This window comes from Sulfurimonas gotlandica GD1, assembly GCF_000242915.1.
GTDB classification, from domain to species: Bacteria; Campylobacterota; Campylobacteria; order Campylobacterales; family Sulfurimonadaceae; genus Sulfurimonas; species Sulfurimonas gotlandica.
Map to the genome: position 1 here is coordinate 692057 of NZ_AFRZ01000001.1, position 115343 is coordinate 807399.

Sequence of the window (115343 nt, forward strand, 5' to 3'; positions counted from 1 at the left end):
TTAATATTGAATATCATAACAACTCACTCAATGTTGGCTTTAGACTATTTATATTTGATGCATATAAAGTTATAAGTATGAATGTTCATGCTCTAAACTTTTTTTCAAAACTTGCAAGTTCTGCAGCAGAATATAACGCTTCAATATGTTTTGTAGGAATGACTTTTGAGAAAACTCCAGAAGTATTTAAAGAAAATCTTGAAGATGCCGGAATTCTATTCTATGAGCAGATGGATGATATATTACTAAATAAAGAGCTTTTAAAAGAATTGGGTGCGAGTAGTCCAGCAAATACAAAAACTAAAAGAGCTATAAACAAGCAAACAGTTACTGAACTTCCAAGGTTTATAGATGCCACAGTTGCAACTATTGAGATGATGACAAACTCTAAAGCTGTTAAACAAGCCGTGCAGGTTCAAAATATTATTATAGATGATAAGAATGGCAAGATAGCTAGTTCTATTGGTTACTATGGTGATATGGATGGGATGGTTGTTTTAGTATTTCCAAAAGAAATAGCCAAAAAGGCTTGTGAACTTCTTATTGGCGAAAAGACTGACGATGAGGAAATGATACTTGATACTCTTGCTGAACTTGTAAATATTGTTGGAGGTAAGATTAAAACTCTTCTTTCTGATGAAAGAATAAGTATTGACATCACGCTTCCAAGAACATACAATGATGTGGACAGTCTTCTTGAAGTTATAGAATCTAGAAAAGGCGTACAGGTCGACTTATCTTTTAATAATAACAACTTTCTATTTTTCTTAACTAGATAAAAGACTCAACTTTTTGTACAATAACTTTGATATAATTCCACAATTAAATAAAGGATTTTTATGATTCAAGTAGCCCCTAGTGTTCTATCGGCTGATTTTGGCAATTTACAAAGAGATGTTGAAGCTATTTGCGATGCTGGTTGTGATTTAGTTCATGTTGATGTTATGGATGGTCACTTTGTTCCAAACCTTACAATTGGGCCAGTTGTAGTTTCAGCTATTGCTGCATGTGCCACAAAACCTCTTGATATTCATCTTATGGTTGAAAATAACACTTTTTTTGTTGACCTTTTTGCACCTTTAAAACCTGCATATATATCTTTTCACATAGAAGAAGAGAAGCATCCACATAGACTAATCCAGAAAATTCGCTCTTTAGGGATCAAACCTGCAATTGTTTTAAATCCTCATACGCCACCTGAATCTGTTGAATACTTACTTCAAGACTTAGATATGATTCTTCTGATGAGTGTTAATCCTGGTTTTGGCGGACAAAGTTTTATTGATACAGTTATTCCTAAAGCTTCAAAATTAAATGAGATGAGAAATAGACTTAACCCAAATTGTCTTATTCAAGTTGATGGTGGAGTAACTGATAAAAATATTCAAAGTCTAAAAGATGCTGGAGTTGATGTTGTTGTTGCTGGAAGCTATGTGTTTAATCATGCTTCAAAAAAAGAAGCTATAAAAAGTCTACAGATATAATGCGAACTAAAATATGTGGGATTACATCTTACTCAGATGCTATGGATGCAATAAATGCAGGTGCTAATGCACTTGGTTTTGTATTTTATGAAAAATCCCCTAGGTATATAACGCCCTCAGATGCTAAAAAAATCATCACTCAACTTCCTCCATTTGTAGAAAAAGTTGGACTTTTTGTAAATGTAGATGCACAAGTTATCAACTCATACATTCAAGAGTCCGGCTGTACTCTTGCTCAACTTCATTTTGAAGCTTCAGATGCAGTTTACGAACAACTTTTTGTTCCACATATCAAAGTCATAAGAGCTAAAGAAGCTAAAGATATTTTACAGTACTCTAATGAGTACAGACTAGTAGATGCATACTGTGAAGCTTTTGGTGGAGCAGGTAAAAGGCTAAATATAGAGTGGTTCAATGATGTAGACTGCTCAAAAATCATTCTTGCCGGTGGACTAGATGCAGATAATGTAGCTTCATTGAAAAAGTATGGCTTTTACGGTGTTGATGTCAGTAGCGGAGTAGAGATATCTCATGGTGTAAAAGATAAAGAAAAAGTGAAAGATTTTATAGCAAATGCTAGCTAAAGATTTTCAACTAGACACTAAGAGCATCCATAAACTAGCCTCTAAGGGTCTGTGCATCGACAACTTAAAACCACAGTTAAACGACGACTTAGACTTCTCTTTAGAACTTTGGCATTCACAAGGTTTAGAGATAGTTAAACAGCATGGTTATTTTTACTTTGCTACAAGATTTATGTCTATTAAAGATGCTGAGTTTTGTATTGTAGACATAGAAACAAACGGTTCTAAGATAGATAAACATCAAATCATTGAAATAGGCGCAGTAAAAGTAAGAGACGGGGTAATAATTGATAAATTTGAATCACTTGTTTATTGCAGAGAAATCAACAAACATATTACAGAAATAACTGGCATATCTGTTGAAGATACAAAAAATGCACCAAACTTAAAAAAAGTTCTTTATGAGTTCAAAAGCTTTTTAGGAAATGCTATCTTTGTTGCTCACGATGTTAAATTTGACTATAAATTCATATCATTAAGTATGCAAAAAATTGGTTTAGAACCGCTTCTCAACCGTTCGATATGTTCTCTAGCACTCGCAGAGAGAACAATAGAATCTTACAGATATGCTCTGTCTTACCTAAATGACTCACTACATCTAAACCCAAATGCAACTCACCATAGAGCAATGAGTGATGTTATCACAACTTATGGATTGTTTATGCTTTCACTTCATAATCTCAAAAGTTTAGATAAAGATGTAAAAACTGCCGAGGATCTTATAAAGTTTTCTAAAGAGGCAAAAAGATTTAAACGACCGAAGTTCGACCCTCTAATGGAGAGCCAAGAAGAAGAAAAAGAGGAATAGTTCTTACTCTGCGTAAGCACCAACTCCTGTTAGTTTACTATATCTAGCTTCCATACGTTCTTCTTTACTCATCTCTCTAAGAGAATTTAAGTTTTTTAGAAAATAATCAGATATTGCCGCAGCAGCTGCTTCTTTATCCCTGTGCGCACCAATAAGTGGTTCATCAATAATATCATCAATAAGGTTTAACTCTTTTAAGTCACCACTAGTGATTTTCATTGCATTCGTTGCAGCTTCAGCTTTCTTAGGATCATTCCATAAAATTGCTGAACAGCCTTCTGGAGAGATAACACTAAATACAGAGTAACGCATCATCGCAAATTTATCAGCAACACCAATTGCAAGTGCTCCACCACTTCCACCTTCTCCAATAACAATAGAGATAGTTTGAGTGTCAAGCTCTGCAAGTTCTAAAAGATTTCTAGCGATTGCTTCACTCTGATTTCTCTCTTCAGCGCCAAGACCTGGGTAAGCACCCGGAGTATCTACAAGCATCAAAAGAGGGATATTAAATTTTTCTGCCATCTTAGCAGCACGAAGAGCTTTTCTGTAACCCTCTGGGTGAGGCATACCGAAGTTTCTTCTTATTTTGTTCTTAGTACCGCGGCCTTTTTGCTCACCAATAACCATAACTTTTTCATCGCCGATATAACCTAAATAACATACGATTGCAGCATCATCACGGAAATGTCTATCTCCATGAATCTCATATTTATCACGCATGATTAAGTTAATATAGTCCAGTGCATACGGTCTATCTATATGACGAGCAAGTTGAAGTTGCTGAAACGGGGATAGATTAGTAAAAGTTTTTGACACTTCTTTATCTAAGTTTTCTTGAAGAGATTCTAAAGCACCTTCATCATGACGAACGCGCGCAGAAATAATATCTTCTTGAATAAATTTAATTTTGTATTCAAAGTCTAAATATGTTGCCAAATTAAATCCTTAAGTTAGATTTTTTTGAAGATTAAAACACCATTAGTTCCACCGAAACCAAAAGAGTTACTCATAACTACATTTAATTCCGCTTTTCTTGAAGTATTAGGAACGACATCTAAATCACAATTTTCATCAGGTGTAGTGTAGTTTATTGTTGGAGGGATGATTCCATCTCTCATTGCCATTAAACATGTAACAGCTTCAATACCACCAGCAGCACCAAGACAGTGACCTATTTGACCTTTTATTGAACTCATTGGAGGACAATTTTCTTTTCCGCCAAGTAGGTCTTTTACAGCTGCCGTTTCATTTTTATCATTGATTGGAGTACTTGTTCCATGAGCATTAACATAATCAAGTTTAGGCTCACCAGCCATTTTGTATGCTGCCTTCATTGCACGAGCCGGACCATCAAGACTTGGAGTTGTAATATGACTAGCATCTCCGCTCTCACCAAAACCTATAATCTCACCATAAATATTTGCGCCACGAGCTACAGCATCTTCATAAACTTCTAATATTAATGCAGCTGCACCTTCTCCCATTACAAAACCATCACGGTCTGCATCAAATGGACGAGAAGCACTCTTTGGATTTTCATTATTCGTTGATAATGCTTTCATCGCAGCAAACCCACCAACACCAGCACCAGTGATTGCACATTCAGCTGAAACAACTAACATTTTTTCAGCACCATTACACATAATCGTCTTAACAGCTTCACTTATTGCGTGAGTTCCTGCAGCACATGCAGTTACACTTGAAAGGTTTGGACCTTTTGTTCCATGTTCAATAGACACAAAACCACCAAGCATATTAACTAAAGCACCTGGAATAAAAAATGGAGAGATTTTACGAGGACCACGAGTTTCTATGATAATAGAGTTTTTCTCAATTGATGGAAGTCCACCGATACCAGATCCAGCACTAATACCAAATCTTTCCATATCAGTGTCTTCTGGAAGGTTAGCATCCGCCATCGCTTCTTGAGCAGCTTTAAGACCTAAGTGAATAAATCTGTCAGCTTTTTTAACTTCTTTTGGTGCCATAACTGTTGCAGGATCAAAATCTTTAACCTCACCAGCAATTTTTGCACTATAGTCTGAAGGATCAAAAAGAGTTATTGTGTCTATTCCACATACGCCATCACATATTGCTTTAAAAGAACTCTCTTTGTCATTCCCAACTGCATTTATCATGCCCATCCCAGTTACTACTACTCTTCTCATTTAAAAATCTCCATGATAAAATTACAAAATACTTTAAAAAACCCAGCAGAGCTACTTAAAGCCCTTATTGAGTTCTAAAAACACTTAATAGTGATTATTTGCTTTCGATATAAGTTACAACATCTCTAACTGTTTGAATTTTCTCTGCTTCATCATCAGGAATTTCAATGTCAAATTTCTCTTCAAGAGCCATTACTAATTCAACAACGTCAAGGCTATCAGCACCTAAATCTTCAACAAACTTCGCGTCTTCTTTAACTTCATCCGGGTTAACGCTTAATTGCTCAACTACTACTTCTTTAATATCGTCTAAAAGTGCCATTATAGCTCCTATGTTTTTAAGTATAAAATCGCGAAATTATAACATATATAGCTTAAACCAACTACCTATGCCATATTCATTCCGCCATTAACTTTTAATGTTTCACCAGTTATATAACTAGAGTGATCTGAAAGTAAAAATGCTGTAGCTTCGGCTACTTCTTTCGCATTTCCAAAGCGTTTCATTGGGATTTTAGAAGTAAAACCTTCTTTAATCTCATCACTAAGTGCATCTGTCATTTCAGTTGCAATAAAGCCAGGAGTAATTGTGTTATAACGAATTCCGCTAGTTGCTGCTTCGATTGCGAAACTCTTGCTCATCGCAATAACGCCACCCTTAGAAGCCGCATAATTTGTTTGTCCAGCATTACCTGTTTCACCAACAATTGAAGCGATATTAACAACTGAACCAAACTTTTTCTTTCTCATAACTTTCATAGATTCTCTACAACCAATAAAACAAGAAGTAAGATTTGCATTGATAACACTCATGAAATCTTCAGTCTTCATACGAAGAGCAAGCTTGTCATTTGTAATACCGGCATTGTTTACAAGGTAAGAAAGTTCACCATCACTGTCAACTATAGTTTTAATAGCATCTACGAATGCTTCTTCATCACTAACATCAAAGCCGATAACAGCAGCGTTTCCGCCGGCAGCTTCAATAGTTTCTTTTATTGCGTCTGCTTCTGCAGCACCACTTCTGTAGTTAATCCAAACTTTTAAACCAAAACCAGCTAAAGTTTTTGCAATCTCTGCACCAATACCACGACTTGAGCCTGTAACTAAAACATTTTTTCCACTAAATTTCATTAAGCTTCCCCATCTAATTTAATGATAAAACGATACCAAATAGTTGCTTTATTTAAAGAATTTTAAATATAGAAAATATCAAGATTTACTATTTCTTAATATATTTCTTATCATATTTATAAATACCAAATAATGAAGCGGTATAAGTGCATACCAATAGATTCTTCCTACTATTCCCCTAGGGTAGAAGTATGCTGATTGAATAAGTTTATTACCATCTATTTTAAACTCTAACCATCCTTCTCCAGGCATTTTCATCTGTGCAAATAGGAGTAATCTCTCATCTTCTTTTATGTCTTCAACTCTCCAAAAGTCCAAGCACTCTCCAAGTCTTAAATCACAATTATCTCTTCTACCTCTATTAATTCCAACCCCACCGACTGCTTTGTCTATAATACCTCTAAGTTCCCATAAAAAATCATAATCGAACCATCCGTTTTCACCACCAAGAGATGTTATGGCTTTAAAAACTTTCTTCTTATCATATGAGCTTATATCAGCTTCTTTTCTATCTACAAAAATTGAATCGTTTATTTGTTCTTTGTGTTTTTTATCCCAGTTTGAGCCGTCACTATCACTCCACCTGCTGATGACTTGATGCTGTTCTATCTCTATAACTGCTTTTTTAACAGCATCAATATAGCTCATAGGTTTTACTTTAGGATAATACTCTTTTGCATTGTTGTTTTGTATAGTTACTTCTGATTTAAGTCCTTCAATAAGTGCTTTTGCCACAGTAAAAGGAACTGGAGTAAAGAGATTTAACCAATACGATGAGAGGTTTATACTCATAAACGGAACAGATATAAGATACCTTTTAAGCTTAAGGGCTTTTGCCGTTTGAAGCATCATATCTTTATATTTCATTTTTGCAGAGCCAATATCAACAATCAAGTTTTTCTTATAATTTAAATATAAAGATGCAACAAGATAATTTATGACATCATCTACCGCAATCGGTTGAGCATAGGTATCTACCCATTTTGGTGTTATCATTAAGGGTAATTTTTCTACAAGATTTCGTATAATCTCAAAGCTTGCACTTCCTGAGCCTATAATCACTCCTGCTCTTATCCAAATTGTTTGTATAGTACTTGATGAGCTTAAAATCTCACCAGTTTCAATACGGCTTAAAAGGTGTTTACTTGTATCACTATTTTTCACACCCAATCCACCAAGATATATGATTCTTTTTACACCACAGTGACCAGATGCTTCTATAAAGTTTTGGGCTGATTGTTTATCTAATTCTTTATAGTTTTTTTTGTTTAAGGAGTGGATGAGATAAAAAGCGATATCAATGTCCTCTAAAGCTTTTTTTAAAGCTTCTTTATCAAATGTATCACCTTCAATAACTTCATAATTGTCAAGTACCTCTTGAGACAAGCTTTTCTTATTTCGTACTAATATTCTTAATTCTATATTTTTTTGCAAAATAAGTAAACTTTTCAAGCGTCTACCAATATAGCCATTTGCTCCTGTCAACAATACTTTCATAACAAACTCCTAATGTATAGAGTTCATTATAAGTTAATTTTACTAAAAAAAATACTTTTATATAAGACTATGATCCATCTCAGATGGAATTTCTATGTCCATAAGTTTTAATACAGTTGGAGCTATGTTGTTGAGTCCACCTGATTCTACCTTAGTAACACCATCAGCCATAACAAAACACCATACTTTTCCTGTTGTGTGATTTGTTAAAGTATTTCCATCTTCATCTTTCATCTCTTCACAGTTTCCATGATCAGATGTAATAACCACAGCATAATCATTCTCTTTTGCTTTTTCTATAATTTTTCCAAGTTGTGCGTCTACTGCAGTAACTGCAATTTTTGCAGCTTCTTCATCTCCAGTATGTCCGACCATATCACCGTTTGCAAAGTTTACAACAACAAAGTCATAGTTCTCATCCATCGCTTTTAAAACAGCCTCGCCAACTTCAAAAGCGCTCATCTCTGGTTTCATATCATAAGTCTTTACATCAGGAGAAGGAATAAGGACTCTTGTCTCATTCTCATATGGCTCATCTATACCACCATTTAAAAAGAATGTAACATGAGCATACTTTTCAGTTTCCGCTGTGTGAAGTTGTCTTAGGCCCTTAGATGAAATTATTTCTGCTAAAGTATTTTTAGGTGCTGCTTTTGAAAAAAGAACCGGATATGAGAAAGATTTATCATACTCTGTCATAGTTGCAAGGCTTACCATTTTATAGTTTCTTGAAAACTCATGAAAACCATTAGATGCGAGAGCAGTAACAAGCTCTCTCATTCTATCACTTCTAAAATTGATAGTTAGTATACTGTCTCCATCTTTAACACCATCATAACCTTCAAAAGCTGTTGGTTCTACAAACTCATCAGTCTCACCAAGAGCGTAAGATGAACCAATGTAGCCTGCCGGTTCAAAATCTGTTTTTGGTTTTGCTTCTACTATTGCTTCATATGCTCTTTGGATTCTTCCCCAACGGTTATCTCTGTCCATCGCGTAAAAACGTCCAGCCATAGTTGCTATTTGAATATTCTCATTTAGGTGGCTTTGTACAATTTTTAAATATTTTTGTGCAGAAGTTGGAGATACATCCCTTCCATCAGTTATTAGATGCAAGAAAACTTTTTTTCCATTTTTTGCCGCAATTTTTGCTACACCCATAAAATGATCAATATGAGAGTGAACACCACCGTCACTCATCAGACCTATTAGATGCAATCTATCTGAAGTTTTAAAAAGATTTTGTAGTGTTTTGTTTTCTTCTAAAGTATTTTCAGAAAGTGCTAATGAGATTTTTACAAGATCTTGGTATAAAACTCTACCGCTTCCTATGCTCATATGCCCAACTTCAGAGTTCCCCATCTGACCTTCTGGCAGTCCAACACTAAGCCCTGAAGTATCGATGAGAGAGTGTGGAGTCTCTTCAAATAATTTATCATAGTTTGGTTTAGTTGCATTGTGGAATGCATTATGTTCAGTTTTAGGACTAAAACCTATACCATCTGTAATAACTAGAACAGCTTTTTTTGACAAATTTGCTCCCTTATATAAAGTTTTATGCAATTATACTATAATGTCATTTTTAAACTATTAAGGGATCAGTTAATTTGTTATACACTCTCTACGAATTATTTCATATCAACATACTTGGATACATTACAATCAGGGCTGGTGTCTCTTTTTTCTTAGCTCTGTTTTTCACACTATTCTTACTACCTCGTTTTATAAAGTGGGCACAAAGAACTTCTAGTGTTCAGCCAATTAATGCATGGGCACCAGAAAATCATCAACAAAAAGCAAAGACTCCTACAATGGGTGGAATCGTTTTTGTAGGTGCAACTATTTTAGCATCACTACTAACTATAAAGTTCTCAAACATGTATGCACTTGGTGCAATTTTGACACTTATACTTTTTGCTCTAATCGGTTTTCAAGATGACTATGCAAAAATAAAAAAAAGTGAAAACCTAGCAGGATTAAAGGCTAGGGCTAAACTTGCTCTTCAAATCATTGCAGCTTTAGTAGTTACATCTTTTTTATGTTTATTCGCTGATTTTAACACTGATCTATATGTTCCATTTATTAAAACACCTGTTTTTGACATGGGTGTCTACTCAATCGCTCTTTGGTGTTTAGTAATAATTTCAACATCAAATGCCGTAAACTTAACAGATGGACTTGACGGATTAGCGACTGTTCCATCTTTAGCCGCTTTGGCTTCTTTTAGTATTATCATATATATTACAGGAAACGCTAAGATAAGTTCTTACCTTTTAATGCCAAACTTTGATGTTGGTGAAGTTGCGATTGTAGCCAGTGCTCTTATGGGTGCGCTTACCGGCTTCTTATGGTACAACTGCCATCCTGCTGAAGTATTTATGGGAGATAGCGGTTCACTTACAATAGGTGCTTTTCTAGGTTACCTTGCTATCATCTCTAAAAGTGAGATTTTACTACTTCTAATCGGTTCTATCTTTGTTATAGAAACTGTCTCTGTAATCCTTCAAGTTGGAAGTTATAAATTTCGTAAAAAAAGAGTCTTTTTAATGGCTCCTATTCATCACCATTTTGAGATGAAAAAATGGGCTGAAAATAAGATTATCGTTAGATTTTGGATTATTGCGATTCTCTCAAACCTCATCGCTCTTATCACTCTAAAGATTCGTTAAATGCAAAGAGTATCTCTATTTGGTTATGGCAAAACTACAAAGGCTATCGCAAAAGTAGCCAAAGAAGCTATCTTTTACGATGACAAATGTACTAAACCTTTTCGTGATGAGAATGGTTTTATGGTTAAACCATCAAGTGAGTTTAACGCAAAATATTCACAACTTGAGATTCCGTCACCCGGAATCCCACCCTCAAATCCACTTATACTTAAAGCAAATAATCTTATAAGTGAATATGACTATTTTACAGAGAGTTCACCTCTTAGCATCTGGATAAGTGGTACAAACGGTAAAACAACTACAACACAGATGATGCAGCATCTACTAGAATCAAAAGGCTCTCAAGCCGGTGGGAACATCGGTACTCCACTTGCTGAGCTTTCTCTAGATGCTAAAATGTGGATTTTAGAGACTAGTTCTTTTACTATGCACTATACTAACATCGCTACTCCAAACATATATGTTCTTCTTCCATTAAGTCCTGACCATCTTAGCTGGCACGGAAGTATGCAAGAGTATGTAGATGCAAAACTAAAACCTCTAGCAACGATGAAAGAAGGTGAAGTAGCCATCATCCCAGATGCATACAAAGATGTTAAAACAGATGCTCATATCATTACATACAAAGATGAAAAAAATTTAGCTGAGCGTTTTGGCATAGATGCAAGCAGAGTAAACTTTAAAGGTGCATTTCTTGCAGATGCTCTTTTAGCAATGGCAGTAGATAAAGTTCTTTTTGACAAAATAGACTATAAAAAAATAAACTCTTTTGTTCTTGATCCACATAGACAAGAAGAACTAAGAGATGCAAAAAATCGTCTCTGGGTAAATGACACGAAAGCGACTAACATAGATGCAAGCATCGCAGCACTAAAGAGATACAAAGATTCACGTATTCATCTTATCTTAGGTGGTGATGACAAAGGTGTTGATTTAAATGAGCTCTTTGTTTATCTGCAAAACTTAAATGTTAGCATCTACAATATAGGTTCAAACAAAGAAAAGCTTTCAAAACTTGCAAAAGAGTACAAGATTGACTCAAATTTATGTCTAAATCTCGCAGATGCCATCTCTAAAATAGATAAAAATCTAGCTGAAAAGGAAGTTGCCCTACTCTCTCCAGCAGCAGCCAGCCTTGATGAATTCACCTCTTATGCACAAAGAGGTGACCAATTTAAAGAAGCTGTACGAAACATAAGCTAGCTTTCAGCCCGCAGAAGATACAATGTCGCTCTTTAAAAGATGGCCAATTAGCTCAGTCGGTAGAGCAAGTGACTGAAAATCACTGTGTCCTTGGTTCGATTCCGAGATTGGCCACCACCACTTTTAGAGACTTCCAAATTTTATTATGGCCAATTAGCTCAGTCGGTAGAGCAAATGACTGAAAATCATTGTGTCCTTGGTTCGATTCCGAGATTGGCCACCACCTGTTAACAATCCCTTTTTTTGACTCTTTTATGATATTACCAATCGTTACATCAAATATAAACTTATGCAGAAAAAATTGCCAATTTATTTAGAAACATTCTGCTATAATTCCAACCATATGGGGCTGACCTGGTTTCGACGGGATCAAGTAGCTTCTAATTGCATGTCGGACTGAGCATTTCCGTTACGCGGCTCACAATTGCTTAAATGCAAACAATACAAATTACCGCCCAGCTTTAGCAGTAGCTTAAGTTTTACCCCCTCTTAGAGGACGGGCTGCTTCACCTAATGACTCTAGATAGTTAGGATTCGAAGTATAACCCTTATGTAGATATATCTTACGTCTGTCTCAGCGTAAGACGAATCCCGAGGCTCGTCTTGTGTAGCTTTGCAAGTTGTGTGAAGCAAGATTAAACTTTAACGGCTTTTCTAAACATGTAGACGTTAGGAGTAGCGTGGTTTCGGACTGGAGTTCGATTCTCCACAGCTCCACCATTAATCCCACAAAACTCATCAACAAAACCCCTAATTTACGAGATTTAACTATTTTTATTGTCCATATGTATCCATAGTTGTACTTATAAATCCATAGTTTTAAGTACAACTTTAAGTACAATTATGTACAATTTTAGAAAATGAGCAGGAGTTGTACTTATGGCAAGAACTGTAAAGCCCTTAACAGAAACACAAATCAAAAATGCTAAAGCAAAAGAAAAAACATATATATTGTCTGATGGTGCTGGCTTATACCTTGAGGTAAATATAAATGGTGGTAAGTGGTGGAGATTCAGATATAAATATAACGATAAAATAAAAAAAGTATCTTTAGGAGTTTATCCAGATACTACACTTGCTAATGCCAGAAGAAAAAGAGATGAAGCCAGAAATATACTTGCAAATGATAATAGAGACCCTTTTATTAAAATAGTTGTACATAAAAAAGAGGAAGTTGTACAAAAAACTTTTCAAGAATGGGCAGAGTGGTACATTACAGAGATAAGTACAGAACTCAGTGATACTCATATAACTAGAACTGTCAAAGGCTTTAAAAAAGATGTTTATCCAATTATAGGATCAAAGAGAATGAATGATATCAAAGCAAGAGATATCATTAAGATAATGCATATTATGAAAGAAAGAGGTGCTGTTGAATCTGCGCGTAAGACATTCAGCTCAATTAACCGTGTATTCGCAAAAGCACTTAGTAATTTTCCTGATGAAATAGATAGAAATCCTACCGCCGATATAAAACTTGGAGATATACTTGGTGCTAAGCAAACAACTAATTATCCTATTATTACTGAGCCAAAAGAGCTCGCAACACTTCTCAAGGCTATAAAAGAATATACTGGAGATACATCAACGATACTAGCCTTAACTATGATAGCTCATACTTTTGTAAGACCTATAAATATTAGGTTAGCCAGATGGGATGAAATAGATTTCAATACTAAGCAATGGGTGATTCCAGCATCTAAAATGAAAACAAAAAAAGAATTAATAGTACCACTATCTAAACAGGTCATAGAACTGCTCAAAGAAGCCAAAAGTGATAGTGCGCTGGTATTTCCATCAATTAGAAGTAAAACATCTCCTATGAGCGATAATGCACTTGTTGGAGCACTAAGAAGAATGGGATATAGCAGAGAAGAGATTGTAGCTCATTCTTTTAGAGGTATATTCAGTACCATCGCTCACGAAAAAGGGATTTATGCACATGATGTTATTGAAACTCAACTTGCTCATACAGTTGGGTCAAGTGTATCACAAGCATATAATAGGGCTAAGTATCTGGAGGAAAGAACTAAAATGATGCAGTGGTGGAGTGATTATTTAACAACTCTTCCAAGTAAATAAACAAATCTTTTACTGGAATGGCCCCTATAAACTAGACAATATTTTATTCAGTAATTATTGTCTCAAAATGATATGCGCTAAATTATACGCAATTAAATCTAATTATTTGCATATTTAAATACGCAAAAAGATACGTAATAATATATTAAATTATACAACATGCCTTTACTAAAGCTTTATTTTATGATACTATTCATATAATAATTATGCGCAATAATATACGCAATGTTTATCTATTTTATCAGCGTATATGATACGCAAAAAAAGGATTAATATGGATTTTACTCCAATCATACCACTGAGAAGCAATAAACAAATTCCACAAGATTTACTAGATAGAGCTGAAAAACTTATTCATTCAAGTATTGCTTTGACAGGTGGGCATCCTGCAGAAACGCTTAATGCTGTACGCGAATATTTACGTACAATCAATAGCTATTATTCTAATAAAATTGAATCGGAAGGTACAAGTCCACTAGACATAGAAAAAGCAATGAAAAAAGATTTTTCTAGCGACAAAAAAAAGTGTACACTTCAAATGTTATCATTAGCCCACATTGAGACTCAAAAGAGAGTTGAACATCTTGTAGAGGATGAAAATTTCAGTCCTTATAAAACAGAATTTATTTGCTCTATTCATAATTATCTCTACTCTCAAGATGGAGTTGATTCCTTTCTTGAGATAGAAGGACTTCAAAACAAAATGACACCTGGTGTATTACGTACACATGACGTTAATGTGGGAGATCATGTTGCTCCTGATGTGAAAGAGCTACCATCACTCATGAATAAGTTTGAACTGTTGTATAGAGATGGCTTAGTTGGCTCAAAAGTCAACAAGCTAATATATGCATTAGCTTCTCACCATAGACTAGTCTATATTCACCCCTTTCTAGATGGAAATGGAAGAACTTCTCGACTTGCACTTGATGGTGCATTACTCTCTTGCGGCATTAGTGGATATGGATTATGGAACATATCAAGAGGCTTAGCTCGTAGTGGCGATAAATATAAAGATATGCTTGCCTATGCCGACATGCATCGTCAAGGAGAGTATGATGGTACGGGAGCACTATCGACAAGAGCTTTGAATGAGTTTGTATCCTATATGCTTACTTGTGCTCAAGATCAAGTTGATTACATGACCAAATACTTGAAACTAAGTTCTCTAACTGAGAGATTGACTAAATATGTTAAACTAACACAAAGTGGAATGTTTGACCTTGCTCCTCTTCCTAAAGATACAGACAAAATATTCAAAGAACTTTTACTTAGAGGGGAATTCAAAAAAAGAACAGAGATAGATGAAATATTAGGTGTAAGTAGAAGAACTGCAACTGAAATAACAAAAGAATTACTCCATAGAGGTTACATACAATCGGATGGTCCAAAGAGTTCTATAAGACTAAAAATCAATTCCCATCTAGCAGAACATATTTTTCCTGAACTATAAAAATCAGACCTAATGTTCTGTATCATAGAATGCAAATAACTACAAAACACCCAACTTCCAGCTTCTGGCGAAACCTTTAAGTAATTTCATATACTAAACTATAGATATTTATAGCTAATTATTGGAACAATTTATATCAGTTTGTTAACGGTGGAGAAAGAATCTGCATATTTTATAGACTTAACAGCTCAAAACAATATATACTTGTTGATAAAACTGCTGAAATTAACTCCGCCTATAACAGACTAAACACAGACAAAGAGTTAAAATTTACACTATTTTTTTCATATTAGTCCATAAAATTATATGCTTAAATTTGGCATACCTTTGACATTTATATCCTACTATCACTATAAACTACGTAGTTATTTACAAAATCACCTTTTTCATTCCAGCCCTCGAATGATATAGGCATTCCTCCAGCAGATTGTAAAGTTACAAACGCAACATTTTTATCATAATTATGTATTGCATTGCGATGAGCAAGTAGAAAGGCTATATTTTCTATTTCGGTATCTTTATTATTTTGAAATTCCTTATTGTAGATATCCTTAATTTCGTTGATATCTAATTTTTTTATTTTAACATTCTCTCCATTAACAATAAAATGCAACTCATTGTTTGTGTATAAATCTAGATTTTTCATTTTTTCCCCTTTTTAAGTTTTAAGGCATATTATTTAAAAAAAGCAACTTTCATAAAATATCTTTCAATTTGTCATATTTTTTGTTAATTTAAATATTAATTAAATTCTATAGCACAAACTATTATTAATTTACTATCTCTAATATAACTATTAATGCTTGACTATTTGACTAATTATGCATATCATATAAGCAGAACTTGAAGTTAAAGGAGTTAGCTTGGTGAAATTTATGTACATAATACTTTTATTATCTATAGGTTTATTTGTAAATGAACTTGTCAATTGTGTGACTGGAAGTTGTAGTGCTTTTTATTTAGGTCTTTCAATCATTTTGCTTCTTGGTGCTATGCTTGCTACTGGCAAAGCTGAGTATGAAGACAAGCTGTTAAATAAGCAAGGCTCTTGAGGCACTAATGACAAGTTTAATATACCACAACAAAAAAACCGGCAGCTATATAGAGTTTGATATAGATGGAAAATATACTTCTAGTTTTTTTAGTAGTGAAACAGATATCAAAAATGCCGCAAATAACTTCGTAGAGTATGTTATGCCTAAGATACTTCAGTTTGGAGCTAGTATTGAATTTCCAGCTAAATTACTCCAAGAGTTTAAAGATGAACGAGAGATAGATCTGTTTTTAATGGCAGCGTTTAATGATAAAGCAAAAGAGGCTTTATCATCTTGCATCTTTGCATTAGTTCCAGATAACAATATGAGAAATTACCTTGATATAAAAACTAATGAGTATCATACCAGTGAAGCTATAGGCAAAAATTCTATGATAATTTGCAGGGAACTCTATGATGGAAAGTACTCCGCTGATAATATTACATTTGAAGAGTTAGAGAGTAGATTTATAACTGTTTAACTTTTAAGAAATTCTTTTTAAACTGTGACCGTTCAGAGTTTTGTGTCCGTAACCAATAGTCATTTAAGTTATATCATAGTTCAACAATTTAGTTTGAAACTTAGAATGTTCCAAAAAGTACTATATGTGGAACTTCCCTCTACTGTAATATATAAATATAAATTACTTCACCTTTACTAAAGGAAAACCGTGACCAAGAGGAGATACAAACGGATACTGAGCACGTTTAAACTCTTTCTCCGCTATCTGAGGAACTGTGTCTTCTACAAAGTTTGCTATTTCTAATGTTTTTATATATCCATCACTATCACCATCTGCTTTTCCATTTAGTCCATCTGTTAGAACATAAGTAAGAAGACCATGACCTTTATAGCCTTCTAGTGCTTCTTGGCTTGAAGAAGATGCTGAGATTATTGTACTTCCTACTGCACGGCTTAAAACTTTCATAGCTGTGGTTTCTGTGAGTCCACGAGTAAGAAGTGCAACTTCTAGTGTTTGACCTAATGCTCCAGAGTTACAAGTATCTAAAACGATGAACTTTTTAGTTGTTGGAATATTTGCTAACAAATCTCTTAGAGCATTTTGAGAGATAGCTTCTTTTTCTATACCTCTTGTTGAGAGTGCTCCGACATTTGAAGTTATCATATGATATTTTGCATCTTCTACCATTCCGTGACTTGCAACGAAAAAGATAAACAAGTCATTTGGAGAAATAGTTTCTAATGCTTTTAGAGTTTTAGTAATGTTCTCTTTTGAAGTCTGTTCCTTGGATATCAGCAGTTCTACTTTGACATCACCGTAAAGACCTTTGGTTTTATCTTTGATAGTCTGTGCAAAGAGTTCTGCATCTGCTACTGCGTATTTTAAAGATATACTTGGGTTTTTGTATTCGTTTATCCCAACTACTACTGCATAGATATTCGGTTTTACAATCGGGTTGAAAGTTGAAACTACTGCTAAAATATCTTCCTTTGAAGCCATAGTGTTTTCTTCGTTGTAGACTATAGCTTTTAGAGTGTGCTCGCCTTTTGGAAGTTTAATGGTGTAGGTTTTTAAAACTGCATTTTTATCTTGTTTCTTTTGCAGTCCTCTGTCGCCGTCTGTCTTAATAAGTACGCCATCAAGATAAAGTCTTATTTGTCCGATTCCTCCTGAGCTTGGAGTAATTTTTAGAGTTACTTTTAGTTCTTCTTTATCTATAGACCCTTTAGTGTCTATGATTGCAACTTCTGGGGCTGGTTTTACGTCTGAGAGTTTTAGTGTTGGTGCTGGTGTTGCATATTGAATGTTTTTATCTTCACTCATAGCTGAGGCTACTATGTCAGGGCGGTAGAATGTTTCGTAGTATTGGTCTATGGAACTCACTTCCATTGGCGCGGTTTGTAGGTTTAGATATTTAGCTCCATTCTTTGATGCATCGAAATAGCCGTCTGGGGTGATGCTTAGCCATTCACCGTCTGTAAATGAAGCAGTGGTCAATAGTTCTTTTCCAGTTTTTATATCCCAATATTTAATTGTACCATCATCACCACTTGAAACTAAATATTTTTTATTAGGACTAAGTGATAGTGATGTTATTTTTCCTGTATGTCCACTATACTCTCTAATAACTTTTTTTGTATTAATATTTAATAGTTTTATTTTTCCTGAGCTCTGTCCATAAAAAATAAACTTACCATCAAAAGTAATCGCCATAGCAGTTAAATCATATAGTTTACGACGAAATTTATCATTATCTAGTTCATTAGTTTTTAAATCTAAATAACCGGTATCTGCAAATAAAAAATTTCCACTAGGAGCTAAATAAAGTTTTTCTGTATACTCATTATCATACCTTTTTAGCAATTTGTTTTTATTAATGTCCCATATCTCTAATGAACCATATCCACTTAATGTACGCGATGAACCAACTATTATTTTATTGTTAGTAATTTTCACTGAACGGATAGTTGGACTGTCCTGTAATTTTTTACTAAAGCTCTTAACTTCTCTACCTTTTACTAAATCCCATAATTTTAAAGTACCATCACTACTACCTGATACAAGATATTTATTATCTAATGAAATATCTAATGCAGATATTTTAGAAAAATGCCCTGCTATTTCTTTGATTATTTGTCCTGTTTCAAGACCCCATATTCTAATAATATTGTCATAACCAATAGCTACAAGATACTTACTATCTTTACTTATAACAAATCCCTTTACTGCACCTTCAAACTCTCTAATCAATCTCCCTGTTTTAAAATCAAGCTGCTTTAACCCATTTAGAATATGTTTTTCTGCTGACTTACTTGAGTATATAATACTTTGACCATTAGGTGTTACACTACTATGTATTATTCGATTAATTTTACTTTCATATATATCATTAAACTTATTTGTTTTAATATTTAATTTATTTATAGCAGTAAATTCAGATGATATAACATGTTTTTCATTGTTTGTTAATTTAATTGGGCTAACGGTAGCAAGAGGATAATCATAACGCTTTATTCTTCCCCCTTTTTCTATATCCCAAATTTCTAAAAATTTATATCCACCCATAAAAACTTTACTACCATCTCTAGAAATAGCTATTGACTTTGGATCAGTTTTGCCAAGAATTTTTAATGGCTTTGCACTATCTATATTCCAAATAACAGAATATTCCTGCATATGACCTCCGGTACTGATAAAATGTTTATTATCAGGGAGGATTTTTACTAAATCAGCACCTTTTCCAAGTGTAACTAAATTTCTATTTGAAGAAATTTTATATTGAGAAGAAAATGATTTTATTATTTTCCCAGTTTTGATGTCGACCATTTTTATAGCACCAAAAGGATCATCTGTACAAATAATAAAATTTTCATCTTTTGTTACATCAAAACTTGTTACTTTAAACTTTAAATTTATTCTTTTAGTAACGTTACCGGTATTGATATCAGATAGTGTAACCTCACTTGAAAATGTTTTTCTATGGACAGATAGTACAGCATTAGTCTTTTTGAGAATTTTAATTCCAACAGTACTTCCAGACCAGGAACTCTTTGTTTTTTTTATAATTTTCCCACTTGCAATATCCCAAACAATCAATTCAGCATTTTTACTTGAAGATATAAGTCTTTTCCCATCATGAGTAATAGCTATATCTGTCACTCCTTTAGAATGACCTAATAATGTTTTTATAGTTTGACCTGTTTTAATATTTATTATTTTAATTGATGAATCTTCACTGCCAGTAATAGCAAACTTGTCATCTAATGTAATTGCTAAAGCTGTTATCAGACCGGAATGAGGTGTATCAACTGTAGGATGAGTGATTTTAAAATTCTCATCTGTATATTCTATGATTGGTGAATTGTATGTATATGTTGGTTTTGGTTTTGGTTCTCCACAGCCATTCATTAAAACTAACACTGCCATTAATATACTAATACCAAAAATACTCTTTTTCATAATCATGCCTTATTTATTCATAGTAGTAAAACTCATAACATCTTCACTCATCTCTATTTTTTTACCCACTTTCTTTTTGAGTCCGCGTGTTTGGGAGAGTGCTTTTTTGATGTCTTTTGAGATTATATAATAGCCACTTTTCTCGTCATAGTTGGTTGACGGAAGTGAAGTTATTTTTTGGTTTGAAGCAATAACCTGAATGCTCTCTACTCCATAAGGAGGCTCGATTGTAAACGCTCCTAAGCTTATCCATCTTGAAGCATCATCGGCATTTATAAACTTTACGAATTTACTGTTGCCATTACCTTCACTCAGCTCTAATAGGTATGAAAGTTTTGCTTCTACTGTCTGTGTGTAACCAACTATGTAAAAGTAACCCATCTTGTTTAGTTTTACAAAAAGTTCTATCTCTTCGCCATTGTTAAAAAGTAGGTTTTCGTTTCCTCTGTTTGAGTTTAGTGAAACTTTTAAATCACTCGAACTTATAACTCCCGAGTTTAGTAAAGCATTGAAGTCAATGTTCTTTGGTTTAGTTTTTAAGTTGACATATACCTTTTTCTTAATGTTGATTGTTTTAGAAGTTATGACTTCATTTGAAAATGTATTTAAAAGCTCATAGTTAAGTATCATGCTTTTATCGGTTAGTGTATATTCACCGACAAGTATGTAAGAAGCACTCTTTGGTGATGAGACTGAACTAAGTTTAGCTTTCAACTCTTTTTGAAATACTGAGCTAAACTGGGTGGCAGTTGTAGAATTTTGCATTAATGGTGGATATACAAATATTTTCTTTTGATTAAAACTTTTAGCAAGAACTGCAGCTGCAAATTCAAGAGACTCTATTTCAGAATCTAACTTTGCCAACTCTATTTTTACTTGTCCTTTTGTAATGTTAGGACTCTTAGGTATCCTTGCTCCAAGTATAACAGCTACACTTTCGTACCGATCATACTCTTTTAATAGGGAAAAAATCTCTTCATAAATATTTAATATCAAAGTATTAGATTTAGATTTTTTTACTTGATCTAAGAGGAAGTTGATTTCTCGATTTAGCATAGACAACTTATAAATATAGAGAGTACTTACTTTTTTAGGACTTAATTTTACATCTGCTCTTACTTCAATTTTTAAATCAATGAAACTAAAATCTGCACCAAGTATAGGTAAGTTAGAGCTAATTTTTATATTTGATTTTGAACTCGTTCCTCCATCTGTGCCATTAGCATATGAGGTAGACTCATAATTTGTACGAACTTCACTTTTTATAACCTGAGATAAGTCTGCCAAAGCTTCTTTTTTAGCTTCATCTCTTGTTTGAGCATAACCTATGCCGCTGATATCTGCATATATGATGCTTCCTAGTAAGAAACTAAATGAGAGTATTGTTTTTTTCATTTTACTTAGCCCCTATATTAAAATCTGTACCATACATACTACTCTGTGGCATTTGTCTATATCCCCATTTCTTTTTAGTTCTATCTGGCAAAGTTTGTTCTACATAATCATTTAGCTCATTAATAGTTATTTTATTATCTTGGTTATATCCTTTACCCTTGAGTGCTTCAATTAATGTATATGTAAATACTCCATGACCTTTATATCCCTCTAATGCTACTTGACTTTTGCTACTTGCATGTTAAATGCGTTCATGTTTATTCCTACAACAATATTCTCATACTTTTTTCCGTTGTAAAACTTCACCACTTCACGCACTATTTCTAAGTTGTAACCTTTTTCCTGAAGTGTTTTTTTTACATCTTCCAATGATGTGTCGGGGTGTAGATCTTCAACCATATATTTTACATTCGCTTGTAATTGTGTAAAAAGTGTAAAGCTCAAGAGTAGTGCCAATAGTGAGATTTTTTTCATGTGATTAACCTTCTTTTTTAGTATGTTAATGAAATAATACTTAAACTGAACTAATATTTCTATTTTTAACTTAGCTCTATAATTTTTTTAGAAAAAGTTTATACTTGGACTATTCAAAACTTCTTGTTTGTCATTAATAATATACTTAAATTTATATTCTATTGAATAAACTCTTATATTTGGAACAATTTTTACTCACAGAATTCTTGTTCCAAATAGACTTGAATTTTTGAACATGTTCCATAAGGTACAGGTTATGGAACTCACAATATATTTAAATTGTATTTTATTTTTTAATATTAGGTATTTCTGTTGGCTCACTAAAATAAAAACCTTGAGAATAATCAATTCCCATATCTTTTACTATAGACTCTATAGTTTCATCTTTTACAAACTCTGCTATCGTTTTCATATTCATCTTTTTTGCAAAGTCCACAATAGTTGAGACAACTGCTCTTGTATCAAAATCAGTATCAAGATTTTTAATCATAGAACCATCTAATTTAATATAGTCTGCTTTAAGTTGTAATAAGTATTCAAAGTTAGAATAACCAGTTCCAAAATCATCTATAGCTATTTTACAGCCACACTCTTTTACTTCTCTAATAAAATCCAACACTGTGTCAAAATTATCTATACCTTCAGATTCAACTATCTCAAATACTACCCTGTTGCCAATTTTATACTCTTCTAACTTTTGAAATAAAAACTCTTTTAAAGAGTCATCCATAATATCTTGAATAGTTAAATTTACTGAAAATTCAGCATCTGAATCTTTAAATACTTCAAATGATTGTGTAATAACAATTTTAGTTATTTCTATATAATTTTTTGTTCTTTTTGCAATATCAAGGAAAAAGTATGGTGAGATAACTTTACCATCTTCATCTATCATTCTTATCAGAGACTCATACTTCTCCCACTTCTGTGTGTGATTATTAACGATTGGTTGATAAAAGGCTACCAATCTATCTTCTTTAATCGCATTTTTTAGCTTTTTAGTCCAATTTAGATTATTTTCATACTCTTTATCTAGTGTTAAAGATTTATTGTAGATTAAAAGGTTTTTACGCTCTCTTCTAGCTATTTTCATGGACATATCAGCTGTTGTAAAAAGAGTGTTTTTATCATCTTCAAATGATAATACAGCTGTCATTTGTAAAGATATTTCTTCATCTTGTATCATAAAGTCTTTTGCAGATATTTCATCAACTATACTATAAATTTTTCCAATAAAAGTATCTCTATCATCTATATAATTTAACACTGCAAACTCATCGCCTTGTATTCTATATAGGCTTTTATTTTTAATACCAAAAAAATAATCACTCAATCTGTTTGCAAATTCAATAATAACAAAATCACCAAACCTATGCCCATAGAAGTCATTAACTTCTCTAAAATTATCTATATTAATCAGTGAAAGTGATAATGAAGTTGATTTAGAATCTCTAATATCATTTATAAGTTTAAATCTGTTTCCTAAACCAGTTAAAGTATCAGTTTGTGAGCTTCTTTCAATTTCATCACGCTGATTGATTAATTCTGTAATATCATGACGTATCGCAACATACTCTATAATCTCTCCATCATTATCAAGAATAGGACTGATATTAGTATCTACCCAATAATATCCTCCATCTTTAGTTCTATTTTTTACAGTAGCTTTCCAAGTCTTCTTTTCTTGTATAGTGTCCCATAAATCCTTAAATATTGAACTGTCATTATCAGGGTGTCTAATTATGTTATGAGGTTTACCTATAACTTCTTCTCTTGTATAACCTGTTGTTTTACAAAAGTTGTCATTTACATATATTATATTACCATGTAAATCACTTTTTGAAACAAGATTACCCTCATTCGTAACATTCTGAAAGCTTTCAAAAAAAGATATACTGTTTTTTAACTCTTTAGTAGTATTGATTAGGTTGATATTTGCACTGTCAACCTCTTCAATCTCTTTTTGATACTCAGTATATAAAAAGTAAAATGCTATTATGTATGCTGAGAGTCTAAGTACATGCCATAACCACCATTGAATATCCCACACAACAGATGATACAAATAAAATACCTGCTATACCAAATAGCATTGAAAGACCCGCAAAAAGTATATCTTCGATCTCTTGAGTTTTTGAATAAATTATTAAAAATTTTATAGATGCTATAAAAAATCCTATACCACCAATAACATTTAGAATATTTGCTGTTGTAGTAAATGTTTTATCATGATTAATCATTTCTGGTATATATTGTGAAAAGACAATAGACAAAATAGAGATTAAAATAGAAAAAACAATGAATACAATTGGTATGAAATTATATGTTTTTTTACTTACTTCTATCTCTTTTAGCCACACACTTATAAAAAATATACCACCAAAAAATACAGCTACACTATGCAACCAAACAAACATTTTTCCAGGCATCACAGATGCATGAAAAATATCTATTATTCCCATTGCAAGAAGTGCTGTAGTAGCCCAATTAAAGTGAGTTAAAACAGATTGCTTTCTATACTTCATATAAAATATAATTGAGATAACTACTGCTATAACTCCACCAGCTACTTCTAGTCCAGAGTGAATTGGAATACTTATAAAGGTTATAGGGACATATCTATTTAACAATTGTCCAAGTATTATTGGTATTGCTATTGTTGAAAATATAACTAAAATTATATTATTTCTTGTATTTGCCATCTCAATTCCTTGTAATATATTGTTTTATATATCTTTGTCAGTATGTTTATTTATACAAACTTTATTGCGACCATTCTCTTTTGCTTGATAGAGTAAATCATCTGCCATTTTATAAACTTGGGCTTCATCTACTATATCTTGTGCTTTTAAACAAACTAATCCCACAGAAGCAGTCACAAAACTGCTTGCACTATTACCTTTATGTTCTATTTTTAAATCTTCAATTGATTCTCTTAACTTATTGGCAATAATCTCTGCTTTTTGTTTACTATCTGATTTAAAAAGCACTCCAAACTCTTCTCCGCCAAGTCTAAAACAGTAATCGTCATCTCGTTTTAAATTATTTGTAAGTACAGTAGCTAAGTCTATTAATACTCCATCTCCCATTTGATGCCCATATGTATCATTATATTGTTTAAAGTGGTCTACATCCATTATTAGAAAACATACAAGTTCATTATTTCGTCTGCTTGTTTTAATGATTTGGGGAAATAGATTATCAAAATGTCTTCTATTATATATATTTGTTAAACCATCCGTTATTGAGATCTTCTCTATCATTTTTTTATCACTAATATCTTGTCTTATAGCTGTAAATCCAATATGTTCATTATCATTATTATACTTTGGTGAAATAGATGTCTTTACCCAATAGTAATCACCTGATTTTTTTCTATTTTTTATTTCACCACTCCATGTCTTACCTGATTTTATAGTATTCCACATATCCTCGTATATAGATTTAGGCATATCTGGATGCCTTACTATGCTGTGTGATTGTCCAATTAACTCAACTTTAGAATAGCCACTTATTTGAGCAAAAGCTTCTGAAGCATAGGTAATATTACCTTTTAAATCTGTAGAAGAGGTAATGATGTTTTTGTCAACTAATCTAACATACTCTTTAATTTCAGCATGCGCTTTTTTTTGAATATTATTTTTATAAATGAAGAAGAATATGATTGCTATTAAAATTAAAACCATAATTTCAGATATTATAAGGAGTGTTATATTCTTTCGATAGTTATTATATTCATTTTGTCTTTTTTCAAGCAATTTAAATTCTGCTTTAGTAAATTGCTTAACATATTTTCGAATATCATCCATATACTTTTTACCGATATCATTTTTTACTAAATCAAACGATTTATCTATCTTTTTATCTTTTGCATATTTAATAGTAGTGGCTAGCTCATCGAGTTTTAGATTCATTGATTCTTTAATGAAATCTAATCGCTTTTGCTGTGAAAGATTATCTGAAGTTAATTGTTTTAATTGATCAAAACTATTTTTCGCTTTAGATAAACCTAAAATATATGGTTCTAAATAATCATCCTTTAATGTTAAGAGATAACCTCTTTGACCAGTTTCTATATCTTTCATAGCACTAATGTAAATATTCGCTTCATGTATCACTTCATGAGTATGTTCAACCCAATTTAGTTTTTCTTGTCCAATTTTTTTATATTCCAAGATTAAATAGACATTACCGACAATAATAATTGGTACACTAATTAATAATAACAATTTTAAAATTTTCATGATTGACACCTTTTAATAGTTATTTATTGCTTTTTAAATTATATTTAAAAGGATATCATAAATATGAAATTTTACATATTCTCTTATATTTGGAACAGAAATATCAATAACAAGTTCTATGTGTTCCATAAAGTGTTCAAAAAGTAAAAACTGAAAAATTCCACAAACTCTAAGGACTTATGGAACAAAAAATGTGAGATATTGAACCATATATTTAAAGCTTAATCCAATCGCTTGATAGTATTTTATCAGACTGACATGGAGTTTCTAACATCCCAAAGAGCTAGAAAGTAGATTCATAACTGTTTAACCTTCAAGAAACTCTTTTTAAACTCAGCTTTTTTCTTGGCTTCATCTTCCTCGTGATATCTTCTGCCAAATGTTAAATCTACAACTAAAAAAAGCACCAAAGTAGTAAATGCTGAAAAAGCTATCATCCCAATTTGGATATGTTCCATAGTGAGTCCTTCATCTTTTATTTAGCACTATTGTATCACAAGGGGCACTATTTATATAAATATATATCCTCTAATAATTCACTCTTATTTAAAGTAAAAAAATCGCTTGATTATTTGACCGATATTGAATATTATATAGCAACAAAGAAGGAGAGGTAAGATGAAGTTACTTATGAACAAAGAGGTGTTTTATGTATTGGTTGGTAGCATGGAAATGGTTGACTATACTTTTAAGGTGTTAGAGCATGCGAGAGCTCTTATATAGTTATGGAGTGGTTAGCAGGTATGTATCAGGATTGGATACTGTCTATTAAATACTCAGGAATAAGAGAGTTTGTTGAGTCGTTGCCAGAACAAATGCCAACAGCACTTGATGCGCTTGTGTTTGTGATATTTATTAGTACTATGTGCGGGTTTTTAGTAATCGCTATTGATAATGATGAATATCCCAGATTCAATGAGTTTTTAGATCAGGTACTATAAGGAGAATAAGATGAGTGATAGCAGTGAAGGAAGTCTATTAGATTCAATAATAGCTGGAGTTATAATTTTCTATTTTCTATTAGCGCTGATAATACTTTACCCTTTAGCCCCTGGTGGCATAATAGGGTTTGAGATATCTAAAGTGTTGACTGATAATAGTGATATACATAAAGTATCTATTATAGTAGGAATGGTTGTGAACTTTTTTGTATATATGGGTGTGGCTAGGGCATTTTACTTAGATGTTCATTCATTAGGTACAAAAATATATCTTTATCTGTTTAGTACAGGAGTTTTAGTACTTCTAAACACTTTTGTAGAGAATAAATTGCTGCAAACTTTTAATATAAAACTGAAAGAGACTATTCTATTTTTCTTGGACTTTGATAGGTGGTTTGTGGATAATGCTTTTGCCAATGGTCTTCTTATAGTTTTATATGGGTATGTTAGTTTTTGGATTATTGCTTTTTTGTATGGACTCTTTTTTGGTGAACCAAAGAGGAGAGGACCTAAGAAGTATATTTAGCAAAAAACTATGACTAATATTTAATAAAGTCAAATACTACATGCCACTTACGACACTATTATTTGACTTTTATATGTCACTTATGGCATAATTAATAAAAAAGGATTCATTATGCTTAGATTAGAATTAATCAATAAAACTGAACAAAGACGAAAGCAACTTAATATTACTATTGAGAATCTAGCAAAACTAAGTAATCTTGGTATAAGAACTCTGAATAGATTCTTTGCCGGTGATGATGTTAAACTAAGTACAGTTGAGAGTTTAACAAATATTCTCGGTCTTGATTTTGCAGGTAATGAGTCAGTACCACTAAAACAGTTACAAAAACAAAGAGCCAAACAAAAAGCTATCTTTATGGCATCTTTAGTTCAAAGCACTTCTGCTCTTGAGATGCAGGGTTTAGAAAAAAATAGTTTAGAGAAAATAATTCATAAATTTGAAAAAGAGTTTTTAACGGGCTCATATAAAAACAGATTGTGGGTTGCATAATGATTGACAGCACTAAGCAGATTGATGATGCAACGCCACTCAATGATATGTCAGGGTTAAAGCTCTCTCATTCAAAATCTTACACAATCAAAGAAATATATGTAAAAGAGGCAGAGAATATTGCAAATGCAACTCTAAAATATCTATCTGCACAGCCTACTAAAAAAGACGCTCCTTTTAGTTATGAGTGGCTGCTCACACTTCATATGGAAATGTTTGGCGATGTATGGGAGTGGGCAGGTAAACTGAGACATAATGAACTATCAATTGGTGTAAAAGCTTATCTAGTTCCTACGGAGTTGAAAAAACTATCTGATGATATAGAGTATTGGATTAAACACAAATCATTTGATGTATATGAAACTGCTACAAGAATACACCACAGAGCAGTACAAATCCATCCTTTTCAAAACGGTAACGGCAGATGGTCTAGAATGCTGGCAAACATCTATCTTCGTCAGAATGGCTTAATGCCAGTTAAATGGCAAGAAGATTTACTGGCTAAAGAGAATCCTAAAAGAAGTGATTACATTAAGGCTTTGAAAAAAGCTGATGATGGAGATTACACAGATTTAATACAAATGCATACAATTACCTATTGATTATTAAATGCTCTTTAGTTATTTGATTGGTTTCTAACTATCCTGCATTAAGTGTCAATGCATTATTACTAAAAAATAATTTTTTAGTAAATTCTTTTTTATTCTTTTCCCACCATTTTTTACAGCTCGGAATACTATTTTTACCATCTACTGTTCCAAAAGCCACCTGCTCTGCATTAGAGACTTTTGAAGCACGTAAAAAATCAATTACAAGCTCCTCTCCAATTATTTCTTGCAATCTCTTTGAGGGTAGCATGACAGCACCAAACTGTATAGTTGTACTATCATTACTATATATTGATTGTATACTATATTTAATATGAGAATATCTTGTTTTTGGCGTGTTGATATACGCACACTTCCAAATTTCTCAAAATGCATGCGTGATGTCACATTATTTGTGTTCCATTTGGCTTTTTGTCATATGGTACTGCACTGAACAAATCAAGGAACATCTCTGCATCACCAAGAGAATATTTATCTATAAATCTTCCCATAGACTGAACTAAAAAGTTGTACTCCAAGACAATATATTTATCATAATTATTCTCATAGTAAACGCATGGAAGCATGGAGATATTTTCGTCTTTAAGGATCTTATGATTTTCCTCAAGTTCAGCATAAACAAATTTAAAAAAGAAAAACATTTTAGTCTCACTACTCAACAATCCACCAACGTCCAGGGCACTTTGAAACTCATAGTTTCCGTACAATTCTTCTATCATTTCCTACTCCTAATTTTAAAAAGATTCATAACTTTATAGCTTCTCGGCTTAAAGAAATATAAACATTTTATATATATTTACTACATATTTTTAGTATCATTTTCTAGGTGGATTCACATGGATTCATAAGGACAAGTGTGGACATATGGAATGAGCAAAAAAGAATTTTGAAATTCTTTTTTATACTTTTAGAAAAGCTTGAAATTAAAGAATTTCTACTATTTACATTAAGTTAGGTGTCTTGAATTTTAAGGCAATTATAAAAGAGCGTAAAATTTTGAAATTTTAAAATATATGAACAAAGGGATATACCTTTATATATATTATATATATTGCTTTATAGATTAAAAAAATTGATATTTTTACCTGTAAAAATCAATTCCAAAAAAAATCAAGATGATAATTATTAAAAAAGTTGAAGTAATATTTTAAATGACGAGATTAATTATATTATATTGAAAATGGAGCAAGATCTATAACAAAAATTATGACACTCAAGTCTAGCATCTATAAAATATTGATGCTGATTCTTGTTTTTTTAGTAAGCAAAGAATTTATTGTTGGAGATAATCTCATAATATGTGCAAATGCTTAAACTTTAAAGACATGAATTTTCAAAAATCAGAGTATTCATACCAACTAAGGTACAATAAATTTAAGTGGCGTACAATCTGTTTTATATCATGCTCATTTACCCATCAATTAAGCAAAAAATATTCCTTCTAGACTATATAGAACACCATTTATCGATAAATTAATCTTACTTATCTATAAATAGCATATAAGGTTATACTAACTAGTGTATTTAATTAAATATAGAGATAGTATAATCTAGCACACTGTAAAAGCTTATTCGATGTTATTTGTGGCTATTCATGTATAGTAAAAAGGCAGGATTTTAAACTCAATAGTGACTTGTAATATTTACACTGGTATGTTATATTTAATAGCAAATTGGTGAAATATATATAGTTGTTTTTTTACATTCTTTTGTAGTTCAGATAAAGAAAATAAAATTTCATATACAGTTAATTCATCTAATTCATCTTCAACCCATTTCAATAAATATTCTTTATCACTTTTTTTAAACTCAACTACATGTTTAAAATTTGGGTTATCTGATAATTGATAATTTTCAATAGCTTTCGTAAAGTCATCTTTTAAAGTTTTTGGATTAAACTCTATATTTTGTGTTGTTAAATAATCTAAAAAGCTAGATAAAAAAATCAGAATCCGTTCACCTCTTCCTGTCCATAAATTTGACAATATGTCAAAAAATTTCTGGCCTTTAATTTTTTCTATTTTTAATCCCACTGCATACATGGCATTTTGTTTGTCTTGAAAGTTTATCAAAACTTTTTTTAATTCATCTTCTTTATTTTTTTTAAATATATCTTCTTTTACTTCTGCATATATTTGATCAATCTCTGGATTTATTGTTCCTTCATTCAATATTAACCAAGATAGTGAAACTTTCCATTTCTTAACCATAGTTTTAATCGCCACAATAGATGGTTCGTTCCTTTCACTTTCCCAGTTGCTAACAGTTCTTTGATTTACATCAAGCTCTTTGCCAAAATCACTTTGACTCAATCCAGCTTGCTCTCTGATAATTTTTATTTTATTCCCTAACAAATTATTGCCTTTAATTTTTATTTTAGAATTTTAATGGTACTATACCCCAAAAGATGGTATAAACTTGTATTATTTCTAAGTATACCAAAAAGTAGGTGAAAAAACAATTAGAATTTTATTGAATCAAAAGAAGAGAGAATATATAAAAAAGTAAGTTGAACGAACTAAGAGTTGCCACTCTTGGTTCGTTTATTTTCACATTTCAACCACCATAGCATATGAGGAAAAAACATGAAGCGTAGTATATCAAAAGATGATAATTTAATGAAGCTGCAACAAGTTATCAATAAAGTTGCAATAAGTAGATCCGAACTATATAAATTAATTGCTCTAAATAAATTTCCTCCGCAAATAAAAATTGGAAAGATGAGTAGATGGCTTGAAAAAGATATTATAAACTGGATTCAATCTCATGTTTAAATACTATGGAACAAGTGGGGATAGAACTAGGTTTATATCACATGCTTCTTGTAAATTTGCTGTAAAGTTGTACTTAAAAATGTACTCATTGCATAACATTAGTGATAATTATATAGGATTTTTTTTTCATGGATAAGGATAGACGCTTTGAGGGTATATGGATACCAAAAGAAATATGGTTATCTAATGAATTAACAACACAGGAAAAAATATTTTTTGTAGAGATTAAAAGCTTAGACAATAAAGATGGTTGCTTTGCAAGTAATGGGTATTTTGCTGACTTTTTTAAAATATCTAAAACAAGAGTGTCTCTAGTCATAAAAAGTTTAATCGAAAAACGTTATATAAAATCTACAATTGTATACAAAGAGGGTACTAAACAAATATTAAAGAGGGTACTTAATGTTTCTTTTACACCCTCTATAACAAAAGTTAAGGATCCTATAGAAGAAAAGTTAAAAGATAATAATACACTTAATAATATATTTAATAATACAACTACTCTTAGGAGAGAAACTTTTAAAGCTTTTAAAGAGAGGTTCATAAAAGATAACTCAAATAATAAGTTTTATACACGAGGCATAGGCTGGGAGACATATACAGCATTTATTATAAATGAAGAACGGCTAATATTTAACACGGTAAGTCATAAAATTTTAGATAAGAATGAGGCTTTTGAAGTATGGAAGTATTTGTACAAAGAAAGTATAGTTTAATTTATATATTAAATAAATTATTTTACACTCTCATAAAATGCGTCTTATATTGTATAATATATTTTAGTAAAGACTTATAATTCATATTATAGATATCTTAGTAGAATACCTGTGAATAAAATTAATGTAGAGTATTTTATGAGTGATAGTATACAATATATTATAAATTTCATTATGGATAACACCATAAATAGCTCAAAACGAAATTTCAAAAGGATGTTTTGTTTTTAGCTGCTGTATTATTTTAAAAAGAGTATTTGATATCACTGGTACATTTTCAATAAGTACAGTTTTAGGTACAACTTTTAAATAATTAACAAAAAACCTCTAAATATAGGTAAGCTTATGTTCTCCACAGCTCCACCATTATTCAATCCAATCCACCAAATTTAAAATATTAAAAACTAAAACTCTAAAGAAACCATAATACCTTTTGATACAATACACAAATAAAAAATTATCAAGGATTAATAATGATTAAAATTTTTATGAGCGTAGGATTACTATTTAGCATAAACTTATTTGCCAGTACAGGTCATGACCACTCTCATCATGGTACGAAAAAAGGCACTCAAGAAAAGGTAAAAGCTTACATTAAAGCATGCGACGACGGAGATATGAAGAGTTGTAATAATTTAGCAGTTTTATATGATCTTGGTGAAGTTGTAAAACAAGATAAGAAAAAAGCCATTGAGCTTTACACTAAAGCTTGTAATGGTGGAAGTAAGTATAGTTGTAATACTCTAGGAAATATGTATTTTAAAGGGGACTCAATGGTACAAAACAAAACTAAAGCGATTGAGTTCTACACTAAAGCTTGTGATGCTGGAAATGATTACAGTTGTAATAATCTAGCAATAATCTACATCAGAGGCGATGGAGTAAAACAAGACAAAGAAAAAGCAAAAGAGTTGTTTTTTAAAGCCTGTGATAGCGGAAATATTGGTGCTTGTAAGAATTATAAAAAACTAAATGAATCAAGTAAATAATAGTTAAAAGTTTGAGGTGAATATGAAAATATATATTGCAGGACCTGATGTGTTTGAACAAAACTCCATAGAGATAGGAGAGGACTATTCTAAACTATGCAAGATGTATGGTCATGAAGGTTTATATCCACTTGATAATGTTGTAGATTTTAATCAAGCAAAACAAAAAATAGCTCAAGATATATTTCACGCCAATCTGAAACTAATAAAAGACGCAGATATTGTCATAGCAAATCTAAATACCTTTAGAGGTAAAGAAGCAGACAGCGGGACAGTATGGGAGTGTGGGTTTGCAAGTGCTTTAGGTAAAAAAGTATATGGCTATATGCAGAGTACCGCAGCCTATATAGACAACTTTGATGAAGTGACTACATTAACTGATGGACTCTATGCAGATAAGGATGGCAAAATCATCGAAGATTTTGACTACCCCATCAACCTAATGATAGCCTGCTCAGCCGAGATAGTTGCTGGTGGCTTTGAGGATGTTTTGAAGCTTATTTAACTTTCACCACTTTTACAAACAAACTGTGCACTAGAACAGCTATAGCACCTATAACAAGCCCTACCAGTAACTCCGCCACGACGTCAGGAAGCAGATGCAAAAAGTCATGTATCTGATGCACGTTATGTACAAAAATCCCACCTGCTACAAGTATCATAGCTAGTGTTCCAACAACCGTTAATGTTCTGATGACTTTGGGCAGAGCTTGAACTAACATCTCACCTGTTAACTTTAAAAGGCTTTTACCATTGTCCGCCATTTCTATGAGTTTAAACCCAAAGTCATCCATTCTGACTATGAGAGCTACGATACCGTAAACTCCTATGGTTGCCAAGACTGCTACTATAGTTACAGCTATTATCTGTACGGGGAGTGATTTTTCCAGAACTGTTCCAAGAGCCATGATGACTATCTCTATAGAGAGTATGAAGTCTGTAAGTATTGCCGACTTTACTTTTGCTTTTTCTATCTCCAGTATCTCTTCTTTTGAGAGAGATTTGAAAGCTTCTTTCTTCTTTGCATGTTTATGTGCGAAGAAGTACTCAAAGATTTTCTCTACTCCCTCATAAGCTAAGTAGACTCCACCAAGCATTAGTATGGGGACTATTATCCAAGAAGCAAAAGCACTTAGTAAAAAGGCTATGGGAAGTATGATGAGTTTGTTTCTAAAAGAACCTTTGGTTATAGCCCAAAGTACAGGAAGCTCTCTTGAAGATGCAAAACCTGATGCTTTTTGTGCATTTACAGCCAAGTCATCACCCAGTATGCCCGCTGTTTTTTTAGTAGCGACTTTACTCATCGCAGCTGCATCGTCTAGAAGTGCTGCTATGTCATCAAATACAGCAAAAAAACCTGTTGCCATCTTAGTCCTTTGTGTTTAAAGTGGATGAAGTTTAATATAAATAGACTTAAATACAAAAATATAAAACTAGGTGTATAATGTTTGTATGAAAAATTATAAATTTAAAATCACCGGAAAAGTACAAGGTGTTTACTACAGAGCAAGTGTTCAAAAAAAAGCACAAAATGCAGGTTACAGCGGATATATCAAGAACATGCCAGATGGCAGTGTCGAAGCCTGTGTAACATGCCACACATCAAAACTAGAGTACTTCATGAACTTACTCAAACAAGGCTCGGCCGACAGTGAAGTAAACGCAATAGAAAGATCAGAGTGTGATGAGAATTTCAGCGAGGATTTTGAAGTAAGATAAAAACAAATATAATTTGCTATAATAATTCTAGCTCTAAGATTTCAACTATAAGTCTTAACTTCTCTTTATTAGGAAGTAGTTTATGAAAAAAAATCATCAAAATAAAAAAGAGATAAATCTTCTTTTCTTTGCTTTTATAGTTATTGCCATTTTGGCAATAGCCTCGAAGACTGTAGGTTTCTACCAGATAGAGACTATACACAAGACAACTTCAGACCTTTACGAACATCCCTTAAAAGTCTCAAACTCTGCACTCAAAGTAAAACTAGGCGTATATAAAATCCATAGAGACATGAAGGATGTTGTTTTATCCTCATCTGATCAAGAACTATTAAAGTTTATAAAAAGAGTAGACGAGAACGAAAAGCAGGTATATGAAAACCTTAATATTATTGAAAAAAAAATATTGGGAGAAAAAGGTTTAGAATTTCAAAAAGAAACAAAAAAACTATTTACTGCTTGGAAACCAATACGTGACGAAGTTATAACTCTTATAAAAAACGAGCAGAGAAATGAAGCCATTGCCATTACTAAGGGCAAAGGTCATGAGCATACCCTTAAACTAGAAGAGGCTTCACTAAAACTATATACTTATGCACAAAACAAAGCTACTGAATTTAAAAATAAATCTCACTCTAGTTTTGATAAACTAAGGTTTATAAACGTTGAAGTCAGCATCTTACTTTTACTACTTTTTATCTTAGTGGTCTACTTTACTATCAAAAGAACATCAAGCTACCTTCACAAAAATGAGCATCTAACAGACGTTCTCTCTCTAGTAAGAGATGTAAATCAAATAATTATCAGAGAAAAAGAGCTTAAAGACCTACTGCAAAAGAGTTGTGACACATTAGCTTCTAGCTATGTATATGGAAATGCCTGGATAATTACTTTTGATGATGCAAACAATATCAACCAACTCGTAGGCTCAGATGATTCTGAAAACTTCATCTCATTTAAAAAAAAGGTAGAGTCAAACTGGACCCCTCACTGCGTCGAAAAGACAGAAGGAACAGATGAGTTCTACTCGTCAATAGAAGATATACTAAATAACTGTCCAAACTGTCCACTAATGAACTTTTATAATGGAAAGAGCGCTTTTAATATAGCCCTAAAATATGAGAAAAAACTATACGGATACTTGAATATCTCTATAAATAAAGAGTACCTCAATGACAAAGATGAAATCTCTCTTTTAAATGAACTTGCAAGAGATATAGCATATGCCATTAATAATATAAGATTAGAGTCCATCTTAAAAGATAGTAATGAGCGATACAGAACACTCTTTAAAGGTAACAAAGCTACTGAACTTATTATAGATGCCAATAGTGGGAAAATAGTAGACTGTAACGAAAAGGCTCTCCAGTTTTATGGATATAGTTATGAGCAACTAACCTCAATGCACATAAATGAAATAAATATTTTAACTGAAGAAGAAGTGGCTTTTGAGATAAAACAAGCTAAAGAAGAAAATATTGATAAGTTTAACTTTAGACACAGACTTGCAAACGGTGAAATAAAAGATGTGGAAGTATATTCTGGTCCAATTGAGTTTGAGAAAGAGACTCTACTATACTCGATAATATTTGATGTAACTGAACGTCGTCAGCTAGAGGAATACAAAAAAAACACCCAAGAACAACTAAAACTTGTACTTGAAGGAAGTAGAGACGGCATCTGGGATTGGGATTTAGTTAATAACACGTTATATTTTTCTCCTAGATGGAAAGAGATTCTTGGCTATACAGATGATGAGCTAGAAAATACATTTGAGACATGGGATAGTCTTCTGCATCCGGACGATAAAGAACAAACATTTTTTGATGTAAAAATGTCTCAAGAAGGTAAAACAGACACGTATAGAAATATAAATAGATTAAAACATAAAGATGGACACTGGGTATGGATAGAAGCTCGTGGTCAAACTATATTTGATGAAAACAACAAACCTATACGTATGATAGGTTCTCACACAGATATTACAAAAGAAAAAGAGTATGAAAACACCATACTACAGATCAAGGAACTATACGGAAATATCATCAGTAGCGTGGATAATCTAATCTTTGTAAAAGATACTAATCTCGCTTACATAGCTTGTAACAGCGCTTTTGAAAAGTTTATGGGCAAATCAAAAGATGAGATTATAGGAAAAAATGATTATGACTTTTTTGAAAAAGAAATTGCAGACTTCTTCCGTGGATATGATAAAAAAATGCTCGCTGTAAATGAAGCAAAATCTAACTTTGAGTGGGTTACTTACCCAGATGGAAGTCAGGTATATCTCTTAACTACAAAATCTCCTTTAGTGGACTCAAATGGAAATATATCTGGTTTAGTTGGAAACTCAGTGGATGTAACAGAACAACAACATGTTCTAGAACGTTTAAAAGAGGCTCAGGCTTTAGCTAAACTTGGAAGCTGGGAATATGACCTAGAAAAAGATAAGTTAATAGCTACAGAAGAGATTTATAATATTTATGGATTTACAGATTTAGATATGGAACTTGAAAAAGATACTTTTTATAAACAAGTTCATCCAGATGATTTGGAAGCTTCAGAAGCAGATTTTCAACACTCGCTACACTCAAAAGGAATTAATATTTCGCATAACAGGATTATGAGAAAAAGTGATGGAGAGATAAGACACTTAGAACATCGTTGGAAAGCAGAGTATAAAGATGATGTTGCTATCAAAACAACGGGGACTACTCAAGATATTACTGAGCAAAAACAAATTGAGCAAGAATTACTTGAAAATGAGACTAGGTTTCGTAGTATTTTCAGTCAAACATTTCAGTTTGCTGGGATTATAGATCTTGAAGGAAAAGTGATATCTGTAAATAACGTTTCACTAGAGTTCATAGATGCAAAAGAGTCTGACTTAGTTGGAAAACTATTTATAGACACTCCTTGGTGGGAACATAGTAAAGATCTAAGAGAGTGGCTCACTAAGAGCATAGCAAAAGCTTCTAATGGTGAAACTATTCAAGGAGAAGTTACACACTATTCAAAAGATGGAGAGCTTCACTATTTTGACTTCTCACTAAAACCTGTTGTAGATGAAGAAGAAAAAGTCCAGTATCTCGTTGCAGAGAGCAGAGATATAACAGATAGTAAAATAGCTAAGGAAACTTTAGCCGAGAGCAATAGACAATTATTGGCTTTTATGGACAACTTACCAGGTATGGCTTACAGATGTAAAAATGACGATAAATGGAGTATGGAGTTTATAAGTGAGGGTTGCTTTAACTTAACAGGCCACAAACCAAATGATGTGATGAACAACAAAAAAATCAGTTTTCTTGAAGTAATTCATCCGGAGGATAGAGATAAAGTCTGGGAAGATGTTCAAAATGGACTAAAGAAGGAAGGTAACTTTGAATCTGAATATCGTATCACTACCGCTTCTGGTGAGACAAAATGGGTATGGGAACATGGTCTTGGCATCTATGATGAAGATAATAATGTCATAGCGTTAGAAGGTGTAATCATTGACAATGAAGCACGTAAACATGCCGAACAAGAGCTATTAATTTCTAATTCTATGCTTGAGCAAAAATCAAAAGAATTAGAAACAATCTTCAATGAAGCTCCTGACCCGATGGCTATACATGATGAAAATGGAAATATCTTAATGATAAACAAAGCTTGGGAAGAAAAGACAGGTTGGAAACATGAAGAGATAAACACCATTGACAAGTGGACTAAAAAGGTTGCTCCAACTACTTCTGGAGACAGGAAAGAACACATTAAAAACCTCTATGCAATTACAGAAAAAATAGATGAAGGAGAGTTTGAGATCACTACAAAAAGTGGTGAAAAACTCATCTGGTCATTTAGTTCAGGTCCTTTGAAGACTACTAATGAGGGTACTCGTATATTGATATCTTCAGCTAAAGATGTAACTGAGTTAAAACACAAAGATGATCTCATAATGATGCAATCCCGTCACGCTGCTATGGGTGAGATGATAGGAATGATAGCTCATCAATGGCGCCAACCTATAAGTATCATTGCTATGGCTGCAAATAATGTACTACTAGATATCGCTTTAGATAGTTTTGATGCTACAGAAGCTGAAAAGTTTTCTCAAAGTATTCTCAATCAGACTTCGCATCTCTCTAAAACTATCGATGACTTTAGAAACTTTTTCAAGCCGGATAGGGAAGTCTCAAAGATTAAACTTCAAAATATTATAGAAGAGACTGTTACCATCGTTAATAATAGCCTTGTAAATAACTCTATAGAGCTTCAAACTTCTTTTGAATCTGACTCTGAAGTAGATGCATATCCAAGAGAGCTTATGCAAGTTTTTGTAAATATTATAAATAATGCAAAAGATGCCATGTTATCAAGCGGCATAGAAAAGCCTATAATAAAAATCAAAGTTTATGATGATGACAAATATGTCAATACAGAGATTTGTGACAATGGAAATGGTATAGACCTAGCAGTACTACCAAAGATTTTCGATCCTTACTTTACAACTAAAGATGAAAAAACAGGAACAGGCTTGGGACTATATATGAGTAAGATGATTATTGAAGATCATCTAAAAGGCGTAATTGAAGCTTGCAATAAAGAACATGGTGCATGCTTTAGAGTCAGACTACTTAAATAATAATTTGTGTGTTATTTATTATATTCGATGAATATAAGTTATGATAATATAATGATAACAAACTTAATAGATAGGAGATTCGTCTTATGCAAGATAAGCTAAAAACAAAAATAGCTTCACTCAGAGAAAAAGCAGGACACTTTTCTATATTATATGTTGAAGACGAACAAGTACTACGCGAGGGTATTACCACTTTTTTAAATAAGATCTTCACAAAACTTGACACAGCTATAGATGGAGAAGAAGGTCTTAAAAAATACACTCAGAATCAATATGACATAGTGATTACAGATATTCAGATGCCTAAGATGGATGGTCTGGAGATGATAAGTAGAATCAAAGATATTAATGAAAAACAAGAGATCATCGTTGTTTCTGCATACACTGATTCAGAATTTTTAACACGCTCCATTCAACTTGGAGTTACTGGTTACATAGTTAAACCTATAGATTTTTCCCAAATATTAAAAATGCTAGATCAATCAATTGATAAACTATCGGCATTTCGTGAAAACGAGATGTACAAAGCAGATTTAGAAGCGATGGTTGAAGAGAGAACACAAACTGTTTTAAACCTTCAACATGAACAAGTACAAAACTACCAACATGCTATCCACTCTCTTGTAAAGATGATAGAGGCAAGAGATACTTATACAGGCGGTCATAGTGAACGCGTTGCTACGTATTCAAAAAATATTGCCGAAGCAATGGGACTTTCAGCAAAAGAGTGTAACATGATTTATGAATCAGGAATCTTGCACGATATTGGTAAAATCATAACACCTGATGCAATTTTACTAAAACCAAATCAGTTAACCGATAATGAGTACTCATTGATAAAAGATCATGTAACGGCAGGATATAATATACTTCATGAAATCCCGATGTACCATGAACTCGCAAAAATAGTACATGCTCATCATGAACACTGTGATGGAAGTGGTTACCCTAAAGGATTAAAAGGTGATGAAATTCCATTAGCATCACGGATTATGGCTGTAGCAGATGCATTTGATGCTATGACCACCAGAAGAGTATATAAAGCTAAGAAGACTATTGAGCAAGCGATAGAAGAGCTGGAAAAATATAGTGACGTTTGGTATGATAAAAAAGTAATTGAGAGTGCTAAAGAGATTTTCAAATCTGTTGACCTTAAAAATAATGCAGAGCAACTTCCTAATACTTTTATAGATGATGAACGTTTTGCATACTTTTATAAAGATCCATTAACCAATCTTTATAACAACTACTATCTTGATTTTATTTTACAATCTAATATAAATTCAGAAAAAAATCTTTACTTAAACATACTTTACATGAAAGATTTTTCTAAATATAACAAAGAGTATGGCTGGAGTGAAGGTGATGTAGTTCTTCGTAGCTTTAGTGAGTATCTTAGATTAGAATATCCACACCACCAACTCTTTCGTATCTTTGGAGATGACTTTGTTCTTTTAAGCGATAAAGATATTAAAATGGATATAGACAAAATTAATTCTATTCCTCTGTTTAATACCAATGGTCTCTCTTGTGGTATAAAATATTACGACCTTCAAAATATGAGTATTCACAGCTTTAAAGATTTACAAGATTAATTTTGTGAACACTTTTTGCTTACTATTAATTGGATTTACACAATTTGTCTTTGTTGCTTTACCTAAGCGTTAAAACGCTTTACAACTAAGGATATGTCATGTTAAATGGTTTAATTCGTGTCGATGTCAATAACACTCACTTCCCTCAGGTTGATCAAAACAAACGCTTTTCAAAAATGGTTAAAATAATTATAATGTTTAACGATGGAGGAGGATGATCCTTTCGTATATATAATTAGCTTTTATCAATATAATGATATAATTTTATATTGATACAAAGGAAAATCCTCTATGAAAAAACTTCTCTTAAGTGCTCTTCTACTATCAAATCTCGTTGCTTTTTCAACAACAAATATTCAGCTTCTGTATGGAACATTTGATGGAAACAGCTATGTTTATGACACGAAAAATGGCGCTAAAACAACTTTTACACTTGAGCACTATAGCGCTTTCGAATATGGCGATATTTATGGTTTTATTGATTACAGTGTTGCGGATGATGAGTTTAAATATCATAATAGTAAAACAGATACTTACGGAGAGTTTTCTCCAAGACTAAACCTTAGCAAAATTACGTCAACAAATTTGAGTTTTTCAATAATAAAGCAAGTTTACTTAGCATACCAGTACAATGCTAGCAATACTTATAATGCAAATTTAATAGGTCTTGGAAGTGATCTCTCGGTTTACGGATTTGATGTGTTTGGTCTTAATGCTTATAAAAAGTATCAAAATATTGGCGAGGAAACTTATCAGTTATCACCCTACTATAAAACTAAAAAGATTTCTGATATTTTTTTCATTGATGGATTTATTGACTGGACTGAGTATGACTTTTTAACTCAAAATCAATTTCTGTTTGATATGAAAAGACCTCTAAAGGTAGAGAATCTTTTCATAGGGGCTGAGTGGCACTACTATAAGCAAAAGCCACTAAACCTAAACTTCAATTCAAGAGTAGAATCAAATACACTTCAGGCAATGATTAAATACTCTTGGTAATTACTTCTTAGAGTTTAGTCTTGACTGATACTCTTGTGGATGTTTACAAACGGGACAAGTCTTTGGAGCTTTTTTACCGCGATGTACATGCCCACACACTTCACAAATCCACTCTTCTTCCTCATCCTCACTAACAAACTCAGCATCTGCTTCAAGTCTGTCTAGTAGCATCTGGAACATATTTTCATGTTCTACCTCTATTTGGCCAATACCACTAAATAATTTTGCAGCTTCTTTATGACCCTCTTCTTTTGCAATAGCTGCAAAGTCAGGATACATAGTTACATTTTCATAAGACTCACCATCAATAGCAGTTTGAAGGTTGGCTTTTGTATCTCCAAAACTATCTTCAGTTGAACCTGCCATTCTATTTGCTAATGCAAGTTCCATCTTAGCGTGTTGCTTTTCATTGTTTGCAGCTCTTTGAAAATGTTCTGCTATATCTCTGTAACCCTCTTTTTGAGCTACATTAGCAAAATATTCATACTTGTTTCTGGCCTGTGACTCACCTGCAAATGCTTTTAGTAAATTTACTAGAGTTAGATTCTCAGTAATCATTTCCATAGCTTGTCCACAACAGTGAAGTTCACCGCCACCTACATGACTTACTTCTACAACATTACCGCATTTATTACACTTATATGATTCATACTGTCTCATTTATAACTCCTAAATTTATCTAAAGGATAATTTTTTTCCTTTATAACATTATAATACTATTAAACTTAAAATATAATTTTTCTCCTTTAAACTACTATATTGTATAATGTCATTATGATTAATTATACAGATGAACTTAGACGTCATAATTTAAAAGCAACACCACAAAGATTAGCAATCAGTAATGCGCTGCACTCTTGTGGACATATCAACATAGATACTCTATATGAATTGATGCTGAAAAAATTCGCTTCTATTTCATTGGCAACCATATACAAAAACGTTCATTTAATGCTTGAGAACTCTTATATACAAGAAGTTAAAATTCCACAGAGCAAGACAGTTTATGAACTTACAAAAACTTACCACTCTCACCTTGTATGTACCAAATGTGGAGAAGTTGAGGACATTAAACTCAATATGAAGCCTATTCTAAGCGAAGTAAATTCTAATAGTAGTTTTGAGATATCTAAAACAGATGTTGTTCTATCTGGAACATGTAAAAACTGCCAATAAATTTTTCTTCTAATTTGTATTACTTTTAACAACTCCTCAGCACTACTATTATATAATTCCATTATCAATTTTTCCAAGAAGGAATCCCATGCGTGGTTATAAAATTTTTGCTGGTTCTGCAAGTATAGAATTCGCAAAAGAAATTTGTAAAATTTTAGATGTTCCATTAGCTAATGCTGATACAAAAAGATTTAGTGATGGTGAGATATCAGTTCAGATAGCTGAAAGTGTTCGTGGTCGCGATGTGTTTATAGTACAAAGTACTGGTGCTCCGTCAAACGACAACCTAATGGAACTACTTATTATGACAGACGCTCTTCGCCGTTCATCTGCTCAAAGTATTACTGCTGTCGTTCCTTACTACGGATATGCAAGACAAGACAGAAAAGCTGCTCCTCGTGTTCCAATTACTGCAAGACTTGTTGCAGATATGTATGAGACTGCCGGCATAAACAGAGTTGTAACAATCGACCTTCATGCAGGTCAAATCCAAGGGTTTTTCAATATTCCTGTTGATAATCTTTATGGTTCTATTACATTTGAGACTTATATCAAAAGTAAAAACCTTAAAAACCCTATCATCGCTTCTCCTGATATTGGTGGTGTTGCCCGCGCTCGTTACTTTGCAAAACGTATGGGTCTTGAGATGGTTATCGTTGATAAACGTCGTGAAAAAGCAAATGAGAGTGAAGTTATGAATATCATCGGTGATGTTAAAGGTTATGATGTAATCATGATTGATGACATGGTAGATACTGCAGGAACTATGGTTAAAGCTGCTACTGCACTTAAAAACAACGGCGCAACTTCTGTTATGGCTTGTGCTACTCATGCCGTACTTAGCGGAAAGGCTTATGACAATCTAGACCATGGTGAACTTGATGAACTAATAGTTACAAATACTTTAGAATCAGCGCCACATAAAAAAATAAAAGTATTAACAGTTGCTCCTCTTTTTGCAGAAGTAATTCGTCGTGTTTATCACAACGAAAGCGTTAATGGTCTTTTTGAATAATCAGAGGTAAATAATTGAAAAACATTAGAAACTTTTCTATCATCGCTCATATCGACCACGGTAAGAGCACATTAGCAGACCGTATTATTCAAGAGTGTGGTTCAGTTACTGAAAGAGAACTAAAAACTCAGATGATGGATACTATGGATATTGAGCAAGAGCGTGGTATTACCATCAAAGCTCAAAGTGTTAGACTTGATTATGTAAAAGATGGCGAGCACTATATTCTAAATCTTATAGACACTCCGGGACACGTTGATTTTTCTTACGAAGTTAGTAAGTCGCTTGCCTCTAGTGATGGTGCTTTACTTATAGTAGATGCTGCTCAAGGCGTTGAAGCTCAGACTATCGCAAATGTTTATCTGGCAATGGAAAACAATTTAGAGCTTATCCCAGTAATAAATAAAATTGATTTACCTGCAGCAGACCCAATAAAAGTTGCTGAAGAGATTGAAACAAGTATTGGAATAGATGCTACAGATGCTTGTTTAGTTTCTGCAAAAACTGGAGTTGGAATTCGTGCATTAATTGATGCAATTGTTGACAGAGTCCCTTCTCCTGTTGGAGACCCTAGTGCAACTACAAAAGCTATCATTTATGACTCCTGGTTTGATCAATATCTTGGTGCACTAGCACTTGTTCGTGTTTTTGACGGTCAAGTTAAAAAAGGCCAGAATATTAAGCTTATGAGCAATGGCGAAGAGCATCATATTCTTGATTTAATGTACCCTCACCCACTAAAACGCATCAAGACTAACACTATTGAATGTGGAGAAATTGGTATTGTTGTTCTTGGACTTAAAGAAGTTAGCGTTATTAATGTTGGTGACACAATTACAGATGCAAAAAATCCTACTGCAGAGCCTGTTGGAAGATATGAACCTGCTAAACCATTTGTATTTGCCGGTATATATCCAATAGACACAGATGATTTTGAAGATTTACGCGATGCACTAAATAAACTTCGCCTTAATGACAGCTCTCTATCTTATGAGCCTGAAACTTCTTTAGCTCTTGGTTTTGGTTTTCGTGTTGGATTTTTAGGTATGCTTCATATGGAAGTCGTTAAAGAGAGACTTGAGCGTGAATTTAACCTTGACTTAATTGCTTCCGCACCATCTGTAATATATGAAGTTTATCTCAATAATGGTGAAAAAATTAATGTTCATAATCCTTCAGAGCTTCCAGAAGTAAACAAAATTGACAGAATTGAAGAACCATATGTAAAAGCAACAGTTATTACACCAAGTATATATCTTGGTAATATCATAACTCTCTTAATTAGTAAACGCGGTACTCAAAGTAAGATGACTTATCTTAATGAAGATAGAGTTATGCTTGAGTATGAAGTTCCAATGAATGAGATAGTTGTTGACTTTTACGACACCTTAAAGTCAATCTCTAAAGGTTACGCTTCATTTGATTACGAACCTTTAGATTTTAGAGTTGGGGACCTTGTTAAACTTGATATCAAAGTAGCTGGGGAAGCTGTAGATGCACTAAGTATAGTTGTTCCTCGTAATCAAGCTCTATCTCGTGGCCGCATCTTAGTTAAGAATATGAAAGAGATTATCCCTCGTCAACTTTTTGAAGTAGCTGTTCAAGCATCTTTGGGTTCTCAGATTATCGCTAGAGAAACAGTGAAATCTATGGGTAAAAATGTTACTGCCAAATGTTACGGTGGAGATATAACTCGTAAGAGAAAACTACTCGAAAAGCAAAAAGCTGGTAAAAAACGTATGAAATCCATAGGAAAAGTGCAACTTCCTAGCGAAGCGTTTATGTCTGTTTTAAAGATGGACTAAATTCTGTGAAATGCATGTTGTGTGAAAGTTTATCTTTTACACACATCTGCACTAACTGTCAAGAAACCTTTCTGCGCCCAAGCATCTACAAAAGAAAAATCCTAAATAACATCGAAGTTATCTCTTTTTACAAATACAATGATATAAAAGACTTACTACATACAAAACACACGGATATTGGCTACTACATCTACTCAATCCTTGCGAATTACTCTTTAAAAGAGTTTGCAAAAAACTTTGAATATCCAGAGAGAGTTAGCTCTATAGCAATTGATGACAACATAAGAAATGGATACTCTCATACAGCCATATTAAATAAAGCTCTTAAAAGTAAAAACATTAAACCTGAGTTTAATAAACTAAGAGCAAAAAATCCTGTTTCATACTCTGGCAAAAGTAGAGAGTTTAGACTAATGAACCCTAGAAATTTCACATTTAAGCACAATACTGATAGAGATATAATACTTGTTGATGACATTATAACAACTGGTTCAACTCTCTCACAAGCCATTAATACTATATTGAAAAGCAATTCAAGCCCCTTATTCTGTCTAACATTAGCAGATGCAAGTATCAAATAGCTAAGCACACTGTAAGGACACTTAAACTAGAATGCAAAGTTAATATTAATTTAAGAAGTTGAAAAATGAAAATAATATTTATCTTGTTCGTTTCTACACTCTTACTTTTTTCTAAAGATATAGCTCTAGACAACCTTCTAGCAGAATATGAAAACTCCGAATCACTATACCATCAAACTAAAGAAGAGAGTGCTGGTCATATCATCCTTTTTTCACGTGCCGATCTCGATAAGATGCAAGCTTATACACTTAATGATGTATTAAAAACACTCAGGATGTTTAACATTGAAGCGACAAGAACAGGAATGACAACTCTTGTAAAAAGCGGTAGCAATCAAGCAGCACTAAATCCTGTGAAAATATTTATAAACTCTCAGGAGTTAAACTCTGCAACTCTTGGAAATGCACTTACCCAATATGGCAAAATGGGCCTTTATTTTATAGACCATATAGAAGTATATCAAGCAGGAAACTCTGTTATCTTTGGGAATGAGCCAGGTGGCATGACAATAAAGCTATACACCAAAGAACCAGCTCGTGAAAACAGTACATCTGTGCAGGCATCTGTTGATACAAGATCAAGTGTTAACCTTAGAGCGCTAGATGCTAAAGTATTTGGTGATTATTCATATTTAGCTAATGTTGATGTTCGTAAAAATAACTACAAAACTTACAATACAAATGGTTATGACATGTCTCGTGATGGAGCTGGTGGTCAATTTTACTTTAAATTCTCAAAAAAAGAGAGCTATGATATAGAGCTAGGAGCTTCAAAAGAAAAAGCTGACTCTTTTAGCGGTTTAGGGAATGCTCCTGTTGATGGATTTATAGATACAAAAACTTTATATCTCCAAGCTACCAAACACTTTGGAAATGACTTAAATGTGATTTTAAGTATGTCTCATGAAAACCTGGATGTCCTAAATAAAGATGCTGTTGGTATAACAATGGCAGACGGTGCTACCCCAAAAAAGTTTGAAACAAATATAGGAAGTAATGTTTATAGTGCAATAGTAGAAAAAAGACTTGTTAATGGGGCAAATGATCTATTTTTAGGTGCAAATATCAAATATCAAAAGTTTAATGTGAACAAGTATAAATACGATGATGTAACTACTCCAAAAATATGGGGTCCTACTGAACTCAACATTTATATGGCTTATCTAGAAAATCTATACAATATAAATGAGAACAATCTTATAGCTTTTAGTGCAAAACTAGATCATTATAAAAATGACTTTTCCAAATCATCAACAGAAAATATATTGAGACTTGGATATGTGTCTATCATCAACAACAGTTTAACATTGAAACTATTTGCTATGAAAAGCTATGTGCACCCAACCTTTAGACAAACTACATTTTCACCCAATACAAATATAAACCCCGACTTAGATAGTATAAAAAACAGAACACTTACTGCAGAAATAATCTATAAAATGGACAATACTACTTTTACAATAAATGGTGGAGAAAGTACAGCAAAAGATTCAATAATCTATAACCCTGTGCTAAAACAATATGTCAACAAAAGTGGAACAACTACATTTCACAGAGGATTTTTCAGAGTAGATCATAAATTTGATGTAAATAATAAAATAACACTTGAGTATTTTAAGATGTTTCAAGATGTATATACTAGCTCGGGCGAAGGCGGACTTATTCAGCTTTTTAATAAAATTGGCAAGCTTGATATCTACAATGAACTTGTATACAGGTCAGATTATAAATCATCTGATGGAATAAATATGCCTGCTGGATATGACTACTCTCTTGGTGTCATCTACCCGATCAATAAACAACTGGAATTGAAACTAAAGGGTGAGAATCTTTTAGATCAGGCTCACGAAGTTCCAATAAATGGAGTTGATGTCCCAGTAATGGAGCGACGCGGCTTGCTAACTATGGAGTACACTTTTTAAATGAAACTCTTTGCAACATTTATTTTTTTAGCATTTGTGTCATTTGCATCTGAGAGTTCAGATAATCTAAGAGTTCAAATATTAGAAAAAATAATCACTGAGATTTCTGTAAATAAAGAGATAAAAGTATGGAGTGATAATAAGAATATACTAAACACTCTAAAAAGCCATAATATACTAAATACTACAGACAACTGTGAAGACGCGTCAATCATTATCTTGCAAGAGCAAAACAACTTGCTAGAAGAGTGTTCTTCTAAAACTATTTTTGTACTTAACTATGAAATGCTCTCTGAGATTCCTAAAAGTTTTGGAGCTCTTTTTTGGAAAAAAGGCAGACCTAATATTGTAATACTAAAATCAAGGATAAAAGCTCAATCCATTCAAGTTTCAAATGACTTGAAGCCATATTTAGAGGAAAAAATATGGTAAAGAAAAAAGAGCTCTTTCTATTTTTGCTTCTGTTACTTTTGGGACTGTTTTTCATATATATATACATCTACATTAAACAGGCCCAAGAAGACATATTTTTACGTATAGAGAGCAATAAAATAAATAATGTTTCTAATGTACTTAAAAATATAGAAGATGACATCATAAATAAAAACTCTATTAAAAACACGAATGATCTAATTGCTTTGCTATCTAATACAAGCACGAGAGAAAAGTATGAAGACAAAATATCTCTCTTTCTCACTCCAAGTGTAAAGTATATCTATCTGCTTTATAAAGATGAAGAAGATAGGTTTAGATTTTTACTAGATGCTTCAAAAGAGGATAAAGCAAATTTTTACCAAAAATTTGATGTTATGGACAAGGCATATATAAACTTATATAAAGAGTCTGAACCACAGACTATTAAACAACACGACATGGAAAATCTATACTTAACATACCTTTATCCTGTTAAAACTTCCGGTAAAGTTGTTGGCATACTTAGTGTAGATATCACAACAAATATTCAAAAAACCATTCTCAAACTAATCAAGCCGCTAGAGACTTTTTTTATAGTTTTAATAATCTTCATATTTCTACTTATGCTTATGACAATCATACAAATTTTTCACTACTTTATAACTAGAAAAAAAATCTTTACAGATCCTCTTACTCAGATATATAACAGGAACTATCTTCAAGAGATATCGCCTATGCTTAACTTGAACAACTACTCTATTGCTATGCTTGACCTAGACAAATTTAAAGTTGTAAATGATATTTATGGGCACAAAGCCGGTGACTTGATACTCTCACAAAGCAGTATGATTATTAAGAGTTCTATTAGAGATAATGACATCCTGATACGATATGGAGGGGAAGAGTTTCTACTACTTATGCATAAGCGAAATCCTACAGACAGCTCTTCAGAGATTTGTGAACGTATCAGAGAAAATCTTAACGCACACGTATTTACATACGAAAATCATAAAATAGTTATGCAGATATCTATTGGTGTGCATGAAAACCCAGCATCAGAAAAAAGTCTAAATGAAGCTATTAAAGTAGCCGATAAGATGCTCTATATTGCTAAAAAAGAGGGTAGAAACAGAGTTGTACATTTTAATGATAAAGCTCAAAGTATGATTCTATCAAGAACAAAAGATATAAATTTTGTAAAAGCGGCCATAGAAGAAGATCGAGTAATATGTTTCTATCAACCTATATATAACCAACTTACAAATGAGATTCTGAAATATGAAGCTTTGGTAAGAATCAAAGATAAAGATAATAATATCATTGCCCCTGTATTTTTTCTTCCTGGACTAAAAGACACAAATATACACTACAAACTAACCCAAAGAATTCTCTCTATTGTATTTGAAAAGTTTAAAGATTCTGAGCATTGCGTTAGCATAAACATTAACTTCTCAGATCTCATAAATCAAGATATTGAAACAACGATTACTGACACATTTATTACTAATCCAGACTTAGCATCCAGAGTGACATTTGAAATACTTGAGAGCGATGAGATAGAAAATATAACTCTTTTTAAAGAGAAGATAGCGCTACTGCATCTATTTAAGGCTAAAGTCTCCATAGATGATTTTGGAAGTGGCTATTCTAACTTCAAAACCATTTTAGACATAGAAGCTAACTATTTAAAGATTGACGGCGGTTTAGTAAAAAATATTGATATCAACGAAAAAGACTACAAAGTTGTAAAAAGTATCATACACTTTGCCAACGAAGCAAACATGGAAACTGTTGCGGAGTTTGTTCACTCAAAAGAAGTTTATGATAAACTCGAAGAGTTAGGTGTTGACTATATGCAGGGCTATTATATTGCACAGCCAGCTCCTGAACTTGTCAACTCATCTGAACTATTTAAAGGATAGCCTTGAAGATTATATTTTTTATACTCTCCTTGTCTTTGCTCCTAAATGCTCAGATGCTCCAAGTCGGAGACAGGGTAAATCCTGTAAAACTAAAGTCTCAGCATGATAAAGAACATACCTTAGTTAAAGACGGCATCTGGATTATAACTTGGGACAAGGCTACAACTAGAGTAGCAAATCAGTATTTTGATGAGCATAAGATGCCAAAAAACATAAATCTCATTGTAGATACTTCTCAAATTCCAGCCGGAATATTTTCTCTATTTGTACGTCCTAGGATGGAGAGTTATCAGCACCCTATTCTACTCAGCTTCAATGAGAAGTATAATCTTACCCTGCCTTTTAAAGAAGAGATGCTAACTCTTCTTTATATCAAAAGTTCAAAAGTAAAAAAAATTGTATATATTAAAGATATTGAGGAATTAGAAAAAACCTTTAAGTAGCTTTCCTAGTTCTTTTTCTATAGCCTTTCCTGCTTCTTTTTTAACTAAATCTTCTACATCTATAGTAACCTTTGGTGAGGAAGTATTACCTTTTAACATTACAGAAATTGGACTTTTATTTGCTACTACATCTATTTTAGAATCAATAGTTTTTGTCTTTGTATTTAACTGCGTGTTTTTAGTTTTTATAGATGAAGTATTAGATTTTAGCTCCATAGATGCTACTATTTTCTCTTTATTTATATCTGCGTGCACATCCCCTTTAAATGTTTCAACATACATATCAACTTTTGCATACTGCTTGATGAGATTTAGCATCTGATTTTTCGTAAATTTGCCATCTATTAAATGACCGTCAAACTTACCCTTTTGAGATGCGAGATTATAATCAAGCTTAGCATCTAGTGATGCTTTAAATATCTCAGGATATATAAGCATATAAAGAGCATCTAATGTTTGAACACCAAGTATATCTGCATGGAAGTCATCATTGTGAAGTTTCGCATCTATCTTGCCGCCTGCTACATTAGAAAGTATTGTCAGATCAAAGTCATCACCTTTGTTTAACTCTCCGTTAACTGTAATACCACCTTTTATATGTTGCTCGGTAGCAAAATAAAGTTTATCTAAATTAGGAACTGTTGCTTTATAGTCGCTATTTATCGTACTATTTTTTAAGTTTACTCTAGCTCTTTTTATATCAAAATCTGCAAGCGTAGACTTCAAGTTAACTTTAGAGTCAATAATATCTCCATTTAGAGTTGTATCTGTAATCATTTGAAATGCTGTTTGTGGCATCGGTGTTTTAAACTTGTATGCTTCTGTCATATATTTTACATCAAGTAGACCTTTTTTCACACTTGAGATGACCTTGCCGTTTAACTTACCACTTCTGGCATCTGGTATATTTACATCTAAAGAGAAGATTCCATCTGCATAATGAGGCTGCTTTACCATATATAAAACTCTATCTAGTTTTAAATTTTTCATACTTGCTTGTACGCTGGCTGGAGCAAACTCTTTTAGAATTGCTTCAAATCTTGTATCTGACTCTGCCACATCACTCTTACCATCTACTACAAGCTTTGCTTTTGTACCTTTAACTGTACCGTTTAGTCTAAATGAACCTCTAACATCTGCTCCAGTAACTGGTTTAAGCAATGCTAACTCTTTTATATCTAGTGCATACTTTATATCTGTTTTTAGCGGTGTTGGAATAACTTTACCTGAAGAAGTTATTTTAAATAGATTAGATATTAGTTTATATGTATAGTCAACATCATCACCCTTAAGCTTTGCATCTAAGTTCATAGTAAAATCAGTGTTGGGAATAGTAATATTGAAGTCATTTTTCATTACTTTAGTATTTATCTTCCCGTCCTCTGTTGCGAGAATTATATCTCCATCCAGAGCATGAGGTTTTATATTTTTAAAATTAACATCCAGATTTACATCAGCATCTGCATATGGCTTTTGAGCACCTATGTCCAATAATTCACTCAATTTTAACTTTTTAACTTTTGCAATTATAGAAGTTGGGTTGAATTCAGTTAATTCAACATGATAAGTTGTATCACTAGATGCTACATCACTGATTCCGTCTACAGTAATAAATGCCATATCACCTTTTACTTTACCACTCGTTCTAAATGATTTGCGAAGTTCTACTGTGCTAAGAGATTTTAGTGACTCTAAGTTATCCAGATCTACATTATAGTTAATATCAAAGCTTTTTGAAAAAGGAGAGTACTCCCCTTTTAAACTAACAACATTACCCTGATTTATCTCTAAAATTATTTCAAACTCACTCATACTCAAAGAAAAAACTTTAAGTTTGCTATCTAGCAAGGTCTGCTCTTTAATCTTTTCTTCTATTGTAGGCTGCAATATAGAGTTACCAAGAGGCGTGAAAGCCAATACATATACACCAATTACTAAGATCCCAAATAGGCCACCAAACCATGCTAAATATTTCATATAAACTCCTAGAGATAGAATATTTCGTATAATTTAAATACATATAATGATACTAAATTTAACTTTAACTTAGCACATTTACTACTTGACACTATATGACTCAACTTAGCTTATATATAAAAACTAAACTTATACTTGACATTGTTACACTCAATATGTATAATAGTGTTATCTTTTTAAAATAAGGAGTGATTTAACAACTATGTCAAAACAAACAGATGAAGAATTACAGACAGAACCTCTAATAAATGAAGAGGAAAATATAGAATTAACGAGTGATGAGGCAGAGGCTGAAGCCGAAGCAGTTGAGAATGAGTTTGACCTTCTTCAAGAAGAGTTAGTTGCTCTAAAAGACAAGTATGCGAGAGTGCATGCTGATTTTGACAACATCAAAAAAAGACTAGAAAGAGAAAAATATACTGCGGTTGAATACTCAAACGAGAAATTCGCTAAAGATATGATTCCAGTAATGGACGCTCTTCAAATGGCAATAGCTTCTACAGAAAATGTAGCAGATGCTCAAGAGCATTTTGAAAAATTAAAAGAGGGAATTGAGCTTACACTTAAGCAGTTCACTACCTCTTTAGAAAAGCATGGTGTAACAATGGTTTCTCACGATGAGCCATTTGACCCAAATATTCACAATGCTGTTCAAAGTGTAGATAGTGAAGATGTTGAGAGTGGACAAATAGTTCAAACTTTTCAAACTGGTTATAAATATAAAAACAGACCACTGCGTGAAGCAATGGTAATCGTAGCCAACTAATTATTAGAACGATAATTGGAACAAGTCCCAATTATCTACGCTAGGCGCTGTGCCACTAAAGCACAAAAAAGCTTTCGGCTTTTTCGTAAAAGTGGAAAAAAATTAAATTAAATTAAGGAAATAATATGTCAAAAGTAATAGGTATAGATTTAGGAACAACAAATTCATGTGTAGCAGTTTACGAGGGTGGTGAAGCGAAAATCATCCCAAATGCAGAAGGTAAAAACACAACTCCATCAGTTGTAGCTTTCACAGATAAAGGTGATGTTTTAGTTGGTGATCCAGCAAAACGTCAAGCAATCACAAACCCAGAGAAAACTATCTCTTCAATTAAGAGAATTATGGGTCTAATGATGAATGAAGAAAATGCTAAACAAGCACACGACAAAGTAACTTACAATATCGTAGATAAAGATGGTTCAGCAGCAGTTGATGTAGCAGGTAAGATTTACACTCCTCAAGAGATTTCAGCTAAGATTCTTACAAAACTAAAAGAAGATGCTGAAGCTTATTTAGGTTCTAAGGTAACTGACGCTGTTATTACAGTTCCAGCTTACTTCAACGATGCACAAAGAAAAGCAACAAAAGATGCTGGTACAATCGCTGGTCTTAATGTTCTTCGTATCATCAATGAGCCAACTGCTTCTGCACTAGCTTATGGACTTGACAGCAAAACTGAAGAGAATGTACTTGTTTATGACCTTGGTGGTGGAACATTTGACGTTACTGTTTTAGAAATTTCTGACGGTACATTTGAAGTTCTTTCAACTGATGGTAATGCATTTTTAGGTGGTGATGACTTTGATAATAAAATCGTTGATTATTTAAATGCTGAGTTTAAGAACTCTCATGGTATTGATCTTAAAAATGACAAAATGGCTCTTCAACGTCTAAAAGATTCTGCTGAAAATGCTAAAAAAGAGTTAAGTTCAGCTACTGAGACTGAAATCAACTTACCATTTATCACTATGACAGAAGCTGGGCCACAGCACCTTGTTGTAAAACTTACTCGTGCTAAATTTGAAGGTATGATTACAACACTAATTGATGAGACAATTCAGCATATCAAAACAGCAATGAAAGAGTCTGGTTTAGATAACAATCAAATCAAAGAGATTATCATGGTTGGTGGTTCAACTCGTGTTCCAGCTGCTCAAGAAGCTGTTTCAAAATACTTCGGTGGAAAATCACTAAATAAAGGTGTTAACCCTGATGAAGTTGTTGCCGCAGGTGCTGCTATTCAAGGTGGTGTTTTAAGAGGAGATGTTAAAGATGTTCTTCTTCTAGACGTTACTCCTTTATCACTAGGTATTGAGACTTTAGGTGGTGTTGCTACTAAGATCATTGAAAAAGGTACAACAATCCCAGTTAAAAAATCTCAAGTATTCTCAACTGCAGAAGACAACCAGCCGGCTGTTAGCATCTCGGTTGTACAAGGTGAGAGAGAATTCGCTAAAGATAACAAATCTTTAGGTCTTTTTGAACTAGGTAATATTGCAGCTGCACCAAGAGGTGTACCTCAAATCGAAGTAACTTTTGACATCGATGCAAACGGAATACTAACTGTTAGTTCAACTGACAAAGGTACTGGTAAATCTCAGTCAATCACAATCTCTGGTTCATCTGGATTAAGTGAAGAAGAAATCAACAAAATGGTTCAAGATGCTGAAGAAAACAAAGCAGCTGATACAGAGAGAAAAGCAATGGTTGATTTAAGAAACCAAGCTGATGCACTTATCGCTCAAACTGAAAAATCTTTAACTGAGATAGGTGATAAAATTGAAGCAGAAGAAAAAGCTAAAATTGAAGCTAATGTAACTGATCTTAAAGATATTCTAAAAGATGAGTCTGCTACTAAAGCGCAAATTGAAGAAAAAGTAAAAGCACTAACAGAATCAAGTCACAAAATGGCTGAGCAAATGTATAAAGACAAAGATGGTGGTGAAGCTGGTGAAGCTGATCAGAAAAAGAAAAAAGATGACGAAGATGTTATCGATGCTGAGATAGAATAATTTCACTATTAATCCAAAGGAGTTAATTCCTTTGGATCTACTAACTTCTAATGTTTAAAATCTTCTTTTGCAACTTCTAAAGCTTTAGTAAAATTCATAACTTCCCCACCAAACATAGCCTGAAATTTTTTAGCCATTGATTCATCAGAAAAAGCATACTTGCTAACTCTAGTCATTGTACCTCTTTTTTTACTTCCAACAACATAGTGAGCATCTCCGACATTAATAAATTTTAATGAGTCAACATCAACAACTTTTGGGTTTTTAAGAGTTACCCCCTCACCAAGATGATCTTCTAAACAGTGAATCGAACAATACTGAAAATGCTTACCATCATGTTCTGCAGCATGACTTGTTTTGTAAAACATTACTAAATCCATTCCGCATCTTCCACATGAGCCTTTATCTTTTCCACTTTGGAGTAGAGTTGCTTCTTGAGGGTTAACTGATTGATACATACTAGATTTTACATTAGGATTATTGTCAGGCCCACAGCCAACAAATACTAAAACTGCTATTATTGCTACATATACTTTTACCATATTTATATCCCTTTATTCTTTATTATTGTGGTAATATTACCACTTAACAATTACATAAGTGTTAAACTGACAAATTCATGACAAAAAGTTAACCTAATGAAAGAAAAAATCATAAAATATACAAAAGAGATAATTACCTTTTTTATATTTATAACTATTTTAGCAAATATTATCAGCTTCTATAAAAGCAGTGACTTAAACAAAGAGTCACTTCAAAATATCAATATAACTTTACTAGATTCTCAAAAATATAACTATCCAAAAGATAAACCACTTCTTATACATTTTTGGGCTACTTGGTGCCCAACATGCAAGCTTGAAGCCTCAAATATACAGACTATATCTGAGAACTTTGAAGTCCTGACTATCGCTGTAAGCTCCGGTGATGATTATGAGGTTAAAAAGTACATGCACGAGCATGACTTAAACTACAAAGTCTACAACGATGCTAATGGTTTTTTTGCAAAAGAGTTTAATATTGCGGCTTATCCAACTACTTTTATATATGATAAAAATAAAAATTTGGTTTTCAGTGAAGTTGGATTCACTAGTACTTTGGGATTGTGGCTTAGAATGTGGTTGGCAGGTTTATAACTACCTGTTATTAAGTAGCCAGTCAACTATTTTATTCATACTTCTTTTAGGTATTACTTCTTTTGTTGTCTTAACTGACTCTAGATTATATATTTTTGAAAATTCATCAATATTATCAAAGAAGATATCTATTAATTTTGGATCAAACTGCTTACCGCTCATCTCTCTAATGTAACTCATAACCTTATCTTGTGTCCATCCATCTTTATATGCACGCTTAAATGATAATGCGTCAAATACATCCGCTATAGCTACTATACGTCCATATATATGTATTTCTTCGCCTTTAAGCCCTTTTGGATAACCACTGCCATCATACTTTTCATGATGTTGTATACATACTATTGCGGCAGCTTTAAAAAGTGGCAGTTCAGACTTAGACAACATGTCACTTCCCAAAGTTGTATGGTGCATCATCACCTTAAATTCTTCATTAGATAGAGAACTAGGTTTATGCAGTATATTATCTGTAACACCGATTTTCCCTATATCATGCAATGAAGATGCATTTTTTAGTGTTTCAGCCTCTTTTGAGTCCATCCCATATAACAGAGCCAAGGTATGTGTAAACTCAGCAACCCTCTGAACATGCAGCTCAGTCTCTTTTGAATGTCCCTCAGCAATTGAGCCTAGGGTATACATTAGCTTTACCTGCGTATCAGCTATTTCTTTTGTCTTATCATTAACTTTTTTCTCAAGATTTTTCTCATAATCTTTAAGTTCCAAATGTAAATTTACACGGGCTAATAATTCTTCTTTAAAAAATGGTTTCTTGATATAATCAACTCCACCAACACTATATGCTTTGGTTAAAGTCTCTCTATCACTACTAGCTGTTAAAAATATTACTGGTATAGATTCAGTTGTTGGTTCAACTTTAAGATACCTACATGTCTGTATTCCGTCCATAATCGGCATCATTATATCAAGTAGTATCAGATCATACTTGCTCTCTTTTACAAGTCTTAGAGCTGTGAGTCCATCTCTGGCAGTTTTAGTTTCAAAACCGACTTTTTCCAGGATTGTTGCAACCAACTTCAGATTTTCATCTACGTCATCAACTATTAGTACTTTGTATTTAGAATTGTTCATAATAACTACTTTTAAAAGAGGATATAAAGAGTATATTGGGGATTGAAAGTAAAAAGTCCAAAGGGTAGAGATACCCTTTGGTAGTAAAGACTAAAGACTTATTAGTCTTTAATCTCAACAGCATAAGCTTTATCCGAAAGTGGAACCCACGGACGTTTAATATGTTGAGGACGACGAAGTTTATCACTTGAATTAAGTGGACGAGTTAAATCATCTCTCCATCCTTGATAAATTTTAAAGTTATTTTCATAATTTACATAGATATCACCAATTTTATCACCTGCTTGTGCAGGTTCTAAAATAACTTTCTGGTGCCAACAATGCATACCAGAAATTGGATCCGGATGAGCTGCAGCTACAGCATTTTGCCATGAACCACTTAGACCATCCCACCAGATGTTACCGCTATCACGGTTGTATTCTGCAAATCTTTCAGCATGAAAAGGTTTAATACCTTCAACATATTTAAGTTTACCTTCTTTACCATCCATTTGAAGTTCAGCAGTTGGAACACCGAAGCTGTTGATACCGCCTGTACCGTCATAATCTTCAATCTTAATCTGAGCACCAACTCTACCTGCATTTTCAGGTGAGTGAGCCATAAATTTAGGATCGTTCATATTTCTTGCAACTGGCTGAGAATCAACTTTGCCATCACTTACACCATTAGGTATAGTAACAGAGTTTACAAGTTTCCATCTACCACCGTGGTGAGAACATGCTAACGTACCTGGAAGTACACCCTCAGTCGGAACAGCCATAGCTACAAAGTAACCTGACTCTAAACCAGTAACACTATCAGTAATTCTTACACGAATCGAGTCACCACGTTTAAAACCTTGACGAGCAGCATCTGGAGTTGAGATCCAGATAGGGTCATGATTTTGTGAAATTTCCATTAAGTGCTTAGAGTTTGCAGAACGCGTATGAATATTATACGGCAGACGGAAAACTGTATTAAGCGCATATGAATTTTTCTCAGTCATATAAGAGTGGTCAACATGAGATACAATGTGAACCATTTCTTTTTTCTCTTTTGGAGTTCTTGGGTAGAATGGAATAGCATATTCTGGCCATTTCCAATCATCAGCTAACCACTCACAGAAGAAATCAAGTTTCTTATCTAGCGTAGCGAAACCTTCCATCATCTTGCCATCTATCTCGATAGCAACTGGTTTTTTACCATCTTTGTACTTAGTACTTCCATGGTGATCTTGTGCATAAATAACACCAGTTTTTCTGTCAATAGTAAGATCTCTTTTGTCATACTTGTGACCGTGTGAAACAAGTGTTTGACCATCATACTTAACTGGTTTTTCTTGTGCAGAATAAATTTTATTCTCTTCCATCCATGCACCATGATCTCTCATATACTCATATACTGGGAATTCAGCATTTTTGTATCTAGAATCTGCAGTTGCAGTAGCTTTAAGATTTGGTAAGTTGTCACCAAATGCAGCATCATACCACTCAGCAATAGTAACTGGAGTGCCAGGAGTCTTTTTAGATTCCCACATAGATCTGATTGATTTAGTTTTAGCATCATCAATGAAGATTTTACCATCTGGATCAATATAGTTAACACACATGTCAAACCAGAACTCATTCTCTTCCCAAACTTCACCAAGACCAGCTTTAATGTGAGCTTCAAGTGTAGCACGAGCTGGATTTTTAGGTTTCCAACCAGATTTTTCAAGAGCAACTCTCATAACAGGCTGACGGAAAGAAGTCCATCTTGCAGGCATAGTAGCTTCTGAATGTTGATCGTGTCTTTCACCGGCCAAACCAACAGGTAAAATATAATCAACATACCAGTTTGTCTCAGACCATACAGGAGAAAGATTAAATGTAAGTTCCATTTTCTTTTCATCTTTGATCGTCTCAATCCATCTGAAACCATCCGGATTAATCCAAACAGGGTTATACATACGAGGAATCCAAACAGCAAGTTTTTGAGGTACGTTAAGACCTTTGTCTATCCATTTTTGCTGCCACTTAGTATCTGCAAGCAGGTGAGGAAGTAAGAATGACATCTCGTAAGTCGATAGTGGCCACTCTGGTGGGAAACTAAGCTCATTATAAACATCAACTTTAGGAATGTTTGAACCACGCTTACCTTGACCAACAGTTGAACTACCACCTTTACCAGCTACAGAAATAACATGGAAGTGGTGGAAGAATGTACCACCCTCAGGACCGATAGCACCACGAAGAGCGATTGGCAAGAAACCTGTACGACCACTCATCCAACCACCACGGTTACCAGCAGCAGTTGCTCTCCAGAAGTATGAAGAAACTGAAGTACCAGCCCAGATGAACATGTCATATAGCTTTTCAAGTCTATCCGCAGGAACATGAGTCTCTTTAGATACATGATCTAAAGTATATGGTGTATAAAGCTCTTGTAAAGTGTCTAAGAACGTATCAAAGTCAACTTTTGTAGGTGCTTTAGAGATATACCCTTTTTCTACCATAAAATCTAAATACTTTTTATTACTTAAAAATACTTCCCAGTTCATCCATTTTTTAACGAAATCTCTATCAACTTTACCTTCATTCAAAATTCTCTGAGTTAAGTAAAGATAGATTAGAGGCTCAGTACCAGGCCATGCAGCGATCCATAGATCTGCCATACCAGCTGAGTTAGACATACGAGGATCCATAACTACAAGTTTGGCACCCTTCGCTCTAGCATCTGCGATAAATGAAGCTGATTGCTGAAAATAGTGACCAGCATCTGCAGCATGAGATGAGTTAAGGAAGATTAACTTCGCATTAGCCCAATCTGGAGAACTTCTATCATCGTTTGCCCATTGAATAGTCGGAGTACGACCACCTGAAGAACAGATGTTAGTGTGTGAGTTGAATGCATCACAACCAAGTGTATGCCATACTTTACCAGTAAATCCATTCTCATTTGGACGACCAACGTGGAACATTACTGTTTTCTTAGATAACTCATCACCTTTAGCTAATGTATCTCCCATCTTTTTACCGATAGCAGTCATAGCCTCATCCCAAGTTGTACGTACCCATTTACCTTCACCACGAGCAGAACCTGGAGCTCTTTTTAGTGGGAATGCAATACGATCTGGATCATACATTTGTGATTGCGTAGCATAACCTTTTGCACAGTTACGACCACGAGAAGCCGGGTGTAATGGATTACCCATGTACTTTTTAACTGTAAAAGTTTTTTTATCGATCCATGCAGTCAGACCACAAGAAGCCTCACAGTTTGAACATGCAGTTGGAACGATCATATAATCATTAACTTCTATACCATTTGGATTAGCTTCACTTCTAACACCGTGGCGGTCAATACCACCTCTTTTCCAGTCATCTCCATCTAACTCTTTAAAGTCAGCCCACTCCTCCATCGGAGGGTAGAATGATAATGAGTCTGGAGTGTTTGTAAATTTGCTCTCAGTAACAGATTCTGCCATAGCATCTGTTGTAAATACACCTTTAGCAATTGCAGCACCAGCAACCGTGAATGCAGCACCTTTTAAAAATGTTCTTCTACTTTGTAAATACATTTATTTTTCTCCCTAACTCATTGGTAATAATTGTGGTATGTTTAGCCAAACATGTTTAACTAAAAATAGACCCACTAGTGCTAAAATTGCAGCAAGTTTTAAGATGCTTTCACTTTTGCTCGAACGACTTAATACAATTAACAGCATTGGTAATAAATATGTCATCCATTGACCTAACCAGAACATAACTGTATATGGTCCGTCACCTTTGATATACTCTAAAGTAAATGCAATCTCTTCAGCTTTCATTGGTCCAAAGATATACTCAGACATATAGATGATAAATGACATTAATGCACTAAGTCCTAAAACCACACCTAACGTCTTTTTAGCTTCATAAGATAGTTTAGAACCACCTAGAAGAATCATTGCAGCTGAACCAGCAAGAAGTGCAGCTAAAATCATTTGAGCTGATTCTGCTGGCATTTGCCATAGTTCACGAGCTGTACACTGAGACATAAGAGCTGCAGTATAAAGCGTTACAGGAATTGCTAATATAGTTGTCCATAAAAGTATCTTGTCATAATTAGTATTACACTCATCTTTAGTTCTTGCTCTCCATGCTACTAACACTAAAAGAGTCAGTAAACCTAAGAAAGCTGATGCCATAAATGTACCCCATGCAATTGCAGATGAAAAACTAGGGTGAACAAGGATATGCCAAAATCTAAACGGCTGGTGTAAGTCTGCCAATGTAAACAATAGGAATATATTAATAAATATAAACGCAACTATTGAAGTTTGCAGTCTTAATTTATTACCAGATTCTGGATGCATTCTAAGAAGTAAGAAAAGCATAAAAATCACACCAGTACCAATACTTTTTGCCCACATATTTACTGTAACTAACCAAGGCCAAACTATACCTGGAATAGCTACATCTAAAGTTACTACAGCGTTTGTTGCTGCTAAAATTTCATGTGCCGCCATTAGTGGTGTCCTCCTACTGGAAGTGTTGTAATCTTGTTAAACAATGAGTGACCGTCTACTCTATGTGATGCAAGAGGGTTAAGGTTAACATTACCTGCATTTGTATAGAAATGGTGAGGGTTAGTTCCCTTCTCTGGCTTACGCACTTGAACATTTCCTTGATTTACTTGAATATATTTAGAAATATTTGAAGTTGGATCATCTAAGTCACCAAAAATATTCGCTTGAACAGGACAAGCAACAACACAAGCAGGCATCATTGATGATGCGACACGGTGTGCACAGTAAGTACACTTATCTGCTGTTTGTGTTTGTGGGTCAATATAGATTGCTCCATATGGACAAGCCATAACACAACCAGCACAACCAATACAGCGCTCTTTATCAATATTTACAATTCCATTATCTAAATAATGTAATGCGCTAACTGGACAGATTCTCTCACAAGGAGCATTCTGACAGTGATTACATCTCAGAGGTGTAAATGTTCTTTTTGTATCTGGGAAAGTCCCCACATCCACATACTTAACACGAAGTCTCCATGTACTAAGTGGAACTTCATTCTCCACTTTACATGCGATCTCACATCCTTTACATCCCATACACAAATGTAAATCAACTAGGAAACCTAATTGCATATATTCTCCTTTAGCCTTTTATTAACGGCAAATTTAAGATTTATAACTTTATCTAATACATTTAAAAAGAAGCCCTTATAGTGGTGAAACCAAGGCTCTTTTACTAACAAAAATAGTATCTAAGTAATCTTAAATTAGTTATAAACACGTGATAATTTTTTGATAAGTTTTTATAGTTGTGTAGTTTTGTTAACAAGTAAAGTCTACTTGTCAATTAAAGATTTTGTTAGAATTATTGGAGTACAATTTATATCGACACAACTATATATAATGGATTATAATGACGAAAAAGCACAATATACTTATAGTCGATGACAATGCAAAGAACATACAGCTGGCTGCTAATGTTTTAAAATCAACAGACTTATATAACATATTTTTTTCTACAAGTGGTGAAAAAGCCATAGAACAACTTAAATTGCGAAGATACTCTCTCATACTTTTAGATATTAATATGCCAGGATTAAATGGCTATGAAACCGCTTCCATAATAAAAAATGATTCAAATACAGCAAATATACCAATAATATTCCTTAGCGCTAATGCGAACAAAGACAGTATTAGAAAAGGTTTTGAACATGGCGCTGAAGACTACATAACAAAACCTTTTGACGAACTTGAGTTAATTCATCGTGTTAAGACACATGTTGAGCTCTTCAATGCAAAAGAGCAACTTCTTCAAGAAGTAAACGAGACAAGAACTCTGCTTGAACAATATAAAATAGCTGTTGATGCAGCTGCCTCAGTCTCTAAAGCAGACTTAAGTGGAGACATAACGTATGTTAATGATAAATTTTGTGCACTGACTAAGTATCCAAGAGAAGAGCTTATTGGTAAAAATCACAGGATTTTCAGAAGTCCTGATGTTAGTAATGAGATTTATAAAGAGATGTGGGAAACTATCACCAATAAAAAAACATGGAATGGTTTAGTTAAAAATATTGCCAAAGATGGAAGTAACTACTATTTTGAATCTACTATTATTCCAATAGTAAACTATAACAATGAAATTGTTGAATACATTAGTATAAGAACTGACATTACAAAAGAGATGGAACTTCAGAATGATATTGTAGCTACTCAAGAAGAGGTACTTCAAACCTTAGGTGAACTAGGCGAATGGCGATCAAAAGAGACTGGTGATCATGTAAACAGAGTCTCACTATTTTCTGAACTTCTAGCTAGAGCTCATGGATGTGATGAAGAAAATGTAGCACTTCTTAAAATGGCTTCTCCAATGCATGACATTGGAAAAGTAATTATACCAGATGCCATACTTTTAAAACCAGGCAAACTCTCAGATGAGGAGTTTGAGCTTATGAAAAATCATACTACATTTGGATGGGAAATCTTTAATAAATCAAAACATCAACTCTTACAAGCTGCAGCACTGATATCATATCAGCATCATGAAAAATGGAACGGTACAGGCTATCCTAGAGGTATAAGTGGTGAAGACATTCATGTGTTTGGCAGAATTACTGCTATTGCTGATGTATTTGACGCTCTATGTCATGACAGAATCTATAAAAAAGCTTGGAGTGTTGAAGATACTTTAGACTTTATCAAATCTCAAAGCGGCATTGCTTTTGAACCAGAACTCGTAGATTTGCTCATTGAAAATATAGATGAAATACTAAAAATAAAACAAAAATATAATAAATAATGCGAAAAAAGATATATGCTGCAGTAATGATACTCCTTGTCATTACCGTATCTATACTTATAATGATTGTTCCTACCTTCTTTACAAAAGGTTTTTCTAGAACTTCACTTCAAAAAGAGTTTAAACTTCCACTTGTTTTAAATGATGACAAAGATATAAAACTTCTATTTTTTGGCTATTCTGGATGCGCAGATATTTGTACGCCAAGGATGCAAGATATTAGCACTCTTTACAAATCACTGAATTCTGAGACAACTAAAAGAGTAGGTTTAGAGTTTTTAGATATATCTACTCCTGATGATGAAACTCTACCAAATAGATTCGCTAACTTTTTTAATGAAGACTTTAAGGGAATATATTTAGACAAAAACACTTTAAGAGACTACACAAAAGTATTTAGTGTCTATTTTTCAAAATCTCTTATGGATAAAACCGAGTATGACCATACTGCAAACTTATACCTTATAAAAAGAAGCAAAAACAAAAAAGAGATAAGATATATATACAATTCATATCCATATAATTTACATCAGATTAAGTTAGATATAGAGGAGTTACTTCATGAATAGTTTATTTAAGGTCTTTTTTTTAAATGGCACTTTTTCTTCTGATATGAGCAAAGAATATGCACGTGCTGATGGGTTTATGCTAAAACTAGTATTTGTCCACTGGGTTATAGTATCTACTATAACTGCTTATGTATTTGATGCCTATCTTCTTGGCTTTATTGGGGGAGGTGCTCTATTTGGCATAACATACTTTGCCTATAAATCTTTTTATGGTACTCAAACATATAGATATATATTAGCGTTGGTTCTTCTTACTTTTTCTATCATAATGATTCAGCAGAGTTTAGGTCGAATAGAGATGCACTTTCACATATTTGGAGCACTCTCATTTTTAGTAATTTACAGAGATCATAAAATAATTACTCTTGCATCTATATTTACACTACTTCATCACTTAATATTCAACTACTTACAACAGTACAATATAACTATCTTTGACACACCTATAGTTATTTTCAACTATGGATGTGGGTTCGATATTGTTTTGCTTCATGGTGCATTTGTAATGTTTGAATGGTTTGTTGTTGCTAATATAGTTTTATATATGGATAAAACGCATAAGGAACTTCACCGCGCAAAAGAGGCTTTAGAATCTGTAAATAAAAATCTTGAGAGTATGGTAGAGATTAGAACTCTGGAGCTAAAACAGGCAAAAGAAGAGGCAGATTCAGCAAATAATATGAAGTCAGAATTTCTGGCGAATATGTCTCATGAGATTAGAACACCGATGAATGCAATCATTGGTTTTACTGACCTGTTGGAAAAAAGTGTTAAAGATACAACTAATCAAAACTATGTTAAATCAGTTCAGGATAGCTCTAAAATACTTCTTGCAATCATTAACGACATATTAGACCTCTCAAAAGTTGAGGCTGGAAAACTAGAAATTCAACATATTGCCACAGATATTAGAACTATAGGAGATGAGATAAAAAATGTTTTCTATCATAAAGCGAAATCAAAAGCCCTAAAACTAAAAGTAAATATTGAAGAATCAGTTCCAAGTAGCTTGATGTTGGATGAAGTGAGAACACGACAAGTACTTCTTAATCTAATAAGTAATGCTATTAAATTCACTCCTGAAGGCTTCGTAAATCTAAATATATTTAGCTCTTTAAATCAAGATACAAATCTTATCAATTTGACAATAGAAGTTGAAGACAGTGGAATTGGTATGGATAAATCAGAGCAAGATAAAATGTTTGAGGCATTTGCACAGCATACAAACCAAAGTAATAAAGAGTACGGAGGCACTGGGCTTGGCTTAGCTATCACAAAAAAACTAGTTACTTTAATGGGTGGGGATATCAGTGTAAAAAGTAGTAAAGACAATGGTTCAACTTTTAGAATCATTTTACCTAATATAGAAATAGCTCAAAGCGAACCTATCGCTAAACTAAGAGCAAACCAAAAAATATCATTTGAGAATGCTACTGTACTTATTGCAGATGATATTGAACTAAATAGAAAACTAATTATTGAATACCTAAAAGATACACCACTTACTATTATTGAAGCTGTCAATGGACAAGAAGCTATAGATATAGCTAAAGAACAGCAAATTGATTTAATACTTATGGATATCAAGATGCCAAAGAAAAATGGTATTGAAGCTACTAATGAGATTAAAGAGTTTAAAGATATTCCGATTATTGCGATAACTGCTTCTGTAGTATTTAATGTACCTAATTCAGAGCACGATATATTTGATGATTTTTTACATAAGCCATTAAAAAAAGAGCGCTTGCTAATAGCAATGTCTGAGTTCTTAAAGTCTAATATTGAGACCATTGCAAATAAAGAGATTGAGACTCAAGTGCAAACAACCGAGATCTCTTTAGATAACTATCCATCTCTTAAAGAACTTCTTCTAGAAGCTAAGGTAGCTGGCGACATAGAGTTAATACAAAATTTTGCTGACGAACTTAATATATACGCTAAAAAATATAATATAAATAGTTTTAAAACTATCTCAAATAAATTATCTGCCGCAGTAGAGAGTTTTGATATTGGTGAGTGTGAAGTCTTGCTAAATATCTTTAAGAGTTAAAATTATTTTCTAAATGTATTAAGGTGACATCATCACTAAACTCATATTTATTTAATGAATTTGCAGTGTAATCAATCAATGATGGATCGTTAATAAGTCGTCTTGGCAAGAAATGGTCTTCATCTTTTTTTGCATGTTCCACAAGTCCATCACTGTAAAGCATTACTGATTTCCAACCAGGAATGTCTATTTTACTGACTTCCGGAATATCAGAAAAGTCCATAAAAGGCAAATTATTCGCTTTTATTCTAATGATATCTTTTTTATTTTTTAATTTAAAAGGGTACATTCCACCAGATGCATATGATAGTTTATCTCCTTTAGGATTTATCATTATCATAATATAAGAAAGCTGTTCCAGCTCTCCTAAAAATGTTCTAATTGTCGGAAATAGTTTTTTACATATTTTTTTTAAACCGCCCTTGCCTTTGACAAGCTCTTTAATAGTTGCAGATGCGGCGAACACAGTTAATGCTGGAGAAACTCCATGTCCCTGACCATCAAGGAGATATATAAATATTGAACCATCCTCACGCTTAAATAGTGAATAAAAATCACCACAAAGTATATCTGATGGATGATATATAACTTTACAGCTTTTTGCATCTAATTCATTTACTATACCTGCTTCAAGTTTTTCTCTTGCAGCATTTTGCTGTGAGATATCATACTCTCGCAGCATCTCATTTTTAAGATTTAACTCTTTTAGTTCTGTAATATCATGACGAATAGATATATATTCCATTACATTACCATCACAATTTAATATAGGATAGATTGAAGCTTCTACAGTGTATTTAGAACCATCTTTTTTTATATTTTCTAAAATACCTCTCCAGATTTTTTTGGCTTGAATAATATCCCATAGTTCTTTAAAAACTGAGCTTGGAGTATCTGGATTTCTTAAAATTGAGTGAGGTTGCCCTAGAAGTTCACCAGCAGAATAACCAGTCGTTTCTAGAAATTTGTTATTTACATAAGTAATAGTTCCTAATAAATCTGATTTAGAAACTATACTTGTTTCATCTACAATGTATCTATACTGTTCTAATATATTTGACTGACAATCTTTCATTAGTGGACTTCTTAATATAAATATTATTTTATTATTAAAGATTATAACTAATTGAAAATACAAAGTCAAATCATATTATTGATTCTTATTCTTTTCTTACTCTTTCTATTCTTTTATGAACTCTTCAGGGTCGGCTAAACAGTCCATACCATCAGAATGATCTTTTACATGAGCACCATAAGTATAAGTTAGCTCACCACCCATTTTGCCTTGAAATAAAACTCCACCAGCAATAATAGCTACTAAAATTATTGAAAAAAGCTCTGCTTTAAAAACTTGCTTTTGACAACCATAGAACTTAATAACCGCTGCTATACCCATAGCTATTGCTAAGTAGAGTCCAAGCTGCTTATGCTGTTTTAGTAAGGCTTGTCCTTCTCCAGAAATCAGCATATATACTTCTCCGCCATCATGCTTTCCCGTAAAGAATGCGATTATAATAAATATTGCTGCAAAAACCATAAAACGTGAAGAAACTTTAGACATAAGTTCAGTTGGTTTATATAAATAAGCCAAACCTAGTATTAAAGAGATAATTGGGAGTGAGATAGCGAAATGAGCTGCTGATGGATGTAACATTTGTGAAACCCTTATTTTAAATTTAATAAGGGTATTCTACACTTTATTATATAGTTTTTACTTATGAAATAAAATTACTTACTCATTCTTACACGAACTGATTGCTCATGAGCAGTTAGTCCTTCAGTATTTGCTATAAGTGCACAAGCTTCGCCTATTTCATTTATAGCCTTATGAGAAAAAGAGATGATTGAAGTTTTTTTCATAAAGTTTTCAACTCCAAGTGGAGAGTAAAATTTAGCCGTACCGCCTGTTGGCAGAGTATGGTTTGGCCCAGCCACATAGTCGCCGATTGCTTCAGGAGTATTATGACCTAAAAAGATTGCACCGGCATGTTTAATCATTGGCAAAAGCTCAAAAGCATTGTCAGTTGCAACTTCTAAATGCTCAGGAGCAATATCATTCATAAGCTTTATAGCCTCATCCATATCCGATGTTACTATAATAGCTCCACGTTCTTCTATAGATTTTCTAGCAATCTCTTCACGTGGAAGTTTAATAAGCCAATTTTCGATCTCTACTCTCACCTCATCTGCAAGCTTCTGAGATGGAGTGATTAAGATAGAACTTGCCATCTCATCATGTTCAGCTTGAGATAACATATCAACAGCTAAATGGTTGGCATTTGCACTATCATCAGCTAAAATACCTATCTCACTTGGCCCTGCGATCATATCGATATTCACATCACCAAACACCATCTTTTTTGCAGTTGCAACAAATATATTTCCAGGTCCTGTAATTACATCAACCTTAGGGATAGTTTGTGTTCCATAAGCCATAGCAGCGATTGCGCTGGCACCACCAACCTTATAGACTTCACTTACACCACAAAGATGACATGCGGCAAGTAAAAGCTCATTTGGCTCGTTATCTGGCGTTGGAGTACACACTACAATTTTTTCCACTCCTGCAACTTGAGCAGGGATAACATTCATTAAAAGTGAAGATGGATAAGCCGCCTTCCCACCAGGGATGTAAAGTCCTGCACTATCAACAGCGGTTACTTTTTGACCTAAGATAGTTCCATTCTCTTCTGTGTCAAACCAAGATTTTGGTTTTTGCTTCTCATGATAAACTTTTATTCTATCATATGCCAAGTGCAAAGCAGCCTTTAGTTTTGAATCTATATTGTCATATGCTTTACTCATAGACTCTGTAGAAATCTTTAGATCTTCATCGCAAGAAGGTGTCCAATTGTCAAACTTTGAAATATGTTGCTTTAGAGCACTATTTTTATCAGTTTTTATCTCATTTATTATATTTGCCACAATAGCACTTACATGTGCTATATCCATTTTTCCTCTCTGTAAGAGCTCATTAAAGCTCTCAGCGAAATCTGGATTTTTCGTATCAGTAAATATCATTATTATTTTCCCGTTTTAGTAAAGCTGTCAAACTCTTCTTTAACTACTGCTAATGCTTTTAAAAAGTTTTCTGCATCTATAGCACCCATTATAGGCTGAAACATAGGTTCTCCGCTTGGTAGTAAAAACCATATTGCCGGTGTACCTGGCTGATAGAGCTCTCTTGGCATGTAATCATTCTCATCACTGTATGCGATAATTGATACATAATCTCTGTTTAGAGCTTCTACAACTCTTTTATCTTTCAACGTACCATTATCTAAAATCACACAAAATTTACATGTATGTCTTGATGAGATAAAAAGTACCGGTTTGCTAAACCTAGCAGCTTCTATTATGCCGGTATTATAGTCTTTAGCCCATTTGACTTCAGATGCCATTATTGTAGTAGCAACAAGTAGTGTTAAGTATATTAAAATTTTACGCATATTTTTTTACCTTTTTTAAAAGTTCTTTCGAGCACTCAAGTGCACTTTTTTTTGTAACATCTATAACTATATCAGCAAGAGCCAAATATTCTGGACGACGCTCTTTATAAAGCTCTTTTGCTTTTTCCAAATCATTTAAAAGTGGTCTTTTTTTAATTTTTCTCGCTGCATTTGGGTGAGTCTTTATTCTCTTAATTATTGCATCAAATGGTGAATCAAGAAGAACAACTGTGCCAATTTTTTTAAGACTTTTCTGCTTATAAAAACCACCACCTGTTGATATCAAAGTATTTTTCACACTTGATTCAAGCCATCGTGCAACATTTAACTCAAGCTTTCTAAAATATGCTTCGCCATCTTCTTCAAATATTTCTTTAACTTTTTTGTTTTCCATACTCTCGATCAAGTCATCAGTATCTATGGCAATATAATCAGAGTGCTTGATTACTTCACGAGCAACGCTGCCCTTACCAACTCCCATAAATCCTATTAATATGATATTTTTCATCAAAATCCTTAAGTAACGTTAAACTGTAGCAAATGCGCTCATGTCAAAATCAGGTTTAGTTTTTTTAATTTTTCTATATATTAAAACTGGCGCAATAACATTATATTGTAAAATTACCATACTAACAATAAAACTAACCGCAGAGATGCTGAGTAATATTGGAATATAAAATGCAAAAATAAAACCAATCAGAGATGCTATAAATAAAACAAACTGCGCTCTTGCTAAATTTTTGTTTATCATCTCATTCATCGTTGGAATAGTCATATAACCCATAGCATTTAAATGAAACCAAACAAGAAACGGAATTATTTTGTAAAGCATACCAATCATAATAGAGAGTATAAATCCACCACCTAGCAGAATAGCAACCATAACTATATATTCATTTTTAAAATATTCGTCAAAAATCCAAAGAAAAGATCCAAGTGTTAAAGATATACTCGAGACTCTCCAATACCACACAGTAACATCACTAATAGGACGACGTCGGGCACTTAGCTTTCTCCACATTGTTGTAGCAAATGCCCAGAAGAAAAGTGCTATCCACGCCTTGCCGATAATCGCGTAAGATTCTTCATAAACATTCGCATATAACCATATCACTAAACCTACACTAATAAGCAGTACTACTCTTTTTTTACAAAACTGCTTAAATCTAGGTGCTACATAAAACATTGGAAGAACTTGGAATGTAACACCTATAATCAAGATGCCTCCAAAGCCAAAGACGCCCCATACACTGTGAACATTAGCAACCATATTTCTATAAGGTGCAAAATCAATGTCTATATACGTGTATAGTAGAAATAGCCCCATTAATACCGTAAAAGATGCAAATACAAGACTTACACTCATCGCTTTTACTGTTGGATTAAAATTTTGTACTTTTACTACTGCCATGGCTATAACCACTATTATCATAGTAAAGCCAATACTTAATAAGATTAAAGCTACTGTGTTAGATAATGCGACATCATGCATTAGCCCAAATAACATAAAAGCTGTACCGATAACTAAAAATATATATGAAATTTTTGTAACTAAATCAACTTTAGGAATTCTAACACCTGCTAAAACAGGTAGCATCTGAGTAAGTGATCCAAGCATTATAAAGCCTAAAAAGCCAATTGTTAATGCGTGAGTTATTACAATTGAGTCGAGCGAATATCTGCTCATCAAGATGCTAGCATCGCTGAATAGGATTAAAAAACCAGCTATTATTGCAAATATTGGTGCAGTTAGATAAAACCTAAGAGGCGCTGATATTGGCGGAGCTTGATCAATCGATAAACCATTAAGTTCCATAGTTTACTCTCAAAATATTACTCAACAATCATAGACTCCATCATATCCACAATTCTTGGTGATTCGGCACTTAAGTGCTGCTGAGCCATAGTGTAAAGCATCTGCTCTTCTTTCATATTATGCTGCTGCATTAAAATCATAAGAGTCTCTGAGAGTCCAAAAAATTTGTCTTTATTGTTGGCTTCTAAAGCTTCACCCATCTGTTTAACAAGACTTCTCATTTGAACATGTTCGTGTCTCATCATTGCTGTTGGACCTTCTGTCATACCAGTCTTTGTTTCAAACTCTGCAAACATAACTCTCTCTTCCATTTGGAAGTGTCTTTCTGTTGCCTGTGCAAACTCTTCATAAGCTTCTTTTGCATCTGCCAAAGATGTGTTTGCTTTATCTTCCATCATTGCAAAAAAGTCATCGCATCTAGCATGATCTGCTGTTAAATATTCTTTAATTGTGCTCATTTTATATACCTTAGATTAAATAATTTTTGTATTATATAGAAATAATATAAAAATGGTATTATCATAAGTCAATCTAGAAATAATGAAAGATATGTAGTTATTGATTACCCCGATTTAAATCAGGATAATCAAATGTGAATTTATTTATGAGAATAAATATCTTGTTAAAAATGCGAGGCATGAAGCCCCAATATGAGGTACTCCATATAAGAATGTTGCAAAAACCGTAATTAGCAAACTTCTTTTAAACTTCAATACAAAAATAATCGAAGAACCTATAAATGTTGTTAAAAATATATATAACAATGCTTCAACAAGACCATATTCAGGGCTATACCCAGCAATAGCTACTGCTAGTGATATCACATAACTAGAAGCAAAAAAGTAAGCCACATTTTTTGATGTGTCGTATCTTATAAAGCTCTCGCCTAAATCACAATCTTTTACAACTACTTCCCCATTTGCAATACTCTGCTTTTTTGCCTTAATCGCTAAACTTTCAAAAAACAAAAAAGCACTCAGTGATAAAACAACACCCGCTATGATTAATATTGGTAATGATTCCATTTTTTCCTCCGTATTACTTTTAAAGTACTTAAATTGTAACGTCATATTTACACTCGTATATTAATTTAATATATTAGATTATTTTATGAATACAAACTTAATAATATTTTCTTATCTCTAGCTTCAAAAAATATTTGCTTTCTTTCATTTGTTATTTAAACAGCTTTTTACTATAATATCTCTCTTTAAATATAATAGGAATAAATATGAAAAATAAAAAATATATAACTCTAGGTTTTGCTTCTGTTACAATCGCAATATCTATCCTTTTTTCTGCAAATCTTTTTGCAAAAGCTACAGAGAACACAGAAAAAGAGGCTTCTAGATTAGAAGCTCTTGCAAAGTTCACAAAGGTTATTAGCATTGTTGAACAATACAATGTAGATGACATAACTATTGAAGAACTAATGGACAAAGCTCTTCAAGGCATGATGGGAAATCTTGATGCTCACTCCAATTTTCTTACTCAAAAAGATTATAAAAAACTAAAAGTTCAGACTGATGGTGAGTTTGGCGGACTTGGAATTACTGTTGGCATCAGAGATGGTGCACTTACAGTTATTGCTCCAATTGAAGGAACTCCTGCTGATAAAGCTGGTCTAAAGTCAGGCGATATTATCCTGAAAATCAATGAAAAATCAACTCTTAATATGACGATAGATGAAGCAGTAGCAATAATGAGAGGAAAAGTTGGTGATCCTATTGAAATTACAATTGTTCGTAAGGGAGAAGCTAAGCCACTTCCTATTAGCATCGTTAGAGGTGTTATAACAATTGAGTCTGTTTATGCAAAGACTATTGGCAAAGATATTTTATATGTCCGTGTAACTAGCTTTGATAAAAAAGTTGTTGAAGATGTAATGAAGGCTATCAATAAAAAGAAAGCAATGATAAAGGGAATTGTTCTTGATTTAAGAAATAATCCTGGAGGTTTGTTAGATCAAGCTGTTGGACTTGTGGATCTGTTTGTAGATGAAGGTCAGATAGTTTCTCAAAAAGGTCGCAATAAATCTGATGATCAAGTATACAGTGCTAAAAAAAGCAATACAGTTACAAATGTACCTCTAGTGGTTTTAGTTAACGGCGGAAGTGCATCTGCTTCTGAGATTGTAAGTGGAGCTCTTCAAGATCACAAACGTGGTGTAATTCTAGGTGAAAATACTTTTGGCAAAGGCAGTGTTCAAGTCGTCCTTCCTATTACGCAAAAAGAGGCTATCAAACTTACTATTGCTAGATACTACCTTCCAAGCGGAAGAACAATTCAAGCTGTAGGTGTTAAACCTGATATTGAAGTTCAGCCTGGAGAAGTAAAGAAACAAGAGGATGGATTTTCAATAAAAGAGGCTGATCTTAAGAAGCATCTAGAAGAAGAGTTAGATAAAGCTAACGGTGATGCTAAAGATAAAGATAAAAAGTCTAAAAAAGCTGAAGAAGATAAGAGTAAAAAAGATATAATTACGCAAGAACAATTATATAAAGATATTCAACTAAAAGAATCAGTTGATATCATAAAAGCATTAATAATCGTAAAAGGATAAAGACTAGAATGGAAAAAAGAGCACTACTGTACGAAGGCAAAGCTAAAAAACTATTTTTGACTGATGATGAGAACCTTGTAATCTCAGAGTTTAAAGATGATTTAACAGCATTTAATGGTGAGAAAAAATCAAGTGAAGCAGGTAAAGGCGCACTAAATAATAAAATCTCTACTGAGCTATTTAAACTTTTAGAAGCAAACGGAATACAAACTCACTTTGTTGAGATGTTAGATGATAATCACATGCTTCACAAAAAAGTTGATGTAATTTTAATCGAAGTTATCGTTCGTAATATTGCAACTGGCAGCTTAAGCCGTAACCTTGGTATTGAAGATGGTAAAGTTCTTCCTTTTACTCTAGTTGAATTTGATTATAAAGATGATGCTTTAGGCGATCCTAAATTAAATGACCAGCATGCACTAATATTAGGCTTAGTTGACTACCAAGATGAGCTAGACAAGCTTCGTAGAATGGCAAGACAGATTAATGATATTCTACGTCCTTACTTTTTTGAAAAAGGTCTTAATCTTGTTGACTTTAAATTAGAGTTTGGAAAAGATAGCAGTGGAAATATCATCCTAATAGATGAGATTTCTCCTGATAATTGTCGTTTTTGGGATGTAGAGAGTGGCGAAAAGATGGATAAAGATAGATTTCGTCAAGGTCTGGGTGGATTAACAGTAGCTTACGAGCAAGTATTAAATAGAATATTAGGAAAATAGTAATGATAAAAGCAATAGTAAATGTATCTCTAAAAGCGGGTGTTTTAGATTCTCAAGGTAAAGCTGTGCACCATGCTCTTGATTCTCTTCACTTCAGTGGTGTTAGTAATGTTCGCGTCGGTAAACAAATCATATTAGAGCTAGATACAGAAGATAAAACAACAGCTATGGCTGATGTAACTAAAATGTGTGAAGAGCTTTTAGCTAACACTGTAATTGAAGATTACGAGATAGAGCTAGTTTAATGAAAGTATCTATCCTTCAATTCCCAGGAACTAACTGTGAATATGACACGCAACATGCTTTTGAAGACTTAGGCGCTACAACAGAAATAGTTTGGCATAAATCTAAGTCAATTCCAAGTGATACTGACCTTTTAGTAGTTGCTGGCGGTTTCTCTTATGGTGACTACTTAAGAAGTGGTGCTATTGCTAGATTTTCTCCTGTCATGAAAGCAGTAGAAGCTTATGCAAGCAATGGTGGGAAAGTTCTTGGCATCTGCAACGGTTTCCAAGTATTGACTGAAGCTGGATTACTGCCAGGTGCTCTAAAGAGAAATGAAAGTCTTCACTTCTTATCTAAGCATCACCACCTCAAAGTTATAAATAACGATAATGTATTCCTAGAAAAACTAAGCAACAACGATGTTGTGAATATTCCTATCGCTCATCACGATGGAAATTATTTCATAGATGCTGATGGATTAAAAGAGTTAGAAGAGAACAATCAAATTCTTCTGAAATATACAGATGCTAACGGTGAGATACTAAACCCTAACGGTAGTGTTGATTCAATTGCAGGAGTATGTAACAAAGAAAAAAATGTATTTGGTCTTATGCCTCACCCTGAACGTGCAATGGAACTACTTCTTGGAAGTGATGATGGCGTTAAAATGCTTCAAGGATTTTTAGAAGCGTGATTCGTCTACTTCTTTTAGGGTTGTTATTTTTAACAACTCTAAGCTCAAACGAAACTACTATCATTAATGATAAGAATGTGACTTATGACTCACCTAAAACAAATCAAATAATTTCTGCAGCAAACTCACAAAAAGTTTTATATCTTAATTTTGAAAAAACTCCAGATAGAGTTATAAAAGGGGAAATATTTCCAGTAACTATTAAGACTCTTTCAACCATACAAAGCTTTATAGATATCACTTACGAACTTAAAAACCATCAGGGTCTAAAAGTTTTAAATGAGATTCCATATAGAGTAGAAGATTCTAAATACTACCATGATACTTTTTACTTTTTAACAACTTCCAGCAGTGCTATGCTACCTGATTTTACTGCAACTTTACATGACTATAACAACACGATGCACAAAGATACTACTTTAGTTGGTAAAAGTCTAAATGTAGTAACACTAAATCCTAAAAAGAATTTCTCAAATATAGTAGCAAACTCTTTTGAACTATTGGAATATAAGACTTCTTCTTACGATGACCAGCACAATATTGTAGTTTTTGCAGCAACTGCAACAAACTGTGACATAAGTGCATTTAATCTTCAAAATGTTTATAAACAAGGTGTAGAATCAATAACTGAATCTCATTTTGACTCTAAAATAGTTTATTATGCAGTTATAAATAAAGAAATACAAAACTTCACATTCACATACTTTAACTTAGAAAAAAACAAATTTTTACGTCTAGATATTCCAATCATAGTAATTGATGACAGTGTTACAACTCAGACTGATCTTAAACCAATAGATCAATCTCGAGAGAGGCTCAAAATGACTATTGCGGGTGCAGTAGCTCTTGTGGCTTTTATATTTATACTATTGAGAAGAAAGTATATATACTTAATATTTATAATTATTCCATTGGCTTACATAGCATATCTTGGGATACCATCTAAGGAAGTTTGTATAAAAGTCGGCTCAAATATCTATCTACTTCCAGTTAATAATGGAACAATATTTGAAAGAACTAACAGTGTTTATCACTTACAAAAAGAGGGAAGTGTGAAAGAGTTTGTGAAAGTAAAACTAAAAAATGAAAAAATAGGTTGGGTAAAAAATGAAGATATTTGCGCGTATTAGTTGGCTTTTTGCAACAATAGTAATTTTTTCTTCTTTAACACTAATGATAGTGCTATATTATCTTGTTCCAAGACCATATTCAAGAAAAATATCAGCTTGGATTATTAGACTTACAACCTTTTTTTCAGTAGATATAAAAGGTAAAGAAGATCCAAAAGCTCAAATGTTTTTGCTAAATCATCAGAGTGATTTAGACATTGCGATTATGGAAACAATTACTAAAAAAGATTTAACTTGGGTTGCGAAAAAAGAGCTCTTTGCAATACCTTTCTTTGGATTAGCACTAAGGCTTCCTGAGGATATAGCTGTCGAGAGAGAGAGTAAAACTTCACTTCTTAAACTTCTTAAAGATGCAAAAAACAGACTTGATAAAGATAGAATTATCACGATGTTTCCAGAAGGTACTCGCTCTTCAAAAGGTAAGATGCTACCATTTAAATCTGGTGCCAAAATGGTCGCAGACAAGTTTAAACTTCATGTACAGCCTATTGTTTTAATACAAACTGCCAAGTACTATAATGTTAAAGAGTTTTACTATAAACCAGGTCGAATAAAAGTAATTTATATGGACTCTTTTGTAGCTGATAGAAGCGACAAAGATTGGTTAAACGATTTAAGAGTTAAGATGCAAAAGGTATATGATGATGAGTTGGCAAACAATACTAGCAATAGGTAGTGGCGGTTTTATAGGAGCAGTTTTAAGAGCTTACTTTAACGGCCTAATATCGCATAGAGTGCCTCATGATCTTCCATTTGGAACTCTTGGTGTAAACCTAATAGGTAGCTTTATAATGGGGATATTAGTAGCTTATTTTATGTATACAACTATTTTTTCACTTCATGCAAAATCATTTCTATCTACTGGTATTTTAGGTGCACTTACAACTTACTCAACATTTGCTATTGAAAGTTTCTTACTCTTAGAGGGCGGTCATATATTTTTAGCAATGGCAAATATTTCACTGAATGCTTTTGGTACCATATTCATGGCTGGCGGTGGATTTTATATCGCTAAGTTTTTTTTAAAATAATTACATAGTAAATCTCGAAAAATAAATTTTTCGTAGCTTTAGTGCGTAACATAGTTATAACATAATAATCTCATCTGCACACCACTTTGCAAGCTCTAAGTCATGTGTAATAAGAAGCATTCCCATCTCATCAAGAGAATTCATAAGCATATTCATAACTTCCAACTGTATAACGTTGTCTAGTGCTGATGTAGGTTCATCTAGAAGTAAAACATCCGGTTTCATAAGCATAGCTCGTAGGATTGAAGCACGCTGTAGCTGCCCTCCTGATAGTTCATGTGGCAGTTTTAGCAGAAGTTCATAATCAAGATTCAGACTTTTTAAGTAAGCGTGAATCTCATCTGTATTAGCCACATCCTCTATCTGATTTAGTAGTGAGTAACTTGGATGAAAAGAGCTATATGGATCTTGGAAAACTTCAGAAGCTTTCTCGCACTCTATAGTCCCGCTAAGTGGTTTTAAGTTTTTTAGTATCAACTCAAAGAGCGTACTCTTTCCAGCTCCACTAGCTCCAACTATAGCTTTAATCTCACCTTTTTTTAAACTGATTGAAAGATCATTAAAAAGTAAAAAATCTTTTTTATACCCAAAAGATAAATTTTTAACTTCTAATATCTGATTCAATAATCAACTCTTTGTAAGCGCTAAATATAGTTTAGTTAGTTCTTTATAAAGAACATCTGGCTGAATATCACCATTTTCTTCCCAGATGTGCTTCATAATAACATTGTCTTCTGTACCATCCCATACTTTAATGTAAGAACCATCTTTATAGCCATTATCTTGACGAAACTGATTTAAAATATTTTTGCCAACATATAGACGATAAAGAGTCTCTAGATCAAGACCACTCATAATAACTAAATCAAAGAAATCTGATATTAAAGCATCTAAATCCAATTCATCTTTGGAAAGAGATGCAAGCATAATATTTTCAACATTGGCAATGATATCCTTTTGAGATGCAAATAATTCACTTTTTTTATCTATATTTGAAAAACTGTTCATGCTTGATATATTTATAGCTAAGTCTTCTATTTGGCCTCTTAGAGTTTGTGAATAATTTTCAATAGCTAAACTCATTATAAAATGCCATACATCTACAACTTCAATCTGTAAGTTATCCCAATCAGGTTCTTGATTTATACTTTTCCAGTGTTTCCATGAAAAACTATCAACCATCTCAGCGCATTCCATATAGATGCATCTTTTCCAGTTAATCTCTTTTCCATTCTTAGTAACACCCTTGGTCCAGTTATCTCCATTTGTAGCATCGTTAAGTTGTGCTTGAAGTTGTAGCATAAGTAAAATTTTATCCATAGGTATATCTCTTTATGTAATTTAATTCGTTTATTTTATCTAATATGCTAGAATTCCCTACTTAAAGAGAGAGATTTATGAAAAGAATTAACTGTAGAAGATGCCAATTTTATTTTGTAACATGGGAAAAGAATCAGCCTCATGGATGCAGAGCTTATGGCTTTAAAGCACCTCAGATTCCATCTCTTGTAGTTTTTCAAAGTAGTGGTATGGATTGTTCTCTGTTTAAAGAAAAGGCTCCTGTAAAATAATCTTCTTCCCAAATCCAAGATTATTATCTGTCATTTTAAAGTAATTTATTTTTATCTTCCATAGCTTTGGCATCATAGCAAGAGCATATGGAAATGTTTTAAAATAAAGCTTTTTAAGAGCCTCATCCTCTAATATAGAAAAAGTTCCCCTAAACTGCAAACCCTGAATCTTACCAACCGTTTTCGTCTCTAAAACAACACTTCCGGCTACATTTGGATTTTTTATAATATTTTGTATGTGAGTTGTCTCATCACTGCTTGCAACGACAAAAGAAACCTCTTTTTCATCAAATGCATAAAAGAGGTTGCAGACACTAAGTTCTAACTCAGCCGAAGTGGCAAGACTCATCACATGGTGCTGTTTTATAAAGTTTACGATTTTTTCTAAATCACTCTTCATGACTCAAGACTGAAACATAAAGTCTTCTAAGCCTTCTGCATCTGTTATATCTCTTTTGTTTAACAAAAGCTGACCGATATCATCTTCCGCTAACATATTATATATCTCTCTAGGGCCGCTCATATTGTAATAACTTTTTACAAAATCGATAGCTACCTGAAGCTTGTCTTCTTTACCGCTGAATTTTTTAAACTCTTTGTACTCATCCCAATCAAATGCTGCCAATGTATTTCCTAGTATTATAATTATTTGCGATATTTTAGCGAAAGTGCTTTGTCTAATCGCTTAATCACTTCTAACATTTTTGTAGTAGAGACTGCAAAATTCAGTCTCATAAAGCCATCACCCTCTCTACCAAAGCTAAGACCTGCATTCAAACCGAGCTTCGCTTCTTTTATAAAAAAGCTTCTAAGGGCTCGATTATTGAGTCCCATACCTCTACAATCCAACCAAGCCAAATACGTAGCTTCTATAGGTGTCACTTTAATCTGATCACTATATTTCTCACACAGTTCTAACAACATAGTATAGTTATTCAACAAATGCTCTTTTAAATCTTCTAGCCACTCTTTTCCTTGGCTATATGCAGCCTCAAAAGCCACATGACTTAGAGCTGAACCTTGTGCAAAATGAACACGTTTGTAAGACTTTAAAAACTTTTCTTTTAACTCTTTATTAGTTATTGCAACACTGCTCATTGCAAAACCGGCCATATTAAAAGTCTTTCCGACTCCTATAGCTGTGACAGTTATACCTCTTGCTTCTTGTGAAAGAGATGCAAAAGGAATGTGCTTGTTTGGAGCGTAGACCAAATCAGAATGTATCTCATCACTAAAGACTACAATATTGTGTTCTAAACAGATTTCTAAAATCTCTTCAAGCTCTTCTCTTTTCCAGACTCTTCCAACTGGATTATGCGGTGAGCAAAGAAGCAGAAGTTTTGTTTTATCATCTATTTTTGATTTCAAGTCTTCTATGTCAAAAACATATTTTCCATCTATATTTTGTTTTAGAGGGTTCTTTAATAGTTCTCTATTATTTTCAATAACACTATGAAAAAATGGAGGGTAAACAGGTGTTTGAACTATTACCTTATCTCCTTCCTCACTAAAAGCATTTATAACTAAACCCATAGATGCAACAACAGAGTGAGAATATATCATATCTTCCAACTCAAACTCTATACCATGCTCATTTTTCATCCACTCAATCTGAGCTTTAAATGCAGTTGTAGGAAACTCTTCATAACCGACTATAGAGTGTTCTAACCTTTTTTTAACAGCTTCTATGACGAAAGGAGGCGTGTCTATATCCATATCTGCTACCCAGACAGGCATCACGTCATTTGTTCCAAATAATGATTCTCTTAAAGTGTATTTCTCTGCATTTGTATCTTTTCTGCAAGCAGACTCTGTGAAGTTATATTTCAACGTTTTTTCCAAATACTAACTTGTGATATCGTATGCTGATATTTTCTTGCGGTCTCTTTTATAACAAAATCTAAATCTTGAACATGCAAGAGTTCAAACTTATCACTCATAACATTTTTAAGACTATCAAGAGTTTTAACTTCAACACCGTTTGAATCTACATATCCGCCAAGCCATAACTCTTTTTGAGTTGAGCTCTCTTGCCATGTATATGGTGAAGTTAAGATAAGAACTCCATCTTCATTTAATCTCTCATCGACTGTGTCTAAAAATAGTCTGGGGTTGTAAAGTCTGTCTATCAGATTTGTCGCAATTATCAGATCGTAAGAGTTAAAATTTGGCTTTAGATTACAAGCATCTCCTTGCCAAAAAGAGACTTTATCTCTTAGGTTCTCATACCCTAACTCTTCTATAGTAACTTTTTTGTTTACTACTAAATCACCCTCTTCTTTTGAGGTAAATGCTACAAAACCATTGTCTTTTAAATTTGCTCCAACTTGTACAAAACGAACAGAAAAGTCGATTCCTTCAACCTCATCAAAATCTTTCGCAAGTTCATACGTAGCACGTCCTGTCGCACAACCGAGGTCTAAGGCTTTGCCTTTTTTAGTTGCAAACTTTGAGGCTATCTTTGCACACTCAATAGCAAAGTTACTTACTCCAAAGTGAGTATCACCATACTGAAACTCACAATACTGAGATACCAGATCATCACTCTCATAAATATCTATTTCTTCATCATTAGAATTTTCAGAGATAACATATCTAAATCCGGCGAATTGAGGAAAATGTTTTCTAAAAGCATAACGAGAGTGTTTCATGATTAAGTTTCCGCTACTCGCCCATGATGAACCAAGTATTAGAGCATGTTTATCATCAAAAGTTGGAACGGAAAAGTCATCATAAGCCGGATGAATTTCAAAGCCTTCAAAGCCTCTTATCGGAGTACGACTCCACTGCCAAACATTTCCAACTACATCATAGATGCCGTTAAAGCTAAACTCATTTACAGGACAAGAACTTGCATAGTGATAGAAGTTCAAGTTTGCTCTGCTCTCATGAAAATCTGGCAAATCTTGTAATCCTGATTGATTATATATTGCTCTATACTCTGCTTCACTAGGAAGAGAATAAATCACACCATCTTTTTGACTCTTGTATCTACAAAAAGCCTCTGCTTCAAGAGCATTGACATCTACGGGCCAATCAAGTGGCATCTCTATTAATTTAGAAATAGTTCTGTACCTATAATCTCCATTTTCTAAAACCCAAAAAGTCGGATATGCAGCTTTAGAATCTTTTAAAAACTCTCTTCCTTCATCGTCCCAAAACTCTTCTGTTTCGTAGCCACCATCTTTGACAAACTCCATATACTCGCTATTACTAACAAGATACTTTGAAGTTTTAAACTCTTTTACATCTTCTTCATAAGTGCCATATTCGTTATCCCAACCATAAAGATGATGGGTCTTCTCTTTGCCAAGTTCTATATGTTGAGCTTTTATACTTAACATCTCGTTTTTAGGTGCAGCAGAGCTATGAGAGCAGGCTTTAAATTCATCCACTTCTTTAATAAACTCCAGTGGCATCTGAGTATGAAGTACTAATGATGTCTCTATATGGATTCTCTCATGCTCTATCCCCATAAGAATAACCCACATATCAGACTCTTGTGAAATTGGAAGATTTAAAGGCAGTGTTATTATTAGCTCATCGACAAGCCCTCTAACTTTAGTTCGATACTCTCTAACCTCATCAACTTTAGGCCAAGAGTAGTTTTTAGAATCAACATCATCCCATGACATTTCATCAACGCCGACAGCAAAAACAGACTCAAAATTTGCGTCTACTCTTTCGTTTATTACTTTCATACTAATTAGTTTATTTACAAAAAAAGTTGCCGTATGTCCAAAATAAAATATCATTGGATGGCGAGTTATTTCTGACTTTCTATAAAATACATCATCATTTTTAAGTAGTTCAAACACTTTTTCAAATAGACTAAATGTGTTATGAAAATAGTCTCTTATTTCTTGACGCTTATTTTGTATATCGTTTCCATTAAGCGTCACTGGATACATACTAAGATTACTCAAATTAAGCCTTTAAATTTTGTTATAATCATTATATGAAAATTTATCAAAGTACTATATTAAATAATTTCCCAAACTTAACTCATGCATTTACTACTAAGGATGGAGGAGTAAGCAAAACTCCATACAACTCTCTGAATCTTGCTTTTCATGTACAAGACAATCCTCAAGACGTACTCTCGAACCATGAAAAGTTAGCAAACGAGATAGAGTATGACAGAAGAACACTTGTTCACATGAAGCAAGTTCATTCTAATATAGTCCACACTGTTGGCCCTAAAGATAATTTTGATAATCCACCAACTTGTGATGCTCTCATAACAGATAGAAAAAACACCCCTCTTATGGTTATGATCGCAGACTGTAGTCCTATCCTCTTTTATGATGAGGAAAAAGAGGTTATTGCAGTTGCACATGCTGGAAGACAAGGTGCATTTAAAAATATAGTTCAAAATGTTATCAACACCTTTACTAATATCTATGACTCTCATGCACAAAATATATCTGTAACAATTGGTGCCAGTATTGGTGTTTGTTGTTATGAAGTTGGGGGTGAAATTTATGAAGAAGCTAAAAAACTGAAACTAGATTATGCAATAGAAAAAAGAGATAATAGTTTTTATCTCGATGTTAGTAAAATCTTAAAAACTCAACTACTTACATCTGCTATAAAAGAAGTAAACATTGAAGTATCAGATGAGTGCACATGTTGCAAACATGATAAATATTTTTCTTACAGAGCTGATGGGACTACAGGAAGATTTTGTGGAGTTTTGATGATGAATAATTCGAAGGATAAATAATGGATATATTTTTAGAAGAAGCTATCAAAGAAGCAAAAAAAGGTTTGTCTGAAGGCGGAATTCCAATTGGTTCAGTTCTTGTAATTGACGGCAAAATTGTAGGACGAGGTCATAATAGACGTGTTCAAAATTCCAGCGCTATTTTACATGCAGAGATGGACTGTTTAGAAAATGCAGGTCGACTTAAAGCAATTGATTATAAAAGGGCAACTATATATTCTACTCTATCTCCATGTGACATGTGCAGCGGTGCCATACTTTTGTATGGAATCAAAAGAGTCATTATTGGAGAAAATAAAACTTTTAAAGGCCCTGAAGAGTATGTAAAGTCAAGAGGTATAGAAGTTAAAGTTGTTGATAATAAAGAGTGCTGTAATCTAATGGAATCTTTTATTAAAGCATCTCCAGAGTTATGGAATGAAGATATTGGGGAGTAAAATATATCTGCTAGCTAAGAGAGTGCTTCTACTTTCTTAGCTAACTGTGCAGGAAGAAGTCCTAAAGACTCTTCTACAAGTTTTGTGTTTCCATGAGTTATAAACTCATCTTCATATTCAAAACTCTCTACTGCCACATCTAAGATCTTCTCGTGAGCTAAGAACTCTAAGATAGCAGAACCGACTCCACCCATTTTAGAACTGTCGCTAAATACAAACCATTTTTTATGTTTAGAAGCCATATCGCGAAGCATCTCAGTGTCCAATGGTTTTACAAATCTAAGATCCAATATGCTTACTTTTACATTCAGTATTTCAGCTGTCTCATATGCACGTCCAACACCGTTTCCATAACCTATGAAAAGTATGTTACCCTCATTTGAGCGAAGTAGTTGAGATTTAGCCAGTTCAAAGGCAACTGACTCGGGAAGGTCTGTTTCAGTAAAAGAACCTCTTGGATATCTCAAAGAACACGGATGCTGATATTCTGCGGCAAACCCAAGAGCTTGATGAAATGATTTCTCATCTCTTGGAGCAAAAAGTGTCATGTTTGGTATAGCTCTTAAAAAACTGATATCAAATACACCTTGGTGAGTCTCCCCATCTTCTCCAACTATCCCTGCACGATCAAGTGCAAAGACTACAGGAAGATCCATTAAACATGTGTCATGAATAATTTGATCATAACCACGTTGCAAAAATGTTGAGTAGATTGTGCAGAATGGTTTAAAGCCCTCTTTTGCTAGAGCTGACATTGATGTAACAGCATGTTGCTCTGCTATAGCTACATCCCAAAATCTTGTAGGATATGCTTCCATAAGTTCGCTGAGACCTGTTCCACTTGGCATAGCCGCTGTTGCACCAACAATCTTTTCATCATTTTTTGCCAGATGCATTAAAGCTTCTGTATATATTTGAGTGGCACTTTTAGTAGAAGATTTTTTTGAACTATGCCCATTGCTAAGATTAAATGGACCTACACCGTGCCACTTTTCCTCTTTACCCTCTGCAATATCATAACCCTTGCCCTTAAGAGTTTGAGCATGTATAATTACAGGCTGATTAAGTTTTCTTGCTGTTTGCATAATATCAATTAACTGAGTTAAATTATGTCCATCAACTGGACCGATGTAGTTTATTCCCATCTCTTCAAACAGCATACCAGGAGTAATAAGCTTCAGACTTTCTTCCATTCTTTTTGCGATATAGTGAGCACCTTCACCAAAATTATCTACGAAGTTTTCCGTATGTTTTTTAAATTTTTGATAAAATGGAGAAGCCATTGCAGAGCTAAGCATTCTACTTAGTGCACCGATTGGTTTAGCGATACTCATCTCATTATCATTTAAAATGATAATCATCGGGTATTTTCTATCCCCTAACTCATTCATAGCTTCATAAACCATGCCTGCAGTCATAGAACCATCACCAATCATAATAACTGGGATTCGGCTATTTTGTTCTCCCTTTAGAGCTATTGCTTTTGCAGCACCTACTCCTAAAGATATAGATGTAGAACTATGTCCAGCAACAAAATAATCATGCTCTGATTCACTTGGTTTTGTATAACCGCATGTTCCTCCAAATTGACGCAGTGTGTCAAATTCTTCCCATCTATCTGTTAGAAGTTTGTGTGCATAGGACTGATGTGACACATCAAAGATAAAGGGATCTTTTTTAGAGTCAAATACCTTATGCATTGCTACTATTATTTCAGTTGCACCTAGTGTTGAACTTAAGTGTCCGCCATTTTTACTAACAACTCTTAAGATTTCTTCTCTTATTTCTTGGCAAAGAACCTCAAGTTCTTTTATACTTTTTTGTTTTATATTCATTATTTTTTATTCACTTAAGGCCGCTCTTTTAACTCTCTCAAATCTTTTCGAAATCTGAGCGTCTATATTTCCAGCATCGCTTATAGCTATAACACCACCTTCACTAACAGCACTGTCTGAAATAATCTCGACATGCTTTAGTGAACCAAGCTTTTGAGATATATCTCCATGGTTTCTTGGATTTACTTTTAGTGTTATTTTTGATGCACTCTGTAATTCTTTTATTAACTCTTTTGATAAGACTTCAGCTATTGCAGTCGAACTCTCATTTAACTCAATCTTTATAACTTCTTTAGAGATATCAAGTGCTGCACTAATAAGCTCACTTTTAATACCTTCTAAAGCTCTTTCATAGTCAGCAGCACAATTGTCTAAAGTTGATATAGATGCAGATAGTTGTACGATAGCATTATTCATGCTTGTTACTTCACCTTTTGCCGCCTGGTCTTTACCAGCTATTATCCCTTCGTTAAAAGATTCTGTCTTAACTTTTTCTAACTCATGCGTATGCTCTTCACTCATGTCTTCTAGCTTCATCTGTAATTTTATAAAGTTTGATGACATTTCATCTGTTTTTTTCATCAGTGATTCTATAAGTGAATCTTTGGAGTTTTGACTCATGGCACTTGAATCTATATCAGCTGCTCTAATACCAGGGTTATTATCTTTAGTAAGTACGGGCTTCTCTGTCTCTTGTGCATTATCTGTGCCCATAGGTAAGACTTTGAAAGTATACTTATCAACACTATGTTTAGTTAGTCTATCGCTTGAGATTACAGTTGCCATAACAATTACCTACTCTACCATCTCGTCAGTTGAACCCATTTGGATTGTTCCTGCTTCAGCAAGCCCATTAACAACTTCAACAATTTTTCTCTGAGAATTCTCAACATCTTTCATTTTAACAGCACCAAGGAACTGCATCTCTTCATCAAATGCTTCTCTAGCTCTCTCAGACATTGCAGAAAAGAATTTCTCTTTAAGTTCTTCAGGCGAACTTTTCAGAGCAAGCATTAGCTCTTTTTTATCTACAGTTTTTAGAATTTCTGTAATAGCACTTTTATCAAGTGTAACTATATCATCAAATGTAAACATCATCTCTTTAATCAGAGTTGCAAGCTCTTCATCAACTTGCTCAACTTGAGAAAGTGTAGCTTTTGCAGACTTGGCACCAAGACGGTTAAAGATATCAGCAACAGCTCTTGGTCCACCAACTTCAACTTTGTATGAAGCAAGAGACTCAAGTTTAGACTCTAGCACAGCTGAAACACGTTTAATAACTGATGGAGATATATCACCAAGTCTAGCCATTCTCATAGCAACTTCTGAACGTAAATCATCTGGGAAGTACTGAAGTGTATCTGCTGCTTCTGTTGCGTCCATGTGAGCTAAAATAAGAGCGATTGTTTGCGGATGCTCATTAACAATAAAGTCTGAAAGTTGCTGAGGCTTGATTTTTGAAAGGTATGAAAAATTTTGAGTATTTTGCATACTTTTAGATAACTTCTCTAAAACTTTTTTAGCCTCTTCAGGACCAAGAGTTCTATAAAGAAGTTCTCTTGCATATTCCATACCGCCAGTTGTAATAAATTGACCTGATTGAAAGATTGCATGGAACTCTTCAAGTATTGCGGTTGCAACAGCTTTTTCAATACTTCTATTTCCTGCAATATATTTTGACACTTCAGTAATAGCATCTACAGTCATGTTTGAAAAAATCGCAGCTGTTGCTTCTTCTCCTAACTGCATAAGTAAAATAGCAGCTTTCTCCGCCATACTCATTTCATCAAAAGATGCTTGCTGTGTTGGGTTTAAATTCATTATCTATTTGACCTCTCTCTGCTGTGATCTTCTTCTTCAGTTAATAAAGATTGAAGCAGTGCTGCTATTTCTTCTGGTGCATCTTCAGCCATATTTCTAACTTTTTCCAGTAAAACTTCATGCTTGAGCTCATCTTCATTAAAGCCATCACCAACGCCAAGTTGACTCTCAACTTTCTTACGCATCATTTGAACTTTTTCTACTAAATCTTCTTCCTCATCATCATCTATATCAAGAGTAGGACGATCAAGATCATCATCCTCTTTAGATACTTCTAACATCCTAAGAGCAAATGGAGAAATGACCTTTTTGTAAAGAATAAGCAATAAGATAAGAACAAAAACATACTTAAATACTCCAGAAAAAGGTGCTAAATAAGTTTGACTAAATGTAACTGCTTGACTAACTCCATCAGCTTCAATATGAGTGTCACCTCTTTTAAACTGAAGGTTTTTAACGCTTATCTGATCGCCTCTTTGATCATTGATGCCGATTGATCTACCTACAAGTGAAGCCAGTGCATCTAAGTCACTCTCTTGAAGTGGCTCATACTCAAGCTCATCTGTTGATTTGCCCTCTGCATCTAGTTTAAACTTGTACTTACCGTCTACTATAACAGCCGCACTTATTCTTTTTATGCGTGCAAACTGAGACTTAGTAGTTGATACAGTTTTACCAACTTCATAATTAGTTGTTCCTGTATTTTTTTCGTACTTCTCATTTGTTTGGTTACTTTTAAGACCTTGAACAGGACCAATGTTACTTACCGTACCAGGGACACCGCCTATCTCAGCTGGAGAACCACCCTCTCTTTTTTCTTCACTTACTTGTTCACTTCTTACAACATTCTCGGGATCGTATGTCTCAGATGTTGAATTTTGAATAGAAAAATCAAACTCAATTGTTACTTGAGCAACTACTTTTTCTTCTCCGCCAACAAATGGAGAGATAACCTGTATGATTTTACTTTGTCTTTTCTTCTCTTCTTTTGTTTTAAATTTTTGCTGAACAGTTGATAGCTCACCCATCTGAGCCATCTCATCTTCATCACCTAAAGTCTCGCCTTCAGAATTTATTAACATTACAGCTGATGCCTTCATTTTTGGCACTGCAGATGCAACAAGATTTTTAATACCACGTATTTGTTTTGGAGAGAGTCTTTGCTCTTCCACTAATTGGACCATAACAGAAGCACTTGGATCAACTTGTTTAGCAATAAAAAGTGTGTCTTTGGGAATAGCAAGACTAACGCTTGCTGATTCAATTGGGCCAAGAGCGTTTATGGTTCTTGAGAGTTCACCCTCTAGTGCACGAAGATATTTAACATTTTGATCAAAACTGGTAGCTCCAAACTCTTGTGTATCAAATAGTTCAAAACCAACACCTCTGTTTTTAGGAATTCCCATAGAAGCAATAGTTATACGTTCTTTGTATACAATATCTTTAGGTACTTTAATGATATTGTTGTCTTCTAGTTTATAAACTATGCCATCTTTTTCCAATTGATCAACAATCTTAGCAGCATCTTCAGAACTTAGGGAATTAAAAAGGATTTCATACTCATCATCAGTATTTTTTTTAGCAGTATATACAACCATGAAAATTAAAAATGAGACTATACCAATAATGGCAGCAGCAATAATGATTCTCTGCTGCGAAGTTAGTTTTGTATAAAGAACAACTAACTGAGAAAAAAGTATTTTAAAATCCATCAACGTCCCATTTTATAATTACAAAATTTCTGATGCTAGTTCAAAAAAGCGACTATTTTGCTCTTGTGTTCCAACTGTTACCCTAATCGCATTCATCCCATAACTACTAAGGTCTCTGACAATCATCCCTTTTTTTAGAAGCAGATCTGCGATTACAGAAGATATTTGGTTCGGATTTAGACATAAAGTAACAAAATTTGTATAGCTGTTAATTATATCTATTTTTTGCTCTTTTGCAAACTCTTCGTAACGTTTCATCTCATTAAAGTTATTAACTACACTTTTGTTTACAAATTCTTCATCTCCTAAGGCAATTGTTGCAGCTTCTAAAGATAAAGTAGTAATATTAAACGGAGGTCTAAGTTTATATAGTTCTTTGATTATTTTAGCATCCGCTACTCCGTAACCAACACGCATTCCACCAAGACCATAAGCTTTTGAAAAAGTACCAAGATAGATTACATTGTCAAACTCTTCAACCAGATCTTTTGGTTTTACTTCTTTGCTTGAATCTTTAACTAAAGCGTACTCCATGTAAGCTCCATCTACAACAACTAATGTGTCACTGTCAATTTTCTTTAGAAACTCAAACAGTTTTGTTGCTTCAATAGCATCCCCAGTTGGATTGTTTGGAGTACACAAAAAGATTATTGAAGGTTTTTCTTCCTTATAAATCTTGTAAAACTCATCTAAGTCATGTTCTTGTGAAGAAGTTCTTAAAATTTCTGCACCAACGTGTTTGGCATAGATCTCATACATTGCAAATGTTATGCTGTTCATTAATATTTTAGACTCAGAGTTTGCTTTTGCATGTATTAAAAACTCTATCACCTGATCGCTTCCTGAACCGATAATTACATTCGAAACTCCAACATCAAATCTTTTACTTAGTGCACTCTTTAAAGCAATCATAGAATCATCCGGATAAAGAGCCATTTTTGAGATGATCTTTGATACTCCATCCTGAACTTTTTTTGAGCAACCATTAGGATTTTCGTTACTTGCTAATTTGATAATATCTTTTGGCTCTATGCCAAATTCTCTTACAACTAATTCTATAGGCTTTCCAGCCTCATAGTTTTTGATATCTTTCATTTTTGAATTAAAGTTCATCTTCACCCTTTACATAACTTCCAAGCCAAGTAACTTCAGCGTCGTGCTTAGATAGTACTTTTTGAATATGTGGCTCATCAATGTGCCCATAAAAATCTATATAGAACCAATAACCAAACCCTGACTGATCTTTTGAGGGACGAGATTCAATTTTTGACAAGTTGATATTTTCTTCATCAAAATCTTGTAAGAAATGAACAAGTGAGCCAGCCTCTTTTGCATCTTCTAGTTTAACTAAAATAGATGTTTTATCATGCTCGCTGATTCCATTTTTAAAATCACTCAAAATTACAAAACGAGTAGAACTGTCATGTTCATCTTCTATGTTCTCAAACATTGTAGGTACTTTATAAAGTTTAGCTGCAATATGAGAACATATCGCAGCAGAGTTTGGATCTTCAGATGCTAAGATTGCCGCTTTTGCAGTCGATTCTACTGGGATATGTTCTATATTTATAAGGTTATGTTCAGATAAAAATTCTCTGCACTGTCCAAAGCCTTTGTCTTTTGAGTAGATCTTTTTTATATCTTCAATCTTTGTTGCTTTTGTAACAAAAGACATATGAATCGGCATATATAGTTCTGCTACAATTTTCACAGAACTTTTAGCAAGCAGATCAAGTGTCTCACCGACAATACCGTCTTTTGAGTTTTCTATTGGCACAACACCAAACTTTGCTCTTTTTGATTCAAGTGTTTTAAAAACAGAGTGGATTGAACTTAGTGAAATATAATCGCTCATAGCACCAAAACGGCTCTCCGCGGCTTGATGAGTAAATGTGCCCTCAGGACCTAAGTAAGCTATTTTTTCCGGACGCTCCAAGTTTCTAGAGACTGCAAATATCTCTAAAAATATCGCCTCTATGGCACTCTTATTCAAAGCTCCGCCATTGGCCTTGCTTTGTGCTTCAAGTCTTTCGATAATAGCTTTTTCTCTCTCTGGTCTGTATATCGCACCGCCAGATGCATTCTTTATCTCGCCAACTCTTTCAACAACCTTCATTCTTTTGTTGAGAAGTTCCAGCATCTCATTATCAATAGCATCTATCGATCTTCTACAATCATCTAAAGTTTTCATATCGCCTCCAACATATTTTGCATATCCCCATAAACCATGTCAGGTCTAAGTTCAGGTTTTAAAAATGGAACTATCTCAGATTCTGTTTTATATTTTCCGCTTGTAACAAAAACTGTCTTCATTCCCATCTCTTTTGCTCCACCTAGATCACCTTTAACATCATCACTAATCATAGTCACCCTGCTAAACTCAGCCTTGCTATCTTGCTCTTTTAATTTTGCCAATGACTCGTTATAAAAAGCTTCGCTTGGTTTTCCGACAACTTCATAAGTTACAGAAGTAGCAAATTCTAGCATCTTTAAAATAGCTCCTACTCCAGGATATCTTTTAGAGTTTTTAGCATATATAGATGTCTCGTGCATACCGACAAGTTTTGCACCGCTTAGCAAAAACTCTATCATCTGAGCATATTCATCTGCACTAAAATCTTCTTTTATAGCGACAAGAACTGTTTTAGGGTTTTCATAATTTAAAGTATATCCCATTGCTCTAAGTGTTTTTAAAAACTCATCTGCGCCATAAGCTGCTACCGAGTCTTTTTGTACACGGGATTCTAAAAGCATCAAAGGGTCAAGATACTTAGAAAAATCAAATTCAAAGCCAATCGAACATAAAAAGTCATAAAAATCATGTGAAGCTTTTTTTGTGTTATTTGTAATAACCATATATGGAATATTTTTATCATTACACATCTTTATAAACTCTATACTTCCACGAATTGGAGATTTATCAGTGTCGCTGATTAGAGTGCCCTGCACATCAATGAAGTACATATTTAGTTTTCCAAGAACTCTTTCTCTAAAGCAATTAAATCTTCAAAGTTTTCTCTTTTTCTGATAAGTCTAGCTTGACCTTTTTCAACTGCAACTTCAGCGCTTCTTCCACGAGTGTTGTAATTGCTGCCCATTCCAAAACCGTAAGCTCCGGCACTGTGAACTACAAGTAGGTCGTTATGGTTTAACTCTGGAAGAAGATAATCTTTAGCAAAGAAATCTCCACTCTCACAAACTGGTCCGACAATATCAACAGTACGCGGCTCAGATGCAGAGTCAGTAATAGCTTCTATTCTGTGGTAAGCACCATAAAGAGCTGGACGAAGGAGATCATTCATAGCACCATCAACAACTACAAATTTCTTAGCTCCATTTTGTTTTTCATAAAGAACCTTGGTTAAAAAGTATCCAGCATTTGCTGTTAAAAATCTTCCTGGTTCACAAATAACCGTCAAATCAAGACCTTTTAAAGTTCCAAGTATAGCTTGTGCATAATCATATGGTTTTATTGTAGCTTCATCATCATATGTTATTCCTAGTCCACCACCGATATCAAAAAACTTTAGTTCAATATCAATCGCTTCTAATGAACGAACAAGATCAGCTACAATTACAGCAGATTCATATATTGGTTCAAGATTCGTCAGTTGTGAGCCTATATGAAAGTGAACTCCAACAGGATCAAGAGAATCAGAATTCTTTGAAAATATATACATTCTCTTAGCAGTGTTAATATCAACACCAAACTTGTTGTCATGCAATCCAGTAGAGATGTATGGGTGAGTTTGAGGGTCAATATTTGGATTAACACGAATACTGATACGAGATATCTTGTTAAGCTCTTTTGCTATTATCGCTACACGAAACAGTTCTGCTTCACTCTCAACATTAATGTAAAGGATATCTTTTTCAATGGCTTCACGAATTTCATCATCACTTTTGCCAACACCAGAAAAGATAATTTTATATGCTGGAATTCCTGCTAAAAATGCACGACGTACTTCACCGATAGAAACACAATCAGCACCGCTTCCTAAATTTGCGAAATGCTTAACTACACTAAGATTTGAGTTTGCTTTTACAGCGTAAGCTAAGATAGATTTTCTACCTCTAAAAGCCTCTTTTAACTCTTGGTATTGTTTGCTCATATAGTCTAAGTCATAAACATACAAAGGTGTTTTATACTCAGATGCCAGTTCTTTAAAGTTCATTGTAAAATTTCCAAATATTTTTTAGAGATTCTATCCAAAATGTGCTTATATTTTTGTTATAAATTAGTCGATGATTATCTTCTCTCGGCAAAGGCGAAGCTTTTATTCTATGTTTTGAAATAACACTGAACACATGCGTGATCAGACATAGCTTGAACTTGTTTAAATTATGTTAGATATTAGGTCGCTAAACGATATTTTCTCCACTGTCTAAGTGCTATTAAAAATAAAATTACTACTGGAGCAACAACACCGGCTTCACTTGGAATTGTTTTATTATTTGAAAGTTCTATAAGCATAAAAAGTATTCCCCAAACTAAAAGTGTTGCAAGAATTGCTCCAAAACTAAAAAGAGAAACATTTAAAAATCTTGCACTAATTGGAACAAAGAAGAAGATAATAACTACCAAACATGGCACGAAAAATGGGTAAATAAATATTTTATAAAGCGCACCTTTTATACTTCTGGTATTTATGTTTTGATCACTAAGCAACAAAAGTGCGTCTATGGCATTTTTAATAGTGAAATTAACCTTTCCCTCATATACTTGGTCAAGCATTTTTGGTCTAAAACCATGCAGAATATCAAGACCTTTTTCATGGTCTACTTTTATCCCTTTTGATTCAAAACTCATATTATCAGGTTTTGTAATTACGTCTGCTTGAGCTATATGCCATGATTCATTTCTATAAGTAGCTTCTTTTGCTACGAGAACTTCTTTTAGTGAGTTTTCTTTGATACTAAAGACTCTAATTCCTTCTGCTCTCTCTTGAAGAGGCAGCATCTGAGCAAAATAAATATACTTATCTTTATATGTAAAAAAAAGGTCTTTTGTAGGGCTTAGATAAGCTGCATTTTTGCGAATGTTATTTGAAAACTCATCTGCACGAGAAAAACTAGGAATAGCATGAAGAGAGACAAATATAACTATGATAGTAGTTGAAACAACTACAAAAGGCTTTAATACATCTACTCTTGAATAACCCAATGAATAAAAAGAGACCAGCGCATTTGAGCGAATTAAAAATATTTTCGTTGTAATCATTGCAAAAATTAGAGATAAAGGAAGCAACATATCTATAGCAAAAAAAGCTTTATATACCAAATAAATAAGTACAAGGTTGGCTGATGAGGATAGAGAACTGGCATTTTCCATATAGTCAAATCCGACAAGGAACATAACCAATGCAATTAGGATAACTGAAAAATATTTTAGATAATGAAAAGATATATATTTGAATGCCATCATCTTTAAGTTCCGTTTTTGTGCTATTTTAGCTGAAATTTTTTAATTGTATATTTAGAACTCACATCTTCTAGTGAATTTTCAAGCATACTCTCTACAGCTTCACAAGTATACGAAATCCAAGTCTTTAGATGCTCAGTTTCAGTTTTAGAAAAGTCACTTAACACATGGGAAGCAACTTCACCCTTATGTTCAGGTTTTCCAATGCCTAGTCTTACTCTAGCATAATCACGAGATATCATCTGGTCTGTAGATTTAAGTCCATTGTGTCCACCATGTCCACCGCCGTGCTTGAAACGAAGAGTACCAAAAGGAAGGTCTAAATCATCATGTATTACAACAACTTCATCTACTTTATAAAACTTTTTAACAGCTAAAATTGAGTTACCTGATAAGTTCATATACGTAAGTGGTTTTAATAAAAAATGATTTGAGAATTTGAAGAGTTCACCATTAAATGATGAAGAGGAGAGTTTCTGAGCACTATTTCTGCGAATAAGCTCATCTATGACCATAAAACCAATATTATGGCGATTACCTGCATATGCCGGGCCAGGGTTACCCAGTCCGACAATTAACATGATTATTTAGCTTTAATAATACTTATTACAGCAACACGATCTGAATCTAACATAACAACATTAGGGATAGGATCTAAATCACGAATAAGTTTAGAATCACCAGTATCCATTTTTGTTACATCGATTTCAAAAGTATTTGGTACATTCTCGATAGCACCTTTTACAGTTAAACGAGGCTTAGCCTTGTGAACAAGACCTTTATTTTTAAGACCAAATGCTTCACCAACTGGTACAACTGGTACATTATAAGTAGTTACAACACCTGGTTGTGCTACCATTAAATCAACGTGTAAAAGTGTACCAGTTACTGGCTGAGCTTCATATGATTGAACTACAAGATTCATCTCTTTTCCCTCTATACTTACAGGGAATGCTAAAGTTTCTTTCTTGCGAACAGTACGGATATATTCATTCATTTTGAATGCAGCATTGATATTTTCAAGCCCTTTTCCGTAGATGTTAGCAATTAGATAACCATCACGACGTAGCGTCTTTGTGCTTTGTTTGTCAGTACTCTTTCTAATTATGCCTTCTAACATATTAAATCCTTAATAAAAATTGTTTGGAATTATACACATAGAAGCTTTAAAAACTACTTTAAGTCAAAGATATCATCAGTTTTATCGATTTTAATCGATTTTTCTTCACTTGTTTTTGGGTTTTTAACAGTTTTAGATGAGCTCAATCCGCTCATTCTTAACTCTAAATCAGCTGCACTTGTTGCATAATCTTTTGCTTTTTCTCTTGTGATTATTCCCTCATCATACAGGTCTAAAATATGTTGATCAAAGCTTTGAGACTTGTAATGATCTCTACCTTTTTCAATAGCATCTCTAATTTCATAATCTCGATTTTCCATAATAAGCTTTTCTATTGTAGGTGTACGCACAAGCACTTCCATTGCAGCGCGTCTTCCTCCATCTATCGTAGGGATAAGTCTTTGTGAGACGATACCTTGAATTACCCCGGCAAGAGACATTCTTACACGATTTTGCTCTTCTGTAGGGAATGTTGCGATAATACGGTTAATAGTCTCCTTTGCATCTATTGTATGAAGGGTCGAGAAAACCAAGTGACCTGTATCAGCGGCATGAAGCGCAAGGTTGATAGTTTCTCTATCGCGCATTTCCCCAACCAAGATAATATCTGGATCTTCACGAAGAGATGCACGCAGAGCCGCACCAAAAGAGAGTGTATCTTGACCGACTGAGCGTTGGTTTATGATACACCCTTTATCTTTATGAACAAACTCAATTGGGTCTTCTATTGTAATAATATGTTTTCTTTTTGTTATGTTTATCTCATTTATTAGAGCTGCCAAAGTAGTTGATTTACCACTACCTGTTACACCTGTAACTAGAACTAATCCCCTCTCTTTTTGAGTAAATTCTTTTAAAATATCAGGGAAGTGCAACTCTTCTATAGAAGGAATTTTGATAGGAATAACACGAAATACAGCCGATACTCCATCCATTTGAAAGAAAACATTTACACGAAAACGGTTTCTCTCATCAAATGGATAAACTAAATCTATCTCTTTATTTTCAATAAACTCTCCAAACCTGCCTTTTAAGAGTTCTTTGGCAAAAGTAAGTGCATCTTCTTTTGCAAAAATATCACCGGCAAACTGAACAATATTTCCATTTATTCTTGCACGTATTACTGAGTTCGCTTTTATATGAAGGTCACTTCCTCCAAGCTCAATCATCTTCTTAAGATATACTCTGATCTTATTTAGTTGGGCAAAGGTTAACTTACTGACATCTACTTCATTACTCATAATGACTCCAATATATCATGAAATGCATCTTTAAAAGCATCTAATCCATCTGCAATTTGCTTATCTAAAACAGCCTCAAAATCAATACCTGCATTTTTCACCTTAAGAAAGTGTGCTTGAATTACTTCTTGTGAAATCGGCAAAACAGCCTTTTTCTCTCCACCTTTATGAAAGGCTTCTATAGTATCAATAGGAGCCGTATTTACACTGTTATATGCCAAAAGCTTATCAACATAATAATACGCAGGAAGGGAATCATCTTTTACGCCTGTGCTTGCAAATAATGCTCTACATCCAGAAACATTCATTTCCTCAATAGCTGCATATATATCAGCTGTATTGTAGATGCCGCTAAGAGCCACCTCAACACCATTTTCACTTAGTGTTGCATCTAGAGCACGGTCAACTCTACTTACAAAGATACTGATTACAGTATCAACTTCCTTGCCATTTTTCTTGCCTCCACGTTCAAATGCTTTAGCACAGGATACAGCCTGCTCTTTTTTAAAGATTAGAGTGGCATTTACTGGAATTCCAGAAGCACTTAACTCTTCCATGGCAACGTAACCTGCAGTTGTCGCAGGAACTTTAATCATTACATTTTCTCGGCCTATCTCGCCAAAAAGTCTTTTACCTTCTTCAATAGTAGCATCTGCATCGTCACAAAGAAAAGGGTCTACTTCGATGCTCACATATCCATCATCACCTGCATCATAAAGTGCTTTTAGTATATCTGCTGCTTTTTTGATGTCATATATTGCAACTGCTTCATATTTATCTTTAGGATTTAAAGAACCAAGAGATGCAAGTTGCTCTTTATATGCCGGTGAGTTTAAAATAGCATTCTTAAATATAGCTGGATTTGACGTAGCTCCATTTATGATTCCATCGTTAATCAACTCTTTAAACTCTTTATCTAAATAATCTCTCTCAATAAAATCTGCCCATAATGAAAACTTCAAATCATCTATATACATATACTTAAATCCTAAATAAATTTTTATCTATTATAGCCCAAAAATTCTCAAATTTTTTTAAATTAATTAAAACAATTAGATGAAGTGCACTTAATACATACATTACTTCACTATTTATAAAGATCCTCTTATCTACTGCGTCAAAATAGAGATATATTTCAAATACGCACTCATCACAAACATCCAAATTTATTAGGCTGATAACTAAAAACGAAAGAGAGAAAAAGAATTTATATGAAAAATATTTGTAATATCTATGTAATAGGTAAGAAGCACCAAGTAGAGTAAAAAAATAAACACTGAACATGCTTGAGACAAATAAATACAGTAAAAGAATATGTAAAAATAGTGCCGCCAGAAAATATATGATATTTTGTGTTAGTTTCATCTATGACACTGATCTAGGAATCTCAATTATAAATGTTGAACCATTACTTGATGTTTTAACTTCAATCATCGTTCCAAACTGTTTTTGCATAATCATTTGACTCATATATAGACCAAGTCCTGTGCCATTTTTACACTTGGTACTAAAGTATGGCTCAAAAAGATGTGATATATTTTCATCTTTTATGCCATCTGCATTATCTTTTATTTTTACAACTATACTCTTTTGATTATTTTGTAAAGAAATTATAATTTTAGGATTCTCTTTATTAGCTTCATTTAATGCGTCTATTGCATTGTTTAAGATATTAAGTAAAACTTGAATAATCTCATTTATATATGTACTAATAATAGCTTTATCAGATTTTTGCAAAACTATTTCTATGCCCTTTTCATTTACTCTAGGCAAAGTAAAGTTTATGGCTCTTTGTATTAATTCGTGTACTTCTATTCTTGAAATTTCTTTATGAGGATGAAAATATGTTTGAAAATCATCAACTGTATCAGATAAATAGAGAATGGTATCACTAATTTCACTTAATGTTTTGTCAACCTCTTCTTCCCCTACCTCTTTGCCTAGTGCTTTTTTAATATGCAGATTTGATATCTGCAATGTTATTGTTGAAAGAGGTTGTCGCCATTGATGAGCTATCATGCTTATCATCTCTCCCATTACTGCCTGCTTTGACTGTGCTGTTAAAAGCTGATCTTGAAGTTTTAACTCTTTTAACTGATCGGCAAGTTCAACATTAAACTTTCTGAGCATATCCTGCTGTTCTAATATCAAATCTTTTGCTGCATCCATTTTCACCTGATAAAAGTAAATAATTACACTAACAACAATTAAGACAAATGAAATGTATGTAACTTGAAAAAGTGAATATTGAACTTCAACAAAGGCTTGAACTGGAGCAATAAGAAGGATAATTAGAGTAAATATAAGCCAATATATAGCATTTCTTGTATTTTGAAAGTATAGTAAAATTATAGGATATGTAAAGAGCCAAATATGTTTTAGGGCACTTGGTTCACTTATGTAAACTAAAAAAAGAAAAAGGAAAGTAAATTGCGCTGTAATAACTAGAGAAACATTTTCAAATGATTCTCTATATTTTCTTAGTATGAAAAATAGTATAAGATTCACACAAAGTAGAAAAAATTCTAACATAATAAGTCCGGAAACGTCTCTTATAATATTTCCAAGCATCCCATAGATAAGTGATATAGATGACAATAGCAGTCCGATATTAACCATCTGATATCTACTTTCTAAATCTCTCTCACTTTCATTAAAAAGCCATCCGCTTGTAAAAAAGTTATCTATCATGGTAGATATACTTTATCCAGCAGTTCATTGTATTCTAAATATGAATCACTATCTAAAGTTATACCTCCACCACTTTTATATACATAACCATCTTTAGTTTTTTCAACAAAACGAATCATAACTCCACTATCAAAGTTTTCTCCGTCATAAACACCGAAAACACCACTAAAAAAACCTCGCTCATAAGATTCTACATTTTTGATAATCTCTAAAGTACTCTTTTTTGGTGTACCGCTTATACTCCCTGCAGGAAGAAGTGAGTTTAAAATATCTCCGATTCTCTCATGCCAATCTTCACCAACATTACCGCTTATATGCGAGCTTACTTGAAGAAGTTCTTTCTCTCCTGAGTCTATCTTTTTAACATATCTAAACTCTTCTACTTTTACATCAGATGCTACTATTGAAAGATCATTTCTTAAAAGATCAACAACCATAGTATGCTCAGCCATCTCTTTTTCATCATGGAGTATTTTATTCTTAGCATCTGTTATTGAGGCATCTATAGTTCCCTTCATCGGGAATGTATGCATTGTCGAGTCTTTTATTTGAACAAATTTCTCAGGAGAAAAACAGACAAACTCATTTTTGTATCTCAGTTTATAAGGGGCATTCGCGTAATTATATATCTCTTTTAGAGTAAGGTCTGAGTATATTTTTGTTGGAGCTGTTAGGTTTAACAAGTAAGTGTCACCTGATTTTATATGTTCAATAATCTCATCAAACTTTTTTTTATAACTCTCAAATCCAACTGCTTCTTTTTTAAAAGAGTGCCCATGTTTTTTTTGTATATAATTTTCATCTATACAAAATTCAATATCTTGAGAGCTTAATTCATCTAATAATATTACTTCTATATTTTGTGCTAAAAAGTCACTTATAAAAAGAAATGGTTTTCTCTTCTTTCCTAAAGCATTTAGATGTTTAAATGTCATGTATCAGTTTTTTTAAAACCGCCATTCTTATAGATACACCATTTGTTACTTGTTCTAATACTTTACATCTCTCATCTGCTAAAAGTGCATCGCATATATCTATATTTCTGTGAACTGGTCCGGGGTGAAGAATGATTATATCTCTATCCCCGACTAATTCAGTAGTGATACAAAAGTCACTAGCATAGTCTTTGAGTGAAGCATAACTTTGTGATGAGTGTCTCTCTGTCTGAGTTCTAAGACTCATAATCACATCTACCTCATCTATTATCTCTTTTAAAAAATGTGTAGTTCTAAGAGTTGTTTTTGGTAAAAAATGAGGAGGAGCGACTAGGATAACTTCCATTCCAAATCTAGTAAGAAGTTCTATATTTGAGTTAGCAACTCTAGAGTTTTTAATATCTCCGACTATTGCTATTTTCCTACCCTTCACATCACCAAAGTGCTCTTTTAAAGTAAAGAGGTCAAGTAGCGCTTGAGTTGGATGTGCATGAGCACCGTCACCTGCATTAATAATTGCTGATTTCGTATGGTTTGACAAGATTTGCGGAACACCAGAATTTTGATGACGAACAACTATAGCATGCGGATTCATTGCATCTAGGTTCATAGCCGTATCAACCAAAGTCTCGCCCTTTGCAGTTGAACTCTTCGCAGCATCTAAGTGAACCATCTCAGCACCAAGTCTTTTTGCAGCTATTTCAAATGAGCTTTTAGTTCTTGTAGAATTTTCAAAAAACAGTGTAATAACTATTTTATCCTGCAGGATTCTATCAAACTTTACATTGCCATTCTCGCCTGCAGCAAACTTCCTTGCATCTGTAAAAATATCTTCTATTTCTTCTATCGTAAAATCATCTGTTCGAATTAAGTGCTTCATGCTCATCTTTTTAAATAAATTTATAGATTATACAAGACATCGCAAATAGTGTCAATATCTTGGCTAACTTTTAGCACTTTAAACCCTGTTTTTAAAAAGTAAGGCTCTGAAACGCTTGTAAAACTTGTATCGTTATCTCGACAATTAAAAGCTACAAGATGCTTGATTTTCCTATCCTCTAATAATTTCTTGCTTAGAAGTGTATCATTAATACATCCTAGTGAGCAATGAGTAACTAAAAGTGCCGTTGCATCAAAGTACTTTATAATATCCACCATCATCGTATCTTCATCAACCGGAACATAAAGTCCACCAGCACCTTCTATGATTAAGACATCACAAAGTTCTTCAAGTTTTTCTATATTTTCATCTAATATTTTTAAATCTAATTTTGTATTATTTGAAGAGACAAAAGGAGCAGCAGGAAGTTCATAAGTGATAGGCACTATATCTTCCAAAGAGACATTTTCAAACTCACAATTTAACTCTTTAACAGTCGATAAAAGCTCACTTCCATCAATTGCATAACCATCTATTACACCAGTTTCTATAGGCTTGATTACACCAACTCTAAATCCTCTGGATGCAAACTCACGCAAAAGCAGTTTTGTCGTGTAAGTCTTACCAATATCTGTATTTGTCGCTGTAATAAAAAATCTTTTTTTCATATTTATCTCTACTTTGGTATAATCACTTATAATTTAAAGGCTATATATTAATGAATAATTTTGAAGAGTATTGTACCAAATTTGTCCAGTCAGTTGGAAACAAAGAGGGAGCAGTTAGTCCAGCTGTGATTAATTCTGCATCTTTTGCTTATGACACGCCTGAAATAGCGGAAGGTATTTTTGATGGAAGTGTTAAAAAACCTTTATATGCACGTATGGGAAATCCAACAACAGCAAAACTAGAGTCTATTATGGCAGATATGGATGGTGGGGTTGCAGCAGTGGCTACAAGCTCAGGTATGGGAGCAACAACTCTTGCCTGTATGTCACTTCTTGCATCTGGAGATGAAATTATTTCCATTGGTGGTCTTTTTGGTGGAACATATGCTCTATTTTCTGAAACTCTTACTCGTTTTGGCATCAAAACAAGATTTTTTGACGTTGACGATTTTAAAGAGATAGAAGAAGCAATAAATGATAATACAAAAATAATCTTTTTAGAGAGTGTCGGGAATCCAAATATGAAACTTCCAGATATAAAACGCATAGCTAAAATTGCAAATGATGCGGGTGTTATTTTAATAATTGACAATACTATAACTCCTCTTAGTATCTCCCCATTAAAGCTTGGTGCGGATATCAGTGTCTATTCAACTACTAAAATTATCTCCGGAAACGCTTCAGCTCTTGGTGGCTGTGCAGTCTTTCGTGCTGTTAATGATGGTGAAGATAAACTAAAGTCTCCAAGATATGAATTCTTGGCAAAATTCATCAAAGGTGCCGGGAAAATGGCACTCTTTGCAAATGCTAAAAAAAGAGCCTTAAGGGATTTTGGAATGAGTGCTAATGCGAATGCCAGCTACCAAACTATGCTTGGGCTGGAAACACTTCCTCTAAGACTCTCTAGAATTACTCATAGTGTGGAAGTTGTAGCATCTACCCTTAGTGAAAACGGACTAAATATTAACCATCCATGTTTAAAAACACACCCTCATCATAATAGATACATAAATGATTTTAAAAATGGATGCGGAACATTATTTACCATAGATATGGGAAGTAAACAAAGAGCATTTGAATTTTTAAACAACACAAAACTAGCTACACTTACGGCAAATATCGGAGACAATAGAACACTGGCTCTGCATATGGCATCTACCATCTACAGAGATTTTGATGAAGAGACTAGAAAATTTCTTGGTATTACCGATGGTTTAATCCGTATATCTATAGGTCTTGAGAATCCACAAGATATTATTGATGATTTCATTCAAGCACACAAGTAGGAATTAATGGCTATAAATACAGATTTAGAACTTTATAATGAAGTTAAATTAAAACATCCAAAAAAGTACAAAGTTTTTCTTTTAAATGATGACTATACTTCTATGGATTTTGTAATTGATATACTTATTACTATCTTTCACAAAAGTTACAGCCAAGCAGAAAGTATAATGCTTGACATTCATAAAAAAGAGCGCGGTCTTTGTGGTGTTTATACTCATGAAATCGCCGAGACAAAAGTTATGCAAGTACGAAGAAAAGCCAAAGATAACGGCTTTCCACTAAAAGCTATGATGGAGGAAGAATAAAATGATAAGTACAAATTTAAATGACATTTTTCAAAAGTCAATCCTTTATGCAAAAGAATTAAGACATGAGTATTTAACTATTGAGCATGTATTTTACCTTCTATTAAATTCAAAAGATGGAGCAGAAATTATTCGAACTTGTGGTGGTGATGTAGATAAAATGAAGGAGTCTCTAAACAATTATATTTTAACAAATATGGAAACACTTCCTGATAACATTAAACAAGACCCTTATGAGAGTGTAGCACTTTCAAGACTAATTGATAATATGATTAAACATATTCAAAGCGCTCAACAGTCAAGTGCCGATGTTGGTGATCTTCTAGCTGCATTATACGATGAAGAAAATAGTTTTAGCTACATACTTCTAAGCGAATATCAAATATCCAGACTTGATATTTTAGAGTTAATTTCTCATCGTGATACAAGTTCTGAATCTGAAGATAGAGAGTCATTTTTAGAAAAGTACTCTATAAATCTTTTAGATAAAGCTAAAAAAGGAAAAATTGATCCTGTAATTGGAAGAGATAGTGAGATTAAAAGAGTTGTACAGATATTATGTCGTCGTAAAAAGAACAACCCTATCTTAGTTGGAGAGGCTGGTGTTGGTAAGACTGCAATTGCTGAAGGCTTAGCACTTCACATATCTACTGGAGATGTTCCAGATATTATTAAAGAAGCAGAACTTTACGCACTTGATCTTAGTGCTTTACTTGCTGGTACAAAATACAGAGGAGACTTTGAAAAGAGACTCAAAGGTGTAATGGATGAACTTAAAACTCATCCAAATGCTATTTTATTTATAGATGAAATCCACACTTTAATAGGTGCGGGAGCTACAAGCGGTACAATGGATGCAGCAAATCAGCTAAAGCCTGCTTTAGCATCTGGAGAATTAAAATGTATGGGTGCTACAACTTTTGCTGAATATAGAAATGGCTTTGAAAAAGACAAAGCTCTTAGTCGAAGATTCTCAAAAGTAAATATAGAAGAACCCTCTGCTAAAACAAGCTACCAAATTCTAAAGGGTTTAAAAAGTAAATATGAGCAACATCATAATGTTACTTACACAAATGAAGCACTAAAAAGTGCTGTGGAACTATCAAAGAGATACATTACAGATAGATTTTTACCAGATAAAGCTATTGATCTTATTGATGAAACAGCGGCTTCATTTCACTTAAAAAAATCAAAGAAAAGAAAAGTTACAGCTTATGATATAGAAAAAACAATTTCTTCAATCATAGGTATTTCAAACTCAAAAGTAACAAAAGATGAGACTAGCTCACTCATGAATCTAGAAAGTGATTTAAAACAAAAAGTAATTGGTCAAGATGCTGCTGTAATGGAAGTTTCAAAAGCAATAAAAATCTCTAAAGCAGGTCTTACTCCACAGAATAAACCTATAGCATCATTTCTATTTTCAGGTCCAACCGGTGTAGGAAAAACTGAACTGGCGATTTCGCTTAGCCAAACGCTTGGTGTAAATTTTGAAAGATTTGACATGAGTGAATATATGGAAAAACATGCACTGTCACGTTTAGTAGGCGCACCACCTGGATATGTAGGGTTTGAGCAGGGAGGCTTACTTACAGAAGCTATTAAAAAGCATCCTTATACTGTCTTACTTCTTGATGAAATAGAAAAAGCTCATCCTGATTTGGTAAATATACTGCTTCAAATTATGGATAGTGCAACATTAACAGACAACAATGGATACAAAGCAAATTTTCAAAACGTTATACTCATCATGACTTCAAATATAGGAGCAAGTGCTAGAAATGTAATGGGATTTAACAAAGATGCTTCTCTTTCACAAAATGAAGAGTTAAAATCATTTTTTACTCCAGAATTTAGAAATAGATTAGATGCTATTGTAGAATTTGGACAACTTAGTATTAAGACTGTACAGGGCATTGTACTTAAGTTTATCAATGAATTAAACCAAGATCTAAAAAAGAAAAAAATTACTATAACTATCTCAGAAAAAGCAAAAGATTTTATAGCTGAGAGTGGTTACTCTAAAGAAATGGGAGCAAGACCATTAAAAAGATATATTCAAGATAATATAACTAATAAATTAAGTGATGAAATACTCTTTGGAAAATTAAAAGATGGCGGAAAAGTCGAAGTAGAATTCAATAAAAAACTTATTTTAAGATTTAAACAACTTGATGATTCCACAATTAAATAAATACGAACTAAAATTTCCAGATGCATCTCAAGCAAATACAGATGGAATATTGGCTTGGGGAGGAGACTTAACTCCTTCTAGGCTTATTCGTGCATATCAAAATGGCATCTTTCCTTGGTTTAGCAGTGGAGACCCTATTATATGGTGGTCACCAGATCCTAGACTTATTATGGAATTAGATGATTTCAAAATAAGTAAATCCCTAAAAAAAAGTATGAAAAAATTTGAATACAAGTTTGACACTAACTTTGAAGAGGTTATGCATAAATGCTCTACGGTAAACAGAAACGATCAGGCAGGCACTTGGATAAGCTCTGAGATTATTGAAGCTTTTACTACCATCCATGGTATGGGTATGGCACATTCTATTGAGAGTTACCAAAATGGTGAACTGGTAGGCGGACTGTATGGGATAGTAGTTGGAAAGGTATTTTGTGGAGAATCAATGTTTGCAAATATGAGTGACGCTTCTAAATCAGCTTATGCAGTTCTAATCAAACATTTAAAAGAGTGGGGTTATGATTTTATAGATTGTCAAGTGCCAACAAATCACTTAAAGAGTCTGGGAGCTAAAGAAGTATCAAGAGAATATTTTTTAGATAGACTTTTAAAAACAAATATGGAAACTGTAAGTCATACTTGGGAAATAAATAAAGAGTTAATATAGTTTTGAATAAATTGGATTGATTAAGTAAAGAAGAGAAAGTAAAATTGATCAACTAGGCAGCGACCTACGTTTCCAATCCTGCAAGGATCAGTATTATCAGCGATGAGAGGCTTAGCTTCTGGGTTCGGAATGGAGCCAGGCGTTTCCCTCTCTCTATAGCCACCTAGACAATCAAGTAAAAAGACACCTAGATGTTCTTTTACTTGACTGTATTGAGTCAATAAAGGGGTATTAATGATTTCTCATTAAGTTATGATTGTCGTGTGTCGTATGCCATTTCAAAGCATAGGACTAAAGTCAACATGTTTTTTCTAAATAACTATATGTATATTATGTAATACACTAAACAAGGTAGTGAACTAAAAAAAAGACAAACGTACTATTAGTACTGGTCAGCTAAACAGATTACTCTGCGTACACACCCAGCCTATCAAGCTTGTAGTCTTCAAGCGTACTTCAGGGAACGTTCATCTTAAAGTTGGCTTCCCGCTTAGATGCTTTCAGCGGTTATCTCATCCATGCGTAGCTACCCAGCGATGCTCTTGGCAGAACAACTGGTGCACCAGTGGCATGTCCAACCCGGTCCTCTCGTACTAGGGTCAGCTCTCTTCAACGTTCCTACGCCCACGGAAGATAGGGACCGAACTGTCTCACGACGTTCTGAACCCAGCTCGCGTACCGCTTTAAATGGCGAACAGCCATACCCTTGGGACCTGCTCCAGCCCCAGGATGCGATGAGCCGACATCGAGGTGCCAAACCTCCCCGTCGATGTGAGCTCTTGGGGGAGATCAGCCTGTTATCCCCGGCGTACCTTTTATCCTTTGAGCGATGGCCCTTCCACACAGAACCACCGGATCACTATGACCGTCTTTCGACTCTGCTCGACTTGTATGTCTTACAGTCAGTCCGGCTTGTGCCATTATACTCTACGGTGGATTTCCAACCCACCTGAGCCGAACTTTGTAAGCCTCCGTTACTTTTTAGGAGGCGACCGCCCCAGTCAAACTACCCACCAGACATTGTCCTCGCACGAGATAATCGTACGGAGTTAGCTATCAGAATATTCAAGGGTGGTATCTCAAGGATGCCTCATCTACAACTGGCGTCGTAGAATCAATGGCTCCCACCTATCCTGCACATGAATATCCCAATAGCAGTGTCAAGCTATAGTAAAGGTGCACGGGGTCTTTCCGTCTTTCCGCGGGTAGGAGGAATTTTCACCTCCACTACAATTTCACTGGATCCCTGGTTGAGACAGCTCCCATCTCGTTACGCCATTCATGCAGGTCGGTATTTAACCGACAAGGAATTTCGCTACCTTAGGACCGTTATAGTTACGGCCGCCGTTTACTTGTGCTTCATTTCATGCCTTCGCAAAGCTAAGCAATCCATTTAACATTCAAGCACCGGGCAGGCGTCACACCCTATACATCCTCTTACGAGTTAGCAGAGTGCTGTGTTTTTGGTAAACAGTCGGGAGGGACACTTTGCTGCGACCCTTATTCGCTTTGGAGAGTAAATCTCCTAACAAACAGGGCACACCTTATACCGAAGATACGGTGCTAGTTTGCAGAGTTCCTTAACCAGGGTTCATCCACGCGCCTTAGAATACTCATCTCACCCACCTGTGTTGGTTTACGGTACGGGCAACGGTTGTTCTCGTTTAGAGGCTTTTCTCGGCACGACAGTATCATCGATTCCAAGCGCTATCCGAAGATATTGCTCGGCCTGTAAGATCTCGGTCTCATGAGAAGCGGATTTGCCTACTTCTCGACCTACGTCCTTCGACCCGCTATTCCATCAGCGAGCTCGATTAACTCTATGCGTCCCCCCATCACTCAAACGAACAACCGTCGGTATCGGAATATTAACCGATTTGCCATCGTCTACCCCTTTCGGACTCGACTTAGGTCCCGACTAACCCTACGATGACGAGCATCGCGTAGGAAACCTTGGGTTTACGGCGAAGGGAATTCTCATCCCTTTTCTCGCTACTCATGCCTGCATGCTCACTTCCATCCGCTCCAGCACTCCTTACCGGTGTACCTTCAACGCTGAATGGAACGCTCTCCTACCACTTGAGATAAATCTCAAATCTAGAGCTTCGGTGCTTGTCTTAGCCCCGTTATATTTTCGGCGCAGAATCGCTAGACCAGTGAGCTGTTACGCTTTCTTTAAAGGATGGCTGCTTCTAAGCCAACCTCCTGGTTGTCACAGCAACTCCACATCCTTTTCCACTTAGACAAGACTTTGGGACCTTAGCTGCTAGTCTGGGTTGTTCCCCTCTCGACGATGGATTTTATCACCCACCGCCTGACTCCCGAGGTTACACATGAAGTATTCGGAGTTTGATAGGGTTTGGTACCGCGGTAAGCAGCCCTAGCCCTGTCAGTGCTCTACCCCTTCATGCTAATGCTCGAGGCTATACCTAAATATATTTCGGAGAGAACCAGCTATCACTAAGTTTGATTGGCCTTTCACCCCTATCCACAAGTCATCGGAAAAGTTTTCAACCTTTACCCGTTCGGTCCTCCACTGGCTCTTACACCAGCTTCAACCTGCTCATGGATAGATCACTTAGTTTCGGGTCTGCAGCATCTGACTAATTCGCCCTATTAAGACTCGCTTTCGCTACGGCTTCTCGTTCGATTAACCTTGCCAGATACCACAACTCGCAGGCTCATTATGCAAAAGGCAGTCCGTCACACTTGTCTTACGACAATAGTGCTCCGAATGATTGTAAGCCATAGGTTTCAGGTTCTATTTCACTCCGCTCACCGCGGTCCTTTTCACCTTTCCCTCACGGTACTTGTTCGCTATCGGTCTAGTAGTAGTATTTAGGGTTGGAGGGTGGTCCCCCCATATTCAGTCAAGATAACACGTGTCCCGACCTACTCGTTCGTTAATCTAGTACCATATAAATGTTTTCGGTTACAGGAGTATCACCCTCTATGCTCACTCTTTCCAAAGTGTTCACCTAACAAATATATTATCACTAACAGCCCTAATCCCATTTCGCTCGCCGCTACTTTGGGAATCTCGTTTGATTTCTTTTCCTTCAGGTACTGAGATGTTTCACTTCCCTGAGTTCGCCCCCTCGAAAGGGTAACATGATTCGCACCATGCTGGGTTGCCCCATTCAGAAATCCCCGGATCAAAGCTCTTTGGCAGCTCCCCGAGGCTTATCGCAGCCTGATACGTCTTTCATCGCCTCTACTAGCCAAGGCATCCACCTATGGCCCTTAATATCTTTTTTTCTAATTTGCGTTCACTACCTTGTTTAATGTACTTATACATCATCCAAGACAGATCCTGTTGATTTTGTAGTTATTTAGTAATATAATTAATAATTGAATAAATTCTTTTATCTCTTATATATGTTGACTTTAACAATTATAATTTAATGAACTTTTTGGTTTTAAAACCAAATATAAACTCTTATATTTAAGAACTTATATTTGATTTTAACGCTTTATAAAAAAATGAAATGGTGGAGAGTAGCGGGATCGAACCGCTGACCTCCTGCGTGCAAGGCAGGCGCTCTCCCAGCTGAGCTAACCCCCCATTTCAAATGATTAGATCACTGAAAACTAAGCAAGTAATAAACTAATAACTAACATCTCTGTGAGATTTTCTTTGTAAGATGATCAAACGAATGATCTCTCTTTACTCTAGAAAGGAGGTGATCCAACCGCAGGTTCTCCTACGGTTACCTTGTTACGACTTCACCCCAGTCGCTAATTCCACCGTAAGTGGTAGCCTCCCGAAGGTTAGCTTCCCAATTTCGGGTGAAATCAACTCCCATGGTGTGACGGGCGGTGAGTACAAGACCCGGGAACGTATTCACCGTAGCATTGCTGATCTACGATTACTAGTGATTCCAGCTTCATGGAGTCGAGTTGCAGACTCCAATCCGAACTGAGAGACGCTTTAAGTGATTGGCTCCACCTCGCGGTATCGCAACACTCTGTACGCCCCATTGTAGCACGTGTGTAGCCCTAGCCATAAGGGCCATGATGACTTGACGTCGTCCTCACCTTCCTCCTCCTTGCGAAGGCAGTCTCCCTAGAGTGCCCAGCTTAACCTGCTGGCAACTAAGGACGAGGGTTGCGCTCGTTGCGGGACTTAACCCAACATCTCACGACACGAGCTGACGACAGCCGTGCAGCACCTGTTTTCAAGCTCCCCGAAGGGCACTCTCTCATCTCTGAAAGATTCTATCAATGTCAAGGCTAGGTAAGGTTCTTCGCGTATCTTCGAATTAAACCACATGCTCCACCACTTGTGCGGGTCCCCGTCTATTCCTTTGAGTTTTAATCTTGCGACCGTACTCCCCAGGCGGAACACTTAATCTGTTAAGTGCATCACCGAGATGACAAGCATCCCGACGACTAGTGTTCATCGTTTAGGGCGTGGACTACCGGGGTATCTAATCCCGTTTGCTCCCCACGCTTTCACGCCTTAGCGTCAGTAATGTTCCAGGAGATCGCCTTCGCTTTCGGTATTCCTAGTGATATCTACGGATTTTACCCCTACACCACTAATTCCATCTCCCCCTCCCATACTCTAGACTCGTAGTTTCAAATGCAGTTCAATGGTTGAGCCATTGGATTTCACATCTGACTTACAAGCCCGCCTACGCGTCCTTTACGCCCAGTGATTCCGAGTAACGCTTGCACCCTCCGTATTACCGCGGCTGCTGGCACGGAGTTAGCCGGTGCTTATTCATGAGCTACCGTCATTTTCTTGACTCATAAAAGGAGTTTACACACCGAAATGCGTCATCCTCCACGCGGCGTTGCTGCATCAGGGTTTCCCCCATTGTGCAATATTCCTCACTGCTGCCTCCCGTAGGAGTCTGGTCCGTGTCTCAGTACCAGTGTGGCGGATCATCCTCTCAAACCCGCTACCCGTCATTGCCTTGGTGAGCCATTACCTCACCAACAAACTGATGGGATATAGACTGATCTCGAAGCGAAAAAACGTTTCCCGACTAAACTTGAGTTTAGAAGGAGTATCCAGTATTAATCATCGTTTCCAATGGCTATCCCGGTCTTCGAGGTACATTAACTATATATTACTCACCCGTGCGCCACTAATCATAAGAGCAAGCTCTTAATCATCGTTCGACTTGCATGTGTTAAGCACGCCGCCAGCGTTCACTCTGAGCCAGGATCAAACTCTCCATAATTGAATTATGTAAAGATCACATTGCTGTGAAATTACTGATCTTTGCCCAAGATTTAAAAATCATTGGCTTTGTTGCCACAAACCGCGTGAACAGTCTGTGGACTTTGTATGTATCTATACTATTGGGATCCATTGCTGGATTCAAATAGAATAGACGGTTGTTGTTAATTAGTTATTTCTAAGTAAACTTATTAATGCCTAATCGCTAACTTGTTTCGTTAGTTATTAAGTCTATTTACTTGCTTAGTTTTCAATGATCTCAAACAATCTCAAAAGCTTCAACTCGAAGTCTCTCTAGGCCTTTTTGACAAGGTCTCTTTGTTTGTGGATGGGAATTATAGGGGGATATCACTTAGAGCTTTCTTAATCGAGAAGGAAGTTTCCGAAAAGTTTTTATTTAAGCAAAGATAGATAGCCTTAAGCTATCTATTTACTTCTGAATTTAGCTCTATTGAAACTGGCTCTGAAAAATTAGGAACATCATCATATGAAAATACAGCATAGTATTTATGGACAGTGCTGTCACCGAAGTTATCATATGTATAGTTATCAATTCCTCCATATAATTTTTGTCCATCATATGGAGAGCATGGAACTCTAAAAGGATTTTTAACAACTATAGATCCTTTGTATCCATCATCATTTGGAATATCCCACTCTAACTTTATTATATTATTTTCTATTATGTGTCTTAAATTTTCAACTTTATCTGGCGCATTTCTGCGTTTCTTTATATAGTTAATTATTAAAGAAGGTCTTTTTACTCTTTTTGAATCCATAAATGTAACATCTTGGTTTTTTAAAATAGCTTTGTGAGATGAAGCCGATATAACAAATACGGCTTTTGATCTATTATCAATATTTTCTACCATCTCATTTATTGCATATGTGTCAAACACAAATCTTTGCTTAGGTTCTGACTTTATATCTGCGACACTAACGTCATAACCGATTCTCTCTATAATATCTCTTGTAGTAATTTTCTCATATGTTTTTTCACCATCACATGGAACTATCATCTCAATATGAAAACGGATTTTATTTGTAGAGTTTATATCGATTGCTTCTAACTCTATATATGCATTTGATATTACTGTATTATCCATTGCTGGCCATTGAGAAAGATCAAACTCTATGCATGAGTATTTTTTATTACCATTTTTATCGTAACCAGCAAGCAGTTTATTATCTATTATTTCATTTTCTAGAGCTGTA

Annotated in this window: 106 protein-coding genes, 3 tRNA genes, 3 rRNA genes, 1 other RNA gene and 1 pseudogene (2 of these 114 running past the window's edge); 53 read left to right on the forward strand and 61 right to left on the reverse strand. The window is 34.0% G+C overall.

The window, feature by feature from the left end:
- The 4 genes from SMGD1_RS03250 to SMGD1_RS03265 all read left to right on the forward strand — a co-directional run.
- Nucleotides 1-779, forward strand: the 3' portion of a protein-coding gene (locus SMGD1_RS03250) for a chemotaxis protein CheX (protein WP_008337732.1). Its footprint begins 616 nt before the window's first position; 779 of the gene's 1395 nt are visible here — the last part of the coding sequence; its start codon lies beyond the left edge, outside the window; the stop codon is at nucleotides 777-779.
- A 63-nt stretch (nucleotides 780-842) separates the two neighbouring features.
- Complete coding sequence (rpe, locus tag SMGD1_RS03255; protein ID WP_039920131.1) at nucleotides 843-1484, forward strand: ribulose-phosphate 3-epimerase; 642 nt, start codon at nucleotides 843-845, stop codon at nucleotides 1482-1484.
- Complete coding sequence (locus SMGD1_RS03260) at nucleotides 1484-2068, forward strand: phosphoribosylanthranilate isomerase (RefSeq protein WP_008337930.1); 585 nt, start codon at nucleotides 1484-1486, stop codon at nucleotides 2066-2068. The genes rpe and SMGD1_RS03260 overlap by 1 nt, the downstream gene beginning before the upstream one ends.
- Nucleotides 2058-2876 carry a 3'-5' exonuclease gene (locus tag SMGD1_RS03265; protein WP_008337817.1) on the forward strand — a complete coding sequence of 273 codons (819 nt, stop codon included), beginning with the start codon at nucleotides 2058-2060 and terminating at the stop codon, nucleotides 2874-2876. The genes SMGD1_RS03260 and SMGD1_RS03265 overlap by 11 nt, the downstream gene beginning before the upstream one ends.
- Nucleotides 2877-2879: 3 nt before the next feature.
- Here the strand turns inward: SMGD1_RS03265 and accA are convergent, their stop codons facing one another.
- The 6 genes from accA to gpmI all read right to left on the reverse strand — a co-directional run bounded on the left by accA (nucleotide 2880) and on the right by gpmI (nucleotide 9211).
- Nucleotides 2880-3815, reverse strand: coding sequence for an acetyl-CoA carboxylase carboxyl transferase subunit alpha (gene accA / locus SMGD1_RS03270; protein WP_008337703.1), 936 nt, complete (start codon nucleotides 3813-3815; stop codon nucleotides 2880-2882).
- A 14-nt stretch (nucleotides 3816-3829) separates the two neighbouring features.
- On the reverse strand, nucleotides 3830-5047 hold the full coding sequence (locus SMGD1_RS03275; RefSeq protein WP_008337987.1) for a beta-ketoacyl-ACP synthase II: 1218 nt from the start codon (nucleotides 5045-5047) through the stop codon (nucleotides 3830-3832).
- A gap of 94 nt (nucleotides 5048-5141) precedes the next feature.
- Nucleotides 5142-5369: an acyl carrier protein gene (gene acpP, locus SMGD1_RS03280; protein ID WP_008338053.1), complete on the reverse strand. Its 228-nt coding sequence runs from the start codon at nucleotides 5367-5369 to the stop codon at nucleotides 5142-5144.
- Between the two features lie 65 nt (nucleotides 5370-5434).
- Nucleotides 5435-6181, reverse strand: coding sequence for a 3-oxoacyl-ACP reductase FabG (gene fabG / locus SMGD1_RS03285; RefSeq protein ID WP_008337659.1), 747 nt, complete (start codon nucleotides 6179-6181; stop codon nucleotides 5435-5437).
- 78 nt (nucleotides 6182-6259) lie between these two features.
- Nucleotides 6260-7678 (reverse strand): SDR family oxidoreductase, encoded by a 1419-nt coding sequence (locus tag SMGD1_RS03290; protein ID WP_008337968.1) that lies wholly within the window; start codon nucleotides 7676-7678, stop codon nucleotides 6260-6262.
- Nucleotides 7679-7735: 57 nt separating this feature from the next.
- Nucleotides 7736-9211, reverse strand: a complete 1476-nt coding sequence (gene gpmI / locus SMGD1_RS03295) for a 2,3-bisphosphoglycerate-independent phosphoglycerate mutase (RefSeq protein WP_008337814.1) — start codon at nucleotides 9209-9211, stop codon at nucleotides 7736-7738.
- Between the two features lie 74 nt (nucleotides 9212-9285).
- Between gpmI and mraY the strand changes: the two genes are divergently transcribed.
- The 7 genes from mraY to SMGD1_RS03325 all read left to right on the forward strand — a co-directional run bounded on the left by mraY (nucleotide 9286) and on the right by SMGD1_RS03325 (nucleotide 15085).
- Nucleotides 9286-10347 (forward strand): phospho-N-acetylmuramoyl-pentapeptide-transferase, encoded by a 1062-nt coding sequence (gene mraY, locus SMGD1_RS03300; protein WP_008340624.1) that lies wholly within the window; start codon nucleotides 9286-9288, stop codon nucleotides 10345-10347.
- Nucleotides 10348-11550, forward strand: a complete 1203-nt coding sequence (gene murD / locus SMGD1_RS03305; RefSeq protein ID WP_008337836.1) for a UDP-N-acetylmuramoyl-L-alanine--D-glutamate ligase — start codon at nucleotides 10348-10350, stop codon at nucleotides 11548-11550.
- Between the two features lie 41 nt (nucleotides 11551-11591).
- A tRNA-Phe gene (locus SMGD1_RS03310) sits at nucleotides 11592-11667 on the forward strand.
- Nucleotides 11668-11697: 30 nt separating this feature from the next.
- Nucleotides 11698-11773: transfer RNA gene (locus SMGD1_RS03315), tRNA-Phe, on the forward strand.
- Between the two features lie 122 nt (nucleotides 11774-11895).
- Nucleotides 11896-12270: a transfer-messenger RNA gene (gene ssrA / locus SMGD1_RS14545) on the forward strand.
- A gap of 159 nt (nucleotides 12271-12429) precedes the next feature.
- Nucleotides 12430-13632: a tyrosine-type recombinase/integrase gene (locus SMGD1_RS03320; protein WP_008338065.1), complete on the forward strand. Its 1203-nt coding sequence runs from the start codon at nucleotides 12430-12432 to the stop codon at nucleotides 13630-13632.
- A 274-nt stretch (nucleotides 13633-13906) separates the two neighbouring features.
- The gene (locus SMGD1_RS03325) at nucleotides 13907-15085 is read left to right on the forward strand and encodes a Fic family protein (RefSeq protein WP_008337667.1); all 1179 of its coding nucleotides are present in this window, start codon (nucleotides 13907-13909) and stop codon (nucleotides 15083-15085) included.
- 334 nt (nucleotides 15086-15419) lie between these two features.
- Here SMGD1_RS03325 and SMGD1_RS03330 read toward each other — a convergent pair whose 3' ends face one another.
- Nucleotides 15420-15731, reverse strand: coding sequence for a hypothetical protein (locus SMGD1_RS03330; RefSeq protein WP_008337665.1), 312 nt, complete (start codon nucleotides 15729-15731; stop codon nucleotides 15420-15422).
- Between the two features lie 220 nt (nucleotides 15732-15951).
- Between SMGD1_RS03330 and SMGD1_RS03335 the strand changes: the two genes are divergently transcribed.
- Nucleotides 15952-16137 (forward strand): hypothetical protein, encoded by a 186-nt coding sequence (locus SMGD1_RS03335; protein ID WP_008338125.1) that lies wholly within the window; start codon nucleotides 15952-15954, stop codon nucleotides 16135-16137.
- Nucleotides 16138-16144: 7 nt separating this feature from the next.
- A complete protein-coding gene (locus SMGD1_RS03340; protein WP_008337799.1) occupies nucleotides 16145-16600 on the forward strand; it encodes a hypothetical protein in 456 nt (151 codons plus the stop codon).
- A gap of 162 nt (nucleotides 16601-16762) precedes the next feature.
- Here SMGD1_RS03340 and SMGD1_RS03345 read toward each other — a convergent pair whose 3' ends face one another.
- The 7 genes and pseudogenes from SMGD1_RS03345 to SMGD1_RS14705 all read right to left on the reverse strand — a co-directional run bounded on the left by SMGD1_RS03345 (nucleotide 16763) and on the right by SMGD1_RS14705 (nucleotide 26611).
- A complete protein-coding gene (locus SMGD1_RS03345) occupies nucleotides 16763-20041 on the reverse strand; it encodes a caspase family protein (protein WP_008338061.1) in 3279 nt (1092 codons plus the stop codon).
- Nucleotides 20042-20050: 9 nt separating this feature from the next.
- A complete protein-coding gene (locus SMGD1_RS03350) occupies nucleotides 20051-21436 on the reverse strand; it encodes a hypothetical protein (protein ID WP_008337974.1) in 1386 nt (461 codons plus the stop codon).
- 1 nt (nucleotide 21437) lies between these two features.
- Nucleotides 21438-21614: pseudogene (locus tag SMGD1_RS15135) on the reverse strand (hypothetical protein); the annotation flags it as partial.
- Between the two features lie 38 nt (nucleotides 21615-21652).
- A complete protein-coding gene (locus SMGD1_RS03355; RefSeq protein ID WP_008338123.1) occupies nucleotides 21653-21910 on the reverse strand; it encodes a hypothetical protein in 258 nt (85 codons plus the stop codon).
- Nucleotides 21911-22196: 286 nt separating this feature from the next.
- Nucleotides 22197-24611 carry an EAL domain-containing protein gene (locus tag SMGD1_RS03360; protein ID WP_008337761.1) on the reverse strand — a complete coding sequence of 805 codons (2415 nt, stop codon included), beginning with the start codon at nucleotides 24609-24611 and terminating at the stop codon, nucleotides 22197-22199.
- Between the two features lie 24 nt (nucleotides 24612-24635).
- Complete coding sequence (locus SMGD1_RS03365) at nucleotides 24636-26153, reverse strand: diguanylate cyclase (protein WP_008337850.1); 1518 nt, start codon at nucleotides 26151-26153, stop codon at nucleotides 24636-24638.
- Nucleotides 26154-26449: 296 nt separating this feature from the next.
- Nucleotides 26450-26611, reverse strand: a complete 162-nt coding sequence (locus tag SMGD1_RS14705; RefSeq protein ID WP_008337970.1) for a hypothetical protein — start codon at nucleotides 26609-26611, stop codon at nucleotides 26450-26452.
- Nucleotides 26612-26878: 267 nt separating this feature from the next.
- Here SMGD1_RS14705 and SMGD1_RS03370 point away from each other — a divergent pair, with 267 nt between their 5' ends.
- From SMGD1_RS03370 to SMGD1_RS03385, 4 genes are all read left to right on the forward strand, one after another.
- Nucleotides 26879-27094 carry a hypothetical protein gene (locus tag SMGD1_RS03370; protein ID WP_008340632.1) on the forward strand — a complete coding sequence of 72 codons (216 nt, stop codon included), beginning with the start codon at nucleotides 26879-26881 and terminating at the stop codon, nucleotides 27092-27094.
- A 10-nt stretch (nucleotides 27095-27104) separates the two neighbouring features.
- Nucleotides 27105-27620: a hypothetical protein gene (locus tag SMGD1_RS03375; RefSeq protein WP_008340144.1), complete on the forward strand. Its 516-nt coding sequence runs from the start codon at nucleotides 27105-27107 to the stop codon at nucleotides 27618-27620.
- A gap of 111 nt (nucleotides 27621-27731) precedes the next feature.
- Nucleotides 27732-28112 (forward strand): helix-turn-helix domain-containing protein, encoded by a 381-nt coding sequence (locus SMGD1_RS03380; protein ID WP_008340635.1) that lies wholly within the window; start codon nucleotides 27732-27734, stop codon nucleotides 28110-28112.
- Nucleotides 28100-28714, forward strand: a complete 615-nt coding sequence (locus tag SMGD1_RS03385) for a mobile mystery protein B (RefSeq protein WP_241761437.1) — start codon at nucleotides 28100-28102, stop codon at nucleotides 28712-28714. Before SMGD1_RS03380 ends, SMGD1_RS03385 begins: the two co-directional genes overlap by 13 nt.
- 37 nt (nucleotides 28715-28751) lie before the next feature.
- Here SMGD1_RS03385 and SMGD1_RS03390 read toward each other — a convergent pair whose 3' ends face one another.
- The 3 genes from SMGD1_RS03390 to SMGD1_RS03400 all read right to left on the reverse strand — a co-directional run bounded on the left by SMGD1_RS03390 (nucleotide 28752) and on the right by SMGD1_RS03400 (nucleotide 31074).
- Nucleotides 28752-28970, reverse strand: coding sequence for a hypothetical protein (locus SMGD1_RS03390; protein WP_008340170.1), 219 nt, complete (start codon nucleotides 28968-28970; stop codon nucleotides 28752-28754).
- A gap of 133 nt (nucleotides 28971-29103) precedes the next feature.
- Nucleotides 29104-29439: a hypothetical protein gene (locus tag SMGD1_RS03395; RefSeq protein ID WP_008340158.1), complete on the reverse strand. Its 336-nt coding sequence runs from the start codon at nucleotides 29437-29439 to the stop codon at nucleotides 29104-29106.
- A gap of 924 nt (nucleotides 29440-30363) precedes the next feature.
- Nucleotides 30364-31074: a helix-turn-helix domain-containing protein gene (locus SMGD1_RS03400; protein WP_008340159.1), complete on the reverse strand. Its 711-nt coding sequence runs from the start codon at nucleotides 31072-31074 to the stop codon at nucleotides 30364-30366.
- A gap of 231 nt (nucleotides 31075-31305) precedes the next feature.
- Here SMGD1_RS03400 and SMGD1_RS03405 point away from each other — a divergent pair, with 231 nt between their 5' ends.
- From SMGD1_RS03405 to SMGD1_RS03420, 4 genes are all read left to right on the forward strand, one after another.
- A complete protein-coding gene (locus tag SMGD1_RS03405) occupies nucleotides 31306-31494 on the forward strand; it encodes a helix-turn-helix transcriptional regulator (protein ID WP_050752161.1) in 189 nt (62 codons plus the stop codon).
- Nucleotides 31495-31622: 128 nt separating this feature from the next.
- The gene (locus tag SMGD1_RS03410) at nucleotides 31623-32210 is read left to right on the forward strand and encodes a helix-turn-helix domain-containing protein (protein ID WP_008340133.1); all 588 of its coding nucleotides are present in this window, start codon (nucleotides 31623-31625) and stop codon (nucleotides 32208-32210) included.
- Between the two features lie 473 nt (nucleotides 32211-32683).
- Complete coding sequence (locus SMGD1_RS03415; RefSeq protein ID WP_008340153.1) at nucleotides 32684-33199, forward strand: tetratricopeptide repeat protein; 516 nt, start codon at nucleotides 32684-32686, stop codon at nucleotides 33197-33199.
- Nucleotides 33200-33221: 22 nt separating this feature from the next.
- A complete protein-coding gene (locus SMGD1_RS03420) occupies nucleotides 33222-33704 on the forward strand; it encodes a nucleoside 2-deoxyribosyltransferase (RefSeq protein ID WP_008340164.1) in 483 nt (160 codons plus the stop codon).
- Here SMGD1_RS03420 and SMGD1_RS03425 read toward each other — a convergent pair.
- Nucleotides 33697-34566, reverse strand: coding sequence for a DUF808 domain-containing protein (locus tag SMGD1_RS03425; RefSeq protein ID WP_008340135.1), 870 nt, complete (start codon nucleotides 34564-34566; stop codon nucleotides 33697-33699). The genes SMGD1_RS03420 and SMGD1_RS03425 overlap by 8 nt on opposite strands.
- Before the next feature lie 85 nt (nucleotides 34567-34651).
- On the opposite strand from SMGD1_RS03425, the gene SMGD1_RS03430 reads away from it, so the two are divergent.
- The 4 genes from SMGD1_RS03430 to SMGD1_RS03445 all read left to right on the forward strand — a co-directional run bounded on the left by SMGD1_RS03430 (nucleotide 34652) and on the right by SMGD1_RS03445 (nucleotide 42142).
- Nucleotides 34652-34918, forward strand: a complete 267-nt coding sequence (locus SMGD1_RS03430) for an acylphosphatase (RefSeq protein WP_008340168.1) — start codon at nucleotides 34652-34654, stop codon at nucleotides 34916-34918.
- 82 nt (nucleotides 34919-35000) lie between these two features.
- Nucleotides 35001-39545 carry a PAS domain S-box protein gene (locus tag SMGD1_RS03435; RefSeq protein WP_008340143.1) on the forward strand — a complete coding sequence of 1515 codons (4545 nt, stop codon included), beginning with the start codon at nucleotides 35001-35003 and terminating at the stop codon, nucleotides 39543-39545.
- 86 nt (nucleotides 39546-39631) lie between these two features.
- Complete coding sequence (locus SMGD1_RS03440) at nucleotides 39632-41140, forward strand: HD domain-containing phosphohydrolase (RefSeq protein ID WP_008340149.1); 1509 nt, start codon at nucleotides 39632-39634, stop codon at nucleotides 41138-41140.
- Nucleotides 41141-41431: 291 nt separating this feature from the next.
- Nucleotides 41432-42142, forward strand: coding sequence for an outer membrane protein OmpK (locus SMGD1_RS03445; RefSeq protein WP_008340138.1), 711 nt, complete (start codon nucleotides 41432-41434; stop codon nucleotides 42140-42142).
- Here SMGD1_RS03445 and SMGD1_RS03450 read toward each other — a convergent pair whose 3' ends face one another.
- Nucleotides 42143-42802, reverse strand: a complete 660-nt coding sequence (locus SMGD1_RS03450; protein ID WP_008340642.1) for a ferritin family protein — start codon at nucleotides 42800-42802, stop codon at nucleotides 42143-42145. It lies immediately after the preceding gene.
- A 114-nt stretch (nucleotides 42803-42916) separates the two neighbouring features.
- On the opposite strand from SMGD1_RS03450, the gene SMGD1_RS03455 reads away from it, so the two are divergent.
- The 8 genes from SMGD1_RS03455 to SMGD1_RS03490 all read left to right on the forward strand — a co-directional run bounded on the left by SMGD1_RS03455 (nucleotide 42917) and on the right by SMGD1_RS03490 (nucleotide 51420).
- Nucleotides 42917-43318, forward strand: a complete 402-nt coding sequence (locus SMGD1_RS03455) for a Fur family transcriptional regulator (RefSeq protein WP_008340163.1) — start codon at nucleotides 42917-42919, stop codon at nucleotides 43316-43318.
- Between the two features lie 88 nt (nucleotides 43319-43406).
- Nucleotides 43407-44333, forward strand: coding sequence for a ribose-phosphate pyrophosphokinase (locus SMGD1_RS03460; RefSeq protein WP_008340146.1), 927 nt, complete (start codon nucleotides 43407-43409; stop codon nucleotides 44331-44333).
- Nucleotides 44334-44347: 14 nt separating this feature from the next.
- Nucleotides 44348-46138 carry a translation elongation factor 4 gene (lepA, locus tag SMGD1_RS03465; protein ID WP_008340160.1) on the forward strand — a complete coding sequence of 597 codons (1791 nt, stop codon included), beginning with the start codon at nucleotides 44348-44350 and terminating at the stop codon, nucleotides 46136-46138.
- 14 nt (nucleotides 46139-46152) lie between these two features.
- Nucleotides 46153-46719: a ComF family protein gene (locus SMGD1_RS03470; protein ID WP_008340646.1), complete on the forward strand. Its 567-nt coding sequence runs from the start codon at nucleotides 46153-46155 to the stop codon at nucleotides 46717-46719.
- Between the two features lie 65 nt (nucleotides 46720-46784).
- Nucleotides 46785-48641 (forward strand): TonB-dependent receptor plug domain-containing protein, encoded by a 1857-nt coding sequence (locus SMGD1_RS03475; protein ID WP_008340156.1) that lies wholly within the window; start codon nucleotides 46785-46787, stop codon nucleotides 48639-48641.
- On the forward strand, nucleotides 48642-49073 hold the full coding sequence (locus SMGD1_RS03480; RefSeq protein WP_008340648.1) for a hypothetical protein: 432 nt from the start codon (nucleotides 48642-48644) through the stop codon (nucleotides 49071-49073). It begins immediately after the preceding gene.
- The gene (locus SMGD1_RS03485) at nucleotides 49067-50977 is read left to right on the forward strand and encodes a bifunctional diguanylate cyclase/phosphodiesterase (RefSeq protein ID WP_008340155.1); all 1911 of its coding nucleotides are present in this window, start codon (nucleotides 49067-49069) and stop codon (nucleotides 50975-50977) included. Before SMGD1_RS03480 ends, SMGD1_RS03485 begins: the two co-directional genes overlap by 7 nt.
- Before the next feature lie 2 nt (nucleotides 50978-50979).
- Nucleotides 50980-51420 carry a hypothetical protein gene (locus SMGD1_RS03490; protein WP_008340650.1) on the forward strand — a complete coding sequence of 147 codons (441 nt, stop codon included), beginning with the start codon at nucleotides 50980-50982 and terminating at the stop codon, nucleotides 51418-51420.
- Here SMGD1_RS03490 and SMGD1_RS03495 read toward each other — a convergent pair.
- A complete protein-coding gene (locus SMGD1_RS03495) occupies nucleotides 51400-53397 on the reverse strand; it encodes a translocation/assembly module TamB domain-containing protein (protein WP_008340140.1) in 1998 nt (665 codons plus the stop codon). The genes SMGD1_RS03490 and SMGD1_RS03495 overlap by 21 nt on opposite strands.
- Before the next feature lie 202 nt (nucleotides 53398-53599).
- Between SMGD1_RS03495 and grpE the strand changes: the two genes are divergently transcribed.
- Together grpE and dnaK are read left to right on the forward strand one after the other, a co-directional pair.
- Nucleotides 53600-54163: a nucleotide exchange factor GrpE gene (gene grpE, locus SMGD1_RS03500; RefSeq protein ID WP_008340652.1), complete on the forward strand. Its 564-nt coding sequence runs from the start codon at nucleotides 53600-53602 to the stop codon at nucleotides 54161-54163.
- A gap of 125 nt (nucleotides 54164-54288) precedes the next feature.
- Nucleotides 54289-56175, forward strand: coding sequence for a molecular chaperone DnaK (gene dnaK, locus SMGD1_RS03505; protein WP_008339053.1), 1887 nt, complete (start codon nucleotides 54289-54291; stop codon nucleotides 56173-56175).
- Nucleotides 56176-56222: 47 nt separating this feature from the next.
- On the opposite strand, the gene SMGD1_RS03510 is transcribed toward dnaK, so the two are convergent.
- The gene (locus tag SMGD1_RS03510) at nucleotides 56223-56717 is read right to left on the reverse strand and encodes a nitrous oxide reductase accessory protein NosL (protein ID WP_008339138.1); all 495 of its coding nucleotides are present in this window, start codon (nucleotides 56715-56717) and stop codon (nucleotides 56223-56225) included.
- 96 nt (nucleotides 56718-56813) lie between these two features.
- On the opposite strand from SMGD1_RS03510, the gene SMGD1_RS03515 reads away from it, so the two are divergent.
- On the forward strand, nucleotides 56814-57311 hold the full coding sequence (locus SMGD1_RS03515; RefSeq protein WP_008340655.1) for a redoxin domain-containing protein: 498 nt from the start codon (nucleotides 56814-56816) through the stop codon (nucleotides 57309-57311).
- Here SMGD1_RS03515 and SMGD1_RS03520 read toward each other — a convergent pair whose 3' ends face one another.
- The 4 genes from SMGD1_RS03520 to SMGD1_RS03535 form a co-directional block, all read right to left on the reverse strand.
- A complete protein-coding gene (locus tag SMGD1_RS03520) occupies nucleotides 57312-58403 on the reverse strand; it encodes an HD domain-containing phosphohydrolase (protein ID WP_008338875.1) in 1092 nt (363 codons plus the stop codon).
- Between the two features lie 101 nt (nucleotides 58404-58504).
- Entirely contained in the window at nucleotides 58505-61942 is a 3438-nt protein-coding gene (locus SMGD1_RS03525; protein ID WP_008338727.1) for a molybdopterin-dependent oxidoreductase, read from the reverse strand.
- Nucleotides 61943-61954: 12 nt separating this feature from the next.
- On the reverse strand, nucleotides 61955-62872 hold the full coding sequence (gene nrfD / locus SMGD1_RS03530) for an NrfD/PsrC family molybdoenzyme membrane anchor subunit (protein WP_008338788.1): 918 nt from the start codon (nucleotides 62870-62872) through the stop codon (nucleotides 61955-61957).
- The gene (locus tag SMGD1_RS03535; protein ID WP_008339140.1) at nucleotides 62872-63510 is read right to left on the reverse strand and encodes a 4Fe-4S dicluster domain-containing protein; all 639 of its coding nucleotides are present in this window, start codon (nucleotides 63508-63510) and stop codon (nucleotides 62872-62874) included. Before SMGD1_RS03535 ends, nrfD begins: the two co-directional genes overlap by 1 nt.
- A gap of 280 nt (nucleotides 63511-63790) precedes the next feature.
- Between SMGD1_RS03535 and SMGD1_RS03540 the strand changes: the two genes are divergently transcribed.
- The 3 genes from SMGD1_RS03540 to SMGD1_RS03550 are packed head-to-tail and all read left to right on the forward strand — an operon-like array spanning nucleotide 63791 to nucleotide 67795.
- Nucleotides 63791-65176 (forward strand): HD domain-containing phosphohydrolase, encoded by a 1386-nt coding sequence (locus SMGD1_RS03540; RefSeq protein WP_008339084.1) that lies wholly within the window; start codon nucleotides 63791-63793, stop codon nucleotides 65174-65176.
- Entirely contained in the window at nucleotides 65176-65745 is a 570-nt protein-coding gene (locus SMGD1_RS03545) for an SCO family protein (protein WP_139064122.1), read from the forward strand. The genes SMGD1_RS03540 and SMGD1_RS03545 overlap by 1 nt, the downstream gene beginning before the upstream one ends.
- Entirely contained in the window at nucleotides 65738-67795 is a 2058-nt protein-coding gene (locus SMGD1_RS03550; RefSeq protein ID WP_008338905.1) for an ATP-binding protein, read from the forward strand. The genes SMGD1_RS03545 and SMGD1_RS03550 overlap by 8 nt, the downstream gene beginning before the upstream one ends.
- Here SMGD1_RS03550 and SMGD1_RS03555 read toward each other — a convergent pair.
- The 8 genes from SMGD1_RS03555 to SMGD1_RS03590 all read right to left on the reverse strand — a co-directional run bounded on the left by SMGD1_RS03555 (nucleotide 67785) and on the right by SMGD1_RS03590 (nucleotide 74085).
- The gene (locus tag SMGD1_RS03555) at nucleotides 67785-68870 is read right to left on the reverse strand and encodes a SpoIIE family protein phosphatase (protein ID WP_008339054.1); all 1086 of its coding nucleotides are present in this window, start codon (nucleotides 68868-68870) and stop codon (nucleotides 67785-67787) included. The genes SMGD1_RS03550 and SMGD1_RS03555 overlap by 11 nt on opposite strands.
- Before the next feature lie 105 nt (nucleotides 68871-68975).
- Nucleotides 68976-69449 (reverse strand): DUF2231 domain-containing protein, encoded by a 474-nt coding sequence (locus tag SMGD1_RS03560; RefSeq protein WP_008339165.1) that lies wholly within the window; start codon nucleotides 69447-69449, stop codon nucleotides 68976-68978.
- A 74-nt stretch (nucleotides 69450-69523) separates the two neighbouring features.
- Nucleotides 69524-70816, reverse strand: a complete 1293-nt coding sequence (gene hisD, locus SMGD1_RS03565; protein ID WP_008340662.1) for a histidinol dehydrogenase — start codon at nucleotides 70814-70816, stop codon at nucleotides 69524-69526.
- A gap of 2 nt (nucleotides 70817-70818) precedes the next feature.
- Nucleotides 70819-71244 carry a thioredoxin fold domain-containing protein gene (locus SMGD1_RS03570; protein WP_008338820.1) on the reverse strand — a complete coding sequence of 142 codons (426 nt, stop codon included), beginning with the start codon at nucleotides 71242-71244 and terminating at the stop codon, nucleotides 70819-70821.
- A complete protein-coding gene (locus SMGD1_RS03575) occupies nucleotides 71237-71752 on the reverse strand; it encodes a shikimate kinase (RefSeq protein ID WP_008338784.1) in 516 nt (171 codons plus the stop codon). The genes SMGD1_RS03570 and SMGD1_RS03575 overlap by 8 nt, the downstream gene beginning before the upstream one ends.
- An 18-nt stretch (nucleotides 71753-71770) precedes the next feature.
- Nucleotides 71771-73060, reverse strand: coding sequence for a hypothetical protein (locus SMGD1_RS03580; protein WP_008339146.1), 1290 nt, complete (start codon nucleotides 73058-73060; stop codon nucleotides 71771-71773).
- Between the two features lie 17 nt (nucleotides 73061-73077).
- Nucleotides 73078-73518: a hemerythrin domain-containing protein gene (locus tag SMGD1_RS03585; RefSeq protein WP_008339067.1), complete on the reverse strand. Its 441-nt coding sequence runs from the start codon at nucleotides 73516-73518 to the stop codon at nucleotides 73078-73080.
- Between the two features lie 144 nt (nucleotides 73519-73662).
- Nucleotides 73663-74085: a hypothetical protein gene (locus SMGD1_RS03590; RefSeq protein ID WP_008338995.1), complete on the reverse strand. Its 423-nt coding sequence runs from the start codon at nucleotides 74083-74085 to the stop codon at nucleotides 73663-73665.
- A gap of 191 nt (nucleotides 74086-74276) precedes the next feature.
- Between SMGD1_RS03590 and SMGD1_RS03595 the strand changes: the two genes are divergently transcribed.
- The 7 genes from SMGD1_RS03595 to crcB are packed head-to-tail and all read left to right on the forward strand — an operon-like array spanning nucleotide 74277 to nucleotide 79425.
- The gene (locus SMGD1_RS03595; protein ID WP_241761506.1) at nucleotides 74277-75623 is read left to right on the forward strand and encodes a S41 family peptidase; all 1347 of its coding nucleotides are present in this window, start codon (nucleotides 74277-74279) and stop codon (nucleotides 75621-75623) included.
- Nucleotides 75624-75631: 8 nt separating this feature from the next.
- Nucleotides 75632-76345, forward strand: a complete 714-nt coding sequence (gene purC / locus SMGD1_RS03600; RefSeq protein WP_008338734.1) for a phosphoribosylaminoimidazolesuccinocarboxamide synthase — start codon at nucleotides 75632-75634, stop codon at nucleotides 76343-76345.
- Nucleotides 76346-76350: 5 nt separating this feature from the next.
- Nucleotides 76351-76590: a phosphoribosylformylglycinamidine synthase subunit PurS gene (purS, locus tag SMGD1_RS03605; RefSeq protein WP_171801013.1), complete on the forward strand. Its 240-nt coding sequence runs from the start codon at nucleotides 76351-76353 to the stop codon at nucleotides 76588-76590.
- The gene (gene purQ / locus SMGD1_RS03610) at nucleotides 76590-77264 is read left to right on the forward strand and encodes a phosphoribosylformylglycinamidine synthase subunit PurQ (protein ID WP_008338823.1); all 675 of its coding nucleotides are present in this window, start codon (nucleotides 76590-76592) and stop codon (nucleotides 77262-77264) included. The genes purS and purQ overlap by 1 nt, the downstream gene beginning before the upstream one ends.
- Nucleotides 77261-78394 (forward strand): hypothetical protein, encoded by a 1134-nt coding sequence (locus SMGD1_RS03615; protein WP_008338847.1) that lies wholly within the window; start codon nucleotides 77261-77263, stop codon nucleotides 78392-78394. The genes purQ and SMGD1_RS03615 overlap by 4 nt, the downstream gene beginning before the upstream one ends.
- Nucleotides 78372-79070: a lysophospholipid acyltransferase family protein gene (locus SMGD1_RS03620; RefSeq protein WP_008338962.1), complete on the forward strand. Its 699-nt coding sequence runs from the start codon at nucleotides 78372-78374 to the stop codon at nucleotides 79068-79070. Before SMGD1_RS03615 ends, SMGD1_RS03620 begins: the two co-directional genes overlap by 23 nt.
- Nucleotides 79039-79425 (forward strand): fluoride efflux transporter CrcB, encoded by a 387-nt coding sequence (gene crcB / locus SMGD1_RS03625; RefSeq protein WP_008338872.1) that lies wholly within the window; start codon nucleotides 79039-79041, stop codon nucleotides 79423-79425. The genes SMGD1_RS03620 and crcB overlap by 32 nt, the downstream gene beginning before the upstream one ends.
- Nucleotides 79426-79479: 54 nt before the next feature.
- On the opposite strand, the gene SMGD1_RS03630 is transcribed toward crcB, so the two are convergent.
- Nucleotides 79480-80049 (reverse strand): ATP-binding cassette domain-containing protein, encoded by a 570-nt coding sequence (locus tag SMGD1_RS03630; protein WP_008339085.1) that lies wholly within the window; start codon nucleotides 80047-80049, stop codon nucleotides 79480-79482.
- A gap of 3 nt (nucleotides 80050-80052) precedes the next feature.
- Nucleotides 80053-80745, reverse strand: a complete 693-nt coding sequence (locus SMGD1_RS03635) for a dUTP diphosphatase (RefSeq protein WP_008339149.1) — start codon at nucleotides 80743-80745, stop codon at nucleotides 80053-80055.
- A 77-nt stretch (nucleotides 80746-80822) separates the two neighbouring features.
- On the opposite strand from SMGD1_RS03635, the gene SMGD1_RS03640 reads away from it, so the two are divergent.
- Nucleotides 80823-80996 carry a hypothetical protein gene (locus tag SMGD1_RS03640; RefSeq protein ID WP_008340671.1) on the forward strand — a complete coding sequence of 58 codons (174 nt, stop codon included), beginning with the start codon at nucleotides 80823-80825 and terminating at the stop codon, nucleotides 80994-80996.
- Here the strand turns inward: SMGD1_RS03640 and SMGD1_RS03645 are convergent.
- Genes SMGD1_RS03645 through ovoA form a run of 4 tightly spaced genes read right to left on the reverse strand, consistent with a single transcriptional unit; the run spans nucleotide 80971 to nucleotide 84922 of the window.
- The gene (locus SMGD1_RS03645; protein WP_008339109.1) at nucleotides 80971-81396 is read right to left on the reverse strand and encodes a pyridoxamine 5'-phosphate oxidase family protein; all 426 of its coding nucleotides are present in this window, start codon (nucleotides 81394-81396) and stop codon (nucleotides 80971-80973) included. The two genes, SMGD1_RS03640 and SMGD1_RS03645, sit on opposite strands and share 26 nt — an antisense overlap.
- A gap of 3 nt (nucleotides 81397-81399) precedes the next feature.
- On the reverse strand, nucleotides 81400-81621 hold the full coding sequence (locus SMGD1_RS03650) for a hypothetical protein (RefSeq protein WP_008339028.1): 222 nt from the start codon (nucleotides 81619-81621) through the stop codon (nucleotides 81400-81402).
- A 20-nt stretch (nucleotides 81622-81641) separates the two neighbouring features.
- Nucleotides 81642-82826 (reverse strand): PatB family C-S lyase, encoded by a 1185-nt coding sequence (locus SMGD1_RS03655; RefSeq protein WP_008338716.1) that lies wholly within the window; start codon nucleotides 82824-82826, stop codon nucleotides 81642-81644.
- Nucleotides 82823-84922, reverse strand: coding sequence for a 5-histidylcysteine sulfoxide synthase (ovoA, locus tag SMGD1_RS03660; RefSeq protein ID WP_008339092.1), 2100 nt, complete (start codon nucleotides 84920-84922; stop codon nucleotides 82823-82825). The genes SMGD1_RS03655 and ovoA overlap by 4 nt, the downstream gene beginning before the upstream one ends.
- Nucleotides 84923-84954: 32 nt before the next feature.
- On the opposite strand from ovoA, the gene pgeF reads away from it, so the two are divergent.
- Nucleotides 84955-85722, forward strand: coding sequence for a peptidoglycan editing factor PgeF (pgeF, locus tag SMGD1_RS03665; RefSeq protein WP_008339069.1), 768 nt, complete (start codon nucleotides 84955-84957; stop codon nucleotides 85720-85722).
- Nucleotides 85722-86159, forward strand: coding sequence for a nucleoside deaminase (locus SMGD1_RS03670; protein WP_008338984.1), 438 nt, complete (start codon nucleotides 85722-85724; stop codon nucleotides 86157-86159). Before pgeF ends, SMGD1_RS03670 begins: the two co-directional genes overlap by 1 nt.
- Nucleotides 86160-86173: 14 nt before the next feature.
- Here the strand turns inward: SMGD1_RS03670 and dxs are convergent, their stop codons facing one another.
- The 17 genes from dxs to bioD all read right to left on the reverse strand — a co-directional run bounded on the left by dxs (nucleotide 86174) and on the right by bioD (nucleotide 104484).
- Nucleotides 86174-87994, reverse strand: coding sequence for a 1-deoxy-D-xylulose-5-phosphate synthase (dxs, locus tag SMGD1_RS03675; RefSeq protein WP_008339023.1), 1821 nt, complete (start codon nucleotides 87992-87994; stop codon nucleotides 86174-86176).
- Between the two features lie 6 nt (nucleotides 87995-88000).
- Nucleotides 88001-88780, reverse strand: coding sequence for a flagellar assembly protein FliH (fliH, locus tag SMGD1_RS03680; protein WP_008339161.1), 780 nt, complete (start codon nucleotides 88778-88780; stop codon nucleotides 88001-88003).
- A 9-nt stretch (nucleotides 88781-88789) separates the two neighbouring features.
- Nucleotides 88790-89815, reverse strand: a complete 1026-nt coding sequence (gene fliG, locus SMGD1_RS03685) for a flagellar motor switch protein FliG (RefSeq protein WP_008339076.1) — start codon at nucleotides 89813-89815, stop codon at nucleotides 88790-88792.
- Nucleotides 89815-91527, reverse strand: a complete 1713-nt coding sequence (fliF, locus tag SMGD1_RS03690) for a flagellar basal-body MS-ring/collar protein FliF (RefSeq protein ID WP_008338797.1) — start codon at nucleotides 91525-91527, stop codon at nucleotides 89815-89817. The genes fliG and fliF overlap by 1 nt, the downstream gene beginning before the upstream one ends.
- 18 nt (nucleotides 91528-91545) lie before the next feature.
- On the reverse strand, nucleotides 91546-92640 hold the full coding sequence (hisC, locus tag SMGD1_RS03695; RefSeq protein ID WP_008338795.1) for a histidinol-phosphate transaminase: 1095 nt from the start codon (nucleotides 92638-92640) through the stop codon (nucleotides 91546-91548).
- Nucleotides 92630-93718, reverse strand: a complete 1089-nt coding sequence (pheA, locus tag SMGD1_RS03700) for a prephenate dehydratase (RefSeq protein ID WP_008338926.1) — start codon at nucleotides 93716-93718, stop codon at nucleotides 92630-92632. Before pheA ends, hisC begins: the two co-directional genes overlap by 11 nt.
- Nucleotides 93715-94491: an HAD-IIA family hydrolase gene (locus SMGD1_RS03705; protein ID WP_008338876.1), complete on the reverse strand. Its 777-nt coding sequence runs from the start codon at nucleotides 94489-94491 to the stop codon at nucleotides 93715-93717. Before SMGD1_RS03705 ends, pheA begins: the two co-directional genes overlap by 4 nt.
- A gap of 2 nt (nucleotides 94492-94493) precedes the next feature.
- The gene (lysA, locus tag SMGD1_RS03710) at nucleotides 94494-95702 is read right to left on the reverse strand and encodes a diaminopimelate decarboxylase (RefSeq protein ID WP_008338751.1); all 1209 of its coding nucleotides are present in this window, start codon (nucleotides 95700-95702) and stop codon (nucleotides 94494-94496) included.
- Between the two features lie 179 nt (nucleotides 95703-95881).
- Nucleotides 95882-96952 carry an LptF/LptG family permease gene (locus tag SMGD1_RS03715; protein ID WP_008340680.1) on the reverse strand — a complete coding sequence of 357 codons (1071 nt, stop codon included), beginning with the start codon at nucleotides 96950-96952 and terminating at the stop codon, nucleotides 95882-95884.
- 20 nt (nucleotides 96953-96972) lie between these two features.
- Nucleotides 96973-97533 (reverse strand): aminoacyl-tRNA hydrolase, encoded by a 561-nt coding sequence (pth, locus tag SMGD1_RS03720; RefSeq protein WP_198407975.1) that lies wholly within the window; start codon nucleotides 97531-97533, stop codon nucleotides 96973-96975.
- A complete protein-coding gene (locus SMGD1_RS03725; protein ID WP_008339014.1) occupies nucleotides 97533-98069 on the reverse strand; it encodes a 50S ribosomal protein L25/general stress protein Ctc in 537 nt (178 codons plus the stop codon). The genes pth and SMGD1_RS03725 overlap by 1 nt, the downstream gene beginning before the upstream one ends.
- Nucleotides 98070-98122: 53 nt before the next feature.
- Nucleotides 98123-99310 carry a type IV pilus twitching motility protein PilT gene (locus SMGD1_RS03730; protein ID WP_008338912.1) on the reverse strand — a complete coding sequence of 396 codons (1188 nt, stop codon included), beginning with the start codon at nucleotides 99308-99310 and terminating at the stop codon, nucleotides 98123-98125.
- Nucleotides 99307-100287 carry a transaldolase gene (locus SMGD1_RS03735; protein ID WP_008339152.1) on the reverse strand — a complete coding sequence of 327 codons (981 nt, stop codon included), beginning with the start codon at nucleotides 100285-100287 and terminating at the stop codon, nucleotides 99307-99309. The genes SMGD1_RS03730 and SMGD1_RS03735 overlap by 4 nt, the downstream gene beginning before the upstream one ends.
- A 388-nt stretch (nucleotides 100288-100675) precedes the next feature.
- Complete coding sequence (locus tag SMGD1_RS03745; RefSeq protein ID WP_008339182.1) at nucleotides 100676-102001, reverse strand: sensor histidine kinase; 1326 nt, start codon at nucleotides 101999-102001, stop codon at nucleotides 100676-100678.
- Nucleotides 101998-102936 (reverse strand): aminodeoxychorismate synthase component I, encoded by a 939-nt coding sequence (locus SMGD1_RS03750; RefSeq protein ID WP_008339091.1) that lies wholly within the window; start codon nucleotides 102934-102936, stop codon nucleotides 101998-102000. The genes SMGD1_RS03745 and SMGD1_RS03750 overlap by 4 nt, the downstream gene beginning before the upstream one ends.
- Nucleotides 102926-103816 (reverse strand): aspartate carbamoyltransferase catalytic subunit, encoded by an 891-nt coding sequence (locus SMGD1_RS03755; RefSeq protein ID WP_008339175.1) that lies wholly within the window; start codon nucleotides 103814-103816, stop codon nucleotides 102926-102928. The genes SMGD1_RS03750 and SMGD1_RS03755 overlap by 11 nt, the downstream gene beginning before the upstream one ends.
- Nucleotides 103817-103836: 20 nt before the next feature.
- Nucleotides 103837-104484: a dethiobiotin synthase gene (gene bioD / locus SMGD1_RS03760; protein ID WP_008338763.1), complete on the reverse strand. Its 648-nt coding sequence runs from the start codon at nucleotides 104482-104484 to the stop codon at nucleotides 103837-103839.
- A 50-nt stretch (nucleotides 104485-104534) separates the two neighbouring features.
- Here bioD and SMGD1_RS03765 point away from each other — a divergent pair, with 50 nt between their 5' ends.
- Genes SMGD1_RS03765 through aat form a run of 4 tightly spaced genes read left to right on the forward strand, consistent with a single transcriptional unit; the run spans nucleotide 104535 to nucleotide 108937 of the window.
- Nucleotides 104535-105770 (forward strand): aminotransferase class I/II-fold pyridoxal phosphate-dependent enzyme, encoded by a 1236-nt coding sequence (locus SMGD1_RS03765; RefSeq protein ID WP_008338814.1) that lies wholly within the window; start codon nucleotides 104535-104537, stop codon nucleotides 105768-105770.
- 6 nt (nucleotides 105771-105776) lie between these two features.
- Nucleotides 105777-106076 (forward strand): ATP-dependent Clp protease adaptor ClpS, encoded by a 300-nt coding sequence (locus SMGD1_RS03770; RefSeq protein WP_008338936.1) that lies wholly within the window; start codon nucleotides 105777-105779, stop codon nucleotides 106074-106076.
- 1 nt (nucleotide 106077) lies between these two features.
- The gene (gene clpA, locus SMGD1_RS03775; protein ID WP_008339040.1) at nucleotides 106078-108270 is read left to right on the forward strand and encodes an ATP-dependent Clp protease ATP-binding subunit ClpA; all 2193 of its coding nucleotides are present in this window, start codon (nucleotides 106078-106080) and stop codon (nucleotides 108268-108270) included.
- Nucleotides 108251-108937, forward strand: a complete 687-nt coding sequence (aat, locus tag SMGD1_RS03780) for a leucyl/phenylalanyl-tRNA--protein transferase (protein ID WP_008339151.1) — start codon at nucleotides 108251-108253, stop codon at nucleotides 108935-108937. Before clpA ends, aat begins: the two co-directional genes overlap by 20 nt.
- A 51-nt stretch (nucleotides 108938-108988) precedes the next feature.
- Here the strand turns inward: aat and rrf are convergent.
- From rrf to SMGD1_RS03805, 5 genes are all read right to left on the reverse strand, one after another.
- Nucleotides 108989-109104, reverse strand: a 5S ribosomal RNA gene (gene rrf / locus SMGD1_RS03785).
- A 194-nt stretch (nucleotides 109105-109298) separates the two neighbouring features.
- Nucleotides 109299-112194 (reverse strand): 23S ribosomal RNA (locus tag SMGD1_RS03790).
- A 232-nt stretch (nucleotides 112195-112426) separates the two neighbouring features.
- Nucleotides 112427-112502, reverse strand: a tRNA-Ala gene (locus SMGD1_RS03795).
- A gap of 111 nt (nucleotides 112503-112613) precedes the next feature.
- A 16S ribosomal RNA gene (locus tag SMGD1_RS03800) occupies nucleotides 112614-114129 on the reverse strand.
- The 16S, 23S and 5S rRNA genes sit together here with 1 tRNA gene alongside, the layout of an rRNA operon.
- 421 nt (nucleotides 114130-114550) lie before the next feature.
- A protein-coding gene (locus SMGD1_RS03805; protein WP_008338700.1) for a M14 family zinc carboxypeptidase crosses the window boundary here: on the reverse strand, nucleotides 114551-115343 show its end. Its footprint extends 1805 nt past the window's final position; the window shows 793 of its 2598 coding nt (coding positions 1806-2598); its start codon lies off the right edge, out of view — the gene reads right to left on this strand; it ends in the stop codon at nucleotides 114551-114553.

Coding starts and splice junctions, on each gene's coding strand:
- SMGD1_RS03260 (WP_008337930.1), top strand. CDS start 1,484: ATGCGAACTAAAATATGTGGGATTACATCTTACTCAGATGCTATGGAT.
- SMGD1_RS03265 (WP_008337817.1), top strand. CDS start 2,058: ATGCTAGCTAAAGATTTTCAACTAGACACTAAGAGCATCCATAAACTA.
- SMGD1_RS03275 (WP_008337987.1), bottom strand. CDS start 5,047: ATGAGAAGAGTAGTAGTAACTGGGATGGGCATGATAAATGCAGTTGGG.
- acpP (WP_008338053.1), bottom strand. CDS start 5,369: ATGGCACTTTTAGACGATATTAAAGAAGTAGTAGTTGAGCAATTAAGC.
- fabG (WP_008337659.1), bottom strand. CDS start 6,181: ATGAAATTTAGTGGAAAAAATGTTTTAGTTACAGGCTCAAGTCGTGGT.
- SMGD1_RS03290 (WP_008337968.1), bottom strand. CDS start 7,678: ATGAAAGTATTGTTGACAGGAGCAAATGGCTATATTGGTAGACGCTTG.
- murD (WP_008337836.1), top strand. CDS start 10,348: ATGCAAAGAGTATCTCTATTTGGTTATGGCAAAACTACAAAGGCTATC.
- SMGD1_RS03320 (WP_008338065.1), top strand. CDS start 12,430: ATGGCAAGAACTGTAAAGCCCTTAACAGAAACACAAATCAAAAATGCT.
- SMGD1_RS03325 (WP_008337667.1), top strand. CDS start 13,907: ATGGATTTTACTCCAATCATACCACTGAGAAGCAATAAACAAATTCCA.
- SMGD1_RS03330 (WP_008337665.1), bottom strand. CDS start 15,731: ATGAAAAATCTAGATTTATACACAAACAATGAGTTGCATTTTATTGTT.
- SMGD1_RS03340 (WP_008337799.1), top strand. CDS start 16,145: ATGACAAGTTTAATATACCACAACAAAAAAACCGGCAGCTATATAGAG.
- SMGD1_RS03345 (WP_008338061.1), bottom strand. CDS start 20,041: ATGAAAAAGAGTATTTTTGGTATTAGTATATTAATGGCAGTGTTAGTT.
- SMGD1_RS03350 (WP_008337974.1), bottom strand. CDS start 21,436: ATGAAAAAAACAATACTCTCATTTAGTTTCTTACTAGGAAGCATCATA.
- SMGD1_RS03355 (WP_008338123.1), bottom strand. CDS start 21,910: ATGAAAAAAATCTCACTATTGGCACTACTCTTGAGCTTTACACTTTTT.
- SMGD1_RS03360 (WP_008337761.1), bottom strand. CDS start 24,611: ATGGCAAATACAAGAAATAATATAATTTTAGTTATATTTTCAACAATA.
- SMGD1_RS03365 (WP_008337850.1), bottom strand. CDS start 26,153: ATGAAAATTTTAAAATTGTTATTATTAATTAGTGTACCAATTATTATT.
- SMGD1_RS14705 (WP_008337970.1), bottom strand. CDS start 26,611: ATGGAACATATCCAAATTGGGATGATAGCTTTTTCAGCATTTACTACT.
- SMGD1_RS03370 (WP_008340632.1), top strand. CDS start 26,879: ATGGAGTGGTTAGCAGGTATGTATCAGGATTGGATACTGTCTATTAAA.
- SMGD1_RS03375 (WP_008340144.1), top strand. CDS start 27,105: ATGAGTGATAGCAGTGAAGGAAGTCTATTAGATTCAATAATAGCTGGA.
- SMGD1_RS03380 (WP_008340635.1), top strand. CDS start 27,732: ATGCTTAGATTAGAATTAATCAATAAAACTGAACAAAGACGAAAGCAA.
- SMGD1_RS03390 (WP_008340170.1), bottom strand. CDS start 28,970: ATGCTACCCTCAAAGAGATTGCAAGAAATAATTGGAGAGGAGCTTGTA.
- SMGD1_RS03395 (WP_008340158.1), bottom strand. CDS start 29,439: ATGATAGAAGAATTGTACGGAAACTATGAGTTTCAAAGTGCCCTGGAC.
- SMGD1_RS03405 (WP_050752161.1), top strand. CDS start 31,306: ATGAAGCGTAGTATATCAAAAGATGATAATTTAATGAAGCTGCAACAA.
- SMGD1_RS03410 (WP_008340133.1), top strand. CDS start 31,623: ATGGATAAGGATAGACGCTTTGAGGGTATATGGATACCAAAAGAAATA.
- SMGD1_RS03415 (WP_008340153.1), top strand. CDS start 32,684: ATGATTAAAATTTTTATGAGCGTAGGATTACTATTTAGCATAAACTTA.
- SMGD1_RS03420 (WP_008340164.1), top strand. CDS start 33,222: ATGAAAATATATATTGCAGGACCTGATGTGTTTGAACAAAACTCCATA.
- SMGD1_RS03425 (WP_008340135.1), bottom strand. CDS start 34,566: ATGGCAACAGGTTTTTTTGCTGTATTTGATGACATAGCAGCACTTCTA.
- SMGD1_RS03430 (WP_008340168.1), top strand. CDS start 34,652: ATGAAAAATTATAAATTTAAAATCACCGGAAAAGTACAAGGTGTTTAC.
- SMGD1_RS03435 (WP_008340143.1), top strand. CDS start 35,001: ATGAAAAAAAATCATCAAAATAAAAAAGAGATAAATCTTCTTTTCTTT.
- SMGD1_RS03440 (WP_008340149.1), top strand. CDS start 39,632: ATGCAAGATAAGCTAAAAACAAAAATAGCTTCACTCAGAGAAAAAGCA.
- SMGD1_RS03445 (WP_008340138.1), top strand. CDS start 41,432: ATGAAAAAACTTCTCTTAAGTGCTCTTCTACTATCAAATCTCGTTGCT.
- SMGD1_RS03450 (WP_008340642.1), bottom strand. CDS start 42,802: ATGAGACAGTATGAATCATATAAGTGTAATAAATGCGGTAATGTTGTA.
- SMGD1_RS03455 (WP_008340163.1), top strand. CDS start 42,917: ATGATTAATTATACAGATGAACTTAGACGTCATAATTTAAAAGCAACA.
- SMGD1_RS03460 (WP_008340146.1), top strand. CDS start 43,407: ATGCGTGGTTATAAAATTTTTGCTGGTTCTGCAAGTATAGAATTCGCA.
- SMGD1_RS03470 (WP_008340646.1), top strand. CDS start 46,153: ATGTTGTGTGAAAGTTTATCTTTTACACACATCTGCACTAACTGTCAA.
- SMGD1_RS03475 (WP_008340156.1), top strand. CDS start 46,785: ATGAAAATAATATTTATCTTGTTCGTTTCTACACTCTTACTTTTTTCT.
- SMGD1_RS03480 (WP_008340648.1), top strand. CDS start 48,642: ATGAAACTCTTTGCAACATTTATTTTTTTAGCATTTGTGTCATTTGCA.
- SMGD1_RS03485 (WP_008340155.1), top strand. CDS start 49,067: ATGGTAAAGAAAAAAGAGCTCTTTCTATTTTTGCTTCTGTTACTTTTG.
- SMGD1_RS03495 (WP_008340140.1), bottom strand. CDS start 53,397: ATGAAATATTTAGCATGGTTTGGTGGCCTATTTGGGATCTTAGTAATT.
- grpE (WP_008340652.1), top strand. CDS start 53,600: ATGTCAAAACAAACAGATGAAGAATTACAGACAGAACCTCTAATAAAT.
- dnaK (WP_008339053.1), top strand. CDS start 54,289: ATGTCAAAAGTAATAGGTATAGATTTAGGAACAACAAATTCATGTGTA.
- SMGD1_RS03510 (WP_008339138.1), bottom strand. CDS start 56,717: ATGGTAAAAGTATATGTAGCAATAATAGCAGTTTTAGTATTTGTTGGC.
- SMGD1_RS03515 (WP_008340655.1), top strand. CDS start 56,814: ATGAAAGAAAAAATCATAAAATATACAAAAGAGATAATTACCTTTTTT.
- SMGD1_RS03520 (WP_008338875.1), bottom strand. CDS start 58,403: ATGAACAATTCTAAATACAAAGTACTAATAGTTGATGACGTAGATGAA.
- SMGD1_RS03525 (WP_008338727.1), bottom strand. CDS start 61,942: ATGTATTTACAAAGTAGAAGAACATTTTTAAAAGGTGCTGCATTCACG.
- nrfD (WP_008338788.1), bottom strand. CDS start 62,872: ATGGCGGCACATGAAATTTTAGCAGCAACAAACGCTGTAGTAACTTTA.
- SMGD1_RS03535 (WP_008339140.1), bottom strand. CDS start 63,510: ATGCAATTAGGTTTCCTAGTTGATTTACATTTGTGTATGGGATGTAAA.
- SMGD1_RS03540 (WP_008339084.1), top strand. CDS start 63,791: ATGACGAAAAAGCACAATATACTTATAGTCGATGACAATGCAAAGAAC.
- SMGD1_RS03545 (WP_139064122.1), top strand. CDS start 65,176: ATGCGAAAAAAGATATATGCTGCAGTAATGATACTCCTTGTCATTACC.
- SMGD1_RS03550 (WP_008338905.1), top strand. CDS start 65,738: ATGAATAGTTTATTTAAGGTCTTTTTTTTAAATGGCACTTTTTCTTCT.
- SMGD1_RS03555 (WP_008339054.1), bottom strand. CDS start 68,870: ATGAAAGATTGTCAGTCAAATATATTAGAACAGTATAGATACATTGTA.
- SMGD1_RS03560 (WP_008339165.1), bottom strand. CDS start 69,449: ATGTTACATCCATCAGCAGCTCATTTCGCTATCTCACTCCCAATTATC.
- hisD (WP_008340662.1), bottom strand. CDS start 70,816: ATGATATTTACTGATACGAAAAATCCAGATTTCGCTGAGAGCTTTAAT.
- SMGD1_RS03570 (WP_008338820.1), bottom strand. CDS start 71,244: ATGCGTAAAATTTTAATATACTTAACACTACTTGTTGCTACTACAATA.
- SMGD1_RS03575 (WP_008338784.1), bottom strand. CDS start 71,752: ATGAAAAATATCATATTAATAGGATTTATGGGAGTTGGTAAGGGCAGC.
- SMGD1_RS03580 (WP_008339146.1), bottom strand. CDS start 73,060: ATGGAACTTAATGGTTTATCGATTGATCAAGCTCCGCCAATATCAGCG.
- SMGD1_RS03585 (WP_008339067.1), bottom strand. CDS start 73,518: ATGAGCACAATTAAAGAATATTTAACAGCAGATCATGCTAGATGCGAT.
- SMGD1_RS03590 (WP_008338995.1), bottom strand. CDS start 74,085: ATGGAATCATTACCAATATTAATCATAGCGGGTGTTGTTTTATCACTG.
- purC (WP_008338734.1), top strand. CDS start 75,632: ATGGAAAAAAGAGCACTACTGTACGAAGGCAAAGCTAAAAAACTATTT.
- purQ (WP_008338823.1), top strand. CDS start 76,590: ATGAAAGTATCTATCCTTCAATTCCCAGGAACTAACTGTGAATATGAC.
- SMGD1_RS03620 (WP_008338962.1), top strand. CDS start 78,372: ATGAAGATATTTGCGCGTATTAGTTGGCTTTTTGCAACAATAGTAATT.
- crcB (WP_008338872.1), top strand. CDS start 79,039: ATGAGTTGGCAAACAATACTAGCAATAGGTAGTGGCGGTTTTATAGGA.
- SMGD1_RS03635 (WP_008339149.1), bottom strand. CDS start 80,745: ATGGATAAAATTTTACTTATGCTACAACTTCAAGCACAACTTAACGAT.
- SMGD1_RS03640 (WP_008340671.1), top strand. CDS start 80,823: ATGAAAAGAATTAACTGTAGAAGATGCCAATTTTATTTTGTAACATGG.
- SMGD1_RS03645 (WP_008339109.1), bottom strand. CDS start 81,396: ATGAAGAGTGATTTAGAAAAAATCGTAAACTTTATAAAACAGCACCAT.
- pgeF (WP_008339069.1), top strand. CDS start 84,955: ATGAAAATTTATCAAAGTACTATATTAAATAATTTCCCAAACTTAACT.
- SMGD1_RS03670 (WP_008338984.1), top strand. CDS start 85,722: ATGGATATATTTTTAGAAGAAGCTATCAAAGAAGCAAAAAAAGGTTTG.
- dxs (WP_008339023.1), bottom strand. CDS start 87,994: ATGAATATAAAACAAAAAAGTATAAAAGAACTTGAGGTTCTTTGCCAA.
- fliH (WP_008339161.1), bottom strand. CDS start 88,780: ATGGCAACTGTAATCTCAAGCGATAGACTAACTAAACATAGTGTTGAT.
- fliG (WP_008339076.1), bottom strand. CDS start 89,815: ATGAATTTAAACCCAACACAGCAAGCATCTTTTGATGAAATGAGTATG.
- fliF (WP_008338797.1), bottom strand. CDS start 91,527: ATGGATTTTAAAATACTTTTTTCTCAGTTAGTTGTTCTTTATACAAAA.
- hisC (WP_008338795.1), bottom strand. CDS start 92,640: ATGAACTTTAATTCAAAAATGAAAGATATCAAAAACTATGAGGCTGGA.
- pheA (WP_008338926.1), bottom strand. CDS start 93,718: ATGAAAACTTTAGATGATTGTAGAAGATCGATAGATGCTATTGATAAT.
- SMGD1_RS03705 (WP_008338876.1), bottom strand. CDS start 94,491: ATGTACTTCATTGATGTGCAGGGCACTCTAATCAGCGACACTGATAAA.
- lysA (WP_008338751.1), bottom strand. CDS start 95,702: ATGAACTTTAAAGAACTGGCATCTGAGTATAAAACACCTTTGTATGTT.
- SMGD1_RS03715 (WP_008340680.1), bottom strand. CDS start 96,952: ATGATGGCATTCAAATATATATCTTTTCATTATCTAAAATATTTTTCA.
- SMGD1_RS03725 (WP_008339014.1), bottom strand. CDS start 98,069: ATGTTAGAAGGCATAATTAGAAAGAGTACTGACAAACAAAGCACAAAG.
- SMGD1_RS03730 (WP_008338912.1), bottom strand. CDS start 99,310: ATGAGTAATGAAGTAGATGTCAGTAAGTTAACCTTTGCCCAACTAAAT.
- SMGD1_RS03735 (WP_008339152.1), bottom strand. CDS start 100,287: ATGTATATAGATGATTTGAAGTTTTCATTATGGGCAGATTTTATTGAG.
- SMGD1_RS03745 (WP_008339182.1), bottom strand. CDS start 102,001: ATGATAGATAACTTTTTTACAAGCGGATGGCTTTTTAATGAAAGTGAG.
- SMGD1_RS03750 (WP_008339091.1), bottom strand. CDS start 102,936: ATGACATTTAAACATCTAAATGCTTTAGGAAAGAAGAGAAAACCATTT.
- SMGD1_RS03755 (WP_008339175.1), bottom strand. CDS start 103,816: ATGAAGCACTTAATTCGAACAGATGATTTTACGATAGAAGAAATAGAA.
- bioD (WP_008338763.1), bottom strand. CDS start 104,484: ATGAAAAAAAGATTTTTTATTACAGCGACAAATACAGATATTGGTAAG.
- SMGD1_RS03765 (WP_008338814.1), top strand. CDS start 104,535: ATGAATAATTTTGAAGAGTATTGTACCAAATTTGTCCAGTCAGTTGGA.
- SMGD1_RS03770 (WP_008338936.1), top strand. CDS start 105,777: ATGGCTATAAATACAGATTTAGAACTTTATAATGAAGTTAAATTAAAA.
- clpA (WP_008339040.1), top strand. CDS start 106,078: ATGATAAGTACAAATTTAAATGACATTTTTCAAAAGTCAATCCTTTAT.
- aat (WP_008339151.1), top strand. CDS start 108,251: ATGATTCCACAATTAAATAAATACGAACTAAAATTTCCAGATGCATCT.